This is a genomic window from Streptomyces sp. NPDC107559, assembly GCF_055657365.1.
In genome coordinates, this window is sequence record NZ_JBVKBD010000002.1 from 511411 (window position 1) to 626753 (window position 115343).

Below are 115343 nucleotides of genomic sequence, written 5' to 3' on the forward strand. Positions count from 1 at the left end.
GCCGGGCCTGGGCAGTTCGAGGACGACGGTGACGACGGCGAGCGTCAGCAGGCCGAAGGGGACGTTGACGTAGAAGCAGTACCGCCAGGAGAGGTGGTCGGTGAAGTAGCCGCCGAGCAGCGGGCCGGCCACCGAGGCCAGTCCGAAGGCGGCTCCGATCAGGCCCATGTAGCGGCCGCGCTGCCGGGGCGGCACGATGTCCGCGATGATCGCCTGTACGCCGATCATGAGTCCGCCGGCGCCGACGCCCTGCACGGCGCGGAAGGCGATCAGCTGGTCCATGCTCTGCGCGCGGCCGGCCAGCGCGGAGCCGATGACGAAGACGACGATCGCGAACTGGAAGACGCCCTTGCGGCCGAGGAGGTCGCCGAGCTTTCCGTAGACGGGGAGCCCGATCGTGGCGGTGAGCAGATAGGCGGTGATCGCCCAGGACATCCGGTCCAGGCCGTGCAGCTCGCCGACGATCTTCGGGAGCGCGGTCGCGACGATCATCTGCTCCAGGGCGGCCAGCAGCAGCGCGAGCATCAGCGCGCAGAAGATCAGGCGCACCCGGCGCGGGGCGGGTCCGGCGGCCGCTGCGGGGCCTGCGGCGGGGGTGTCCGGGGGCGCCGTCACCGGGCCGTCCTTCACCAGAGTGATCCCGCCCACGTGCCGCTCCCCTCGTCGCACCCGCTGCGCGATTGCCGCTTAAAGCGACAACTGCGGGCAAGTGCGACGAGTTACGGCGCGGCGGCAACCGTCCGAGGAGATCCACCCGAACCGGTGAGGCAGGCAACGCCTCCTCGGATCCGGCCCCTTGGCTCGCGGGAAGGCTACTTCTCCATCTCCGCGGCGAGGTTGGCGAGGATCGCGTCGTAGATCCGGCCGAGCCCCTTGGGCGCGAAGGTCTTCTCGAAGAAGCCGCCGATGCCGCCGGCGCCCTTCCAGGTGGTGGTCACGACGACACGGCAGGAGCCCTCGCCCGCCGGGGTGACCCGCCAGGTGGTGACCATGGAGGAGTTGCGGTCCCGCTCGACGAGTTCGCCGTCGGTCGGCTCGCTGACCTCCAGCAGGCAGTCGCGCACCCGCTTGCTGGTGGCCTGGAGCTTCCAGTGGACGAGGGTGCCCTCTCCGTCGCCGCCCTCGCGCACCTCGTACTCGCTGAAGTGTTCGGGCAGGAGCTTGCCGCGCGTGCCGCTGTAGTCGGCGAGGGCGTCGAACACGTTCTCCGCGTTCGCCGCGACGACCCGCTCCGTGGTGGCCTCGACCTGCGCCATTTACTTCCTCCAGCACCTGAGTTCTCGGGGTTGGAGCAAGCCAACCACCCCTGTCCCCGGCCGCCCAAATCGGGGTCCCGGAAGTGATCGCACGGTGCGCACGAGGCGATCGGGATTGACACTCGCACGATCAAGGGAACACATGTTCTAATCTGGGGGCGACGCCGCCGAGGAGGTGTCACCCGAGGGCCGGCTCACCGCCCGCCTCCGCGCACTTCTCGGTGGCCCGATTCGGCCGGAGAGGTTCGATGCTCAGCACACCGGACGCAGACAACGCCTGGAAAGGCATGGCGAGGGCGATCCCGAGCCTGGAACCGCCCCGCAGGGAAGCGGGGAAGGCAGCCTACGCCGCACTGCTCCAGGGCGAGGGCGGGCACCCCGGTCACGGCGCCGCGGCCGAGCAGTGGCTGCTGCTGCGCGACCGTACGAGCAGACGCCTGTCCGACGCCCTCTGACGTCTTCTGACGCTTCGTCTTCTGACGCTTCGTCCACTCCCCTGGCTCCAGGGCGTTCGAGGGCATCAGGCGGACCAATTGGGTCAATTATTGCGATAACGCGTTCTTCCGAGCGTATTTTCCGGGACGATGCGGCGTGGATCGTGAACCTCGCGGTCCGCCCTCCTCCGTCCTGGGAGCACTCCACATGAGAAAACGCGCAGCCGTGCTGTGCGGTGCCGCCGTCGTCATGGCCGGAACGCTCACAGCCGTGCCCGCCGACGCGAGCCCGTCGCCGACCGCGGGATCCGTCCACGCCGCCAAGGTCACCTGGAAGAAGTGCGGCACGACCGACTACCCGGCGCTCCAGTGCGCGTCCCTCAAAGTGCCGCTCGACCACGCGAATCCGCGGGGCCGCCAGATCTCGCTCGCACTGTCCCGGATCCCGCACACCGCGAAGAAGTACCAGGGCCCTCTGCTGGTCAACCCCGGCGGCCCGGGAGGCAGCGGGCTCACGCTCGCCGGGTTCGTCGCGAAGTCGCTGCCCAAGGCGGTGGCGGCGCAGTACGACGTGGTCGGGTTCGACCCGCGCGGGGTGGGCAAGAGCAAGCCCGCCCTCGACTGCAGGCCGGGTCACTTCAAACCGGTACGCCCGGACACGGTACCCGTCACCCCGGCCCTGGAGCGGGCCGACCTGAACCGCGCCAAGGCGTTCGCCGCCGCCTGCGGCAAGAAGTACGCGGATGTGCTGCCGTACATCGACACCGTCAGCGCCGTACGGGACATCGACTCCATCCGGCAGGCCCTGGGCGCCCGCAAGCTCAACTACTTCGGCTACTCGTACGGCACCTACCTCGGCGCCGTGTACGCCAGGCTCTTCCCGCAGCACGTGCGCCGCCTCGTCCTCGACTCCATCGTCGACCCCACCGGCGTCTGGTACGACGACAACCTCGGCCAGGACCACGCCTTCAACGACCGCCACCGGGCGCTGATGCGCTGGATCGCCAAGTACGACAGGACGTACAAGCTCGGCACCGACCCGGACAAGGTCGAGGCCAAGTGGTACGCGATGCGGGCGGCGCTGGCGAAGAAGCCGGCCGGCCGCAAGGTGGGGGCCTCCGAACTGGAGGACACCTTCATGCCCGGCGGCTACTACAACGGCTACTGGCCCTACCTCGCCGAGGCGTTCTCGGCGTACGTGGTGAAGCACGACCCCGAGCCGCTGGTCGAGGCGTACCAGAACTTCGCCGCCGTCGACGCCTCCGGCGACAACGGCTACAGCGTCTACACCTCGGTGCAGTGCCGGGACACCTCCTGGCCGCGCGACTGGGACCAGTGGCGCAAGGACACCTGGGAGGTCTTTGAACAGGCGCCGTTCATGACCTGGAACAACGCCTGGTACAACGCGCCGTGCGCGTTCTGGCCGACGCGCTCCCGGCAGCCGGTGAACATCGCCAACGGCCAGCTGCCGCCGGTCCTGCTGTTCCAGGCGACGGACGACGCGGCCACCCCCTACCAGGGCGGTGCGACGGTCCACCGTCTGCTGGCCCGCTCCAGCCTGGTGGTGGAGCAGGGCGGCGGGAACCACGGTGTCACGCTGAGCGGGAACACCTGCCTGGACAAGCACCTGGCGGCCTATCTGTCCGACGGCACGGTGCCGCGCGGCCACGGCGGGGCCGACGCGGTGTGCAAGACCCTGCCCGACCCGAAGCCGCTCACCTCGAAGGCGGCCTCCACCTCGGCGCGCGGCTCGGCCCTGCACGGCCTGCTCGGCTACCGCGGCTGACCGGCCGGTCCGGCCCGACCCCGGCCCGCCCGGACTGCCGCACACGGCGGACCGGGCGGGCCGAACCATGTGTCCCGGCTGGCCCGGGGGCCCGTCGACGGCGTTGTCGGTGGGATGGTCCACGATGGACGCATGAGTGAACCGACCAGGATCGCCGCCCCCGAGGGGATCGCCCCCGCGGCGCAGTACAGCCATGTCGTCACCGCCACCGGCCGGCTCGTCGCGGTCTCCGGCCAGGTCGCGCTCGACGAGGACGGCGCGCTCGTCGGCGCGGGCGACGCGGCGGCCCAGGCCCGCCAGATCTTCCAGAACCTGCGGCAGTGCCTGGCCGCGGCCGGAGCGACCTTCGACGACGTCGTCAAACTCACCTACTTCGTCACGGACATGGCGCAGATGCCCGCGATCCGCGCGGCCCGCGCCGAGCACATACCCGACGACCGGCTCCCGGCCGCCTCGGCCGTGCAGGTGACCGCGCTGGTGCGGCCGGAGTTCCTGATGGAGATCGAGGCGTTCGCCGTGGTGGGCGCGTGAGCGCGCTCGTCGTCCGGGCCATGGAGCTCGCCGACTGCGACCGGGTCTCCGAGATCCGCGTCCGGGGCTGGCAGAGCGCGTACCGGGGCCTCATGCCGCAGGCCTACCTCGACGGCCTCAGCGTGGCCGCGGACGCCGAGCGGCGCCGCACCTGGTTCACCCAGGGGGACGGCCGGGTGGGGAACCTGGTCGCCGAGCGGGGCGGCGAGCTCGTCGGCTGGGCGGCGCACGGACCGTACCGGGACGGCGAAGTGCGCACCGAGGACGCCGAGTTGTACGCGATCTACGTCCACCCGGGGCACTACGGCGGCGGTGTCGGCCGGGCGCTGCTGGCCGAGTCGGTCCGGCTGCGCGCGGCCGCCGGGCATCCCCGCATGCTCCTGTGGGTGCTGAAGGAGAACGCCGGCGCCCGGCGCTTCTACGAGCGGGCGGGTTTCCGCGCGGACGGCGCCGAGGAACCGTTCGAGGCGGGCGGGATGGAGGTCCCCGAGGTGCGCTACAGCAGGAAACTGACGGACTGACGGCCGCGGATCCACGCGGCGCCACACCTGGCGGGCCCGCGCGGCAACGGGCCCGCGCGGCAGCGGGCCCGCCAGGCGCGTGAAGTGACGGGGCCGGGCCGAAGGCCTCACCCACCGTGCGGGATCCGCGCCAGTGCGCGCACCGCCGACTCCGCCAGCGCCGGGCGGGCGAGGGCCTCGTCGAGCACGGGCCGGGCGCGGGTGTCGCCCAGCGTCCCGAGCCCGTCCACGCAGGCGAGGGCCACCCGGCGGTACGGGTCGTGCGGGGAGCGCAGCCGGCGGCTCAGCACGGTGATCAGGGCGGGTACGGACTCGGGCGCGTCCAGTTCGACGAGCAGCCGGACCGGGTGCAGGGCGTAGGCCACGCGCAGTTCGTTGGTGGCGAGGGCGGCCGCCGCGCGGGCGGTACGGGGGTCGCCGAGCCGGGCCAGCGCGTGGGCGGCCGAGACACAGCGCTCGGGGTCGCGGTGGTTGAGCAGCAGGACGAGCGTCTCGAAGGCGCGCCGGTCACCGGCCAACCCCAGCCGGAACGCGGCCAGTTCCCTGGCCCACAGGGGCTGCCCGGGGGCGGTGAGCACCTCCGCGAGCGCGTCGTGATCCCCGGTAGCCGCCAGCCGTTCACAGCCGGCCGCTCCGCCCGGCTCCTGCCGTATGCGCTCCGTGAGTGATCGCAACTCTTCGTCCATGAGGCCGAGACTAGGACAGGTCCCGGGCGGGCCGTGCGGCTCCCGAGGGGGCAGGTCACAAAATCGGGGGCTGGCGCGCTCGTTACTCACGGGTTAAGCTCAGACGAGCGAGTCACCCACTCGCGTTTCTCCTCGTACCGGCCTGGTGACGCAGCCGGTTCGAGTGTGGTCGGTTCGGTGCCTCGTGTACCGCTGTACGACCCGGCTCCGGGACAGGGCCGGTCGGTTTCCGCCGTTCGCTGCACGGGCGTGTGCGCGCCCTCCCCGCTCCCGGTCCTGTCCGGGCGGAGATCCCCAGCATCGGCACCGGGCGTGTGCGCATGCAGCCCGCCAACACCCGCACTCCTCGCACCCCGTGCGCCTCTCGCGGCGCACCCGGGCGCGCTCCCAGTCGTCACCCTCTCTCCAGGAGTCCCGCGATGGCCACTCCCCTGTCCGACACCTCTCTGTCCCCCCTGAAGACCATTGCCGTCGTCGGCCTCGGCACCATGGGCACCGGCATCACCGAAGTCCTGGCCAAGGCCGGCCGTGAGGTCATCGGTATCGACGTCAGCGAGTCCCAGGCCGCGCTGGCCGTCGCGGCCCTGGAGTCCTCGACCGCACGCGCCGTGCAGCGCGGCCGGCTGACCGAGCAGGAGCGCACGGAGGTCCTCGCCCGGGTCCGCACCTCCGCCGACCTGCGGGCCGCCGCCGACGCCGACCTGGTCATCGAGGTGGTTCCGGAGTCGTACGAGATCAAGCACCAGGTGCTGCGCGAGCTGGACGGCATCGTGCGCCCCGAGACCATCCTGGCCACCGGCACCAACGCGCTGTCGGTGACCCGGCTGGCCGCCGACTCGGCCCGCCCCGAGCGCGTGCTCGGCCTGCACTTCTTCAACCCGGCCCCGGCGATGAAGCTGGTCGAGGTCGTCTCCTCGGTGCTGACCGCGCCGCAGGCGGTCGCCGCCGTCACGGACCTGGCGGCCGACCTCGGCAAGGAGCCGGTCGCGGTCGGCGACCGGCCCGGGTTCCTCGCGGACGGGCTGCTGTTCGGCTACCTCAACCAGGCGGCCGCGATGTACGAGGCGAAGTACGCCTCCCGCGAGGACATCGACGCGGCGATGCGGCTGGGCTGCGGACTGCCCATGGGCCCGCTGGCCCTGCTCGACCTGATCGGCATCGACACCGCGCGCACGGTCCTGGACGCCATGTACACCGAGTCCCGCGACCGGCTGCACGCCCCCGCCCCGATCCTCAAGCAGCTGAGCGAGGCCGGCCTGACGGGCCGCAAGTCGGGCCGCGGCTTCTACACCTACGACGCCCCCGGCAGCGCCACGGTCGTGCGGGACGCGCTGACGCCGCTGGAGGGTGCCGAGCTCACGCCCGGCCGCCAGGTGCGCTCCGTCGGCGTGGCCGGTTCCGGGACGATGGCCTCCGGTATCGCCGAGGTCTTCGCGAAGGCCGGTTACGCGGTCGTGCTGGCCGCCCGCAGCGAGGAGAAGGCGCAGGCCGCCAAGGCCCGGATCGGCAAGTCGCTGGCGCGCTCCGTCGACAAGGGCCGGATGAGCGCCGAGGCCGCCGCGGAGACCCTGGACCTGATCACCGCGGCGGGCTCCTACGACGCCTTCGCGGACGTCGACCTGGCCGTCGAGGCCGTCGCCGAGGACCTGGAGGTCAAGCGGCAGCTGTTCGCGACGCTGGACAAGGTCTGCAAGCCGGGCGTGGTGCTGGCCACCACCACGTCCTCGCTGCCGGTCGTCGCGTGCGCACGGGCGACCACGCGTCCGCAGGACGTGATCGGCATGCACTTCTTCAACCCGGCCCCGGCGATGAAGCTGGTCGAGGTCGTCCGTACGGTCCTGACCTCGGACGACGTCCACGCGACGGTCCGCGAGGTCTGCGTCCGGATCAAGAAGCACGCCGTCGACTGCGGCGACCGGGCCGGCTTCATCGTGAACGCGCTGCTCTTCCCGTACCTGAACAACGCGATCAAGATGGTGCAGGAGCACTACGCGTCCCTGGACGACATCGACGCGGCGATGAAGCTGGGCGGCGGCTACCCGATGGGTCCCTTCGAGCTCCTGGACGTCGTCGGCCTGGACGTCTCGCTGGCCATCGAGAAGGTCCTGCACCGCGAGTTCCGCGACCCGGGCCTGGCCCCGGCACCCCTCCTGGAGCACCTGGTGGCCGCGGGCTGCCTCGGCCGCAAGACGGGCCGGGGATTCCGCGAATATGCCCGCCGCTGAGCGTCCCGGCGACTGGTTCCGGTCGGGCACGGACTGGGGCGGACTGCTCGATCCGGGTGGATTCGGGCGGTCCGGCCGGCCCGACCCTCCCCCGCCCCTCCGGGGCGGGGGAAACCCCGGACCTGCGCACCGAGCTGCGCACATGCAGTACGTTCGGGGCATGCCCCAGCCCGCCAAGTCCTCACGTACACCAGCCGCGCCCGACGTACCGGAGAGCGCCGCGGGCAGTCGCGCGGCCGCGCAGCGGCTGAAAATGCGCCGCGAACTGGCGGCCGCCGCGATGGAGCTGTTCGCGACCAAGGGGTACGAGGCGACCACGGTCGACGAGATCGCGGCCGCGGCCGGGGTCGCCCGCCGCACCTTCTTCCGTCACTTCCGCTCCAAGGAAGAGGCGATCTTCCCGGATCACGACGACACCCTGGTGCGGGCCGAGGCAGTGCTCAACGCGGCGCCCGCGCACGAGCACCCGCTCGACACCGTGTGCCGGGGCATCAAGGAGGTCATGCGGATGTACGCGGCCCGGCCGGAGATCTCGGTCGCCCGCTACACGCTGACCCGTGAGGTGCCCACCCTGCGGGAGGCGGAGATCGCCTCGGTGGCCCGCTACGAGCGGCTGTTCACCCGCTATCTGCTGGGCCACTTCGACGAGCACGCGCACGACGACGACGCCAACGACGACCCGCTGCTCGCCGAGGTCGCCGCGTCCGCCGTGGTCACCGCCCACAACCACGTCCTGCGGCGCTGGCTGCGGGCCGGCGGCCAGGGCGATGTCGAGGCCCAGCTCGACCACGCCTTCGCCATCGTGCGCAAGACGTTCGGTTCGGGGATCGGCGCGGGCCGCGGGACGGCCCCCAAGCCCGCCGCGGCCCCGGTGGCGGTCTCCCACCAGGGCGAGGTCCTGGTGACGGTCGCACGCACCGACGCCCCGCTGGACGAGGTCATGCGGACCATCGAGGAGGCGCTCCGCGAGCGCTGACGACCCGACCCGCCCATGTGACGACGGCCACCCTCCCGGGTGGCCGTTTTGGCATGTCAGGGCGCCTTTTCCACCAGATTTCAGAGCCCGTTCGATCGATCATCGCTCATTTGTTACGTAAAGATTTCATCTGAGAGGAAGTTCTGGCACCCCGTGCCTTGCACGGTGACACGGAGTGCCATACGTTGAAGTGGTCCGGGCGGCCGGCGTGCAGAGACCATGCGCACGCCGGCTGTCCCCGCAACCACCTGGTCGCGCGCCCGGACGCCTGCGTCACAGGCAACCTCCCGCGCCACAAAGCGCTGCCGAAGCTCCACCCCCGCCGAACCGACGGCACTCCTCACACCCTCAGCAGCACCGCCGCAACCCTCAGCGCCCCTCCCTCAGGGCGCTCACCGCCGGAGGCAACACCGTGACCGTTAAGGACATCCTGGACGCGATCCAGTCGCCCGAATCGACGTCGGCCGACTTCGCCGCTCTCGAGCTGCCGGAGTCGTACCGCGCGATGACCGTGCACAAGGACGAGACGGAGATGTTCGCGGGCATGCAGACCCGCGAGAAGGACCCGCGCAAGTCGCTGCACCTCGACGAGGTGCCGCTGCCGGAGCTGGGCCCGGGCGAGGCCCTGGTGGCCGTGATGGCCTCCTCGGTCAACTACAACTCCGTGTGGACCTCGATCTTCGAGCCGCTCTCGACGTTCGGGTTCCTGGAGCGCTACGGCAAGCTCTCCGAGCTCACCAAGCGCCACGACCTGCCGTACCACATCATCGGCTCCGACCTCGCGGGCGTCGTCCTGCGCACCGGCCCCGGCGTGAACGCCTGGAAGCCGGGCGACGAGGTCGTCGCGCACTGTCTGTCGGTCGAGCTGGAGTCCTCGGACGGCCACAACGACACGATGCTCGACCCCGAGCAGCGCATCTGGGGCTTCGAGACCAACTTCGGCGGCCTCGCCGAGATCGCGCTCGTCAAGTCCAACCAGCTCATGCCCAAGCCCGGCCACCTCAGCTGGGAGGAGGCCGCCGCCCCGGGCCTGGTGAACTCCACCGCCTACCGGCAGCTGGTCTCCCGCAACGGCGCCGGCATGAAGCAGGGCGACAACGTCCTCATCTGGGGCGCGAGCGGCGGGCTCGGCTCGTACGCGACGCAGTTCGCGCTGGCCGGCGGCGCCAACCCGATCTGTGTCGTCTCCAGCCCCGAGAAGGCCGACATCTGCCGCTCCATGGGCGCCGAGAACGTCATCGACCGCAACGCCGAGGGCTACCGGTTCTGGAAGGACGAGCAGACCCAGGACCCGAAGGAGTGGAAGCGCTTCGGCAAGCGCATCCGCGAGCTGACCGGCGGCGAGGACATCGACATCGTCTTCGAGCACCCCGGCCGCGAGACCTTCGGCGCGTCCGTCTTCGTCACCCGCAAGGGCGGCACCATCACCACCTGCGCCTCGACCTCGGGCTACATGCACGAGTACGACAACCGCTACCTGTGGATGTCGCTGAAGCGGATCATCGGCTCGCACTTCGCCAACTACCGCGAGGCGTGGGAGGCCAACCGCCTCATCGCCAAGGGCAAGATCCACCCGACGCTGTCCAAGGTCTACTCCCTGGAGGACACCGGGCAGGCCGCCTACGACGTGCACCGCAACCTCCACCAGGGCAAGGTCGGCGTGCTCTGCCTGGCGCCCGAGGAAGGCCTCGGCGTGCGCGACGAGGAACTGCGCGCCCAGCACATCGACGCCATCAACCGCTTCCGGAACATCTGAGGTCCACCCATGAGCGAGCGTCAGAAGGACCGGCCGTGGTTGATGCGGACCTACGCCGGTCACTCCACGGCCGAGGCGTCCAACGAGCTGTACCGGCGCAACCTCGCCAAGGGCCAGACCGGCCTGTCGGTGGCGTTCGACCTGCCGACGCAGACCGGCTACGACTCCGACCACATCCTCGCCCGCGGCGAGGTCGGCCGGGTCGGCGTGCCGGTCGCGCACCTCGGTGACATGCGCCGGCTGTTCCAGGACATCCCCCTGGAGCAGATGAACACCTCGATGACGATCAACGCCACCGCCATGTGGCTGCTGGCGCTCTATCAGGTCGTCGCCGAGGAGCAGGGCGCGGACGTCACCAAGCTCCAGGGGACGACGCAGAACGACATCGTCAAGGAGTACCTGTCGCGGGGCACCCATGTGTTCCCGCCGGGGCCGTCGCTGCGGCTGACGACGGACATGATCTGCTACACGGTCAACCACATCCCCAAGTGGAACCCGATCAACATCTGCAGCTACCACCTGCAGGAGGCGGGGGCCACTCCGGTCCAGGAGATCGCGTACGCGATGTCCACCGCGATCGCCGTGCTGGACGCGGTGTTCGCGTCCGGCCAGATCCCGGAGGACCGCAAGGGCGATGTCGTCGCCCGTATCTCCTTCTTCGTGAACGCGGGCGTCCGCTTCGTCGAGGAGATGTGCAAGATGCGGGCGTTCGGCCGCATCTGGGACCAGATCACCCGGGACCGGTACGGCATCGCGGACGCCAAGCAGCGCCGCTTCCGCTACGGCGTCCAGGTCAACTCCCTCGGCCTGACCGAGGCGCAGCCGGAGAACAACGTCCAACGGATCGTGCTGGAGATGCTGGCCGTGACGCTCTCCAAGGACGCCCGCGCGCGTGCCGTGCAGCTGCCGGCCTGGAACGAGGCCCTCGGCCTGCCCCGCCCCTGGGACCAGCAGTGGTCGCTGCGCATCCAGCAGGTGCTGGCGCACGAGAGCGACCTGCTGGAGTACGAGGACATCTTCGCGGGCTCGCACGTGATCGAGGCGAAGGTCGCCCAGCTCGTCGAGGACTCCCTCGCCGAGATCGACCGGATCCAGGAGATGGGCGGCGCGATGGCCGCCGTCGAGTCCGGCTACCTCAAGTCGCAGCTGGTCTCCTCGCACGCCGAGCGCCGGGCCCGGATCGAGTCCGGCCAGGAGAAGATCGTCGGCGTCAACATCTTCGAGACGACCGAGCCCAACCCGCTGACCGCCGACCTGGACACGGCGATCCAGACGGTGGACCCGGCGGTCGAGGCACGGGTCGTCGAGTCGCTCGGGCAGTGGCGCGACACCCGCTACCAGCCGCCCTTCAACCACCCCCGGCCCTGCAAGGCGCTGGAGCGCCTCAAGGAGGCCGCCAAGGGCACCGGCAACCTCATGGAGGCCACCCTGGAGTGTGCCCGCGCCGGGGTCACCACCGGCGAGTGGGCGGGGGCGCTGCGCGAGGTGTTCGGGGAGTTCCGTGCCCCGACCGGTGTCTCCTCGGCGCCGGTGGCCGTCCCCGCCGAGGCGGGCTCGCCCATGGCGGAGGTCCGCCGCAAGGTGGACGCCACCGCCCGGGAGCTGGGCAGCGGAAGGCTCCGCTTCCTGGTCGGCAAGCCGGGCCTGGACGGGCACTCCAACGGGGCCGAGCAGATCGCCGTGCGGGCCCGCGACGCCGGGTTCGAGGTGGTCTACCAGGGCATCCGGCTGACCCCCGAACAGATCGTGGACGCCGCCCTCGCCGAGGACGTGCACGCGGTCGGCCTGTCCATCCTCTCCGGCTCGCACGCCCAGCTCGTCCCGGACGTGCTGGACCGGCTGCGCGAGGCCGGCGCGGCCGACATCCCGGTGATCGCGGGCGGGATCATCCCGAACGCCGACGCCGAGCAGCTCAGGGCCGCCGGAGTGGCCGCGGTCTTCACCCCGAAGGACTTCGACATCACCGGGATCATCGGCCGTATCGTCGACGAGATCCGGAAAGCGAACAAGCTCGACCCCCTGGAGGTCCCCGCATGACCACGCCCGTCAACCGTCTGCGTCCGCGACGCTCCTGCCTCGCGGTACCGGGGAGCAACCCGCGCTTCCTGGAGAAGGCGCAGGGCCTGCCGGCCGACCAGGTCTTCCTGGACCTGGAGGACGCGTGCGCGCCGCTCGCCAAGCCCGAGGCGCGGCACACCATCGTCAAGTTCCTCAACGAGGGCGACTGGACCGGCAAGACGCGGGTCGTGCGCGTCAACGACTGGACGACCGAGTGGACGTACCGCGATGTCGTCACGGTCGTCGAGGGCGCGGGCCAGAACCTCGACTGCATCATGCTGCCGAAGGTCCAGACGGCCCAGCAGGTGGTGGCGCTGGATCTGCTGCTGACGCAGATCGAGAAGACGATGGGCTTCGAGGTCGGCAAGATCGGCATCGAGGCGCAGATCGAGAACGCCCAGGGCCTGAACAACGTCAACGAGATCGCCACCGCGTCCCAGCGCGTGGAGACGATCATCTTCGGCCCGGCCGACTTCATGGCGTCGATCAACATGAAGTCGCTGGTCGTGGGTGAGCAGCCGCCCGGCTACCCGGCGGACGCCTACCACTACATCCTGATGAAGATCCTGATGGCCGCCCGCGCCAACAACCTCCAGGCGATCGACGGCCCCTACCTCCAGATCCGCAACGTCGAGGGCTACCGCGAGGTCGCCGGCCGGGCCGCGGCCCTCGGCTTCGACGGCAAGTGGGTGCTGCACCCGGGCCAGGTCGAGGCGTCGAACGAGATCTTCTCGCCGTCGCAGGAGGACTTCGACCACGCCGAGCTGATCCTGGACGCGTACGACTACTACACGTCCGAGGCCGGCGGCAAGAAGGGCTCGGCGATGCTCGGCGACGAGATGATCGACGAGGCCAGCCGCAAGATGGCCCTGGTCATCTCCGGCAAGGGCCGCGCCGCCGGTATGCAGCGCACCACCAAGTTCGAGATCCCGGAGGCCTGAGCGCGATGCAGTTCGGACGGACCTACGAGGAGTTCGAGGTCGGGGCGACGTACAAGCACTGGCCCGGAAAGACGGTCACGGAGTACGACGACCACCTGTTCTGTCTCCTCACGATGAACCACCACCCGCTCCACATGGACACCAACTATGCGGAGAACACGACGGACTTCGGCAAGAACGTCGTCGTGGGCAACTACATCTACTCGCTGCTGCTCGGCATGTCCGTCCCGGACGTCTCGGGCAAGGCGATCGCCAACCTGGAGATCGAGTCGCTCAAGCACGTGGCGCCGACCTTCCACGGCGACACCATCTACGGCGAGACCACGGTCCTCGACAAGACGCCCTCCCGGTCCAAGTCGGACCGCGGCATCGTCCACGTGGAGACCAAGGGCTACAAGCAGGACGGCACGCTCGTGTGCGTGTTCCGCCGCAAGGTGATGGTGCCGACCGAGACGTACATCAAGGAGCGCGGCGGCGAGCAGCCCGGGCGCCCGGAGCTCAAGCAGCAGGAGAAGTAGAGATGGCGCGACTCGCCCAGACCGCCGGTCTGACCGACATCCAGCAGGAGATCCTCTCCACCGTCCGCGACTTCGTGGACAAGGAGATCATCCCGGTCGCCACCGAGCTGGAGCACCGCGACGAGTACCCGCAGCAGATCGTCGACGGCCTGAAGGAGCTGGGCCTCTTCGGCCTGATGATCCCCGAGGAGTACGGCGGCCTGGGCGAGTCCCTCCTCACCTACGCCCTGTGCGTCGAGGAGATCGCCCGCGGCTGGATGTCGGTGTCCGGCATCATCAACACGCACTTCATCGTGGCGTACATGCTCAAGCAGCACGGCACGCAGGAGCAGAAGGACCACTTCCTGCCGCGCATGGCGGCCGGCGACATCCGCGGCGCCTTCTCGATGTCGGAGCCGGCCCTCGGCTCGGACGTCTCGGCGATCTCGTCGAAGGCGGTGAAGGACGGCGACGAGTACGTCCTGAACGGCCAGAAGATGTGGCTGACCAACGGTGGCACGTCGTCCCTCGTGGCCGTCCTGGTGCGAAGTGACGAAGGACACCCCGAGGGCACGGCCCCCCACAAGTCGATGACGACGTTCCTCGTGGAGAAGGAGCCCGGCTTCGGCGAGGTCCGTCCCGGTCTGACCATCCCCGGGAAGATCGACAAGATGGGGTACAAGGGGGTCGACACCACCGAGCTGATCATGGATGACCTGCGGATCTCCGCGGATCGCGTGCTCGGCGGGGTCACCGGGCGAGGTTTTTACCAAATGATGGACGGTGTGGAGGTCGGCCGCGTCAACGTGGCGGCGCGTGGCTGTGGCGTCGCCCAGCGTGCTTTCGAACTCGGTGTCCAGTACGCCCAGCAACGTCATACTTTCGGCAAGGCGATCGCCCAGCACCAGGCCATCCAGTTCAAGCTCGCCGAGATGGCTACCAAGGTCGAGGCCGCCCATGCCATGATGGTGAACGCAGCACGCAAAAAGGACTCCGGGGAGCGAAACGACCTCGAGGCAGGGATGGCGAAGTACCTCGCCTCCGAGTACTGCAAGGAGGTCGTCGAGGACGCCTTCCGGATCCACGGCGGCTACGGCTTCTCCAAGGAGTACGAGATCGAGCGCCTCTACCGTGAGGCCCCGATGCTGCTGATCGGCGAAGGTACCGCCGAGATCCAGAAAATGATCATTGGGCGCAGATTGCTCGAAGAGTACCGAATCCAGGGCTGATTGTCCGGCTACGGGGTGTTTTCTTCGAGAAGAAGATCACACCCCGTCAACGGTCTCCAGCCGTCGACTAAGGTTCCCGACTTACCCAGTTGCGGCTCTTAGCCGCTACGATCGCCGGAAAGCCGCCGTCCCCTGTTATAGCGCGGCATCATCCGTTACGAAGGTCATCCATGCCCCACAGCCAATCCTCTGCACCTCGCGGCCGGGTCCGCCTCGCGCGCGGAGCATCGCCGTGGCTTCTCCCGACCGTCGCCACCGCCGCCCTCAGCCTGGCCCGCGCGCGCCGTTCCGGTGCCGCCAAGGCCGTCGCCGTGCCCGCCACCGCGCTCGCCGCGGGCATGCTGTGGTTCTTCCGTGACCCCGAGCGCGAGATCACGCAGGGCCGGGTCATCTCGCCCGCCGACGGTGTGGTGCAGAGCATCATGCCGTGGAAGGACGGCCGGACCCGCGTCGCGATCTTCATGAGCCCGCTCAACGTCCACGTGAACCGTGCGCCGCTGGCCGGCACCGTGACGTCGGTCGAGCACATCCCCGGCGGGTTCGTTCCGGCGTTCAACAAGGAGAGCGAGAACAACGAGCGCGTAGTCTGGCATTTCGACACCGAACTCGGTGACATCGAGATGATCCAGATCGCCGGCGCCGTCGCCCGCCGCATCGTGCCGTACGTGCCCCAGGGCACGAAGGTCGAGCAGGGTGACCGCATCGGTCTGATCCGCTTCGGCTCGCGTGTCGACATCTACCTGCCCGAGGGCGTGGAGGTCGCGGTCGAGGTCGGTCAGAAGACCGTGGCTGGGGTGACTCGCATTGACCGTGATTGATCCGGAGACCCAGGCAGGCTGGGTGCCCGAGGCCGACGAGGTGGACGACGAGGAGGAGATGCCTCTTTCTCTCCGCCTGTCGATAGCGGACACGCTCACGCTCGGCAACGCCACGTGCGGCTTCATGGCGGTGTACTTCACCACCACCGGCATCCTGATCCCGCACCTCACCGGCAGCCAGGAATCCGGCATGGCCCGCCACAGCGCGGCCACCGCCGTCATCCTGATGCTGTGCGCGGCGGTCTTCGACCTCTTCGACGGCCTGGTGGCGAGGAAGCTGCGCTCCTCCCCGATGGGCGCGGAGCTGGACAACCTCTCCGACCTGATCAGCTTCGGCCTGGCGCCGGCCTACTTCGTCCTCGTCTACGGCATGGTCGCGGACGACGCGTACCAGCGTGTGGCGGCGGTGGGCGCGATCGTGGTGCTGCTGGCGGTCGTCCTGCGGCTCGCCAGGTTCTCCTGCGTGACGGTCAAGAACGGCATGTTCCAGGGCATGCCGAGCCCCTTCGGCGCGCTGACGGTCGTCTCGATCGTCCTGCTGGAGCTCCCCTTCGTCGCCACGCTGCTGGCGATCCTGGGCACCGCCTGGCTGATGGTCAGCCGGGTCGAGTACCCGAAGCCGCGCGGCCGGCTCGCCGGAGCTGTGCTCGTCTGGATCGTGCTGAGCATGGGCCTGCTGGCGGCCTGGGCCTTCGACGCCCCCGGCGGCCAGATGCTGCTCCAGACGGGCTGCGCGCTCCAGCTGGTCATGGGCGCGGTCATCCCGCTGTTCGCCACGGCCCGCCGGGTGAACAACTTCCGCGACAACCGGCGCGAGGCGCGGGCGGCGCAGCTGCCGTAACGGCGGCGGCGCGCGGAACGACGTACGACGGGGAAGGGCTCCGGACCGAGAGGTCCGGGGCCCTTCCGGCGTTCCCGGACACCCCGGCCGGCGGGCCGCTGCCCTCGCGAGCGCCGCCGCCCCCCTGGCAGATGTCCGGGAAACGCCCGAAAGACGAAACGACATACCGGAACCGGACGCGATGGGAGGGGGCTGAGCCCACGAGCGGGGTACGAAGGCCGGCACCCTCAGGGGCCGGGGGCGGGCGGACTGGAGACAGGCGGACTGGAAGCAGGCGGGCCGGAGGCAGGCGGGCCGGAGTCCGGCAGAACGGAGGGCGGCACCCGCAGGGGCCCGGGGGCGGGCGGACTGGAGGCAGGCGGACCGGAGGCAGGCGGGCCGGAGACAGGCGGGCCGGAGACAGGCAGAACGGAGGGCGGCACCCGCAGGGGCCCGGGGGCGGTCTGGGGACAGGCAACCCGGAGGGGCCCGGGCGGGCGGCCAAGGGGCGGGCAGACCGGAGGGCGACACCCGGAGGGCCCGGAGGCGGGCCGGAGGCGGGTGGACCCGGGCCTGTCAGGCCAGGAAGTCCCGTGCGATCGCCGCCGCGACCCGCTCCAGGATCGGTCCCGCCTCGGCGATGCAGGTCGCCACGTCCGGCTCGGCGTCCGTGAGCGGGTACGCCCGCCGGATCCCGGCCCGGCCGAGCGCCTCGGGCGGCAGCGCGAGCCGGCCGCACACGGCGACGACCTCCTTGCCCGCCGCGCGGGCGGCCGCCGCGACACCGGCCGGCGCCTTGCCGTGCAGGGTCTGCTCGTCGAGCGAACCCTCACCGGTGATCACCAGGTCGGCCCGCTCCAGCGCGGGCGCGAAGCCGAGGACGTCGAGCATCACCTCGATGCCGGGCCGGAAGCGCGCGCCGAGCAGCAGCGCGCCGTAGCCGACACCGCCCGCGGCCCCCGCCCCGGGCGCCACCGCGTGCTCGGCGGCACGCACGCCGACCGCCTCCTCCAGCACCTTCGCGTAGTGGGCCAGGGCGGCGTCGAGCGCCTCCACGTCGTCCGGCGAGGCCCCCTTCTGCGGACCGTAGACCGCGGGCGCGCCCTTCGGGCCGGTGAGCGGGTTGTCGACGTCGCTGGCGAGCACCAGCTCGACCGAGTCCAGCCGCGGGTCCAGACCCGACAGGTCCGCCCGCGCCAGGCCGTCCAGCCCACCGCCGCCGGGCGGCACCGGCTCACCCTCCTCGTCCAGGAAGCGCGCTCCGAGCGCGGACAGCATCCCGGCGCCCCCGTCGGTGGTGGCGCTCCCGCCGACCCCGAACACGATCGTCCGCGCTCCCGCGTCCAGCGCGCCGCGCAGCAGCTCCCCGGAGCCGTACGTCGATGCCGTGAGCGGGGCGAGGACACCCGCAGGCAGTCGTTGCAGCCCGCTGGCCTCCGCCATCTCCACGACCGCGGTGTCGCCGCGCAGCGCGAACGCGGCCGTCACCTCCTGCCCGAGAGGGCCGGCGACCCGGATCTCCCGCCGCTCGAACCCGGCGGCGACCGCCGCGTCCACGGTGCCGTCGCCGCCGTCGGCCACCGGCAGTGCCTCGACCCGGAGGTCCGGCACGACCCGGCGCAGCCCGGCCGTCACCCGCTCGGCGACCTCCACGGCCGTCAGCGACCCCTTGAACTTGTCCGCGGCGACAAGCACCCGCCGGATGCTGTCCACGCCTGCGTCCGCCACGTCGAACTCCCCTTGCTCTCCGGGCCCGTGCACGTCGGGCCAGTCGCGCCGTTGCGACCTTAACCGGAGCGCACGCCCGCCGTCATGCCCCGCCCGAACCCTGGGAATCTCCTGGCAGACCGCTGTGCCGGGCGCCGCACGCGGCCGAGCGGCCGTCCCCGGAATCGGGTAGACCGAAGCCATGACCTCTGTGGGCAACGGGCCTCGGTTCGCCGACCGCGTCCTCGGCGGCTGGCTGGGCCGGATCGCGGGCAACATGCTCGGCAAGCCGGTCGAGCAGGGCGACCTGTGGACGCGGGACCGTATCGACGGCTATCTGCGGCGGGCCGACGCCCTGCCGCTCACCGACTACCTCCCCGAGCCGGCGAGCGAGGACGACGCGGCGCGGCTGCGTCCCGAGTGGCGCAGTTGTGTCCGCGGGCGGGTGGACGGCAGCTGCCGCGACGACGACGTCGACTACGCGATCCTCGGCCTCGACCTGCTGGAGACCCACGGCTTCGGCTTCACCACCGAGCAGGTCGGCGATCTCTGGCTGCTGCGGCTGCCGTACCGCCAGACGTTCACCGCCGAGCGGGTCGCGTACCGCAACCTCGCGAACGGCCTCAAGCCGCCGCTGACGGCGACGTACGACAACCCGTACCAGGAGTGGATCGGTGCGCTGATCCGTGCCGACATCCACGGCTGGACCTGCCCGGGCGCCCCGCAGCGCGCGGCCGCGCTGGCGCGCCGGGACGCGGTGCTGTCGCACACCGGCAACGGGGTGTACGGGGCGATGTGGGCGGCGGCCCTGATCGCGGCGGCGTTCACGGCGCCCACCGTGCGGCACGCCGTGGACACCGCGCTGACGGTGATCCCGGCGAGCAGCCGGCTGGCCCGTACCGTGCGCCGGGTCGCCTCGCTGCACGAGACCCGGCTGGGCTGGGAGGACACCCTCGCCACGCTGTCCGAGGAGACCGCGGGCCTCGGCTGGATCCACACCGTCCCGAACGCCGCCGTCCTGACCGCCGGGCTGCTGTACGGGGAGGGCGACTTCACCCGGACCATCGCGCTGACCGTGCGCGGCGGCCTGGACACCGACTCCAACGGCGCGACGGCGGGCTCGGTGGCCGGTGTGCTGACCGGGGCGGACGCCATCCCCGCCCGGTGGAAGGACCCGCTGCGCGACACGGTCCGCAGCGCGGTCTTCGGCTTCGACGGCGCCAGGATCACCGACCTCGCGGCCCGCACGGTCCGGCTGACCGAAACGTCCCCGCCCACCTGACCGTCCACAGGGGGAACCCGCAACCCCGTCATGCACCCGTGATCCGCACGTCTTGATCCGATGACGCGGGACGGGCCTCGGGCCTAAGGTGGGCCGGTGATCTTCAAGAGGAAGCGGAAGGCTTCGAACCTCGCCGCCACGGTGTCCGAGCTGGAGGAGGCCGTCGCCGCTCGTGACGGCGACCGCACCGGGCGCGCCTTCAGCGCCGTGATCAACGATGTGCAGTCCGCGTCGAACGCCGAACGCGTCCTGGCAGGGCCCCGGTTGGCGGCGCTGCTCCCCGCCTTCCCGCCCACCGGCCCGCGGCCGATGCTGGCGACGGCGGCCGGCTACTGCGTCGAGCACGGGGCCGATCCTGCGGCCTGCGCCGAGCCGATCCTCGACGGCGTCCACCTGGACCTGCTCGACGCCCTGGAGTTCGCCCGCCGTTGGACCGCCACCGGCGCAGCCGACGACGAACTGCCTGAGCCGGACGAGGAGATCGTCGACGACGCGCTGCCGGCCCGCCTGGACTGCGACGAGTACAAGGCCACGCGGCTGGCGCTGGCCTGGTGTTCGGTCGAGAAGTGGCAGCCGCCCGCCCTGGCCGTGCTGTGCCGCAGTGCCGAGGTGCGCCGACGGCACGCGGCCGCGCTCCTCCCCGCCTGCCGCGACCTCGCGGCCCTGGAGCGGCACGACCTCAAGTGCCTGGCCCATGCGCTGGCGGTGCTGGACGACGAACCCCTCGTGGTGCTGCACAGGCCCACCGGGACCGGATTCGAGGTGCGCATCGGCGGCATCGGGGACAACTTCCAGCTGCACACGCTGCTCGCCCACGTCCTCGTCGGCGGCGGCCACATACCCGGCGATGCGCCGTCGGCGGAGAGCGTCCGCCTGGCCACGGACCCGGAGCCGGCCAAGGGACGCACCCAGGTCGTCGCGACCGGAACCTTCGAACTCCTCGCCCCGGACGGCGGACGGATCTGGAACGAGGGGCTGCCCGACGACATCCCCGTGGTGGAGGGACGCCGTCTGCTCGTGCTCGACGAGCCGATGTACCGACGCAGTTGGAACGCCGACCGGTTCTTCCCGCATCTGCCGGGAACGGCCGAGCTGACCCGTGTCCTGCCCCCGGGCGAGACGCAGACCTGGTTCGCCCGCACGTCGCCCGGCGACGGGAACAGCCGGTCCTCCTGACCGGGTGGGGTCTGTGAGCGCGGCTCGGTGATCCCTGCCGGGCCTCGCTCACAGACCCTCGACTACGCCGCGTCCTCGGAAAAGGTGTCCTCGGAAAGGGCGTCCTCGGAAAAGGCGTCCCCGGAAAAGGCGTCCCCGCCCATCATCGCGGCGCCGAACCCGCCCAGGAGCTCGTCGACGTCCAGCTCGGTGGCGCCGGCCGGGGCCGTGGGCGTCGGGCCGTCGATCATCCGCATCACCAGACCCAGCTTCTTCACCTTCGCGTTCTCGGCCAGCTTGGCGAGGTCGACGGAGACCTCGGTCAGCTCGCCGTTCTTGAGGGTGAAGTCGGCCGCGACCTTGGCGTTCGGGGCGTCCTTGAGGTCCTTGTCCGTGGGCAGCTCCGTGCCCATCGGCAAGTCCTTCGCGAACGGACGGATCGCGCCGAGGAGCTTGCTGATCAGCGTACGGAACGGAGCGGTGGCGATGACGTGCTCGGCACCGTCCTTGCCGTCGACGGTCTTGAAGTCGACCTCGCGGGCGATCGTCCCGCGCAGTGCCTCCAGCAGTTGCTTCTGCGTCTTGGCATCGAGGGTGGGCTCCGGCGCGGGCTTCGCACCCGGCGCCGCTCCCAGCTCGGCGGTGCTCTTCTGGATCTCCTTGGTGTTGATCTTCACCCACTCGCCCTGGAGCACCTTCTTGAGCCCGTTCGCCTCCGGCGGCAGGTCCTTCGCCGACGGTGCGGGAAAGCCCATCGCCTTGCCGAGGGCGTTCACGTCGGAGCGGATGTAGGTGTAGTCGCCGACGACCCGGTACTCGGTGAGGACGCCGTCCTTGTTGCTGATCTTCAGTGCCGTGCCGACGTAGTCCTTCTCCCCGGACTCCGCGATCGGCTTCTTCGACTGCACGGTGACACTGACCTTCGCGCCACTGAACATCTCGGCGACGTCGTCGGGCATCTCCTCCCCGGGCTCCGGGTCCGACGAGGCGTCCAGCGCCTTCAGGCTCTGCGCGTCGGTGTCGAGATCGAACTCGAAGGAGATCGCCTTCTTCTCGGAGAGCTTCTCGAAGGCGTTGTCGAGCTTCTTCCCGGCGGAGAGCTGCTCCACGGTGCCGCAGGCGGCCGAGCCTGCCAGGACGGCACCGGCAACTGCGGTGGCAGTCAGGGTCTTGCGTATGGCGATGATGATGGTCTCCTCGTCAGCGCGATCACAACGTGATCGCCGAACGGAGACTCACGACACCGCAAAAGGGTTGTACCGCTCGAAGGCTCATCCGATTGCCCGGTCCGGGGCCCCAACCTCCGGACCGGGCAACCGGGATCACCGCTCCCGGCTCAGCCCGCCCAGCGGGGGTTGAGCGCGATGGTCTGGAGCTGGTCGAGGGTGAGCGGAGGCTCCGGCCGGGTGACGGCTCCGCCCTCGGTGGCGGCGTTGACCTCCTGGATGACGACCCGGCGGCCGTCGGGGTGGAGGGTGTCGACCATCCAGACCACGGCGGAACCGCCCTTCTCGGAAGCCCGCTTGACCCGCTTGAGCAGGGTGCCGTCGGCCAGGACCAGTGCCTGGCATTCGATGTACTCGCGCTCGCAGCCCATGTGCCCGCCGAGGACGTCGCCCATGTCGGGCTGGGCGTTCACGCCGATCATGCTCTTGCCGTGGCCGTCGTCCCAGACCAGTTGGGCGTAGCCGTCCTGGCTGAACTCGTCGGAGATCTTCCCGCCCTTGGGCAGCAGGGACTTCAGCACCCTGGCCATCCGGTGGGCGGGCAGCGTCTCCCCCGCACCGGAGAGCGTGGTGGACGAGACCGATCGGGCGGGCTTGCCGCTGACGGCCTGTGACCCGGCGGCGGAGGCCTGGGCTGCCGCGCCGAGTCCGAGGCCCAGCGCGAGGCCGGCGGTGATGGCTGCGATACGGCGGACGCGACGGCGTCCGGACGTGTTGGCGTGCATGTGGGTGTTCCTCGTTCCGAGTCGGTGGGCACCGTCGCACGGGACTGCCGGACGCGCCGTCGAGGGTGCGCTCGGACATGGGTGTCCCCGGGGACGGGTGGGTGGTGTGGATGCCGCTGCGGTGAATCTGCCGGCCGGTGGGGCCGTACTGCTCGGGGCGACACCAAGAGCATCGTCGGCGGCAGCGGCGAGTGGCAACCGCCGATGTCCGATCCGCAACAGTGGAACCGTCTCAGGGCTGTTGACGTGCAGAGATATGGGTGGCCTGGGATGCCGTTCCGGAATGGAGCGGCCTGATACGAGCAGAGGTGGGCGCGGGTCGTGGCAGCAGCCGACGAGGAGGCGACGGGGTTCGCGGAGCTGCTGACGGGTCTGAAGGCCCGTACGGATCGCAGCTATGCGGATCTCGCCCGGTGCCTGGGCATGAACGTCTCCACGCTGTACCGCTATTGCTCGGGGGAGGCGGTGCCACGGGAGTTCGCCGTGGTGGAACGTTTCGCTGTGCTGTGCGGGGCCTCGTCCCGGGAGCGCGTGGAGTTGCACCGGCGGTGGATCCTTGCCGTCGCGGAGCGCCGGCGGTCCCGCACCCGGCCTGTACCGGGCGTGACACCCGCGCACCCCGCACCGCCGTCGCCGGCGCCGTCTCCATCACCGTCACTGTCGCCGTCGCCGGAAGCGGCGCCCGAAGCCATGGATGTGCGGTCTTCCCGTGTCCGGTGGCGACGGCGCCCGGCCGTGGTGTCCATGGTCCTGGGCGCCGTGTTCGGGCTGACCGCTGCGGGGCTGTCGGCGTTCCCCGGGTTCCTGGACCGGGGTCCGCCCGGCGGCGGGGCATCGCCGCACCACGGCCCGTCGACGTCGCCCGCCGTGGTCCGGGTACGGCCGTCCGCCCAGGCCGCCCCGTTCACCTGGACGGTGAACTCCCATGTGTGGGAGGACGACTGCGGCCACGACTACGTCATCAACAGGCCCCCGGGACAGGTCCCGCCGCCGCCGTCCGTCGAGGACGCCGAGGCGTGGGCGAACGCCCAGGACGCGGTGCACGGCGGGGAGACGACCGTGCAGGTGGCGGTGCAGGGGCGTACCTCCTCGGCCGTCGTCCTGGAGGCACTGCACGTGCGGGTCGTACACCGCGCCGCACCGCCCGGCGGTGGGGCCTTCGACTACGACACGTCCGCGGGCTGCGGCGGAGGCATCACGCCCAGGTCCTTCGAGGTGGGTCTCGACGCCCCCGATCCCGTTGCCCAGGCGGTGCCCGGGCGCAAGGGGGACGTGATCGTGCCCGCACGGCGGTTTCCGTACCGGGTCTCCGTGCAGGACCCGGAGGTGCTGCGGGTCACGGCACGGACCGGGTACTGCGCCTGCGAGTGGTATCTCGACCTCGACTGGTCCTCGCAGGGACGCGTCGGCACGATACGGATCGACGACCACGGCCGCCCCTTCCACACCGTCGCTGTCACGGGCCTGCCGCGCTACACGTACGCCGGTTCACCCCGGCACTGGATCCCGGAACCACCCCGAACCGGCTCCTCGTGACTCGTCCAGGACTTCGGCATCGAGATCGAGCAGCTCCACCGGTGCCGGAGCCGCCGAGCTGGATAGGCGGCGGGGGGCCTTCCTCGTACACGACGGTCGAGAGCGGAGCGCCCTCCCCGAGCACGAGAGGCCATTCGGCACCTACGGCGGGAACAGCCATGCCATCGTGGCAAGGCTCTTGTCGACGTACGTGCGGCGTTCCGTCTCGATGCCGTATGCCAGGTCCTCGAGGAGACTGCACCTGGCGTAGAACGCGGCGCGCTCGCGGAGAGCCGCGAGGTCGTTGGCGTCGGTTCGGTAGTTGCTGATGGCGGCGCGGAGAGCGGCGGGGCCGAGATCGCGGTACAACAGCCCGAAGTCGCAGGCCGGATCGACGACCGCTGCGTCGCTCCAGTCGATGACGCCGGTCACCGTCCATGCGACCGGGTCGACGAGGACGTGTTCTATCCCCAGATCGTTGTGGGAGAACACCGGGGTGTGTCCGTCGTGCGGTGGTGCGGCAGCCAAGAACGCCTCGACGGGCCGGCGGTGCGCTGCCGGTACCTGACGGGCCACCGTCCCATAGTTCTCCATGGCCTCTTGTCGCCACTCGGCCGGCGGCTGGTGATCCGCGTCCACCGCACCGGCCAGCCGTTCGATCGGAACGGCATGCAGCGCGGTGAGCAACTCGCCGAGGGTTGCGCCGATCGACGCGCCGTGGACCGATCGCTGGTGCCGCGACATGTCCAGCAGCGGCGCACCGGGCAGTCTGCGGTAGGCCAGACATCCCTGCTCCGCGACCGTGAACGCCGGTACGGGGACCGGCAGCGGCGAGATGTCGGCGACGGCGGCGAGCACGCGGGCCTCGCGGCTCACCAGGGCGCTCCGCCGTACTGGATCGGGCTCCTTGCTGAAGCGCACGATCAGCTCACCGTTGACCTCGTACGCCACGTTGTCCAGGCCCTCGCCGAGCGGCACGACGGACTCGACCCGGCAGTCGGGCATGTGCGCGACCACGACGCCAAGCACGCCCGCGATCCGGTCGCGGCTGCGACTGGTCATGCGCAGACCGTACCAATCGGTCGCCGGTCAGTGACGCAGATGGGCCAGCAGTTCTTCACCGGCGGGGTACCCCTGCTCCTGGGGGAGCAGTCGGGTGGCCGAGTCCAGTTCGCCGTCCCTGACGAGTGCGTGGATCTCGTGGACGAGCGGGGTCACGTCGCTGATGGAGACGATCCACTCGTCCGCGTAGCGCGACGACGCCTCACCCGAGAGCCCCAGTTGCAGCGAGCGGTGCGGCAGGGGACGCAGGTGCAGATCCCGTTCCGGATCCCACTGCACACGGGCCGGTGCGCGCTTGAGGGCACGCTGCCAGGTGACCCGATCGGGATGCAGACCGCGAACGTAACTCGACAGGCAGGCATGACGCAGCGCCCAGTCGAAGCCGTCACGAGTGATCTCGACGGCGAGGACGGTCTCCTGCCCCTCCTTCGTTCCCCAGCCGGAGCGGTACATCATCCACATGAAACTGGGTTTGATCCACGTCATGCGATCGGGCTTCCACGCGGCGGGGAAACGACCCTTGCGGGCGGCGGGTCCGCCGATCTCCGGGCGGTACGCCTGGTAGACGGTGATCGTGGACGCCGTGTGGAGCGCGCGGATCCTGCGGTGCGGTTCTTCCATGGCGTACAGCGTGGGCTCGGCCGGCTCGGGTGACCATCGATTTTCGACCCGTTGCCCGATCCGACGAAGCACGCCGGTCGCGGGCGACAGACAGCTGCCCGCGCGAACCGAACCGCGTCCGGCGCATGGAGCGACATCTCAGCCCGGTGCGGCCCCTGATATCCGCTCGCCCCGGGAAGGGAGGCCGTCCTACTCTCGGGCCCATGAACAAGCCTCTCGTCGCCATCCTGAGTGGTGCCGGTGTCTCCACCGATTCCGGTATCCCCGACTACCGCGGGCCCAACGGGCTGTGGCGACGGGATCCCGAGGCCGAGAAGCTCGTGACGTACGAGTACTACATGGGTGATCCGGAGATCCGGCGGCGGTCGTGGCAGATGCGGCGCGAGAACCGGGCGCTGCTGGCCGAGCCGAACGCGGCGCACCTCGCCGTCGCCGAGCTGGAGCGGGCCGGGGTACCGGTGCGGGTGATCACGCAGAACGTGGACGGGCTGCATCAGCTCGCCGGGCTGTCCGCTCGCAAGGTCGTCGAACTGCACGGCACCGCACGGAAGTTCGTCTGTACGAAGTGTCATGCGCGGGGGTCCATGGAGGACGCCCTGGCACGCGTCGAGGCGGGTGAGGACGACCCGCCGTGCCTGGAGTGCGGTGGGATCCTCAAGTCGGCCACCGTGATGTTCGGCGAGCGCCTCGACCCGGTCGTGCTCGGTGACGCGCTCGCCATCACCAAGGCCTGCCAGGTGTTCATCGCCGTCGGCACCAGCCTCCAGGTCCAGCCCGCCGCCGGGCTCGCGGGGGTCGCCGCGGACCACGGGGCACGGCTGGTCATCGTCAACGCCGAGCCGACGCCGTACGACGAGATCGCGGACGAGGTCGTACGGGAGCCGATCGGGACGGCGCTGCCCGCGCTGTTGCGCGGGCTCGCAGGCACGGACGACCAGGCCTAGAACAGGGCTGTTCCGCATTCGAAGTCCAGCAGGCGCTGTTTGCGGTCCAGGCCGCCTCCGTAGCCGGTGAGGCTGCCGCTCGCGCCGATGACGCGGTGGCAGGGGACGATGATGCCGATGGGGTTCTTGCCGTTCGCCAGGCCCACCGCGCGGGAGGCCTTGGGATTGCCGAGGGCGTCGGCCAGTTCGCCGTAGGTGCGGGTCTCGCCGTACGGGATGGCGCGCAGCTGGTCCCAGACGGTCTGCTGGAACGGCGTCCCCGTCAGGCGCAGTTCGAGGGTGAACTCCTTCAACTCGCCGGAGAAGTAGGCCTCCAGCTGTTCCTCGGTTTCGCCGAAGGCGGTGGCGTCGTGCGTGCCGAAGGACTCCTCGGGCGGGCGGTGGCGCTGCTCGGTCATGTAGAGGCCGCTCAGCACGCCGTCGTCGGCGACGAGCGTGAGGGGGCCGTACGGGCTGTCGATGACGGTGTGGTGCCGGACGGGGTTCATGGTGGATGTCCTTAAACGGGCAGGAAGTTGATCGGGTGGCTGTCCGTCGCCCAGAGGTACTGGACCGCGTAGGCCCGCCAGGGGCGCCAGGCCGCCGCGCGGGCGGTCAGCGCCGCCGAGGTCGAGGGCAGGCCCAGCTCCTGGGCGGCGCGGCGGATGCCGAGGTCGGTGGGGAGGAACGCGTCGGGGTCGCCCAGGGCGCGCATGGCGATGACGTCGACCGTCCAGGGGCCGAAGCCGGGGAGGGCCAGCAGGCGCTCCCGGGTCTCCTGCCAGTCGCTGTCCATGCCCAGGTGGATCGACTTCTCGGCGAGTGCGGTGACGAGGGTGGTGAAGGTCGTACGGCGGGTGCGGGGCATCGCCAGCGTCTCGGGGTCGAGGCCGGCCAGCGCCTCCGGTGACGGGAACAGGTGGGTGAGGCCGCCTTCGGGGTCCTCGACCGGTTCGCCGTGCGCGACGACCAGCCGGGCCGCGTGGGTGCGGGCGGCGGCCGTGGAGACCTGCTGGCCGAGCACGGCCCGTACGGCGAACTCCGCCTCGTCGACGGTACGGGGGACCCGCCGCCCCGGGGCCTTGTCCACCAGGGGCGCGAGCACCGGGTCGGTGCGCAGATGGTCGTCGACCGCGACCGGGTCGGCGTCCAGGTCGAGCATGCGGCGGCAGCGGCTGATGGCCACGGGCAGGTCGCGCAGATCGCTGAGGGTGAGGCGGCAGGCGATGTGGTCGGGCCGCGGGGTCAGCCCCACGATGCCGTGCCCGTACGGCAGCCGCAGCGTGCGCCGGTAGGCGCCGTCCCGCCACTCCTCCACGCCCGGTACGGCCGTCGCCGCCAGGTGGCCGAAGAGGTTGTCGGGGTTGAGCGGGGCGCGGAACGGCAGGCGGAGGGTGAGGACACCGGGGGTCAGGGCGGCCGACGTCCTCGGACGGCGGGCGCGCAGTTCGCTCGGGGCGAGCGCGAAGACCTCGCGGACGGTGTCGTTGAAGGTGCGGATGGACGAGAAACCGGCGGCGAAGGCGATCTCCGCCATCGGCAGCGCGGTCGTCTCGATCAGCAGCCGGGCGGTCTGGGCGCGCTGCGCGCGGGCGAGGGCGAGCGGTCCGGCGCCCAGCTCGGCGAGCAGCTGGCGCTCGACCTGGCGGGGGCTGTAGCCGAGCCGCGCGGCCAGACCCGGTACGCCCTCGCGGTCCACGACCCCGTCGGCGATGAGCCGCATGGCGCGGGCGACCAGGTCGGCGCGCTGGTTCCACTGCGGAGATCCGGGGCTGGTGTCGGGGCGGCAGCGCTTGCACGCCCGGAAGCCGGCCTGCTGGCAGGCGGCCGCGCTCGGGAAGAACGTCATGTTCTCCGGCTTGGGCGGCACGGCCGGGCAGCTGGGCCGGCAGTAGATGCGGGTGGTCACGACGGCGGTGAAGAACCAGCCGTCGAAGCGCGCGTCCTTGGACTGGACGGCGCGCACGCAGCGTGCCCGGTCGGTGTGCATCCCGTTGTTCGGCATGTGTCCAGCATCCGCCACGGGACGAGCCGGGGCTGGCGGGAATCCGACATCAGCGTCGGCTGTGCAGGACGTCCGTGGATCGCCGGACGGTCCGGCAGGCGCCGGCCGGTCAGCCCGCTCCCTCCTGGCGGGAGAGCAGCGCCCAGATCACGAACAGGTCGATCGCGATCATGGTGATCGGCCAGAAGACCGCGTACGGCAGGAACAGGAACTGGGCGACGAGGCTGAGCGCTGCGAAGCAGATGCCCGCGATCCTGGCCCAGGCCATCCCCTTGAGCAGGCCCCCGCCGGTGACGGCCAGCAGCACTCCGATGACCAGGTGGATCCAGCCCCAGCCGGTGAGGTCCATCGCGTAGACGTAGGCGCCGGTGCGGACGAAGACGTCGTCACGGGCGATCGCCGAGATGCCCTGGAGGGCGGACAGCACACCGCTGCACAGCATCAGGACCCCGGCGAAGGTGACGCCGCCGCTGACCCAGCTGTCCCGCTCCCGCGAGGCGGCGGTGCCGTCCGGCGGGCGGTTCCAGGCGGTGCCGATGCCGTCCCGCTCGTCGTCGGCCGGGCGGTCGGCCCGGTGCGCTGGATCCTGGCTCATGCGGGTGTCCTCTCGGGTCCCCCTCGATGCGGTCCCCCGTCAGGCGGCGGTCCCCCGTCGGCCGGTACCTTCCCCTTGCCGTCCTCGTCCAGGAAGTCGACGACGCACAGGGCGAAGAGCAGGGCGAGGGCGAGGCCGATCACCACCCAGCCGGTCGGGTACGACCACAGGAGGTACGCCAGGACCGCCGCGGCGACCAGGATCCAGGTGATCCAGGTGCGGAAGCGGTGGACGAACGGCCCGACGGGGCCGGTACGCATCCCCGCCCGGTCGGCGGTGGCGCGGGCCGCGCCGATGCCGGAGTGCCAGAGCTGCCGCACCAGGCCGGCGTGGCGCTGGGGTCCGGTCAGCCAGGCGGCGACGGCGATCACCACGCACACGGCGACCACCGCACGGACCGAGGTGTGCAGGAAGCGGGTGAGCGCGTCGTACACGGACGCCGCCGCGGGCTGTGAGACTCCGCTCGGCAGGTGGTCCAGGTACACGACCCGGAAGACGGTCAGGGCGATGCCCAGCAGGAGCGTGGCGAACCCGAAGCAGAGTGCGGCGACGATCAGGGTCCGGCGGCGGTGGACGGAGAGCAGGACGCCCGCCACGGCCAGCAGCACCGCGATGACGGGCAGCCAGTCACCGGCGATCTGGAGCAGCCGGAAATAGGTCTTGATCTTGCCGATGTCCTTGGACTGGACGACGGTGATGTTGGTGTGGATCTCGGGGATCTTCCCCGCGACCGTCATGCCCGAGTCGACCAGGCGGCTCTTGACCTGGTCCACGACCGGGGCGAGGTCCACGGTGACGGCGTCGTTCTCCAGTTTCACCGCGCCGCCGCCGCTGCCCGTCAGCGCCTTGTCCAGGCTGCTATGGATCTTGCGGTTGGCCTCGGTCCAGATCCGGGCGAAGACGTCGGAGGCGGCGACCGCCCGCGCCTTGTCGTGTACGAAGCTGCTGACCGCGCCCTCCAAGGAGTTCCCCAGTGCGCCCAGCGCCTTCTCCAGCAGAGGCCGGTCGGTCGGCGCCACCCCTTCCAGCAGCGTGGGCAGGTCGAGGTGCTGCATCACGGCGTCGGTGACCCGGGTGGCGACGGCGTTCTGGATGTCGGGGTCGGAGGCCAGCGGCGCGACGGTCTGCACATAGCGGTTCGTGTCGCCGACGATGCTGGAGGTCCAGGCCGCGACCACGCCGAGCGGGGCGAGCAGACAGCCGAGGACGACGAGCACGGTGGCGACGAACGAGCGCGTCCTGTGGTGCGACGGGCGCGGGGCGGCCTGCCTCGCCTCCAGCGCCGCGATCCGCGAGTGCAGCTGCTCCAGTTCGGTGTGGGAGACGTCCGGGCCGGGTCCGTCCCGGTCGGAACCACCCCGGCCGGGCCCACCGGGGTCGGGTCCGCCCCGGCCGGACGGGTCCGGGCCGGAGGCGGGGCTGTCCGGCATGGCGGCCTCCCTCATCCATCGGTGTTGCTGGTGCCGTGGGCACCAGTCCGGTGGATGTCAGGAGATCCCGCCCGCGCGGCGACGGCGAGCGCTGCGGGCCGTCCGGGTGAACGGGCCCGCAGGGCGTGGAGTGGGCCGCGGAAGATCCTCAAGCGCGCTCTCCGGGACATGCCCGCCTCGTCGTAGCCGACGGCAACGCCGACGGCCGCCGCACGACCCGTACACCCAACCCGGCACTCCTCCGAGAGGTTGCAATCCCATGGCCCGAGAACACTTCACCCAGCAAGAACTCGCCGACTTCGAACCGGCCCAACGACTGGCCGACCGACCGCCCCCTGCGCCGGGGCGAGGCCGTCATCCTCGGCGTCGGGCCCGTGGTCGGCAACGCCGCCTGTGACATGGGCTACTCGTGCACACTCGGCGGCGAGGACAGCGAGGAGTTCCACGAGGCTCGCATGGCGCTCGAGCCGTACCGCGCCCTGATCCTGCAGCTCGTCCGGCGCGGAGCCACCCAGGCCCAGATCTACCGGCAGGTCGACGAGCTGATCGCCGACCAGGGCTTCGAGAACATCCACAGCTACTACCCCGGCTCGGTCATCGCGCACAAGGTCGGCAAGGTCCCCGGCACCCGACTGCCCACCTTCCGGATCAACGGATTCAGCCCGCAGGCCCTCGCCTACCTCAGCGGCCATCTCCTGTCGTCCGCGATCCGCCCCCGCCTGAACCAGTCACCGCTGTGGAACGAGGGCGCCGACCAGCCCTGCGAGCCCGGCCTGCGAGCCCGGCCTGTGGGCCGTCGAGCCGCACATCGGAAAGGGAGACATCGGCGTGAAATGGGAGGAGATGCTCGTGGTCACCGAGGACGATGCCTACTGGCTCGACGACGACCTGCCGCACACGCGCTACCGGACGCAGCACAGCGTCGGCTGAATGCATTCCGCGGTCGTGACGGTGAGCCTCCTCCGCGGCATGCTGGTGACGAAGTTGCCGCCAGGACGGGTAGTTGGCTCGCGGTGGCGCGGCAGTACAGCATCTGCTCGTCGGGCGCGGGAGGCTGCTCTCGGGCTGTGTGGTGGCTCCCCTGGCGGCGGCCTCCGCATCCTCATGTGGCTACCTCGCCGTCAGGAGGGGCTCGGAGGAATCTCCTCCGGGCCGGCAGCGCCCGGGCTTGGTATGGCCTGTTCGGCCCAGATGGTCTTTCCCCGGGCGGAGTAGCGGGTGCCCCAGCGGTGGGCGAGCTGGGCGACCAGGAAGAGGCCGCGGCCGCCTTCGTCGGTCTCGTAGGCATAGCGCAGATGCGGGGTGGTGCTGCAGCCGTCGCTGACCTCGCAGATGAGCCCGCGGTCTCGAATCAGGCGCAGGCCGACGGGCCCGGTCCCGTAGCGGATGGCGTTGGTGACGAGTTCGCTGACGATCAGCTCGGTGGTGAAGTCCAGGTCGTCCAGTCCCCAGTCGGCAAGCTGCCGGAGGCTCAAGGCGCGGGCGGTGGTGACGACTGCGGGGTCCGGGGAAAGGGTCCAGGTGGCCACCCGGTCCGCGGACAGCACCCGCGTGCGTGCCAGCAGCAGGAGGAAACCTTCGTCGTCGTCGGGTCTGTAGGCACGGATGAATGCGTCGCAGCTGTCCTCCAGGGGGCGGTCGGGATTGCTGCTCAGCATCTGACAGACGATGCGGGTCGCAGGTGACGGGTCGGCGTTCCCGGCCGGTGCCAGACCGGTGGTGAGCAGCGCCAGCGTGCTCCCCTCCAGCAGTTGCACGGCTACGGTCCGGTATGGCGGGTGCCGTGTGCCCAGCGGAGGACCCTCCGGGATGTCGGGGATCTCGACCTGGCCCTGCGGGCTGACGACCGACGCCGCCGGATGACCGGCTCGGGCGAGCGTGCAGCGGCGGGAGATGGGGTCGTAGACCGCGTACAGGCAGGACGCTCCCTGCATGTGGTTCCTGGCCGATGCTGCGCGGGGATCGTCAGCGGGCTCGTCGCTGCGTCCGGTCACCAGATCGTGCAGTTTGCCGAGCAGTTCGTCGGGGGCCAAGTCCTGTGCAGCGAGCGTGTTGATGGCCATGCACAGCTGCCCCATCGCGGCAGCGGCGGCGATGCCCTGACCGGCGATGCGGCCCACGACCAGCGCAACCCGCGCGCCGGAGAGGGGAATGACGTCGAACCAGTCTCCCGGCCTGTGTGCCGATGAATGGCGCCAGGCCACCTCCGCGGCGTTCTGTGGCGGCACGGACCGCGGCAGCAGGGTGCGCTGCAGGGTTTGGGCGGCATTGCGTTCGCGGGTGTACTGGCGTGCGTTGTCGATGCACACAGCTGCCCGGGCGCAGAGTTCGGAGGCGAGGACCAGGTCGTCCTCACCGTACGGATCGGGCTCCTGCGCCCGGAAGAAGCTGGCCAGGCCGAGGACCACACCGCGGGCGGCGAGAGGTACGACTATCAGGGAGTGGACCGCATTGGCGTGGATGTGCGCTGTGCGACGGTCGTCGGCGGGCATCTCGCCGATCCGAAGGTGCGGCACCACGATGGGGTGCAGCTCGGTCAGGGCGGCGATGTGAGACGGGAGCAGGTACTCGACCAACTCCCCGGTGCCGTACGCCGGGTGGGCGTCGGTCGCCCGGACGCTCTTGAAGGCCGCGCGTCGCAGTCGGGTCCGCATGCTGACAGGACCTGGTGGGGACGCCTCGCCACGGAGCACACCGTCCAGCACGTCGACGGTGGCGACGTCTGCGATGGCTGAAACCGCGGCGCCGACAAGCTCCTCCGCCGTCGTGCCGACGTCGAGCGTGGTGCCGATCCGGGTGCCTGCCTCCACCAGGAGGTCCAGGCGTGCCCGGGCCCGTTCCCGCTCGCTCACGTCCTGGGAGGCCACGAGGACCCCGATACTGTGCCCGGCCGAGTCCCTGAGGGGCAGCAGGGTCACGGAGTAGACATGATCGTGGGCGGGATCGGCGGGAGGGCGGCCGCTGTGCAAGAAGCTCAGAGGCAGACCGCTCTCGACCACATGGCGGAGCTTTTGCTCGATCCCCTCGTCGACCAGGCCTGGCGCAATGTCGTGCACATGTTGACCGATGGCCTCCGGACCCACGGCGCCGCGGACTCCCGGACCGGAGAGATTCAGGCGCATCAGCCGCAGGTCGCCACCGACGACCTGGAGGCCGAACGGGGAGTCGGTCAGCAGCGCCCGGAGCAGTGCAGCGTCGATCTCGTCCTGGGCAGTGTCCGAGACCGTGATCAACCGCACCTTCCAGTGCAGGGCTTCGCCGGGTCGGGGCAGCGGGTCGACCACTGCGCGGACCGCCACCCGGCGGCCGTCCCGGTGTCGGGCTGCGATCTGCACGGCAGTCTCCGTGCCACCCGGCTGCTCGCCCAGGAACAGGGAGACGTGGCGGCCCAGTGTTTCCTTCGCGGAGTAGCCGAGGAGCTGCTCGGCCTCCCGGCACCACTGCACGACGTTGCCCCGCTCGTCGAGGACGAGCCGGGCCTCGCACGGCCGTGCACACATGAGGCGGGCGTCACCCGAGGGCAAGCTTTGCCATGGTCAACACCTTCGAGGACCGAACAGCAGACATATTTCTATTTGCCCACAATGTCCACCACCTGGCAATCGGCGGTGATTGACATGCGTACGGCCGGACGGCCCGGGTACTCCGAGCCGAAACCGAGGCAGCCGAACTCGGCGAGCCGGCATGCGTCCCGACCGGGCCAGGCGGGCCGGTGCAGTGGTTCCCCCTGGCTGGGCAAGGACGTCAACCGGCTCGGCAGTCTTACCGTCGAGCGGAGACAGTGGAGCATCTCGATTAGGCGTCTGCTCAAGCCCTCTCACGTGAATCCAGCCGGAGGTGGCAAGGCTGCCTGCATTGCTTCGTGATACGAGGGAACGGCCTCGCACGAGTTCAACGACAGCCAACGCCGCCCGACCAGACCTCAAGCTGATGTATCGCCTGTTCCAGTGGGTCAGGGCCGACCCGCTGCAAATCTGCTGACCGAAGCCTGCAGGGGCACACTGCCGGGTGCGGTCATCGTGCTGATCTCCTTCGTGACTCGACATCTCAGAGATCAGCCGGTGGCCGTTCATCTATGCGGGCATCAGCCAGAGGCCGGAGCAATCCCCCGGGTCAGGTCGACCCGTACATCACTTCCCAGGACGCAACCCTCGGCACCGCCCCTGAGCTGCTGGGCCGCGGGAACTTCTGGGCCGTCTGTGGGCCGTACGAGGGGGATCGACGACGACCGACAACGACTGTCAACGACCCTGATTCGTTGCCGTTGCCCTGGTCGGCGGTCGATCCCCCTGGTGCGGTCGGACACGCCTCACATGTTGATCATGTGTCCGGCCAGACCGTGCACCGCCTCCTTGACCGCCTCCCCGAGGGTCGGGTGGGCGTGCACGTTGCGGGCGACCTCGTGGACGGTGAGGTCCCACTGCTGGGCCAACGTCAGCTCGGGCAGCAGCTCGGTCACGTCGGGGCCGATCAGGTGACCGCCGAGCAGCTCGCCGTGCCTCGCGTCGCTGATCAGCTTCACGAAGCCGGTGGTGTCGCCGAGGCCGTGCGACTTGCCGTTCGCGGTGAAGGGGAACTTCGCCACCTTCACGTCGTGGCCCAGTTCCCGGGCCTGTGCCTCGGTGTAGCCGAAACTGGCGATCTGCGGCTGGCAGTAGGTGGCCCGCGGGATCATCACGTAGTCCAGTTCCATGGTCTCCGCGTCCGCGAGCGTCTCGGCGGCGATCACGCCCATCGCCTCGGCGGCGTGCGCGAGCATCAGCTTGGCGGTGACGTCGCCGATGGCGTAGATGTGCGGCACGGAGGTACGGCAGCGGCCGTCCACGTCGATGGCGCCCCGCTCGGTGACGCGCACCCCGGTGTTCTCCAGGCCGTAGCCCGTGACGTTGGGCGCGAAGCCGATCGCCTGGAGGACCTTGTCGGCCTCCAGGACCTGCTGGGTGCCGTCCTTGCCGGTGACCGTGACCCGGACCTGCGGGCCCGACTCGTCGATCGACTCGACCCGGGTCGAGGTGAGCACGCCGATGCCCAGCTTGCGGTACTGCTTGGCGAGTTCGGCCGAGACCTCGACGTCCTCCAGGGGCGCGACACGGTCCAGGAACTCGACGACCGTCACCTTCACGCCGTAGTTGTGCAGGACGTAGGCGAACTCGATGCCGATGGCCCCGGCGCCCGCGATGACGATCGACTGCGGCAGGTCCTCGGCGAGGATCTGCTCCTCGTAGGTGACCACCCGGGACGTGCGGCGGGTGCCGGGGAGCAGCCGGGGCGTGGCGCCGGTGGCGATGATGCAGTGGTCGAAGCCGATCGTGCGGACGTCTCCGTCGTACCCGGCGACCTGGATGGTGTGCGGGTCGAGGAAGGTGCCGCGGCCGTCGAGCTCGGTGATCTTGTTCTTCTTCATCAGGTAGTGCACGCCCTTGACCCGGCCGTCCGCGACCCGGCGGCTGCGCCGGAACGCCTCGCCGTAGTCGAAGGAGACCTCGCCGTCGACCTTGATGCCGAAGGTCTTGGCCTCGCGGGTGAAGATGTGCGCGAGTTCGGCGTTGCGCAGCAGGGCCTTGGTGGGGATGCAGCCCACGTTCAGGCAGACGCCGCCCCAGTACTTCTCCTCGACGACGGCGACGCGCTTGCCCAGCTGGGCGGCGCGCACCGCTGCGACATAGCCGCCGGGGCCCGCGCCGAGGACCACGACGTCGAAGCGATCGTCCTGCTCGACCATGAGGAATTCCTTTTCGGTCTCTTGGGTCTTTTCGTACTGCCCTTCGTACCGTCGCCGGAACGGCACGCCGGCCGGAGCGGGCGGTGAGGTCTGCCCCTGCGCCTCACGGATTGTTTCGTCCCTGCCACGTTCCCGCCACACGGTCCGGCGGCGTGCCGCGTGAGCGAATCGGTTCGAGCCGGCCGGCGGAAGGGCCGGGGAACGGTCAGTAGACGTCGCGGACGTAGCGCTTGTCGGCGGCGAGTTGCTTGACGTAGGCCGCCGCCTCGGCTTCGCCGAGTCCGCCGTGGACGGCGGCGATGTCCCGCAGGGCCCGGTCGACGTCCTTCGCCATGCGCGAGGCGTCGCCGCAGACGTAGAAGCGGGCGCCGTCCTGGAGCCAGGACCACAGCTGGGGGCCGTGCTCGCGCATCCGGTCCTGCACATAGACCTTGGCACGCTGGTCGCGGGAGAAGGCGGTGTCCAGGCGGGTGAGGGTGCCGTCGGCCCGGAAGGCGGCCAGCTCCTCCTCGTAGTAGAAGTCGGTGGCGCGGTGCTGCTCGCCGAAGAAGAGCCAGTTGGGGGCCCGGTGACCGACCGCGCGGCGCTCCTCCAGGAAGCCGATGAAGGGCGCGACACCGGTGCCGGGGCCGATCATCACGGCGGGTGTGCCGGGGTCGGCGGGCGGGCGGAAGTGCGGTGCGCGCTGGACGTGGACCGGCACCGGGGTGCCGGGCTCGGCGTCGGCGAGGAACGGGGAGCAGACGCCGTGGCGGGGGCGGCCGTGCAGGTTCTCGTACCGGACGACGGAGACCGTCAGGGAGACCAGGTGCGGGTCGGTCAGCGGGCTGGAGGAGATGGAGTACAGGCGCGGTTGCAGCCGGCCGAGGACCGCAGCCCACTCCTGGGCCCCGGCCCGTACGCCGAACTCGGCGACCACGTCGACGGCTTGCCTGCCCCAGGACCACTTCGCCAGCTCGCCCTTGTTGTCCGGGCGCAGCAGCCGCTTCAACTCCCGCGGGTCGCGGGCGCGTTCGGCGACGAAGCGGAGCAGGTCCGGGGTGATGCGGGTGATGTCCAGATGCCGCAGCAGGGCCTCGCCGAAGGGTGTCTCGCCCAGCCCGTCGAGGTGCACGGCCGGGTCCGCGGCGGACGCGCCGAGCGTGCCGTCCGGGCCGGGCACGGCACCGTCCAGGCCGGTGACGGTCAGCCACTCCCGCACCAGAGCAGGGGAGTTGAGCGGGCGGACACCGAGGGCATCGCCCGTCTCGTAGACGAGCGGGGTCTCGCTGTCGCGGGTGTCGAAGGTGAAGCGGCGCACCTCCTTGTCCGAACCCGGGCGGCTCAGCAGGCGGTTGCCGGTGAGGCGGGCGGTGACCGGGGCGGGCCGCCGGGAACGGGGGGCGGCCACAGCGGGGGCTACGGAGACGGCGGAGGCGGGGGAGGCGGCGGAGGCCGGGGGTGCGGGGGCCGGGTGCGCGGAGGCGAGGGCGGCGAGCACCTGGTCCAGCCAGGCCTCGGCGCTGCTCTCGAAGTCCGGTTCGCAGTCCGTGCGCGGGGCGAGGCGCAGCGCGCCCAGCTCGTCCATCCGCAGGTCGAGCCGTCGGCCGTGCCCGCAGAAGTCGTCGTACGAGGAGTCCCCGAAGGCGAGCACGGCGTAGCGGCGCCCCTCCAGGCGCCGGGCGTCGGGGGCGGTGAGGCTGTCCCAGAAACCGGTGCCGTTGTCGGGGGCGTCGCCGTCGCCGAACGTGCTCGTGATCAGCAGGAGGTCGGCGTCGGAAGGCAGTGCGCCGAGGTCGGTCTCGTCCATGGCGACGAGGGACGCGGTGTGGCCGTCCGCGGTGAGCCGGTCCGCGGTGGCGGCGGCGAAGTCCTCGGCGTTCCCGGTCTGCGAGGCCCACAGGATCAGCACCTCGCGGGCCGGGGCCGACGGGGCCGGGAGCACCGGCGGGGCGGCGGCCGCGGTCCGCGAGTACATGCCGGCGAGGGTGCCGTTGACCCACAGGGCGTGTTCGGGGGTGAAGGGCGCGTCCGGCGGGAGCACCGGGACGCCGGGCGTGCCGGAGGGGATCCCGGCGAGGAAGCCGGTGAGGTACAGGCGCTCGCGCTCGGACAGCACCGGCGGCGGTGCCGGGGCGAGACCGAAGGGGGCCGCGGACGCGGGCACGGCGAGGGCGCCGGAAGCGGTGCCGGCCGGGCCCGCTGCAGTGGCGCCGGGAGCCGGGGTGACGACCGCCGCACTCCCGGCGGTCGCCGCGGTGGCCGGGGGCTGCACCGTGACGGGAGTGGACACCCGGGTGAGGGACACCGCGCACACCTTGAACTCGGGCTGGAAGGAGAGCGGGTCGACGGCGTCGCTCGTCACGGCGTTGACGCTCAGGTACTCCCCGAACAGGTCGTTCCAGTGGAACGGCGCGAAGCACGCCCCGGGGAGCACCCGGTCGGTGACCACCGCGGGCAGTACCGCACGGCCGCGCCGCGAGGCGACCTCCACCGAGTCGCCGTCGGCTATGCCCAGTGCGGCCGCGTCCTCGGGATGCACCTCCACGAACGGTCCGGGGTCGAGCTTGTTCAGCTTGGCCACCTTCGCCGTCTTGGTCAGCGTGTGCCACTGGTGCTGGAGCCGGCCGGTGTTGAGGAGATACGGGTAGTCGTCGTCGGGCAGTTCGGCGGGCGGAAGGTGCGGGCGGGCGTGGAAGACGGCGCGGCCGCTCGCGGTGGGGAAGGTGAGCGTGCCGTCCTCGTTCACGTAGCGCACGGGGTTGCGGTCGGGGCCGTCGGCGGTGGCGGCCGGCCACTGCACGGGGGTGGAGCGCAGTCGCTTGTAGCTCACTCCGCGCAGGTCGTAGCCGGTCCCCGGGTTCCAGGCCCGCTTGATCTCCTCGAAGATCTGCTCGGCGTCGGTGTAGCAGAACGCGTCCTCGTAGCCCATCGCGCGGGCCACGGCCGCGATGATCCGCCAGTCGGCCGTCGCCTCGCCCGGCGGGTCGGCGGCGGGCTGGGCGAGGGTGAGGTTGCGCTCGCTGTTGATCAGGACGCCCTCGGTCTCGGTCCACAGGGCGCCGGGCAGGACGACGTCGGCGTACGCGTTCGTCTCGGTGTCGGTGAAGACGTCCTGGGTGACGACGAACTCGGCGGCCTCCAGTCCCTCGATGACCGTCCTGCGGTTGGCGACGGAGGCGACCGGGTTGGTGCAGATGATCCAGCAGGCCTTGATCTCGCCGTCGGCCATCTTCCGGAACATCTCGACCGTGCCCTTGCCGACGCCGTCCGCCCGGATCGTGCCCGGCGGCAGCTCCCACAGCTCCTCGACGAAGGCGCGGTCGGCGTCGACCAGGACGGACCGCTGGCCCGGGAGTCCGGGGCCCATGTAGCCCATCTCCCGGCCGCCCATGGCGTTGGGCTGGCCGGTCAGGGAGAAGGGGCCGCTGCCCGGACGGCAGATCGCGCCGGTCGCCAGGTGCAGGTTGACCAGGGCGTTGGTGTTCCAGGTGCCGTGGGTGGACTGGTTGAGGCCCATCGTCCAGCAACTGGTCCACTCCCCCGCCTCGCCGATCAGCCGGGCGGCCTCGCGCAGGTCGTCCTCCGCGATGCCGGTGAGCTCGGACACGGTGGCCGGCGGGTAGTCGGCGAGGAACTCGGGCATCGCCTCCCAGCCCTCGGTGTACGCGGCGACGAACGCGGGGTCGGTATGGCCGTTCGCGTGCAGCAGGTGCAGCAGGCCGTTCAGCAGGGCCAGGTCCGTACCCGGCTTGACCTGGAGGAACAGGTCGGCCTTGGCGGCGGTCGCGGTGCGTCGCGGGTCCACGACGATGAGCTTGGCGCCCGACTTCACCCGGTCCATCATGCGCAGGAAGAGGATGGGGTGGCAGTCGGCCATGTTCGAGCCGATGACGAGGAAGACGTCCGCCAGGTCGAGGTCCCGGTAGGAGCCGGGCGGGCCGTCCGCGCCGAGCGAGAGTTTGTAGCCGGTGCCCGCGCTGGCCATGCACAGCCGGGAGTTGGACTCGATCTGGTTGGTCCGCAGATAGCCCTTGGCCAGCTTGTTCGCCAGGTACTGGGCCTCCAGGCTCATCTGCCCGGAGACATAGAGGGCGACCGCGTCGGGCCCGTGCTCGTCGACGATCGCCCGCAGCCGCCGCGCGGTCTCGGCTGTCGCCGCGTCCACGGGGGCGGGCTCCGGTTCCTGCCCGCGGTCCGACCGCACCAGGGCCGTGGTCAGCCGCCCGGGGGCGGACAGCAGGTCGGCCGTGGTGGCGCCCTTGGTGCACAGCCGGCCGAAGTTCGCGGGGTGCTCCTTGTCGCCGGACGCCTTCAGGACCGTACGACGGCCGTCCGGGCCGCGGCCGACGTCGAGGACCATGCCGCAGCCGACACCGCAGTACGAGCAGACCGTCCGCACCTTCGACGTGCTTGCGTTCTGCGAGTCCGGCGCGGTCACGGGCGCCCCCTCTCCGATGATCGGCCCGGTTTCGACCTTCCGTGACCGTACGAAGAGCGGATTACACGCACGTCTCGTGGGCTGATCACCGGGGGTTAATCCCGGCGCACACGCGGGCGGCGGCCGATGTGAGCGGGCGGCGGGCCGTACCGCCACCCGGCCTGCACCCCGGGTCGGCGCCCCTCGGCTGAGGCCGGCGGCCGGCAGGCGCTCCTCGGCCGAGGCCGGCGCCCGGCAGGCGCCCCTCAGCCGAGGCCGGCGGCCGGCAGGCGCCCCTCGGACGAGGCCGACGGCCAGCAGGCGCCCCTCAGCCGAGGCCGGCGGCCGCGGCGAACGCCTCGTACGCCCGCTCGTCGAAGAGGACGAAGCGGACCTCCTCCACCGAGGTGTCGGCGGCGCGCACGGTATCCACCGCGATCCGGGCGCCGTCGTCCATCGGCCAGCCGTAGATGCCGGTGGACACCGCCGGGAACGCGACGGTACGGGCCCCGAGGCCGTCGGCCACCCGCAGTGACTCCCGGTAGCAGGAGGCCAGCAGTGCCGAGCGGTCCTCGTCGGCCGACCAGACCGGGCCGACGGTGTGGATCACCCAGCGGGCGTCCAGTTCGCCCGCGGTGGTGGCGACCGCCTGGCCGGTGGGCAGGCCCTTGCCGTACTGGGAGGCGCGCAGCCGTCGGCAGTCCTCCAGGATCGCGGGGCCGCCCCGCCGGTGGATGGCGCCGTCGACACCACCGCCGCCGAGCAGCGAGGAGTTCGCGGCGTTGACGACGGCGTCGACGGACTGCCGGGTGATGTCGCCCCGGACGAGCGTGATCGTGGTCATGCCCGTCTCTATACCAGCTCGGCCGCCGGACCCGGCCGCGCACACGGGCGCGCCGGGAAAGGCGGCCCGGTCAGGGCTGTTGCCGCAGCCTGCGCCAGACGGCCTTCGCCGCGTTGTGTCCGGACATGCCGTGCACGCCGGGCCCCGGCGGGGTGGCCTGGGAGCAGATGAACACGGCCGGGTGCGGGGTGTTGTAGGGGTGCAGCGACAGTTTCGGACGCAGCATGATCTGGAGTCCTGAGGCCGCGCCGGTGGCGATGTCGCCGCCCACGTAGTTGGCGTTGCGGGCGGCGAGTTCGCGCGGACCGGCGACGGCACGGGCGAGGACGCGGTCGCGGAAGCCCGGTGCGAAGCGCTCCAGTTGGCGTTCCATGGCGTCCGTGAGGTCGCCGGTCCAGCCGTTGGGCACATGACCGTAGGCCCAGAAGACCTGTTTGCCCTCCGGGGCCCGGCCGGGGTCGACGACACCGGGCTGCACCGTGATCAGGAACGGTCTCTCCGGTGCGCGGCCCTCCCGGGAGGCCGCGCGCAGCGCCGCGCCGATCTCCGCGCTGCTCGCGCCGATCTGAACCGTGCCGGCGACCCGCGCCTGGGGAGCGGTCCACGGGACCGGTCCGTCCAGCGCGTAGTCGATCTTGAAGGCGCTGGGCCCGTACCGGTATCCCTCGTAGGTGCGGCCGAGGCCCGCGATACGGGCCAGCGCGGTGGGCGAGGTGTCGAAGACGTACGCGCGGGCGGGCGGCAGGTCGTCGAGCCGCTTGACCTCGTAGTCGGTGTGCAGGGTGCCGCCGAGGTCTTGCAGGTAGGCGGCGAGGGCGTCGGAGACGGACTGGGAGCCGCCGCGGGCCACGGGCCAGCCGCGGGCGTGGGCGGCGAGGGCGAAGACCAGGCCGACGGCGCTGGTGGCCACCCCGTCCAGCGGGGCCATGACATGCGCGACGAGACCCGCGAACAGGGTCTTGGCCCGGTCGTCGTGGAAGCGGCGGGTCAGCCAGGTGGACGGCGGCAGGCCGGCGAGTCCGAAGCGGGCGAGGGTGACCGGGTCGCGGGGAAGCGCGGACAGCGGCAGGGACATGAAGTCGCGGACGAGGCCGTCCCAGCGGGGCAGGAACGGCTCGACGAGTCTGCGGTACGCACCCGCGTCACGCGGCCCGAAGGAGGCGGCGGTCTCGGCGACCGAGCGGGACAGCACGGCGGCGGTGCCGTCGGTGAAGGGGTGCGCCATGGGCAGCTCGGCGTGGAGCCATTCCAGGCCGTAGCGTTCGAGCGGCATCGCCCGGAAGGCCGGGGAGTTGATGCCGAGCGGGTGCGCCGCCGAGCAGGGGTCGTGCCGGAAGCCGGGAAGGGTGAGCTCTTCCGTGCGGGCTCCGCCGCCCACGGTGTCACGTGCTTCGAAGAGGGCCACGGAGAAGCCGCGGCGGGCCAGCTCCACGGCAGCGGTCAGCCCGTTCGGCCCCGCACCCACCACGACCGCATCGAGCATCGACGGCACCTTCGGACTCCTTCGTCAGCCGACGGCCACTGGGCATCAGGATATGCCGGGGGGCTGACAGCGTTCACGGCGCGGGTGGGATCGACGGGGTGACGCGGCGGGTGCGACGCCGGCATCGGACCGAACCGGACTCGGGCGGACCGTGGTCCGGACATCGGTACCGGCACCAGCACCAGCACCGGCACCGGGATCAGACCGCTGGGTCAAACACGTACGTCGGACACGTAGGTCGGATACCTGGGCCGGGCTCCCGCGATACCCGTCGGCAGGCCCCGGTCAGGCTTCGCCGGTCAGGCTTCGCCGGTCAGGAGCCCGCGCACCCGCCGGGCCGTGGCCGCGTCCCGCGCCGCCGTGAACGGCAGGGTGTTGCCGCCGGTGACCCGGAACGGTTCGCCGGTGAGGGTCAGGTGGGCGCCGCCCGCCTCCTCGACCAGCAGCAGGCCGGCCGCGTGGTCCCACGCAGCTTCCCAGGAGAAGGCGGTGGCATCCAACTCGCCGCGGGCCACGGCGAGATACTCCAGTCCCGCCGATCCGCAGGGGCGCGGTGCGACCCCGTCCGTCCACAGGCCCAGCAGGGCGCGCTTCTGTGCGTCGGTGGTGTAGTCCGGGTGGGAGGTGGCGATCTCCAGGTCGCGGCCGGGTGCGGGCGGGCCGGCGAACAGCCGCTCGCCGTTCAGGAAGGCGCCGCCGCCCCTTACGGCCGTGGCCAGTTGGCCGCGGACGGGCGCGTAGGTCCAGGAGGCGAGCAGGGTGCCGCGGTGCACGAGCGCGACCAGGGTGCAGAAGCCGTCGTCGCCGTGGACGAACTGCCGGGTGCCGTCGACCGGGTCGACGATCCAGACCAGCGCGTCGCCCTGTATCGCGTCGTACGTCGTGGGGTCGGCGTCGACCGCCTCCTCGCCGACCACGACGGAGCCGGGCAGCAGGGAGGCGAGTTCCTTCGTCAGATAGCGCTCGGCGTTGCGGTCGGCGTCCGTGACCAGATCGTGGGGACCGCTCTTCTGGTCGATGTCGTTCGCGCCGAGCCTGCGGAAGCGCGGCATGATCTCGGCCGCGGCCGCTTCGCGGATCGCCTGTTCGACGTCGACGGAGCGGCGGGCGAGAAACTCGTCGATGGTTTCCGTGTCTTGAATCATGCCTCCATAAGACCACGTACCACTGACAATCCCCTCCGGTTCGGTGTACGGCAGGTGGAATCACCATGAATACCCGGTTCCGCTTCCCGGCGCCGCCCCTGCGGAACCGTCCGTCTCAGCGCCCGACCGCGTACCCCTGCATGCCCCGGGGGTTGGCCGCCGCCGACAGGATCCCGGTCTCCGGGTCCCGGGCGACCGCGCACAGCCGACCCTCGGACCAGGCGTCGGCGACGGTCACGTCATGACCGCGCCGCCGCAGTCCCGCGACGACCCCGGCGGGCATCCGGGACTCGACGGTGACGCTGCCCGGCCGCATTCCGCGCGGGTAGAAGGAGCCGGGGAAGGCGTCGTTGTGCCAGTTCGGGGCGTCGATCGCGCCCTGGAGGTCGAGACCGCCGCGCACCCGCCCGCGCAGCGCGACGGCGAGGAAGAAGTGCAGCTGCCACTGGTCCTGCTGATCCCCGCCGGGCGTACCGAACGCCATGACCGGGACCCCGTCCCGCAGGGCGAGCGACGGCGTGAGCGTGGTGCGGGGGCGGCGGCCCGGGGTGAGGGAGTTCGGCAGCCCCTCCTCCAGCCAGGTCATCTGGAGCCGGGTGCCGAGCGGGAAGCCCAGCTCGGGGACGACCGGGTTGGACTGGAGCCAGCCGCCGCTGGGCGTGGCGGCGACCATGTTGCCCCAGCGGTCGACCACGTCGAGGTGGCAGGTGTCGCCCCGGGTGGCGCCGTCCGCACCCACCTCCGGCTCCCCCGCCGCCGAGGTCGCCGCCACCGTCCCGGCGACCGTCGGCTCGCCCGCGCCCATGGGGTTGAAGCCGGGGTCGTCGGCCGCCACCCGGTGTGCCTGTGCGCTCAGCCGCGGGGTGCGGCCGCCGGGACTGCCGGGCAGCAGCTCGTACGAGGCCTTGTCGCCGACGAGTTGCCGCCGCCCCGCGTTGTACGGCGCGGACAGCAGGTCGTCGAGCGGCACCTCGGCCGCGTCCCCGTACCAGGCCTCCCGGTCGGCCATGGCGAGCTTGCAGCCCTCGACCAGCAGATGGACGTACGCCTCGGAGCCGTACGGGGGCAGCTCGGGCGGGAGCAGGGCGAGCTGCTGGAGGAGGGCCGGGCCCTGGCTCCAGGGGCCGGCCTTGCACAGGGTCCAGCCGTTCCAGTCGTAGGTCACCGGTGTTTCGTAGGACGCGGACCAGCCCGCCAGGTCGGCGGCCGTGAGGGTGCCGGTGTGGTGCTCGCCGCTGGTGTCCAGGGTGGGCCGCCGGGACTGCCGTACCAGCGCCTCGGCGACGAAACCGGTGCGCCACACCTCGCGCGCCGCCTCGATCTGCGCCTCCCGGCCGCCCGCCCCCGCGACCTCCGTGAGCAGCCGTTCCCAGGTGGCGGCCAGGGCGGGGTTGCGGAAGAGCTCACCGGGCCGCGGGGCCCGGCCGCCCGGGAGATAGACGTCCGCCGACGAGGTCCACTCGGTCTCGAACAGCTCCCGGACGGTCTCGACGGTCGCGCCGACCTTGTCCACGGGCGCGTGCCCGTCGCGGGCGTAGCCGATGGCGTACTTCAGGACGTCCGCCAGATGCCTGGTGCCGTGGTCGCGCAGCAGCAGCATCCAGGCGTCGAACGCGCCGGGGACGGCGGCGGCCAGCGGCCCGGTGCCGGGGACGAGATCCAGGCCGAGTCCCCGGTAGTGCGCGACGGTGGCCGCGGCCGGTGCGACGCCCTGCCCGCACAGCACGCGCACCTCGCCGTCCGCGGGGGCGAGCAGGATCGGCACCTCGCCCGCGGGCCCGTTCAGGTGCGGCTCGACGACGTGCAGCACGAAGGCGCCGGCCACGGCGGCGTCGTAGGCGTTGCCGCCGTCCTCCAGCACGGCCATCGCGGACTGCGAGGCGAGCCAGTGGGTGGACGACACCATGCCGAAGGTGCCCTGAAGGGTGGGTCGGGTGGTGAACATGGGCCCCTCGTCTCGATGTCCGCGCGCGACGGCCGAGGCGGTCCGCACCGTGGGCCCGTACCCGGAGGACTCCGGGGAGCTCGGGCCGCGGCCGCCCCGTCCGCTCCCCCGCGAGTCTATCGACGCGCCGTGCCCCCACCGGAGCCGTGCCGTCCGCCGCGTCCCCGGTGTCCGGCGGCCGCCCGACCCGACCCGATCCGGCCACCCGTCCCGGCCCCGCCGTCCCCCTTGCTCCCGCCGTCCGATCCGGTCCCGCCGCCCGATCCGGTCCCGCCGTCCGATCCGGCCACCCGTCCCGGCCCCGCCGTCCCCCTTGCTCCCGCCGCCCGATCCGGTCCCGCCGCCCGATCCGGTCCCGCCGCCCGCCCCGGTCCCGCCGCCCGCCCCGGTCCCGCCGTCCGATCCGGTCCCGCCGTCCGATCCGGTCCGGCCGCCCGCCCGGATCCCGTCGTCCCGGTGCTCGCCACCCGGACCGTGTCGGCCTATCCGGCACCTTCAACACCCTTGTCTGACAAGCCCGTTCGGGGAGCGGTCCGGCCGAGGGGTTCGGCAGCGCCGCCGTCCCGCGCTCCACCCGGGGGACAAATCGCCGCACACGTCTCAGGAGTTACCGGTTGCTGTGACCGGTCGTGTACGCAGCGAGTTCAGGCTTCCACCCCACAGACAGACGTGTGACACTGGCGTCCCGTTCGCAGTGTGGACCCCCCTCCGCACCCACCCCCACGAGAAGTGCGCCTTGCGTTCACTGCCCCTGCCGCTCGCCCTCACCGCGCGTCTGTCGCCGGTCGTCGTGCTCGCCGCCGCCGGCTGGTCGCTGACGTCCGGACCGTTCGCGCCGACGCCGACGGCCGGGCACGAGTCCGCCTCGACGACGCCCGGCTCGTCCGCCTCCGGCTCCTCCTCGACGGACGGATCCGGGTCGGGGTCCGGGTCGGGTTCGGGGTCCGGTTCGGGTGCTGCCGTGAAGGCGTACGCCGCCGCCCCCGCGCCGTGCACGAGCGTGGCCGTGAAGACGATCGAGTCGCTGGTGCCGGGGGCCAAGACGGCCGGCAAGGAGATCCCCTCGACGGACACGAAGGCCCGCCGCACCTGCTCCTGGAACGCGCTGAAGGGGTTCGACTACCGGTGGCTCGACGTCTCCTTCGAGATCCTGGACTCGGAGCAGGCGGCGGAGAAGACGTACAAGGAGCGGATCACGGAGAAGAGCGGCGGCGGGGTCGTGCCCGGTCTCGGTGACGCCGCGTACTCGATCGTGAACCTCACCACCGAGGACAAGCAGCAGACACGCGAGGGCGAGGTGATCGTCCGCTCGTCGAACGCGCTGGTGGTCGTCACCTACAACGGCAGCGACTTCGAGACGAAGAAGGCGCCGGGCACGGACGAGATCAACAAGGGCGCGATCAAGGCGGCCAAGGACGCGATGACGACGCTGGCGGGCAGCGCGAAGAGCTGAGTCCCGGCCGCCCGCCCGCCGTGTGTCACACCGTGTCCCGCTGCCGTCCGCTCAGCAGCATCAGGGCCACGTAGACCACCATCGAGGTGCCGAGGCCGACCGCCCAGCCGTAGTCCGCGAGGGGTTCCAGCGCCGGGACGGGCCGTCCGTCGATCAGCGGCTTGAGGCTCGCGCCGCCGATCGCCAGGACACCGCCGGTCGCGAAGGCGACGACGGCCCGCCAGTTCCAGCCGCCGTCGTACCAGTAGCGGCCGCCCGTGGTGTACAGGGCGGTGAGATCGAGCCGGCCGCGGCGCAGGATCCAGTAGTCGGCGATGAGGATGCCGGCGACCGTGCCGAGCAGCCCGCCGACCAGGCCGAGCCAGGTGAAGATGTAGCCCTGGGGGTCGGAGTACAGCTTCCAGGGGAAGATCAGCACGCCGAGGACGCAGGTGGCGAGGGCGCCGGTGCGGAAACTGATCCGGCGGGGCGCGATGTTGGAGAAGTCGAAGGCCGGGGAGACCAGGTTGGCCGCGATGTTCACGGACAGGGTCGCCACCAGCACGGTGACCAGCGCGTAGAGCAGGCCCACGACGTTGTCGGTCTTGGCGGCCAGCTGTACCGGGTCCCAGACCGCCTCGCCGTAGACGGCCTGCGAGCCGGAGGTGACCAGCACCGACAGGAACGCGAACAGGGTCATGGTCGTGGGCAGGCCGAGCGCCTGGCCCCAGGTCTGGGCCTTCTGGCTTCTGCCGTAGCGGGTGAAGTCGGGGATGTTCAGCGACAGCGTGGACCAGAAGCCGATCATGCCCATGAGCGAGGGGGCGAACAGCTTCCAGAAGTCGGCGCCCCAGCCCAGCTTCGACGGCTGGTCGAAGAGCGGGCCGAGGCCGCCCGCCTTGCTGCTCATCCACCACAGCATCACGAACGCGCCGACGAGCACGAAGGGCGCCGCCCAGTTCTCGAAGCGGCGGATCGTCTCCATGCCCCGGTAGATGACGGCGACCTGGATCGCCCAGAAGATCGCGAACGACAGCCACATGGTCCAGGGGTGGCCGCCGACCTGTGAGGCGTCGGCCCAGCTGTCGCCGATGAGCTTCCCGGCGAGGAAGAAGATCGCCTCGCCGCCGATCCAGGTCTGGATGCCGAACCAGCCGCAGGCCACCAACGCCCGTACGACGGCAGGGAGGTTGGCGCCGCGCACCCCGAAGGAGGCGCGGGCGAAGACCGGGAAGGGGATGCCGTACTTCGGTCCCGCGTGCCCGGTCAGCAGCATCGGCACCAGCACGATCAGATTGGCCAGGGCGATGGTGAGCACCGCCTGCTTCCAGTCCATGCCGACCGCGATCAGACCGGAGGCGAGCGTCCAGGAGGCCGTGTTGTGGGCCATGCCGACCCACAGCGCGGAGAAGTTGTACGTGGTCCAGGTGCGCTTCTCGACGGGGACCGGCAGCAGGTCCTCGTTGGCGTACGGGCCACTGGGCGGCGGCGAGCCGGGGGCGAGCTCCACCCGGCCGTCGGGGAGGGTGACTTGGGAGGTCGGCGGTATGTCCGCGGAGGCGATGTCGGTCATGGGCAGGCCAATCGGGGAGAGGGGACGGGAGAGGCCGTGCGGGTGATGCCGAGGGGGGGGTGCGCCCCGAGGACGAGATGGCTCGGAGTGCCCTGGGCCCCCTTCCCGGAACGGCGGGAAGGGGGAGTTCACCAGAAGGGTCAGCCGTTGAGGGCCGGGATCACCCTCGATCCGTAGGCGTCGATCACGGCTTCCTGCGCGTCGTGCATGTCGTAGACGGCGAACTGGTCGACGCCCAGGGCGCGCAGCGCGTCCAGCTTCTCGATGTGCTTCTCGACCGGGCCGATCAGACAGAACCGGTCGACGATCTCGTCGGGTACGAACTGGGTGTCGGGGTTGCCGGCGCGCCCGTGGTGCGCGTAGTCGTAGCCCTCGCGTGCCTTGATGTAGTCGGTGAGTTCGTCGGGGACGGCCGCCGAGTGCGCGCCGTACTTGGCGACCAGGTCGGCGACGTGGTTGCCGACCATCCCGCCGAACCAGCGGCACTCGTCGCGCGCGTGGGCGAGCGCCTCGGGCGAGTCGTCCTCGGTGACGTAGGCGGGGGCAGCGACGCAGATCTTCACCTCGGACGGGTCGCGCCCGACGGCGACGGCCGCGTCCCGCACCGCCTTGACCATGTACTCGGTGAGGTAGAGGTCGGCGAGCTGGAGGATGAAGCCGTCGGCCTCCTCACCGGTCATCTTCAGTGCCCTGGGGCCGTACGCGGCCATCCAGACCGGGAGTTCGGCGCCCGGCCTGATCCACGGGAACTTCACGACCGTACCGCCCAGGTCCGCCTCCTCGCCCCGGCCCAGCGCGCGGATGACCTTCATCGCCTCGCTTATACGGGCGAGGGTGTTGGGCTTGCGGCCGGCGACCCGCATCGCGGAGTCGCCGCGGCCGATGCCGCACACCGTGCGGTTGCCGAACATGTCGTTGAGGGTGGCGAAGGTGGAGGCGGTGACCTCCCAGGTGCGGGTGCCGGGGTTGGTGACCATCGGGCCGACCGTCAGCTTCGACGTGGCGGCGAGGATCTGGCTGTAGATGACGAACGGCTCCTGCCACAGCACGGCGGAGTCGAAGGTCCAGCCGTAGGTGAAGCCGTTGCGCTCGGCACGCTTCATCAGGCTGATGACCCGCGAGGCGGGCGGGTCAGTCTGGAGGACGAGTCCGAAGTCCATTGGCGCCACTCCTAGTTGAGGTACTGACAGGTGGAGCGGGGCGTGTAGACCCCGTGCCCGGCGTGCCCGGTGTACTCCCGCTCGTCGATGACGACCCGGCCGCGCGAGAGGACCGTCTCGACCCGGCCGGTCAGGCGCCTGCCCTCGTAGGCCGAGTAGTCGACGTTCATGTGGTGCGTCGCGGCGGAGACGACCTGCTCGGCGTGCGGGTCGTAGACGACCACGTCGGCGTCGGCACCCGGGGCGATGGTGCCCTTCTTCGGGTACATGCCGAACATGCGGGCCGGGGTGGCGCAGGCGATCTCGATCCAGCGGCGGCGGGAGATGTGCCCGTCGACGACGGCCTGGTGGAGCAGGTCCATCCGGTTCTCCACGCCCGGCAGACCGTTGGGGATCTTGGAGAAGTCGCCCCGGCCGAGCTCCTTCTGGCCCTCGAAGCAGAACGGGCAGTGGTCGGTGGAGACCACCTGGAGGTCGTTGGTGCGCAGGCCCCTCCAGAGCGCCGCCTGGTGCTCCTTGGGGCGCAGGGGCGTGCTGCACACGTACTTGGCGCCCTCGAAGTCGGGCTCCGCGAGGTTGTCGGTGGACAGGAACAGGTACTGCGGGCAGGTCTCGCCGAACACGTTCAGGCCCTCGTCGCGGGCCCGGGCCAGCTCGGCGACGGCCTCCGTGGCCGAGACGTGCACGACGTACAACGGGGCGCCCGCGACCTGCGCGAGCCGGATGGCGCGATGGGTGGCCTCGGCCTCCAGGAGCGCCTTGCGGACCTCGCCGTGGTAGCGGGGGTCGGTCTCGCCGCGCGCCAGGGCCTGTTCGACCAGGACGTCGATGGCGATGCCGTTCTCGGCGTGCATCATGATCAGTCCGCCGTTCTCGGCGGAGCGCTGCATGGCGCGCAGGATCTGGCCGTCGTCGCTGTAGAAGACGCCGGGGTAGGCCATGAACTGCTTGAAGGAGGTGACGCCCTCCTCGACCAGCAGGTCCATCTCCTTGAGCGTCTCCTGGTTCACATCGGAGACGATCATGTGGAAGCCGTAGTCGATGGCGCAGTTGCCCTCGGCCTTGGCGTGCCAGGCGTCCAGGCCCTCGCGCAGGGAGTGCCCGACGCTCTGCACCGCGAAGTCGACGATCGTCGTGGTACCGCCCCAGGCGGCGGCCCGGGTGCCGGTCTCGAAGGTGTCGGAGGCGAAGGTGCCGCCGAACGGCAGCTCCATGTGGGTGTGGGCGTCGACCCCGCCCGGGATCACGTACTTCCCGGTGGCGTCGATGGTCCGCTCGGCCGTCCAGGCCTGGGCGGCCGGGGTGCCGGAGGCGGCGAGGGCGGCGATCCGGCCGTCCTCGATCAGTACGTCGGCGTGGATCTCGTCGGACGCGGTGATGACGAGACCACCACGGATGACGGTACGGCTGCTCATGCTCCCTCTCCTGCCGTGTTCAACTCAGCTGTCGTACGGGTCGGTCGGTGCCGCCGGTCCGTTCCGCACCGGCCCGGCGGCACCGCCGGACGGGCCCTAGGGAGCGGTCAGCGGCTCGTACGCGTCGGGGCGACGGTCGCGGTAGAACTGCCAGCGGTCGCGCACCTCGCGCAGCGTCGCCAGGTCGAGGTCGCGGACGACGAGTTCGGTCTCCTTGTCGCCGGCCGGCTCGCCCACGAAGCGGGCCTCGGGGTCGACGAAGTAGGACGTGCCGTAGAAGTCGTTGTCGCCGAGTTCCTCGACGCCGACCCGGTTGATGGCGCCGACGAAGTACTCGTTGGCGACGGCCGCGGCCGGCTGTTCCAGCTGCCACAGGTAGCCGGACAGGCCGCGCGAGGTGGCCGACGGGTTGAAGACGATCTCGGCACCCGCGAGGCCCAGAGCGCGCCAGCCCTCCGGGAAGTGCCGGTCGTAGCAGATGTAGACGCCGATCCGGCCCACGGCGGTGTCGAAGACCGGCCAGCCGCTGTTGCCCGGCCGGAAGTAGAACTTCTCCCAGAAACCGGGAACTTGCGGGATGTGGTGCTTGCGGTACTTGCCGAGGTACGTGCCGTCCGCGTCGATCACGGCGGCGGTGTTGTAGAGGACGCCGGGCTGCTCCTCCTCGTACATCGGCAGGATCAGGACGATGCCGAGTTCGCGGGCGAGTGCCTGGAAGCGCTGCACGATGGGGCCGTCGGGGATCCGCTCGGCGTACTCGTAGAACGCCTTGTCCTGGACCTGGCAGAAGTACGGTCCGTAGAACAGCTCCTGGAAGCAGAGGATCTGTGCTCCCTGCGCGGCCGCGTCCCGGGCCGCCTGTTCGTGCACCCGGATCATCGACTCCTTGTCGCCGGTCCAGGCGGTCTGGAAGAGGGCGGCGCGGATCACTCTGCTCATCGGGACCTCCGGTCGCTCGGGGTGCTGGGGCGGACGCCGGGTGTGCCGTCGTCCGCCCCTGGAGCGTAGGAAGTCCGCGCGACGGCTTTGAGTTGCACCGTGTCACGTCTGCGGGCGCGTGGCGTGCCACCGTGTCACACCTTCGTCGACCCATGTTTCACCGCCGTTTTCCCAGGTGGTCGCCTGTTTCAGCGCTGTTGCGCGTCGTGCGCGAGCAGCGCGATGTGCACCGAGGCCGCCTGCTCGAAGTCGTCGAGGTCCACGCCGAGCCGCGCCCGTATCGCCTCCAGCCGGCGGTACAGCGCGGGCCGGGAGACATGGTGGAGCTGGGCGGTACGGGACTTGTTGCGGCCGGTGGCGAGATAGGTCCGCAGCACCGACAGCAGGTCGTCGTCGGCCTCGCGCAGCAGCCCGTCCAACTCCCGCTCCGCGAAGGACTGCACCTGCGGATCGTCGCGCAACAGGCGGATCAGGCCGCGCAGATGGACGTCGCGCAGCCGGACCACGGCCGGCAGGTCGAGGACGGTGGCCGAGTCGGCGACCGCCTCGGCCACGTGCCGGGCCTCGCGCAGTCCGGCGGGTACGTCGTCCCAGGCGGTGCGGCCGTCGGCCGCGGCGACGACCGTGCGGGCGGCGGACTCCGTGCGCAGCCGGGCCGCGAAGTGCGCCGCGAGCGCCTCGGCGTCCTGGTCGCGGGCCAGGCTCAGCAGGACGGCGGTGGATCTGCCGGTCAGCTCGGCGACCAGGCCCGGCATCCCCAGCAGGCGCAGGATCCGGTCGAGCCGGCCGGGGTCGCCGTCCCGCACGACCAGCGGGACGAAGGTGCGCCGGTTGACCGGAAGCCCGGCCGCCCGCGCCCGCGGCAGCAGCTGTCTGGCCGGTACGACCTCGCTGATCAGGTCGGTCAGCAGGCTCTGCGCGGACTGCTCCTCCCAGCTGTGGGCGGAACCGCCGCCGAGCATGCGGTGCAGCACGAGGGCCTCGGCGGCCCGGTCGGCGAGCAGCCGCCCGGTGGCGGCGTCACCGCGGTAGCCGCACAGCACGATGCCGCCCCACCGTTCCCCGCGCCCGCCGAGTTCGGCACGGACCCAGCCGTCGCCCTCGCCGCGGCCGGCCTGGCGCGAGATGCGCTCCCAGTCGCGCAGCACGTCGTCCACGGCCGGCCGCTCGCCCGCGGTGGCCAGCACCCGGTGGGCGAGGTTGGTGACGACGACGGGACAGCCGCTGTGCTGGGCGATCTCGTCGAGCAGGCGTTGCAGCGGGGCGCCCGCGGTGATGAGGCCGGTCAGGGCGGTGCGGACGGCTTCGGAGAGGCTGACGGCGGCGAACTTGCGCCGTACCAGGCGGGACTGGACCTCCTCCGTCAGCTCGGCGAAGGGGAAGGGCCGGTGGAGCACCACCATGGGCAGTCCGCACCGTTCGGCGGCGCGGCGCATCACGTCCGGCGGGGCCGGGAAGGCACGGCCGAGTCCGAGGACGACGGCCGCGGCCTCGGCGCGGTGCAGGGAACGGATGTACTCCGCCTGGAGGTCCTCGTCGCCGGCCAGCAGCACCCCGGTGGTCAGGACCATCTCGCCGCCGCTGAGCATCACGCCGACGTCCGCGGCCTCGGCGACGTGCACCCAGCGCACGGGCCGGTCGAGCTGGCCCGCGCCGGCCACCACCTCGGGCTCCCCGGCGAGCACCCGCTCCAGGGTGAGGACCTGACGGACCGACAGGACGGGTTCCAGGACGGTGGTCATGGTGGTGTTCCCTTGCTGTGGCGTTACCGAATGCCGGTCACCGGAAAGCCGGTCACCCCGTGCCCGTGACCGGCTCGCGGTGACCGGACGTGCGTCACCGGGTGCCCGTCACGCGATGCCGCGCAGAGCGCTCTCCAGGATCGCGGCGCCCTCCTCGGCCTCCGCGACGGTCAGGGACATCGGCGGCGCGATCCGCAGGGCGCTGGTGTTGTGGCCACCGCCCTTGCCGACGAGCAGTCCGCCCTCCCGGGCCGCTTCGAGCACGGCGGAGGCGGCCTGCGGATCGGCCTCGTCCGTACCGGGCCTGACCAGTTCGATGCCGATCATCAGGCCCCGGCCGCGCACCTCCCGCACCCACGGCAGCTGCGCGCCGACGGCCCGCAGCCGTTCGATGAGCAGGCCGCCGACCCGTCGGGCGTTGCCCTGGAGGTCGTGTTCGAGGAGGTAGCCGAGGTTGGCGAGGCCGGCCGCCATGGTGAGCTGGGTGCCGCCGAACGTCGAGATGCTGTTGGCGTCCAGGCAGTTCATGATGTCGGCGCCGGCGATGACGCCGCCGATGGAGGTGCCGTTGCCGATGCCCTTGGCGAAGGTGACGATGTCCGGCGGGCCGCTGTGGGCGTGCGCCTGCCAGCCCCAGAAGTTCTCGCCCGTGCGGCCCCAGCCGGTCTGCACCTCGTCGGCGATCCACAGCACGCCCCGCTGCTTGAGCACCTCGCGGAAGGCCGCGTACAGGCCGTCGGGCGGCGAGGTGAAGCCGCCGACGCCCTGGATGGGCTCGGCGATCAGGGCGGCGGGCGGACGGATGTGGCCCAGCAGGTCCGTGAGGTCGTCCACGCAGGCGGCGACGAAGGCGTCGTCGTCGAGATGCGCGAACGGTCCCCGGGTGCGCACCCCGCCGTGGACGTACAGCGTCTGGAGCGGGGACAGGGAGGTCGGGGACCAGCCGCGGTTGCCGGTGACGCCGACCGTGCTGAAGGACCGGCCGTGGTAGCTGTTGCGCATCGCCAGGACGGTGTTGCTGCGCCGGTAGGTGGTGGCGAGCAGCAGGGCGGTGTCGTTGGCCTCGGTGCCGGAGGTGGTGAAGAACACCCGGGCGTTCGGGATCGCGCTCAACTTGGCGATCCGTTCGGCCAGTTCCACCATCGGCCGGTTGAGGTAGAGCGTGGAGGAGTGGATGATCCGGCCGGCCTGTTCACTCACCGCCTTGGTGACCTCGGGCAGCGCGTGCGCGGTCATCGTGGTCAGGATGCCGCCGAAGAAGTCCAGGTAGCGGTTGCCGTCGGCGTCCCAGACGTGCCGTCCCTCGCCATGGGTGATCTCCAGCGGCTCCTCGTAGTAGAGCGCGAGCCAGTCCGGCAGGACGTTGCGGTGGCGTGCGTAGAGGTCGTTCACGGCTGGACCAGTCCCTCGTAGGCGTCGGGCCTGCGGTCCCGGTAGAAGGCCCACTGCTGCCGGACCTCCTCGATCAGGTCGAAGTCGAGGTCGCGGACGACCAGTTCCTCCTTGGTGTCGCTGGCGACGTCGCCGACGAACTGGCCGCGCGGGCTGACGAAGTAGCTCGTGCCGTAGAAGTCGTTGTCGCCGTACTCCTCCTGGCCGACGCGGTTGATCGCGGCGACGAAGTACTCGTTGGCGACCGCGGCCGCGGGCTGCTCCAGCTGCCAGAGGTAGGCGGACAGGCCGCGTGAGGTGGCGGACGGGTTGTAGACCAGCTGGGCGCCGTTCAGGCCGAGTTGGCGCCAGCCCTCGGGGAAGTGGCGGTCGTAGCAGATGTAGACGCCGATCCTGCCGACCGCCGTGTCGAAGACCGGCCAGCCCGCGTTGCCGGGTTTGAAGTAGTACTTCTCCCAGAAGCCCTTGACCTGCGGGATGTGGTGCTTGCGGTACTTGCCGAGGAAGGTGCCGTCGGCGTCGATCACGGCCGCGGTGTTGTAGTAGAAGCCGGACTGCTCGATCTCGAAGACCGGTACGACGATCACCATGCCGGTCTCGCGGGCGAGTTCCTGCATACGACGCACGGTCGGCCCGTCCGGGACCGGTTCGGCCCAGCGGTAGTGCTCCGGTTCCTGCACCTGACAGAAGTAGGGGGCGTTGAAGACTTCCTGGAACCCGATGACCTGGGCACCCTGCCGGGCCGCCTCGCGCGCGTGTTCCTCGTGTTTGGCCACCATGGACTCGGTGTCGCCGGTCCAGGTGGCCTGAACCAGCGCGGCTCGTACGACGTTGGCCATGAGCTGCTCCTTCGACGGGACGTCAGAGCCTCTACGCCCGTAGACGCAGGCCGTAGAGGGACGAACGTAAGCCTCCAGGACGGGCTTGCCAAGACCATCGTCGTTAACCCGCTGAGTCGATCGCGTTTCACACTCCGGTGGGTGAGCCGCTGGGCCGTCCGGGTGGCCCGGACGGCGGATCCCGCCTCGGCCGGGTGGCGGATCCCGCTCCGCCCGGGCGGTCGATCCTGTCGCCCCTGGACCGTTCGTCCCGCCGGCCTCAGACGGTGAACCCGGCCACCCGCAGCGCGTGCACCACGTCCCAGTGGCGTTCGTCCGAGACGCCCCGGGCCGCCTCCAGCAGCAGCGGTACGAGCGTCTGCGGGTCCGGCCCGACGCACCGGGCCGCCTCCTCGGGGGTACGGACGCGTACGTACGCGTCCAGCAGCGCGCGCACCTCACGGCGGGCGCCCGCCCCGGCCAGCGCGAGCACGGCCTCGCCTATCTCGACGGCCGGGCGGGCGACGCCCTGGCGCAGGATCTGCTCGCCGTCGCCGGTGCGGCCCGCCCCGGCCAGGGCGTCGGCGGCGGCGACCACCCGGCCGGCCGGCAGCGAGGCGGTCTCCCACAGCAGCGTCGCCCAGTCGGCGCCGAGCGCGGCCCGCTGGAGCTCGTCCGCGAGCAGCGGGAAGCGGTTGGCGGGCCAGTGCGCGATCTCCACCAGCAGGGCGTGCGCCTCGCCGCTGCGCCCCTCGGCCCGCAGCCGTACCAGCCGCCCCACCGTCTCGGCGGCCTCCCGCCCGGCCGCCGCGTCCGGCGACCCGGCGGCCGGCTTCGGCTCCGTCCGCCGCACCGCCTCGGCGACCCGCGCGAAACGCGCACCGCGCGGGGTACGGCCGGAGGCCTCCGGCCGGGGCGGTGCCGCGTCCGGCGGTACGACCGCGGAGGCGGACTCCTCCTCGGCCATCCCGGCGAACCGGGCACTGCCACGGCGCCGCTTGCGCTGCTTGGCGGGGGCGGGGTCGGGGGCGGGCACCGGAGCGGCGGGAGCGGACTCCCGGGCGCCGGTCACGGGGGTGCCGGTCACAGGGGTGCCGGTCACAGGGGTGCCGGTCACGGGGGCGTGGGCGCGGGTGCGGGTGCGATCCGCGGCCGCCGCGGCCCCGGACGCGGAGACGTGGGTGTGGCCCGCGGCCGCCGCGGACCCTGGCGCGGGGACGTGGGGGTGGTCCGAGGACCGGAACGCGGGGGTGCCGTCCGCAGACGCGGCCCCGGGGGCGGAGCGGCCATCCCCAGCCGCCGCGGACCCGGACCCGGACGAGTCGTACGCAGCCGCCACGGGCCCGGGACCGGACGATTCGTACGCAGCCGTCACCGACCCGGACAAGGAAGAGTCGTACGCAGCCCCCGACCCGGACACGAACGAGTCGTACGCAGCCGTCGCCGACTCGGACCCGGACCCTGACCCGGACGAGTCGTACGCGCCCGCCGCGGACCCGGACGCGCCGTACCGGGGGCGGCCGGCGGCGAAGCCGTCGTAGGTGCCGCCGGCGCTGCGTCCCGGGCTCAGGGAGCCGCGGCCGCCGGGCTCACGGGGCTCCGGGCGGCCGGCCCGGCCGTCCGGTCCCTGCCGGTCCGACTGCGCCATGCGGGCGCGGAGTTCGGCGCACCGGGCGGAGACGCGCTCGTGGTCGTCGCGGGCCCAGGCGAGGTCGAGGCGGACCGTGTCGGCCTCCTCCGGGGTGGTGGCGGAGGCCAGCAACCGGCCGAGTTCGGACTGCCGTTCGGCGGTGTACCGCTGCTCGCGGAGCATCTCGTCGAGCCGGTCCCCGAGGGCGGCCCGGCCGCCGGGCCGGGCGTCGTGCGCGGCGAGCGCGGCGGCGTGCAGGGCACGGGCCCGTTCGTACTCCGGCCCTGCGGTCTCGGGTCCGTACGCGGCGGCCAGGTCGTGCAGCAGCGCCTCCACGACGTCCCAGGGCGGCACTTCACGCCCTTCGAGGCAGGCCCGCATACCGTCGGGGTCGCGCTCCCAGAAGACCGCGCACCAGCCGCCGCCCTGGTCCAGGCGGGCCAGCAGGCCGTCCAGGTACGTCGAGAACTCCCGCACCCGGACCGAGAGTTGATCCACCGTCATCGCCCAACTCCTGCCAGACCGGAACACTCCGCCTGGCAGGAAACACCACCTGTGTTACGGGACGGCTACAAGGAGTTTTCGGAGTGGCCGCAGCGATCTCAACGGTCCCGCGCCCCGGCGGTGACCCCGGCCCCCGAGACCCCCGGGATCCCCGAAGCCCCCAAGGCCTCCGAGACGTCGAGGGCGCCGAGCCCGCCGAGCCCGTCGAGGGCCTCCAGGGCGTCGGCCGGGGCGCAGCGCCCGACCAGTTCGTCCATCGACAGCCCGAGCGCGCGGGCCAGGGCGGCCACGGTGAAGAACGCCGGGGTCGGCGCGCGGCCGGTCTCGATCTTGCGAAGAGTCTCGGCGGAGATGCCCGCGCTCGCCGCCACGGACGTCATGCTGCGGTCACCGCGGGCCTCGCGCAGCAGCCTGCCGAGCCGCTCGCCGCGCTCTCGCTCTTCGGGGGTCAGCGGGGTACGTACCATGCCGTCATTCTAATACCGGTATAGTAATTGGCATGGTGGAGCTGAAAACCGATACATCGATCGACGCGATGCACCTGGCCGGCCAGGTCGTCGCCAGGGCACTCACCGCCGTGCAGGAGGCGGCGGGGGTGGGCGTCTCCCTGCTCGAACTCGACGCGCTGGCGCGTGAGGTGCTGCGCGAGGCGGGCGCGACCTCGCCCTTCCTCGGCTACCGGCCCTCCTTCGCGCCGACCCCGTTCCCCGGCGTGATCTGCGCCTCGGTGAACGACGCGATCGTGCACGGCATCCCGGACGGCTACCGGCTGCGCGACGGCGACCTGCTCTCCGTCGACTTCGGCGCCGAACTGGGCGGCTGGGTGGGCGACTCCGCGGTCAGCTTCACCGTGGGCGCCCCGCGCCCGCAGGACACCAGGCTGATCGCGACCGCGGAGCAGGCGCTGGCCGCGGGCATCGAGGCGGCCGTGGTCGGCAACCGCATCGGGGACATCGCGTACGCGATCGGCTCGGTGTGCCGCGCCGCCGGTTACGGCATCCCGGACGGCTTCGGCGGCCATGGCATCGGACGCCGTATGCACGAGGACCCGGGCGTGCCGAACGAGGGCCGTCCCGGTCGCGGCCTGCCGCTGCGCCGCGGCATGGTCCTGGCGATCGAGCCCATGCTGGTGGCGAGCGGCCGGGACGGCTATCACGCGGCCGACGACGGCTGGACCCTGCGCACGAACGACGGCTCCCGTGCGGCCCACGTCGAGCACACCGTGGCGATCACCGAGGCCGGCCCGCGCGTCCTGACCGCCCGCTGACCGCCGCCCGCCGGAACCGCCGGCGCACCGGCCCCCACTCCCCCGCCGACGCCGTCCGGATCGTCGTACCGCGCACCGGACCGGCACCGCCGCGGGCCGCGTCCCGCCGCGCCACGACCCCGGACGGGCGCCCGCGGCGCGCGGCCCCGAGCGGTACGCCGTGCTGGAGGTGCTGCGAGGCAACGATCGTGCGATCGTGTTCTACGAGTACCAGGGCTGTGTGCGCACGGCCGAGCGCCCGCTGCGGCCGGCCTCCGACCTGGTGCCGGACGGGATCGAGTACACCTGGCCCGCCGCCGTGGTGGGCCGCCCGGCGGCAGCGTACGTGAGGGACGCGCCGCGGGCGCAGGCCGGCCGAGTCCGGGCACCCGCGTTCGGACATGCACGTCGATCAGCGAGCGCGTCCCGCGTGCTTTCCCCGGTCCACCGGATTTCCGCGCGGGCCGGGAGACCTCCTCGGGACGCCGGAACGGAACGCCATGACCAGCGGCTTCACGGGACCGGAAGGAAACGGCCCGGACCCCTTCGGAGATTTCCTCGCACGCTTCTTCGCCGGACCGCGCTCCGGTCCCCGGCAGATCGACATCGGCCGGCTGCTGAGTCAGCCGGCCCGGGAGCTGGTGCGCGGCGCCGCCCAGTACGCCGCCGAGCACGGCAGCCGGGACCTGGACACCCAGCATCTGCTGCGGGCCGCGCTGTCCGCCGAACCCACCCGGAGCCTGCTCAGCCGCTCCGGCGCCGACCCCGACTCCCTGGCGACGGAGATCGACCAGCGCTCCGGGCCGGTGCAGCAGGAGCCGGGCCAGGCCCTGCCGCCGACCTCGCTGTCCCTCACCCCGGCCGTCAAGCGGGCCCTGCTGGACGCGCACGAGCTGGCCCGCTCCAGCGGCGCCGGTTACATCGGCCCCGAACACGTGCTCGGGGCGCTGGCGGCGAACCCCGACTCGGCCGCCGGGCACATCCTGAACTCGGCCCACTTCGCCCCCACCGGCATGCCGCCCGAGGCGCACGACGCGACCCAGCAGCTTCCCGAGCGCCCCCGGCCCACGGCGACCCCGACCCTGGACAAGTACGGGCGTGACCTCACCGATCTGGCCCGGCAGGGCCGGATCGACCCGGTGATCGGACGGGACGACGAGATCGAGCAGACCATCGAGGTGCTCTCCCGGCGCGGCAAGAACAATCCGGTGCTCATCGGTGACGCGGGCGTCGGCAAGACGGCGGTCGTGGAGGGGCTCGCGCAGCGGATCGCCGAGGGGGACGTGCCGGACGGGCTCACCGGCCGTCGTGTGGTCGCCCTGGACCTGACGGGCGTGGTCGCCGGCACCCGTTTCCGCGGCGACTTCGAGGAGCGGATGAACAACATCGTCAACGAGATCCGCGCGCACTCCGACGAACTGGTCGTCTTCATCGACGAGCTGCACACGGTCGTCGGCGCGGGCGGCGGTGGCGAGGGCGGCACGATGGACGCGGGCAACATCCTCAAGCCGGCCCTGGCCCGCGGCGAGCTGCACATCGTGGGCGCCACCACGCTGGAGGAGTACCGGCGGATCGAGAAGGACGCGGCGCTGGCCCGCCGCTTCCAGCCGATCATGGTGCCGGAGCCGACGGTGCTGGACGCGATCGAGATCCTGCGCGGGCTGCGTGACCGTTACGAGGCCCACCACCAGGTGCGCTACACCGACGAGGCGCTGGTGGCGGCCGTGGAGCTGTCCGACCGCTATCTCACCGACCGCAGGCTGCCCGACAAGGCCATCGACCTGATCGACCAGGCCGGCGCCCGGGTACGGCTCGGCGCCCGCACCAAGGGCACCGACGTACGGGCGATGGAGCGCGAGGTCGAGCAGCTCGTCCGGGACAAGGACCAGGCGGTCGCCGACGAGCAGTACGAGCAGGCCACCCAGATCCGGGACCGGATCGGCGCGCTGCGGCGGCAGATCGCCGAGAGCAGCGGCGAGGACACGGCCGACGAGGGGCAGGACCTGGAGGTGACGGCCGAGGCCATCGCCGAGGTGGTGTCCCGGCGGACCGGCATCCCGGTCAGCCGGCTCACGCAGGCGGAGAAGGAACGCCTCCTCGGGCTGGAGAAGCATCTGCACCAGCGGGTGATCGGCCAGGAGGAAGCGGTCGCCGCGGTCTCCGAGGCGGTCATGCGCTCGCGCGCCGGGCTGTCCAGTCCCGACCGGCCGATCGGCAGCTTCCTGTTCCTCGGCCCGACCGGTGTCGGCAAGACGGAGCTGGCCCGCGCGCTCGCCGAGGCGCTGTTCGGCAGCGAGGAGCGGATGGTCCGGCTCGACATGAGCGAGTACCAGGAGCGGCACACGGTCAGCCGGCTGGTCGGCGCCCCGCCCGGTTACGTCGGTCACGACGAGGCCGGCCAGCTCACCGAGGTGGTGCGCCGGCACCCGTACTCGCTGCTCCTGCTGGACGAGATCGAGAAGGCGCACCCGGATGTCTTCAACATCCTGCTCCAGGTGCTGGACGACGGCCGGCTCACCGATTCCCAGGGCCGCACGGTCGACTTCACCAACACGGTGATCGTGATGACGAGCAACCTCGGCTCGGAGGCCATCGTCCGGCGCGGCGCGGGCATCGGGTTCGGGTCGGGCGGGGCCGGGGCCGACGAGGAGGCGCGGCGCGAGCAGATCCTGCGGCCGCTGCGTGAGCACTTCCGGCCGGAGTTCATCAACCGCATCGACGAGATCGTCGTCTTCCAGCAGCTCACCACCGACCAGCTGCGGAAGATCACCGACCTGCTGCTGGAGAAGACCCGCAGGCTGCTGCACGCGCAGGACATGGAGGTCGAGTTCACCGACGCGGCCGTCGACTGGCTGGCGAGCCGCGGCTACCAGCCCGAGTACGGTGCCCGGCCGCTGCGCCGCACCATCCAGCGGGAGGTCGACAACCAGCTGTCCCGGCTGCTCCTGGACGGGCGGATCGCACCGGGCAGCGAGGTGACGGTGGACGAGGCGGACGGCGGGCTCACGTTCCGCACCGAGACCATGCCGCCCACCCCCGCGTCCTGAACACCCGGGACGCGAAGGCGGGTCGGACAAGGCCCAGGACGCCGAAGGCCAGGACGCCGAAGGCCAGGACGCCGGAGGCCTAGTGGGCCGGGTCCACGACCATCGCGGAGCCGCCACCGCGCCGTACGGTCTCGGCGGCGGCCCGCCACTGGCCGTTCGGCAGGCGTTGGACGCCGGTCGCGGCGCCGATCTCCGGGTTGAGCTTGAAGCCGTGCCCGATGGCCTCCAGCCGGGTCCTCAACGCGCTGTCGTAGAGGGCGGGTTCGAGTTCGGTCTGGGCGGCGTTGCGCTGACTGGCGCGCGGGGCGGCGATCGCGTCGACGAGGGGCAGGCCGCGGTCGAGGAACTCGGTGAGGGTCTGGAGCACGGTGGTGATGATGGACGCGCCACCGGGTGAACCGAGGGCCACGACAGGCCTGTTGTGCCGGTCGAGCACGATCGTCGGGGAGATCGAGGAGCGCGGCCGCTTGCCCGGACCCGGCAGGTTCGGGTCGTGCACGGCCGGGTTGGCCGGGGCGAAGGAGAAGTCCGTCAGTTCGTTGTTGAGCAGGAAGCCCCGGCCGGGGACGGTGATGCCGCTGCCGCCGGTCTGCTCGATGGTGAGGGTGTAGGCGACGACGTTGCCCCACTTGTCGGCGACCGTGAGATGCGTGGTGTTCTCGCCCTCGTAGGTCGTCGGGGCGGCGGTGCCGGGGCCGGCGCAGGCCGCCGGGTGCCTCGGGTCGCCGGGCGCCAGGGGGCTGGTGAGGACGGTGTTGTCCTTGATGAGGCACGCGCGTGAGTCGGCGTAGCGCTGCGAGAGCAGTTCCTCGGTCGGTACGTCCTCGAAGGCGGGGTCGCCGACCCAGCGCCCGCGGTCGGCGAACGCGATCCGGCTCGCCTCGATGAAGTGGTGCAGGTACTGGACCTCGCTCGCCCGGGAAAGGTCGGTGCGCTCCAGGATGTTCAGGGCCTCGCCGACCGTGGTGCCGCCGGAGGAGGAGGGCGCGATGGAGTAGACGCCGAGCCCGCGGTACGAAGTCCGGGTGGGCGCCTGGAGTTTGGCGCGGTAGGCGGCGAGGTCCTTGGCCGACAGGCGGCCGGGCCGGGCGTTCCAGCCGGAACCGGGGTCCACGGGCGGCTTGTTGACGGTGTTCAGGACGTCCTTGCCGAGGTCGCCGCGGTAGAGCGCGTCGACGCCCTTGCGGCCCAGTTCCTCGTAGGTGCGGGCGAGGTCGGGGTTCTTGAACGTGGAGCCGACCACGGGCAGTTTGCCGCCGGGCAGGAACAGCCGTGCGGTGTCGGGGAAGTAGCGGAACCGGGTCTCGTTGCCCGCGGTCTGGGTGCGGAAGGTGTCGTCGACGGTGAAGCCGTCGCGGGCGATGCGCTCGGCGGGTTCGAGGACCGTGCCGAGCTTTCTGGTGCCCCACTTGTCCAGTGCCGTCGCCCAGGTGGCGGGCGTACCGGGGGTGCCGACGCTCAGTCCGCTGGTGACGGCGTCGGCGAAGGCGAGCGGTGTGCCGTTCTCCGTGAACAGGCCGGAGTCGGCGCTCAGCGGGGCGGTCTCGCGGCCGTCGATGGTGTGCACGGTGCGCGACTTGGCGTCGTAGTAGACGAAGTAACCGCCTCCGCCGATGCCGGAGGAGTAGGGCTCGGTGACGCCGAGTGCGGCCGCGGTGGCGACGGCCGCGTCGACCGCGTTGCCGCCCTTCTTCAGCACCGCGATGCCGGCGGCGGAGGCGTCCGCGTCGACGCTGGCCACGGCGCCGCCGTAGCCGACGGCGACCGGGACCTTGGCCGTCGTGGCACCCCCGGCGGGCGCGTTCTCGGCCGTCGTGGTGCTCCCGGTGGCGGGCGGTGCCGCCGCGCCCACCGACACCACGGCGGCCGAGACCGCAAGGACCGCCAGTTTCCGCGTGACAAGGCGACGCATCCGCACCTCCAGCGAGTGGACCGTTCGCGCAGCGTAGCCACAATTGTCCCGGCCTCAACAGTCTCATTTCGGCTGCTCCAGCGCGAACGGTACGCATCGAACACCGGTGCGTACCAACCGATCGGGCCGTCGGTGGGCCCGCTAGCATGCGCGCACATGACAGACGACCTGCTCCTCATCGTCCCCGGCGTGGCGGCGGCCGGCCTCGGCGTCGCCCTCGGGTGGCTGACCCGTACCCAGCTCTGGAAGCGAAGGCTGCGGCGCAAGCAGGCCTTCTTCGGACTGCCCGACAACTCCGAGTCGTTGCTCGTGGTCAACCGCGAGGCGGGCGGCCCCGAGCTGACCGTGCTGCGCCACGACGTGTTCGCGCTGCTCGAACTGGCCGCGCTCATCAAGGACTGCAACGCCAACGCCCAGATCGTCGCGCACGACGCGGCCCAGCAGGGGTTCGGGGAACGCACCGAGTTCTGCGTGGGCGGTCCCGCCTCCAACCGCCGGATGGCCGCCCATCTGAGCTCGCTGCTGCCGGGGGTGCGGGTCGACGTCGACGCCGAGCCCGGCCCCGAGCGCGGTGCCTTCCGGATAGGTGAGGAGAAGTACCTGCTGGATTCGGGCAAGAGCGAGTACGTACTGCTCGCGCGGCTCACCGCGGGCCAACGCCGGGAGGCCCGCCCGGTGTTCCTCTTCTGCGGCCAGCGCGCCATCACCAACCAGGCCGCGGCTCGCTATCTGGCACGCAACCACGAGCGGCTGGCCCGCAAGCACGGCGGCGCCTCCTTCGCCCTGCTGCTGCGGGTGGTCAACTCCCAGGCGTACGGCCCCGACGTCGTCGAGCTCGTCGCCGACGTGACCCGTGCCGCCCAGACGCCACTGCCCGTCCCGGACCCCGCCCTCGAGCCCAAGCCGGAGCCCAAGCCGCGGACGAGGTCCCCCCGGACCACGCCTCGCACCTCCTGAGTCCACCTCGCGAGTCCGCGAGTCCACCCCGCGCCACAAAACTTTACTCATGCGTAACTTACCGACGGGTTACCTCCAGTAAGGAAACCCGGTTACCGTCGGGTCACTTTGCTGTGTCGCGCGTGAGGAGTGACCCATGGGCCGAACGGGCGCGGAGCGCTTACGAGCAGGGGGGCGGCAGTCGCCGGGCAATCGCCCGCGCACGGCCCTGCGTACGATCACCGTGGGTGCCCTGTCGGCGACCCTGATCGCCGGCGGCGTCCTCGGGCTCGCACCCGCCGCTCAGGCGGCCGACGGCCGCGTCCGCTACGTCGACATCACCGGCGACGGCGGCATCGTCCTGAAGGCGAACGTCGTCACCCCCGCGGGCTCCGACGGCACCCGCCGCTACCCGCTGATCGTGCTGCCCACGAGCTGGGGCCTTCCCCAGATCGAGTACCTGGCCCAGGCGCAGCGGCTCGCCGACTCCGGCTACGTCGTCCTCACCTACAACGTACGCGGCTTCTGGCAGTCCGGCGGCGAGATAGAGGTGGCCGGTCCCTCCGACACCGCCGACGCGTCCCGGGTGATCGACTGGGCCCTCGCCCACACCCCCGCCGACGCCGGGCACATCGGCATGGCGGGCGTCTCCTACGGCGCCGGCATCAGCCTGCTCGCCGCCGCGCACGACCCGCGGATCAAGGCCGTCGCCGCGCTGAGCGGCTGGGCCGACCTGATCGACTCGATCTACTCCGGCCGCACCCAGCACGTCCAGGCCACCGCCCTGCTGGACATCGCCGGCGCGACCACCGGCCGCGAGAGCGCCGAGGCCCGGCAGGTCTTCGACGACTTCTACTCCTCGGACCTGGCCCACGAGCAGGACCTCCTCGCCTGGGGCAGGCAGCGCTCGCCCGCCACCTACCTGGACCGGCTCAACGCCAACGGACCGGCCGTCATGCTCGCCAACGCCTGGGGCGACACCATCTTCCCGGCCAACCAGTACGCCGACTTCTACGAGAAGCTGACCGGGCCCAAGCGGCTGGAGTTCCGCCCGGGCGACCACGCCACCGCCGAACTCACCGGACTGTTCGGCCTGCCCAACGACGTGTGGACCGACACCGGACGCTGGTTCGACCACTACCTCAAGGGCGCCGACAACGGCATCGACCGCGAACAGCCGGTCGAGCTCAAGTCCCGTTCCACCGGCGGCTACGAGGGCTATCCGGACTGGAAGTCGGTGGGCGCCGCCACCCGCAAGTTCGCCCTGGCCGGCACCACCACGATCCACACGAACGTCGATTCCGGTGCGGACGGCGGGATCGTCCTGCTGTCGAGCCTGCTCGACCAGGTCGCCCGGGTCCCCCCGATGGCGTGGGTCCCCCTGCTGCCCCGCCGTTGGGCGGCCGTCTGGCAGTCGGAGAGGTACGCCACCGCCCAGCGGGTGCGCGGCACCGCCCGGCTGCACACCACGCTCACCCCGACCAGGGAGAGCGGCACCCTCGTCGCGTACCTGTACGACGTGGGGCCGCTCGGCCTGGGCAGGCTGGTCAGCAACGCGCCGTACACCTTCCACGGGCGCACCCCGGGCGAGCCGTTCGGCCTCGACCTGGACCTGTTCTCCACGGCCTACGACGTCCCGGCAGGACACCGGCTCGCCCTGGTCGTCGACACGGTCGACCCGCTCTACATCGAGCACAACCCGTCCGGCGCGCAACTGACCTTCTCCTCGCCGGCGGACGACCCGTCGTACGTGTCGGTACCGCTGCGCGAGCAGTGATCTCCGGCCGCGGCCGGGCGGGTATGGCTCTGCGCGCTGCCGCCCCCTACGGTCGGGGTGCCGTGGGGGGTTCCCCGCCCGGCAGCGGTGTCCCGGGGCCGGCCGCGGTCAGCTCCACGGCCCGTGTCTTGGGACTGCGCCGCTCCCACCGGGACACCCGGCCGGCGAACCAGGAGAGCAGCATGCACATTCCGATGTAGATCGGCGAGATCACCATCACCACCGGGATGAACGGCAAATCGTAGTCGAGGTTCGAGGCGATGAGTTTTCCGGCATGGAGAAACTCCTCGTAGGTGATGAGGTAGCCGAGGGAGGTGTCCTTCAGCGCCACCACCAACTGGCTGATGATGGCGGGCAGCATGGCCCGTACCGCCTGGGGCACCAGGACATGGACCATGACCTGTGTCTTGCGCATCCCGAGCGCGAACGCGGCTTCCCGCTGGCCGCGTTCCACGGCGTTGACGCCCGAACGGAACACCTCGGCGAGCACCGAGCCGTTGTAGAGCGTCAGTCCGGCGACGAGGGCGGTCAGCGGCTGCGCCCGCAGGGCCACGAAGATGAAGAAGATCATCACCAGTACCGGCATGGCCCGGAAGAACTCCACGACGACCGTGGCGAGCACGCGCAGCGGCCGGTGCTCCGACAGCCGGCCGGTCGCCAGCACCCCGCCGAGCACCAGCGAGAGCCCGGCCGCCAGGGCGAAGGCCTTCAGCGTGTTGCCGAGACCGCGCAGCAGCAGCTCCTGGATCCCCTGGTAGGCGAAGGGCATCCACTTCGTGTACGTGAACTGCTCGGTGTCGAAGAGGAGATACAGGATCCAGGCCAGCAGGCCGAGGATGACGGCTGCGGCCACGACCGAGTAGATCCGGTGCCGCCGCCGGGTCCGGGGTCCCGGTACGTCGTAGAGGGCGGTGGCGGTGGCGGGTGTCAACGGGCGACTCCCCACTTCTTCTCCAGCGCGTTGAACAGCGCGCTGATGGCGAACGTGATGATCAGGTAGCCGACGGCGATCCAGACGAACGTCCAGACGATGTTGTAGCCGAGCTCGCTGAGCGTCTTGTAGGTGCCGAGCAGCTCGGTGACGCTGAACGCGCCCGCGATCGCGGAGTTCTTGGCGAGCGCGATGAGGGTGGAGCCGACCGGTGGGATCACCGAGCGGAACGCCTGCGGCAGGACGACCAGGTTCAGGGTCTGCGCGAAGCTCATCCCGAGGCTGCGGGCCGCCTCGCCCTGTCCCGTGGGCACGGTGTTGATGCCGGATCTCAGCGCCTCGCAGATGAACGCCGAGGTGTAACAGCCCAGGGCGAGGACGGCGAACACCTCGAAGGGCAGGACGATGCCGAACCGGGGCAGTCCCAGCAGTACCGCGAAGAACAGCAGGGTCAGCGGGGTGTTGCGCAGCACGGTCACCCACGCCGTGCCGAAGACCCGCAGCGAGCGCACCGGCGCGACCCGGAAGGAGGCCATGACGAAGCCGAGGAGCAGGGCCAGCACCGAGGAGTAGACGGTGAGTTCGAGGGTGCCGAGGAAACCCTCGGCGTAGAGGGAGAAGTTGTCGATCAGAACGTTCATGTACCGGCCTGGTAGCGGTCGATCGGGGGCGGGGTCGGCGCGGGCACTCCGGACAGGCCGAGCGTGGCCTCGTACGCCTTCTTCCAGTCGCCGTTCCTCTCACGGGCCTCCAACGCGTCGTCGAGGGCGAGGCGCAGGGCGTTGTCGCCGTGCGGGACGCCGATGCCGTAGGGCTCCTCGGAGAAGGGCCTGCCGACCACCTTGAGTTCGTCGGGTGCCTTCGCCGCGTAGCCGATGAGGATCGCGTCGTCGGTGGTGACGGCGTCGACCTGGTAGGTGAGCAGGTTGTCGACGCAGACGGAGTAGGTGTCGTAGGCGACGAGTACCGCCTTCGGATAGTGCTCCTTGATGCGCTGGTACGGGGTCGAACCGGCCGCCGAGCAGACGCGCTTGCCGTCGAGGTCCTGCGGGCCGTGGATGTCCTTCTCGTCGGCGCGCACCAGCAGCGACTGTCCGGCCAGGTAGTAGGGCCCGGCGAAGCCGACGAGCTTCTTGCGGTTGTCGTTGATGGTGTAGGTGCCGACGTAGTAATCGATCTGGCCGTTCTGCAGAGCGGTCTCCCGGTTCGCGGAGGCGATCGTCTTGAAGTGGATCCTGGCGGGGTCGAAGCCGAGCGAGGCCGCCGTCATCTTGGCGATCTCGATGTCGAAGCCGGAGTAGGTGCCGGCCGCCGGGTCCTTCTCGCCGAGGTAGGGCTGGTCCTCCTTGACGCCGACGACGAGGTACCCGCGCTTCTTCGCCCTGGTCCAGGTCGGTGAGCCGGGCAGCCGGAAGTCCTCCGCCACCGCGTAGTGCGGAAGCCGTTCGGGCGCGGGCCCCTTGCCCGGCGGGCTGCCCTCCTTGCCGCAGGCGGCGAGGAGGAGGGCCGTCAGCACGGCCAGGACGGTGGACACACGTGTGCTGCGGAATGTGGTGCGGAACATGCGACGCGCTCCCCGCTCAGTGCTTGAGGATCTTGGACAGGAAGTCCTTGGCGCGGTCGGTGCGCGGGGCGGTGAAGAACTCCTCCGGGGGGCGGTCCTCGACGATGCGGCCGTCGGCCATGAACACCACACGGTTGGCGGCCGAGCGGGCGAAGCCCATCTCGTGGGTGACGACGACCATGGTCATGCCGTCGCGGGCGAGCTGCCGCATGACCTCCAGCACCTCGTTGATCATTTCGGGGTCGAGGGCCGAGGTCGGCTCGTCGAACAGCAGGGCCTTGGGCGTCATGGCCAGGGCGCGGGCGATGGCCACCCGCTGCTGCTGGCCGCCGGAGAGCTGGGCGGGGTACTTGGGCGCCTGGGCGGCGAGGCCGACGCGGTCGAGGAGTTCGAGCGAGCGTCGGTCGGCCGCCTCCCGGCCGCGCTTGCGGACCTTGATCTGCGCCAGGGAGACGTTCTGGAGGACGGTCTTGTGGGCGAAGAGATTGAAGGACTGGAAGACCATGCCGACGTCGGCGCGCAGCCGGGCGAGGGCCCTGCCCTCCTCGGGCAGCGGCCTGCCGTCCAGCCTGATCGTCCCGGACTCGACCGGCTCCAGCCGGTTGATCGCCCGGCACAGGGTCGACTTGCCGGACCCGGACGGGCCGATGACGACGACCACTTCCCCCTTGCCGACGGTGAGGTGGATGTCCCGCAGAACGTGCAGCTCCCCGAAGTGCTTGTTGACGCCGTGCAGCTCGATCAACGGATCGACAGCCATGCCCACCGGTACTCACCCTCAGCCGTTTCGTGGTCGCCGCAAACTATCCAGCCGACGATCAAGCCCCGGCACGACACGCACCTTTCCGGCATAAGCCGTATTTACGGTGCTCGACCGCTCACGGCCGTGCCCGGCCCGGCCCTTCCCGTCGTCCGCCCGGAGGGCGGGCGGGAAAGGCCGGACAGGACCTACGCCTCGGCCACCTCCGCGTACAGCTGGGACAGTTCGGGCACCCCGCTCGCGGCCCATTCGTGTCCGGCGGTCACCACGTCGAACTCCCGGCCGGAGGCGAGCCGTATGACCGGCTGCCCGCCGGGCCACACCTCCCAGACGGCGCCCGGCACGGTACGCACGATCACCGTGCCCAGATAGAGCCCCGCGTCGTTGCCCAGCCAGGGCAGCACCTCGTCGTCGTCGCGCCAGCGTGGCACCAGTTGGTCGAGCGCCTCCAACGAGGCGGCGGAATCGTCGAGTTGGACGCCCTCCTGGGACGCCTGCGAGCGCAGCAGCTCACACTCGGACAGAAGTTCGGCGACCCCCTCGGGGTCGGCGGAGAACGTCGCACCGTCGCTCTTCTTGCGCCGGTTGCCCAGGAAAGGGATGTTCATACGTCCAGCGTGTCATTCGCACCCGCGTGCGCACCACAGGCGCGCGCGACTGCTCGTCCCGGTGCTTTTCACCACGCCTGCGTGCATGGCGCGTTGACCATGGTCGACGGTGTCCCTACCTTCACCGTGCGTATGCGTGCGACCGGTCATCGGGAGGAGTCCGTACGTGCACCGAGGTGTCCGGGGTGTCCCGCTGGCGCTCGCCCTGTTCACGACGTCCCTGGTCCCGGCGTCCGCCGCCCGGGCCACCGCCCCGCCGTCGTCCGCCCCGCTACCGCTGGAGCGGTTCTTCGACAACGTTGCCGTCAGTCACGACGCACGGCCCGCCGAGGCCGACTTCGACGGCTCGGGCGCCTCGCTTTCGGCCCGGGACCTGCGGGCAGCGGGCTGGCTGCCCGGCCGCACCCTCACCGTGCAGGGGGCGGCGCTGGTCTGGCCGCGCCGGCGGCCCGGCGAGCCGGACAACGTACGGGCCGACGGACAGCAGGTGCGTCTGCGGGGGCGCGGCGACGCCGTCGCCTTCCTGGTGGCCGGCACGCGCGGCGGCACGGTCGCCGGTTCCGGCACGGTCACCTACGCGGACGGCCGCCGCTCCCCGTACCTGCTCACCACCCCGGACTGGCGCCGCGGCCCGCTCGCCACCAAGGCGGTGGCGCTCCCGCACGTCAACGGACCCGGCGGCCGGCGCACCGGCAAGGCCCGGCTGTACGTCGTGACGGTGCCGCTGCTGCCGGGCCGCACGGTCGCCTCCGTACAGCTGCCGCGCACGGCCGGGCTGCATGTGTTCGCCCTGTCGGTGCGGGCGGCGGCGAGGGGCTGGAGCGGCACCTGGGCCACGGCCACCTCCGGCGTGACGGCCGTGGGGCCCTGGACCGACCGCACGCTGCGGCTCGTGGTGCACACCTCGGTGGGCGGGCGGCGGGTGCGGCTGCGCTTCGACAACACCTTCGCCTCCGCCCCGGTCCGCATCGGTGCGGCGACGGTGGCGGTGCGGGCGGCGGGCGCGGCCGCCCGGGGCAGGCCGGTGCGGCTCGCCTTCCGGGGTGCGCGGGGCGTCGTCATCCCGGCGGGGGCGCAGGCGGTCAGCGATCCGCTGGGGTTCCGGGTGCCCGCCGACGCCGATCTGCTGGTGAGCTTCCACCTCCCGGGCACGGTGCGGACGGCGCCCGGGCACCGGCTCGCGGTCCAGCAGTCTTACCTGAGCGCACCGGGCGACCGCACGGCCGACCGCCGGGCGGCGGCATACACCCCGGCGCTGACGTCCTGGCCGCTGCTGACCGGGGTGGACGTGCGCGGCGGGCCGGGGTCCCTGGTCACCCTGGGCGACTCGATCACCGACGGGGACCGCTCCACCCCGGACACCGACCGGCGCTGGCCCGACGTGCTCGCCGCCCGTCTGCTGCGGCAGTACACGGCGCCCCGCTACGGCGTCCTGAACGCGGGCATCGCGGGCAACCGGGTGGTCACCGACCGCTACCCGGGCGACGGCGTCCTTGCCGGCGGCTCCGGGGTGAGCGCGCTGCACCGCCTCGACCGGGACGTGTTCGCCCAGACCTCGGTACGCACCGCGCTCGTCTTCGAGGGCGTGAACGACCTGGGGGCGGGCACCACGGCATCCCGGCTCGTCGCCGGGCTGCGGGAGATCGCGGACCGGGCGCACGACCGAGGTGTGCGGGTGCTGGCGGCGACCGTCCTGCCGTGCGGGGGAAGCTCCCGGTGCACACCGGCCGTCGACGCCGAGCGGGCCGAGGTCAACACCTGGATCCGGGACTCCGGGGTGTTCGACGGAGTCCTCGACTTCGACGCCGTCCTGCGCGACCCCGCGCACCCCACCCGGATGCTGCCCGGCTACGACAGCGGGGACCACCTGCACCCCGGTGACGCCGGGCTGGCCGCCCTGGCGGAGTCGGTGGACCTGACCCTGCTCTGAGGACCTCCGAACGAGGAGTGGGACCCGGCGGGGACCGGCTACACGTCCAGGTCCACGACCACCGGCGCGTGGTCCGAGGCGCCCTTGCCCTTGCGCTCCTCCCGGTCCACGTACGCGTCCTTGACCGCCTTCGAGAACGGCTCGTTGCCGTACACCAGGTCGATGCGCATCCCGCGGTTCTTGGGGAAGCCGAGCTGGCGGTAGTCCCAGTACGTGTACGGGTGCGCGTACTTCAGCGGTCGCGGCACCACGTCGGACAGGCCCGTCCCGCGCAGTTCGGCCAGGGCGGCGCGCTCGGCGGGCGTGACATGGGTGAGGCCCTCGAAGACGGCCACGTCGTACACGTCGTCGTCCGTCGGAGCCACGTTGTAGTCGCCGAGGACGGCGAACGGGCGCGCACCGCCCGCGTCGCCCGCGACGGCCGCCTTCAGGGCCTCGAACCACTGGAGCTTGTAGGCGTAGTGCGGGTGGCCGACCTCGCGTCCGTTGGGCACGTACACCGACCAGACGCGGACCGGGCCGCAGGTCGCGGAGACCGCCCGGGGCTCCTCCACGCCCTCGTAACCGGGGTCGCCGGGCAGGCCCTTGACCACGTCGTCGAGGCCGACGCGGGAGATCACCGCCACACCGTTCCACCGGCCGGTGGCGTTCACCGCGGCCTCGTAGCCCAGCTCGCGCAGCTGGTCGAACGGGAACTGCGCCTCGGCGAGCTTGGCCTCCTGGAGGCACAGCACGTCCGTGCCGCTGCTCTCCAGCCAGGCCAGCAACCTCGGCAGACGGGCGGTGATCGAGTTCACGTTCCAGGTGGCGATGCGCATGCACCACAACCTACCGGGCGGGTACGACAACGGCCCCGATCCCGCTCCCCCGCTACAGCTGCGCCGACGTCCCCGAGGCCAGCCGCAGGTGCTCCGTGCCGCCGAGGGCGCCGATCTGCCGGTCGTAGATCGGGCGGGCGAGGTCGGTGAGCAGGGCGTCGTGGATGTCGTAGGCGCGCTGCGGCTTGACCTCGCGGACGTAGTCGATGACCTCGGAGATCTTGTTCCACGGGGCCATCACCGGCAGCATCAGGGTCTCCACCGGGTGGTCGGGGACGGTGAGCGCGTCGCCCGGGTGGAAGAGCCGGCCGCCGTCGACCAGGTAGCCGACGTTCGTGATGCGCGGAATGTCCGGGTGGATCACCGCGTGCAGCTCGCCGTGCACCTGGACGTCGAACCCGGCCGCGGTGAAGGAGTCGCCGTGACCGACGGTGTGCACCCGCCCGGGGAAGGCGGCCGAGAGCTGGTCCGCGACGGACGCGAGGGTCCAGACCTCGACGGCCGGGTCCGCCTCCAGGGCGGCCCGCAGCCGCCCCTCGTCGAAGTGGTCGGGGTGCTCGTGGGTGACGAGGATCGCGTCCGCGCCGAGCGCGGCGTCCTCCTCGCTGAACATCCCGGGGTCCAGGACGAGCGTCCGGCCGTCCTTCTCCAGCCGGACACAGGAATGCGCCTTCTTCGTGAGCTTCATGAGTCCCATCCTGCCCCCGCCGGCCCGGCGGCGGGGGCTGACCACGGCGCCCGGGACGCGTCCCCGGTCCGCGGGTCACTCGGCGAGCGTGGTCTCCTCGCGGATGACCTGCTGGGCCACCCTGAACGCGCTGTTCGCCGCCGGCACCCCGCAGTAGACGGCCGCCTGGAGCAGCACTTCCCTGATCTCGTCCGGGGTGAGGCCGTTGCGCAGCGCGGCCCGGGTGTGGAACGCGAGCTCCTCCAGGTGGCCCCCCGCGACCAGCGCGGTGAGGGTGACACAGCTGCGCGAGCGCCGGTCGAGTCCGGGCCGGTCCCAGATCTCGCCCCACGCGTAGCGGGTGACGAAGTCCTCGAAGTCGCCGGAGAAGTCGTCGGCCTGCGACAGCACCCGGTCGACATGGGCGTCGCCGAGCACCTCCCGGCGCACCTTCAGCCCGGTCTCGTACCGGTCCGTCTCGCCCCAGGACTGCGCCGGTACGACGGCCGGGGCGATCGCGGCGATGGGCGCCACGGGCTGGAGCAGGGCGGGGACCGGGCCGGCCGGGGCCGGCGGAAGGGCGACCTGACCGGTGGCCGAGTCGAAGCCGGGATCCCAGGCGGTCGAGAAGTGGTTGACGAGCAGGTCGGTGACGGCGGCCGGCTGCTCCACCGGGACCAGGTGGGAGGCGCCGGGGACGACCGCGAGACGGGCGTCCGGGATACCGGCCACCAGGGTGCGGGCCTCGGCGGGGCCGGTGACCTGGTCCTCCGAGCCGACCAGGACGAGGGTCGGCACACCGACGCGGGCCAGTTCGTCCCGCACGTCGAACACGGCGAGCGCCTCGCAGGCCGCGATGTAGCAGCCGGGGTCGGTGGTGCGCACCATCTGCACCGCCCACTCGGTGATCGCGGGCTGGGCGGCCGCGAACCCGCCGGTGAACCAACGGTCCGGGGAGGAGCGGGCGATGGGGTCGAGCCCGTTCGTGCGCACGACCACCCCGCGCCGGCGGAACTCGTCGGCCGTGCCGAACCGGGGCGAGGCGGCGATCAGCACGAGCGAGGCGAGCCGCTCGGGGTACCGCAGGGCCAGCTCGACACCGATCGCGCCGCCGAGGGAGCATCCCGCGTATCCGAAGCGCTGCACGCCGAGCGCGTCGAGCGTGGCCAGCAGCCGGTCGGTCAGATCGGACACCGCGCCCGCCGGGTGCGCGGGCGCACCGCCGTGTCCGGGCAGGTCGAACCGGAAGACCCGCCACTGCCTGGTCAGTTCCGGGACCTGACGGTCCCACATGTGCCAGGTGGTCCCCAGTGAGGGACCCAGGATCAGGACGGGGGCGTCTTCCGGGCCGTCGAAGCGGTATTGCAGGCTGTTCGGTGGTGTCTCGCTCACCCTTCTGACCCTCTCATGTATCACAGAAGCACCTATACCAGGGCCCACAGGGAGGCGCGCCGTGTCGTGCCGCAAAGGCCGAAACTTGCAGGAAACGGTCGCGTTGGAGAGCGGAGTTCCGCACCAGGCCGACGATCGAGACCGGTCGAGGTAAATCAAGGTCGATCGAGGTCGATCGAGGTCGATCGAACAGGGCTGCCACGACGTGCCCGGTACCGCCCGTGACGGTGTCGCCGGTCGGTCAGAACGCGTCGCCGCTGCCGCCCAGGCCGGTCAGGGCGCCGACCGGGTCGAGGTCGGGTCCGGGATCAACGAGCCCACCGCCCACGCCTACGCCGGCACGGCCATCCGCCTACTCGCCGAACGCACGCCGGGCCTCCTGAAGGTACTGCGCAAAACCGATGTGGACTATCCCGATACACCCCAAACTTTGACAGAAACACCCTAGGGCATTCCCGCAAGGCAGCTACCAAGCATTCGCAGCTTAAATCCATTTAAGCCACTTTTTTCTTCCCTACTGAGATGTCAGTCCCGTCCCTAGACCCCTTAAGGTATGCCACATTTTCCGGATGCGGTGCGATCAGGCAGCGGAGGGCTACGATGCGCTCGAAAAAGGTCGGAGCCGGGATCGAAATCACAGGTTTCGATGGACCGGTATTCCCGTTGGTCTACCGTTCACCTGCGGGCGATATGGAGTTGGTGGCCGCTTCTTCCGGGCGACTGACCCGGTGGCATGTCGAATCAGGCCGCCCGCTGGGGGAATTCCAGGCGCCCGAGAACGCATCCACCGAAACGTTCGAGTTGAAAGCACTCGTGCTCACCGACGGGCAGGTGCGTATCGCGGCCGGAGACGAGGACGGACTCTGCCTGTGGGACGGGCTGAGCGGGCAACTTCTGGCCGACGCGGTCGGGAACGATCGGATCTACCAGGTCGCCGAAGGACCGGCGAGCGATGGACGGGTCCTGCTCGTCGGCACGGGAGCGAAGGGACTGCACCTGTGGGATCCGGTCACCGCCACACCCTTGACCCCTCCGCTGGAACACTTGGGCGACGCGGTCGCCGTGACCCTGGCGGCATTGCGCGGCGGGCCCTCGTTGATCGTGACGGGAGACCATGAAGGGGTACGGCGTTGGCAGGGAGACCTCTGCGAGGCGCCGTTCGGCGAGGAGATCGACGCGCCTCACATCGACATGCTGACGACTGTGCACACCGAGGACGGGCGAACGCTGATCGTCGGCGTGGTGGAGGAGGGCGAGGTGGTCTGCCGCTGGGACGCCGAGACGGGTGAGGAGGTCGGCTCGCCGATTCCGGTCGCGGGGGAATTCGTGAGGATCGCGACGGCTACCGTGTCGGACAGGCTGCGGCTGTTCACGGCAGACCAGGACGTGGTGCACCAGTGGGACCTACTGTCCGGCGCATCACTCCAACAGACGTTTGCTGGATCGTTCGTCTCCGCGGTGTCCCTTCCGGACGGGAGCGCTCTCCTCGCAGCGGGGACGAGGGGCGGAATGCTGACCACCCACCGCCTGGCTTGAGCGTCGAGGTCGGCAGGCTCCCCGCCGACCTCCCCAAAACCGGATTGCTCCGCGCACGGGAAAGCGCAGAGCCGCGGCACAAGAGGGGGCCGCACCGGACACCGCGCATCGGCGTAGCCCGCCAGGCGCAGAAGTCCCGCCGGAGCGTTCCGGCGGGACTTCGCCGTCTCACGCGCTGTTCCGGGGCGATCAGCGTGTCGGGCAGCTTGTCCGGCTGAAGGGCCGTGCCCGGCCGTCGGCTCCGTGAGCGAGGGCTCCGCAGCCTGCGCACGGCTGTCGCCGGTCGGTCAGAACGCGTCGTCGCTGCCGCCCAGGCCGGTCAGGGCGCCGACCGGGTCGAGGTCGGGGGTGCCGCGGGGCCACCAGTCGTCGGCGCCGGGGTCCGACTCGTAGGCGTACCACAAGCCGTCGCGGCCGAAGCGGAGTTGGACCCGGCCCTGGGGGTGGGTGAGGCGGTTGCGGGCGGGGCGGAAGGCGGGCAGGTCGGCGGCGAGCAGCAGGGGGCGGGCGCGGTCGAAGCGTCCGGCGGGCGGGTCCCAGGGCTCTTCGAGGACCATGAGCCCTTCGAGTCCGCCCTGCCGCCAGGCGGCGACCGCGCGGGCCAGTTCGGCCGGGGTGCGGCCGACGGCGGCGGAGAGCGAGGAGTAGAGGGTGCGGGTGCCCGCGGTGAGTCCGGAACCGGGGCGGGCCGCGGCCAGCCGGACCGCGTCCTGCCACAGCGTCAGTTCCCCCGCCTCGTCCTGTCCGGTGCTCAGCAGGGCGTGGGCGCGAGCGGCGGCGTCGGTGGCCAGCTGGTCGAGCGCGAACGGGTCGGGACCGCCCGGCACCGAGGGGTAGACGGGCGGCTGCCCGGGATGGGCCGGCAGGGGCGACGGGGGCGGAAGGGGCGGGAGCCGGCGCTCCGCCAGGGCGTCGGTGGCCCGCACTCCGGGGAGCGGCTCGGGTTCTCTGTCCTGGGCGGCGCGGGCCGCCCGGGCGGCGCTCAGCCGGGACAGCGCGTCGACCAGTTCGCGCTCGCTGCGGCCGCGCAGCAGGAGCAGTACGAAGGGGTCGGCGTCCAGCAGACGGGCCGTCTGGAAGCAGAGGGCCGCAGCGTGTTTGCAGGGGTGGCCGTGGTCGGGGCAACTGCACTGCGGTTCCAGGTCGCCGGCGCCGGGCAGGAGCGGGACCCCGCAGTCGGCGAGGGACTGGGGCATCTCGCCGTCGAGCAGCGCGGCGATGTGCCCCGGCCGGTCGGCGGCCACGTCCAGGAAGTGCTCCCAGTCGGTGTCGTCGAGGGTGCGCAGGCGCACCTGGACACGGTAAGGGCGGGGGCGGCTGCCCTGTACGTAGGCCAGGACGAGTCCGGGGGTCACCGTGATCGCGTCCACGTGCCCCTGTGCCGCGTAGGCCCTGCCGCGCGCCAGCCGTTTGGCGTCCAGTGCGCCCTCCTCCAGCGCGGCGACCCAGGCGTTCCCCCACCAGCTCTCGACGAACCGGCCGTCCCCGGCCTCGCCCTCGCCCCCTCCGGACAGGGGCGGGAAGGCGGGGAAGGTGCGGCGCAGGTCGCCGTCCCGGCGGGGGGAGGCCATGGACCGGGGGACACGGGGAGCGGCGCCGGGCACGGCCGGGGAGGACGTGAGGGGTGCGGGAGGTTCAGGAGGTGCGGGGCGAGCCGGGTGTGCGAGGGGTGCAGGCGGTGCCAGGGGTGCGGGCGGTGCGGTGGTGTCCGCGGCGACGAGGTCCGAGGGGTCGGCAGTTGAGGGGGCGAGGTCCGAAAGGTCGGCGGTAGAGGGGGCCGCGTTCGAGGGGGCGGCGGTCGGGGGAGCGACAGCCGCCGGGTCGGCAGCCGAGGGGGCGACGCGCCCGGGGCCGGGCGGCACGGGACCGGCCGTCGGGGAATCGAGCTCGGGGGCAGCCGAGGACCAGGTGTCGGACTCCGCCGGTGTCATCGCGTCGGACGGCATCCGGAAGGCGTCGGCGAGCAGCGCCCTCAGTGCCCGGGCCCTGGCGCCGGGTGTGTCGGCGCGTGCGGGGGCCGGGCGCCGGGCGGAGCCGCGCTCGGGCCGGGCCGGGGCGTCGGCACGCGGTTCCCCGGTGTCCGTGTGGGCCTGCCGCGCCTCGGCACGGGCGGCCCGCAGGGCCTCTCGGGCGGCATCCCCGGGGCGCGCGCGGCGCGGTTCGGGCGCGCCCTCCCCGGCCGTGGCAGGAGCGCCCGTCGAGACGGCGGAGGGCGGGGTGGGCATGCCCGTCGCGCCCTCCTCCGCGAGGCTCCCGGCGGGGGCGGCCCCGGTCTTCCCGGAACGGACGGATACGACAGGGCCGTCCCCGGCCATACCCATGGACGCACCACTGGCCTTGCCCCGGTCCCTGCCGGTTCCGGAGTCGGGGCTGGTCCTGGAGCCGGGGCTGTTCCTGGAGTCGGGGCTGAAGCTGGAGTCGGGGCTGGTCCTGGAGCCGGAGCTGAACCTGGAGTCGGGGCTGAAGCTGGTGTCCGTGCCGGTGCCGGTATCGCTGCCGATGCCGGTATCGGTGTGGGTACCGGTATCGGTGTGGGTGCCGGTGCCGGTGTCGCTGCCGGTGCCGGTGTCGCTGCCGAGGTCGTCGTCGGCGTGTGCGTGGGCGTGGGCGCCAGGGTTTGCTTCCCGCTGCGCGTCCGAGTCAGTGCCCGCGCCCGCCCCCGGGTCCGCGGTGCGGCTCGCGGCCACGGCTCGGCGTAGTGCCGCGCGGGCCGCGTCGGCCGGTCCGGTCCGGCCGTTCCCGGGCTTCTCGGCGGCGGGACGTCGCCCGTCCGGCTCCCCGGAGCCCGCAGGTTCCGTACGGACCGCGCGGCCCTGCGGGACCCGGCCGTCCTGCGGGTCCCTCCCGGCCACTGCCCCGGTCGCGGTCGCCGCTTCCTCGCCGGCCGCCCCGACGCCCCCGCCCGCACGCTCCCGCGCCGCCCGCAGGGCACGGCGCGCCGCGTCGGCCGGGCGCTCCTCGACAGCCGGGCGCTCCTCGACGGCCGGGCCCTCCTCGGCTGCCGACCGCGGTGCCTCGTCCGGGGAGCGGACCGTGTGTGCCGGCGTCTGCGCCGCGGGTGTCGCCTCGTCCGGCGGTTCCTCCGCCGACGTCCCCCGCACCGGTGTCTCCTCCGTCGCCATCACGCCTCCCTGCGCAGCGACACCAGGTCGGTCAGCTCGCGGTGCGTCAGTTCGGTGAGGGCCGACTCGCCGGAGCCGAGGATCGCGTCGGCGAGGGCGCGCTTGGACTCCAGCATCTGTGCGATGCGGTCCTCGACCGTGCCCTCGGTGATGAGGCGGTGGACCTGGACCGGCTGGGTCTGGCCGATGCGGTAGGCGCGGTCGGTGGCCTGTTCCTCGACGGCCGGGTTCCACCAGCGGTCGAAGTGCACGACATGGCCCGCGCGGGTGAGGTTGAGGCCGGTGCCTGCGGCCTTCAGGGACAGGACGAGGACGGGGGTCGCGCCGCTCTGGAAGCGGTCCACCATGCGCTCGCGCTCCGGCACGGCCGTCCCTCCGTGCAGGAGGTCCATGGGGATCGCGCGGGCGGCGAGGTGGGCGGCGATCAGCCGGGCCATGCCGACGTACTGGGTGAAGACGAGTGCCGAGCCGTCCTCGGCCAGCAGGGTGTCCAACAGCTCGTCGAGCAGGGCGAGTTTGCCGGAGCGGGCGGCGAGCCGGTCGGCCGGTGCGGCCGCCTCCTTGAGATAGAGCGCGGGGTGGTCGCAGATCTGCTTCAGCGCGCCCAGCAGTTTCAGGACCAGCCCCCGGCGGGCGATCCCCTCGGCGGTCTCGATGGCGAGCAGCGACTCGCGCACCACCGCCTCGTAGAGCGCGGCCTGTTCACGGGTTAGCGGGACGGGGTGGTCGGTCTCCGTCTTGGGCGGCAGTTCGGGGACGATGCCGGGGTCGGACTTCTTGCGGCGCAGCAGGAAGGGGCGGACCAGCCGGGCCAGCCTGGCCACCGCCTCCTCGTCCTCGCCGTTCTCCACGGCACGGGCGTGCCGGGCCCGGAAGGACTTCAGCGGGCCGAGGAGTCCCGGTGTGGTCCAGTCGAGCAGGGCCCAGAGTTCGGAGAGGTTGTTCTCGACGGGGGTGCCGGTGAGCGCCACGCGGGCGGGGGACGCGATGGTGCGCAGCGCCTTCGCCGTGGCCGAGTAGGGGTTCTTGACGTGCTGTGCCTCGTCCGCGACGACCATGCCCCAGCGCTGCCCGGCCAGCGTCGGCGCGGCCGAACGCATCGTGCCGTACGTGGTGAGGACGAATCCGTCGGTCAGGTCGTCGAGGGTGCGGTCCGGGCCGTGGTAGCGGCGGACGGGGACGCCGGGGGCGAACCGGGTGATCTCGCGCTGCCAGTTGCCGAGCAGCGAGGCCGGGCACACCACCAGGGTCGGTTCGCTGCGGGCGCGCTTGAGATGCAGGGCGATGAGGGTGATCGTCTTGCCGAGCCCCATGTCGTCGGCGAGGCAGCCGCCGAGGCCGAGGGAGGTCATCAGGTCGAGCCAGGCCAGGCCGCGCAGCTGGTAGTCGCGCAGGGTGGCGGCCAGGCCCGGGGGCGGCTCGGCGGGCCGCACACCGGCGGTCAGCCGGTCGCGCAGGGCGGCCAGGGCGCCGACCGGGACGGCCTCGACCGTCTCCCCGTCGACCTCCGCGCTGCCGGTGAGCGCGACGGACAGGGCGTCGACCGGGTCGAGGAGCGCCAGTTCACGGCGGCGCGCCTTGCGGACGAGCGCCGGGTCGACCAGGACCCACCGGTCGCGCAGCCGTACGACCGGGCGGTGGGCCTCGGCGAGGATGTCCATCTCGGCCTCGCTGAGCGGGTCGCCGCCGAGCGCCAGCTGCCAGCTGAACCGCAGCAGGTCCTCGCCCTCGAAGAAGCCGGTGCCGTCGGTCGCCGAGCCGGGCGCGGACCGCACGACCGCCGTGGCGGTGAGGTCCTGGGCCAGGTCGCGCGGCCAGTGCACGGCGACTCCGGCGGCCGCGAGCCGGCCGGCCGCGGCGCCGAGCAGGTCGCCCACCTCCTCCTCGGTCAGGGCCAGGACGTCGGGCGTGTCCTGCTCGGCCAGCCGGTCCAGCGGGGGCCAGACGCGTGCGGCGCGTCGCACGGCGAGCGCGGCGTCCACCCGGGCGCGGGGTCCGAAGGCGGCGTCCGCTTCGCCCGCCCACAGGGCCGCCGCGTCGGCCACGAGGGTGGGGTCGGCGAGGCTGTGCACCTGGAGTACGGCCGCGCCCGCGCTGCGCACCCGCTCGCCGGTGTCGAACAGGTCGTACGCCGACAGGTCCAGGCGCAGTGAGATCCGTACGCCCGCGTCCATGCCGGCGGCGACCTCGGCGGCCCAGTCGGCGGCGCCGGGCAGTCGCTGCGGGCGGCGGTCGGCGAAGGGCCTGCCGCAGGCGTACGGCGCGGCGGGGGTGCGCGGGAGGGTGTCCGCGACCGCGTCCAGGAAGGCGCGCATCAGCGCCTCGGGCTGTGGCAGCCGCAGCGGTCCGGGGCCGGTCAGCGGCACGGCGTGTCCCTCGTACGGGAGGGCCGCGGCGACCGCCCGCAGATGGGCGACGTCGTCGGGGTCCAGGGGGCCGGCCCGCCAGGCGTCGTGGCCCGTGCGGGTGAGTCCGGGCAGCAGCCGGCCGCGGGCGGTGAGCCGCAGCGCGTGCAGGGCGACGGCGCCCCAGCAGACGGTGGCGGGGTGGGCCGCCGGGTCGCGGCGGGCCCGCACGAGCAGGGGCAGGGCCTGGTCCAGCGGCAGCGACAGCGCGGGGGCCTGCCTGCGGCGGACCGAGGCGCCATGGCGTCGTACGACGGTGAGTTCGGTGCGTTCGGCGGACCCGGCGGTGTCCGCGGGCAGCGGTGCGTCCGCGGGGTCCCAGAAGGCGATACGTCCGTCGCGCGGGAGCGGGGCGGGCAGGAAGACGGCCGCGAGCCGCAGGGGAACGCTCTCGTGCTCCTGCGCGCGCCCGGCCGCCTCGGCCGTCCCGCTCGTACCCGCTGTTGCGCTCGTACCCACTGTCCACCTCCCGCCCGTGGTTCGGATCAACCGTCTTCGACTCTACGGGCGGGGTCTGACAATCGGCTCCGGCGGCCGTCCGGCGACGGCCCGTGCGGTCAGGGGACCGCGCGCGAGACGACGTAGATCATGGGGTACTTGGGGTTGGAGGTGTTCACCACCACGTCCTGCGTCGGCTGCGGGTTCTTCTGCCGGTGGACGAAGCCCCAGTACGGGCCGGGGCGGGCGCCCGGTCCGCCGAAGTCCCAGCCGGTGATGCTCCGGTCGCGGGCGCCGATGACGATGTCGTCCCGCTTCAGCTGGTCCCGGTCGGCTCCCAGCTCCGCTAGGAAGGCGTCCAGGCCGGCCTGCGTGGTCTGGAACTGCACGTAGAGACGGCTGGTCTTCCAGTTGTTGGTCTCGTAGTAGGCGACCTGGTTCGACGGGTGCGGGACCGGCACCTGGTAGAGGCGGCGCTGCACCTTGGACGGCCAGCCCGCGGTCAGGCCGGTCGCCGAGTACTTCTTCTCCTTGTCCTTGCCGCTGTCGCGGCTCTGGTTGGCGGAGATCACGAGATAGCCGGCCGGGACGCCGATGAGCAGCACGATGATCAGCAGGGTGAGCGCCCGGCGGCGGTTGCGGTGCCGGCGGTCCTCGGCCGGGCGGGGCTGATCGTCCGGGGGCGTGGCCTGGCGGGGCAGTGCGGTGGTCATGCGGTGTCCTGGGTGCGGCGGGCCTCGGAGTACTTCTCGTAGCGTTCGTGGCGTTCCACCCGGCGTCTCTTGGCGCGGCGGAAGCGGCGGGCGACCAGGCGGGCGAGGTCGGCGGCGCCGACCATGCCGGCCTCGGGGCCGAGCTGGGCGCGCGCGATGCGGGCCTCGGGACGGTAGCCGCGGCCGGTGAGCTGGCGCCGGAAGGCGTCGCGGGCCGGACCGATCAGCAGGTCGTCGGCCGCGGAGACACCGCCGCCGATCACGAAGCAGGACGGGTCGAGCGCCGCCGCCAGGTTGGCGATGCCGACGCCGAGCCACTGGCCGATGTCCTGGAGCAGCTCGATGCACATGGCGTCGCCGTCGCGTGCCAGCTCGGTGATCATCGGGCCGGTGATCTCGCCGATGTTGCCCTTGACGTGCTCGATGATCCCGTACGCCACCGGGGAGTCGGCCGCGGCCAGCTCCCGGGCCTCCCGGACCAGCGCGTTGCCGGAGCTGTACTGCTCCCAGCAGCCGCGGTTGCCGCACGGGCAGCGGTGGCCGCCGGGCACCACCTGCATATGGCCGAACTCGCCCGCGACACCGAACTTGCCGCGCTTGACCTGCCCGCCCTCGAGGATCGCGCCGCCGATACCGGTGCCGAGGGTGATCATGACGAGGTGGTCCTCGCCGCGTCCCGCGCCGAAGCGCCACTCCGCCCAGGCGGCGGTGTTGGCGTCGTTGTCGACGAGCACGGGCACCGACAGACGGCCGGAGAGGCGGTCGCGCAGCGGCTCGTTGCGCCAGGACAGGTGGGGCGCGAACAGGATGCGGTTGCGGTCGGCGTCGACCCAGCCGGCCGCGCCGATGCCGACCGCGTGCACGTCGTGCCGGTCCGACAGGTCCAGGACCAGCTCGACGATGGTGTCCTCGACGACCTTGGGGCTCTTGGACTTGTCCGGGGTCTCCGCGCGGAGCTTCTCCAGGATGTTGCCGTCGGCGTCGACGACGCCCGCCATCACCTTCGTACCGCCGATGTCGATGCCGACCGTGGGCACACGGGGTGCGGTGAGGTGCGAGCGGCGCTCGCGGGTGCCCACGGTACGCAGCACGGGGGCTCGGCGGGAGCCGATGGGGGCGCTGAGGTCGCGGTAGGTGCTCATCAGGCCCGATTGTGCCTCACCGCTCCGGCCGGTGGGTCCGGGTGACAGGGACCTGTGTGCGGCGCATCCGCCCGCGCGGCGGCCGTCGCCCGCGGAGGTTCCGGGAGGGTGCGCCCGTGCCCCGCGACGCCCCGCGCTCCCGCGCCCGCCGCGGCTCGTGCCGCAGGTCGTCCCGCTCGTCGCCGCCCGCCGCCGGGCCGGCCGGCTCCGCCGCGGTGGCGTCCTCGTGGGTGCGGCCGCCGGCCGTCGGGCCGCGCCTCGAGGGGTACGGAACGGTCGCCCACCAGGCCGGTGTGACGAGGGTTGCGGGTGATGAAAACAACACCGGAGGCTCGCCCCGCCGCCGACTCCGGGCACCCCGTCGTCGAACGTCTGCACGCCCGGTGATCGGGGGGCATGCGGCGGCCACCTTGTCCGGACATTGCGACGAATGGGAGCGCGGAAACGGGGGCGGGAGCGGCGGGCCCGGCGGGCGGGCGGCAGACCCGGGCGGCCGCGGAGACACGCAGGCCCGGTGGGCGGAAGCGGTGGGCTCAGGGGCGTACGAGCAGCTGGAACTCGAACGCGTAGCGGCTCGGCCGGTAGAGGTGGTCGCCGAACTCGACCGCGCGGCCGGTGTCGTCGAAGGTCGTGCGCTGCATGGTGAGCAGCGGGGCGCCCTCGGACTCGGTCAGGCGCTCGGCCTCCGCGGCGGTGGCGGCGCGCGCCCCGATGGACTGGCGGGCGCTGTGCAGGGTGAGCCCGGCGGAGCGCATCATCCGGTACAGGCCGGTGGCCTCCAGCTGAGCGGTGTCCAGGTCGAGCAGTCCGGGCGGCAGGTGGTTGCACAGGTACGCCATCGGCTCCCCGTGCGCGAGCCGCAGCCGCTCCACCCGGTGCACGTCGCTGCCCTCGGGCACCGCGAGCGCCGCGGCGACCCCGGCGGTGGCCGGGACGACGGTGTTGACGAGGACCCGGGTCGCCGGGCGCTGACCGGCCGCCTCCAGGTCGTCGTAGAGGCTGCTGAGCTCCAGGGGGCGCCTGACCTGGCTGTGGACGACCTGCGTACCGACGCCCCGGCGGCGCACCAGCAGACCCTTGTCGACGAGCGACTGGATGGCCTGGCGGACGGTCGGACGGGACAGACCGAGCCGTGCCGCGAGCTCGATCTCGTTGCCGAGGAGACTGCCGGGGGTGAGCGTGCCACGCTCGATCGCGGCCTCCAGCTGCTGGGACAGCTGGAAGTACAACGGCACGGGGGAACTGCGGTCCACACTCAGCTCAAGCCGCACGGCGGGGCCCACTTCTGGTTTCGGCACGGTGCGAGCGTAGCCCCGTGACCGGTTGACGGGAAGTTGTGTAGTTCGGTTGTCCGGACATGCGCCTTGACAGTGCATTGACAGCGCACGGGGTCAGCCTCCAGGTTGTTCCCATGCGCATCGGTGTCATCGGTACAGGTCGGATCGGCGCGATCCATGCGAACACGCTCAGCCGTCATCGCGAGGTCGGTTCACTGATCCTCACGGACGTGAACCCCGCGAGAGCACAGGAGTTGGCGAACAGACTCGGCGAGACGGCGGCGCCGGGAGTGGACGAGATCTTCACCTGGGGCGTGGACGCCGTGGTGGTCACGGCGACCACGTCGGCCCACGCCGAACTGATCGGCCGGGCGGCACGTTCGGGGCTGCCGGTCTTCTGCGAGCAGCCCATCTCCCTCGACCTGCCCAACACACTGCACGCCCTCGCCGAGGTCGAGGCTGCGGGAACGATCCTTCAGATGGGTTACCAGCGCCGCTTCGACAAGGGTTACCAGGGTGCCCGCGAGGCGATCTTCTCGGGCCGGCTCGGCCGGCTGCACACGATCCGGGCCGTGACCTCCGACCAGGCGCCGCCCGCGGCGGCCTGGCTGCCGCAGTCCGGCGGGCTGTACCGGGACGCGCTGATCCACGACTTCGACGTCCTGCGCTGGCTGACCGGCCGCGAGGTCGTGGACGTCTACGCCACCGGGTCGGACGCCGGTCCCGCGATGTTCCGCGCGGCGGGCGACATCGACACGGCCGCGGTGGTCCTCACGCTCGACGACGGCACCCTCGCGACGGCGACCGCGACCCGCCTGAACGGCGCCGGCTACGACGTCCGCATGGAGCTGGCCGGGGAGCTGGACCAGATCGTGGTCGGCCTGGACGACCGTACGCCGATCGCGTCCACGGAACCGACCGGGCCGCCGGCCGCGGACCGGCCGTGGACCGGCTTCCTGGAACGCTTCAAGCCCGCCTACGAGGCCGAGCTGTGCGCGTTCGTCGAGGTGGTGCGCGGTGAGCTCGCCAGCCCGTGCGACGGCCGCGAGGCCCTTCAGGCGCTCAGGATCGCGGAGGCCTGCGAGGTGTCCCGGCGCGAGCGCAGAGCGGTCGGCCTGGCGGAGATCCCGGGCGGGATGATGTCGGCGTTACGGTGAGCGGTTGCCCACCGGGTGAACGGGCCCACCGGGTGAGGTCCCGGGCCGCGAAGGGCCGGAGCAGCAGGGAGACAGAGACAGGTCGGCCGGAGGTCCGGTTGCGTGGGGGGCCTGGACCTCCGGCCGGTCGCGCCGTTCCTGCGCGTCAACCGTTGACGGGCAGCCTGCTCAGCAGCCGTAGTTGATCAGGTTGAACGTGACGTAGTGGTCCGCGGTGTAGTAGTCCTCGTCGGTCTTCTTCCCGGTCACGATGCGACGCGCGCCGCGCGTGGACGACCCGGGGGTCTTCACCGTGTACTCGTGGTAGTAACCGGTCGCCTGCGAGGGCAGCACGCCCTCCCGGTTCTGGAAGACCGCCCCGTCCTGCGAGTACGGGAACGGGCCGCCCCGGTCGATGAGGGCGAGGGTGTCGTACGCCTGGGACGGCAGCCTGGAGTAGCAGATGCTGCCGACCGCGGCGTTCGCCGTCGTGGCGGAGACGGTTCCGCCGACGAGCAGGGCGGAGAGGACGGCGACCGAAGCGCCGATGCGGGTGATACGTGGGGGGAATCTCATGCCCTCATGATGACGCGCGTAGAGAGTGGCATGTCAATGACAAGACTGCGGATTTTGCCGTCAACTCCGATGAGTTTTCAGGGAGTTAACTTGAGTTCGCCCTTCGTCGCGCGCCCGTTCGTGTCTCGCCGAAGCGCGGCCTCCCGAGGTACGGCCGGGGGCCGCGCTTCACCGTCGGGACGGTCCCCCTCGGCGCCCGCGGCCCGTCCGCCTCACCCGGCGTGGGTCGAGAACAGACCGCCCGTCGGGCCCTGCTTGTCGCCGCCCCGGGCCTTCTTCAGGGCGTTGGCGAGGCCCTCGATGGTGAGCGACTGAAGGATGACGCGACCGTGGCCCTCCAGGGTCGCCAGGGACAGGCCCTCGCCGCCGAAGACCGCGTTCATCAGGCCCTGGCGGTTGAGGCCGCCGACGCGCTGGACTCCGTAGCGGATGCCCTCCTCGAACGCGACGACGCAGCCGGTGTCGACCTCGATACGCCCGCCGAAGTCGGAGGGGTCCAGGTCGATGAAGTTGCCGGCACCGGCGATGATCACCGTGCCCCGGCCGGTGAACTTCTCCAGGACGAAGCCCTCGCCGCCACTCGTCCCGGTGCGGCCGCTCTGGAAGGCGATGCCGAAGTCGACGGTGGACTCGGCGGCCACGAAGGCGTCCTTCTCCGCGAACCACGCGCGGCTGCCGTCGAGCTCCAGGGCACGCATCTCGCCGGGCAGCACACCGGCGAAGCCGACCGTGCCCTCGCCGCCCTGGGCGGTGAAGTACTGGAACGCCAGCGACTCGCCCGCGAGGGCGCGCTGGCCGACCTGCATGGCCGTCCCCATGGCCTGGCGCAGCATGCCGCCCATGCCGCCGCCCCCGCCGGGCTGCTGGGCGCCGCCGCTGCCCGACGGACCGGAGAGCCGGGTCTCCATGGTCACGTTCGTGGTCTTGAAGAGGAACTTCCCCGCCTCGCAGTACACGGTCTGGCCGGGACGCAGGCTGACGACCGCCATCTGCATGGCGTTGCCGACGATTTCTTGCTGAAGAGTCACGACAGGAGAACGCGGGAAACGGACGGAAGAGTTCCGGCCACCGTCGGATCCGGCCCGGCCCGCACCGCACCGCACCCGGCCCGCACCGCAGCAGGCCCGCGCCGCACCAGGTCGGCCGCCCGCCGAGGGCGCGCCCGGGTGCCGGGGACACGGCGCCCGCCCTGTTCGGCCGTCCGCGCGGCCTTCGGCGATAAGGTGCCGGAGACGTTGCAGTTTGCACCTGCCGAGGTGTCCCTGCCCGCAGCACACCATCCACGGTGAGGGACGATGATCGTATCGGTGGTGTCGATGCCGGCCGGTGTCGTCACCCGCACAGGACTGCCGGAAGCCCGTGAACGCCTCCGGGCCTCCGGTCTCGTGATCGTGACCGTCGAGCGGGAGGACGACGACCCGCCGTGCGACGACCAGCCGCTGTCCCGGCTGCTCGGAGTGGAGGACGAGGCCTGGGAGTGGTTCGGTGAACCGCAGGACGAGGTGCGGGCCGAGTACCACGGCGACTTCGCCGCGTGCGTCGTACCGGTGGTCCACAGCGGCCGCCGGATCTCCTACGTGCAGGTACTGGTCGATCCCCGGCATCTCGTCCTCTTCCACCGAGGGCCCGTCGACGCGGTCGGCACCTTCCTCGAACGGCTGGCGGTGGACGCGCCCGCCGATTCCTTCGTCGCGCTGTTCCTGTTTCTCCAGGGTGTGCTGGAGACCTTTCGGCGGGCCGTCACGGACTCCCATCTGGAGGTCGAGGACCTCGAGGAGGCGATGTTCGCGGAACGGCGGCCCGAGCAGGTCCGGCTGCTGGCCCGGCAGCGTCGGCACGCGGCGCAACTGCATCGCGCGTTCCTGCCCTACGCCGCGCTCGCGCAGGAGGTCCTGGTCCGCCGCCGGATGACGAACCACGGCCTCTCGGACGAGCGGCGGGCGCTGAACAGCTTGCACGAGCACACCGTCCAGCTGGTGCTCCTGGAGATCGAGTCGCTGCGGGACGCCGCCCGGCGGGCCGCGGGCAGTTACGCGTCCCTCATCGCCGACCAGCAGAACGTCGTGATCAACCGGCTCACCGTCGTGTCGATGATCTTCCTGCCGCTGTCCTTCCTGACCGGGTTCTTCGGGATGAACTTCGCCTTCCTGACCAACCGGATGGAGAGCGAGGACTCGTTCCTGTGGCTCGGCCTGGGACTTCAGCTGCTCGCCGTGGTCATGGCCATGTACTACGTGCTGTACCGCACGCACTGGCGGCAGCTGCGCGTCACCCATGCCCGCGACACGCTGGACGACCTGGACCCGCTCGACTCCCAGCCCTGACCGTGGCCGAGGCGGCTCACCCGCGCCGGTCGCCCCGGTCGCCCGCCGCCTCAGCCGCCTCGGTCGCCTCGGTCGCCTCAGCCGCCGAGCTCCTGGTACCGCGCGGTGAGCGCGGCCGTGCCCTCCTGTGTCAGGGAGCCGAACAGCCGCAGCCGGGAGATGCCGCCGTCCGGGAAGATGTCCACGCGCGCGAGCGTGCCGACGGCGGGGTCCGGCAGGACGAAGCGGTGGCCGGTGTCGGGCTGGAGCCGGGTGCGGGGCAGGATCTCGGTCCAGTCGCCGTCGTCGCCGTCCCGCACCGACACCGACGCCCAGCCCGCCGCGTTCCCCTTCAGGTACGCCGTGTCGATCTCGATCGCGCGGATCTCGGACCGGGCGGCCAGCCGGTAGCGGATCCAGTCGTTGCCGGTGTCACGACGGCGGCGGGTCTCCCAGCCGTCGTCCATCCGGCGGGAACGGCCCGGCCTGATGGTGTTCGCCGCCGGGGAGTAGAACAGGTCCGACGCGTCCTCGGCGCGGCCGCCGTTCTCCAGGGCGACCACGTCGAAGGTGCCGAGCACCGCCAGCCACGCGGGGTCGGGCACGACCTCCCCGTACACCCGCAGGCGCGCGATGCCGCCGTCGGGGTGCTGGTTGACGCGCAGGTGGGTGAGGCGCTGTTCGACCGAGACGGCGAAGCCGTTCGCCGCGTGGCCGCCGACCTCGGTGCGCGGGACGAGCGTCGTCCACTTCACGTCGTCGCCGAGGATCTCCTCCGGGGACGGGGAGCCCGGCACGGACGTGCCCTCGACCGACACCGCCCGGGGGTGGTTGCCGCGGAAGTGGGCCGTGTCGACGACGACCCCCCGGACGACGCCGGGCGCGCCGAGGCGGACCAGCGCCCAGTCGTGGTCCTCGGCGGCCGGCCAGGGGTGCTCGGCCGAGACACCGCGCCGCCTGCGCGTCTCCCAGCCGTCCATGACCTTGCCCTTGTGTCCGAAGTGCTCGGGGACGAACTCGGCGCGGCCGGGCAGCAGCAGGTTCTCCCGCTGGGCGAAGAACTCGTCGTTGGCGGCGACGACGGCACCCCCGAGCCGCCGGTCGGCGAGGTCGGTGTGGTGGGTGAAGGGGAAGTCGGCGGTGCGGTAGTCCGCGTACGGGTCACCGCCGCCGTAGGGGTTCGCGTCGCCGGTGAAGCGGGCCAGGGGGAGTTCGTGCTGCGCCGTCACGGTGATCAGGTGTTCCTCTCGGGAGCCGGCCGCCGCGGGGACGGGAGGGATCAGGGGGTGCGGGTCAGCAGTCGGCCCTTCGGAGCGGTGAACGCGCCGTCCGCGAAGATGCGTTCACCGCGCAGCCAGGTGGACTTCACGACCCCGTGAAGGGTCTTGCCCGCGTACGCCGTGACGCGGTTGCGGTGCTGGAGCGCCGCCGGGTCCACGGTGAACGTCTCGTCGGGCGCGAGGACGGCGAAGTCGGCGTCGTGGCCGGGTGCGACGGCGCCCTTGCGGTCGTCCAGTCCGACCAGCCGTGCCGTGCGGGCGGACATCCAGCGCACGACGTCCTCCAGGCCGTGTCCGCGTCCACGTGCCTCGGTCCAGACGGCGGCCAGACTCAGCTGGAGGCCGGAGATGCCGCCCCAGGCGGTGGCGAAGTCGTCGGTCTTCAGGTCGGCCGTCGACGGCGAGTGGTCGGTGACCACGCAGTCGACGGTGCCGTCCGCCAGCGCCTGCCAGAGCAGGTCCTGGTTGGCGGCCTCGCGGATCGGCGGGCAGCACTTGAACGCGCTGGCTCCGTCGGGGATTTCCTCGGCGGTCAGGGTCAGGTAGTGCGGGCAGGTCTCGACGCTGACCCGCACCCCCTCGGCCTTGGCGGCGGCGATCAGCGGCAGCGCGTCGCCGGAGGACAGGTGCAGGATGTGCACGCGCGCGTCCAGCCGCTTCGCCTCCGCGACGAGCGCGGCGACGGCCGTGTCCTCCGCGTCGCGCGGGCGGGAGGCGAGGAAGTCGGCGTACCTGGGACCGCCGCGCTGCGGGGCGGCGTCCAGGTGGTGCGGGTCCTCGGCGTGCACGATCAGCAGGCCGCCGAACCCGGCGATCTCGGCGAGCGAGCGCCCGAGCCGGTCCCGGTCGAGGTGCGGGAACTCGTCCACGCCCGACGGGGACAGGAACGCCTTGAACCCGAAGACGCCTGCGTCGTACAGCGGGCGCAGGTCCCCGACGTTGCCGGGCAGGGCGCCGCCCCAGAAGCCGACGTCGACGTGCGCCTTGTCGGCGGCGACCCGCTGTTTCGTACGGAGGTGCTCGACGGTCGTCGTCGGCGGGAGGGAGTTGAGCGGCATGTCGACGAGGGTGGTGATGCCGCCTGCCGCAGCCGCGCGCGTGGCGGTCCAGAAGCCCTCCCACTCGGTGCGGCCCGGGTCGTTGACGTGTACGTGGGTGTCGACCAGGCCGGGCAGCAGGACGTCGTCGCCGAGATCCTCCAGCCGGGCCCCGGACGGCACCTCGGCGTCGTACGGCAGCACGGCCGTGATCTTCCCGGCGCGGACCGCGACCGAGGCGGCGCGTGTCCCTTCCGGAGCAACGACGCGTCTTGAGCGCAGCACCAGTTCGGCGTCGGACACCTGGACCCTCTCTCTGCCGCTGTTCGGTTCCGCCGTTCCCATCCGCGCCCTTCCGAGACACGGGATTTACTTCCACGTAACGGAATTCAACGTTCTGTTGAAGGAGTCTTCACCCCCCGCCTCCACGCCGTCAAGAGCACCCCCGCCCGCGACGGACCGAACGCCGGCGCCCTCCCGGTTTTCCCTATATTTCCGCATACCAGAGCGATCCTTCCGATCAGCAGAATGTAGTTCCGCCTCCACGGGCGGCCGACCTGCTGCCGGGTAGGCTGCTGATCTCCTGCCACGCCGAAAGGAACGCGCCGTGCCGACGTCCAGCGCCAGCACCTCCGACTCCGCCAAGTCCGCCAGTGGTGGGGTCCAGTCCCTGGAGCGCGCCTTCGACCTGCTGGAGCGGATGGCGGACGCGGGCGGCGAGGTCGGACTGAGCGAGCTCTCGGTGAGCAGCGGACTGCCGCTGCCCACCATCCACCGCCTCATGCGCACCCTGGTGGCCTGCGGTTACGTACGCCAGCAGGCCAACCGCCGGTACGCGCTCGGCCCGCGGCTGATCCGTCTCGGCGAGTCCGCCTCACGGCTGCTCGGCACCTGGGCCCGCCCCTACCTGGCCCGCCTGGTGGACGAGACCGGCGAGACGGCGAACATGGCGCTGCTCGACGGGGACGAGATCGTGTACGTGGCGCAGGTGCCGTCCAGGCACTCGATGCGCATGTTCACCGAGGTCGGCCGGCGGGTCCTGCCGCACTCCACGGGCGTCGGCAAGGCGCTGCTGGCCGACTTCCCCGACCATGAGGTACGGGCCCTGCTCGGCCGTACCGGCATGCCCGCGGCGACGGAGAAGACGATCGTCACGCCCGAGGGCTTCCTCGCGGCACTGGAGGACGTACGGCGGGCCGGGTACGCCGTCGACGACAACGAGCAGGAGATCGGCGTGCGCTGCCTCGCGGTCTGCGTGCCGGACTCCCCCACCGCCGCCGCGATCTCCATCTCCGGCCCGGCGGGCCGGGTCACCGAGGCGGCCACGGAGCGGATCGTGCCGGTCCTCCAGCAGGTCGCCCGGGAACTGTCGGAGGCGCTGGCCGGCTCGGGCGCCGCCAACGCGTAGCCCGCCGCCAACGCGTAGCCCGCCGCCCTCGCGCTCCCGTCGAACGTCAGCGCCCCGGGGGCTCGCCGAAGAGCTCGACCGCCGTACGGACGTCCGCCAGGCCCGGGGCCAGCGCGCTGACCGAGCCGATGGCGCCCGCGATCAGCAGCAACGAGCGGCGCAGACGCGGAATCTCCGGGGTACCCCCGACCGCCATGGCGTTCAGCGCGGCGAGTTCGTCCTCGGCGATGTCCCGGTCGGAGAACTCGACCGGATGGGCGGCGAGTTCGCGACGCAGCCGGGACACCGCGGAGCGCAGCCCCGCCACCCGCGGATCCTCGTCGCTCCCGGTCACAGCCTTCTGCTCCACACTCCGCAACACAGTCCTCCCCCTCACCCGCGGCCCGCACCCCATACCCGCGCCCCAGCGTCCCCACCGCCCCCGGCGCGTGCCCCGTGCCCGGCGCCCGGTCGGGGCGGGCGCCCAGTTAACGCCACCGGGACCCGCGTCCGCCAGTCCGATGCACCGTCAACTTCCTTTGCACACAAGGGAGATCGCATCGACCGGCGCACGCCGCCCCGGCGGATGACCGGTCCGGTGTCCCCGGCCTCGCCACTACGGCTCGCCGTACGGCGCGGAGGCGGCCGCCGACCTGCTGGTGGACCCGGCCGAGCACACGGAACCGCCGTCCCGGCCTCCACCCGCATCCTGCGGTATGCAGGGTCCATGACGACACCACAGACGACGCCCCGCCCGCCGGTGGTTGCGGGCCTGCTGCTCGCCGCGGGCGGCGGACGGCGGCTGGGCGGACGCCCCAAGGCCCTGCTCACGCATCGCGGGCGGCCGCTGGTGGAGCACGCGGTTCAGGTGCTGCGGTCGGCCGGGTGCCGGCAGGTCCACGTGGTCCTGGGGGCACAGGCGGACACCGTACGGCGGCGGGCGGAGCTCGGCGGCTGCGTACTGGTGGACAACCCGGACTGGGAGCAGGGCATGGGCACCTCGCTGCGGGCCGGGCTGGCCTCGCTCACCGGAACGGACGCAGCGGCGGCGCTGGTCTCGCTCGTCGACCAGCCCGGCATCGGCCCGGAGGCGGTACGGCGGGTCCTGGCCGCCCACCGGGACGGCGCGTCCCTGGTCGCGGCCGCCTACGCGGGCGTGCGCGGCCATCCCGTCCTGTTCGGGGCCGCCCACTGGGCGGGCGTCGCCGCGGTCGCGACCGGGGACCAGGGGGCCCGCGCCTATCTGCGGGAGCACGCGGCGGCGGTGACGCTCGTCGAGTGCGGGGACGTGGCCCGGCCGTACGACATCGACACGGAAGCCGACCTGGTCCACCTCGAGTGAGCGAGGTGGCGCCGCGCACCGCCCGCCTCGACACCGGGCGCCTCGGCATCAACAAAACATTGAGCTTCCGCGATGAGGAAACTAACATCCATTGATCAAAAGCGTCCGGCCCGTGCCCGACGCCGTCCGCCTCGCCCGGTTCGACCGGCACCCGGTGCCACGCCCGCTGAAGGAAGTGACAGCTCATGTCCACACCAGCGCCGTCCCCGCTGGCCATCGTCGACGCCGCACCGCTGCCCCGGCAGGAGGAGGTCCTCACCGACGCCGCGCTCGCCTTCGTGGCCGAGCTGCACCGGCGTTTCACACCGCGCCGGGACGAACTCCTCGCCCGCCGGGCGGAGCGCCGCGCCGAGATCGCCCGCACCGCCACGCTCGGCTTCCTCCCGGAGACCGCCGCGATCCGCGCGGACGACTCCTGGCGGGTGGCCCCGGCCCCCGCGGCCCTGGACGACCGGCGGGTGGAGATCACCGGCCCGACCGACCGCAGGATGACCGTCAACGCGCTCAACTCCGGCGCCCGGGTGTGGCTCGCGGACTTCGAGGACGCCTCCGCACCGACCTGGGAGAACGTCGTACTCGGCCAGCTCAACCTGAGCGACGCCTACACCCGGACCATCGACTTCACCGACGAGCGCACCGGAAAGTCGTACGCGCTCAAGGCCGCCGGGGAGCTCGCCACCGTCGTCATGCGGCCGCGCGGCTGGCATCTGAACGAGCGTCACCTCGTCGACGCCGACGGCACCCCGGTCCCCGGCGCGTTCGTCGACTTCGGGCTGTACTTCTTCCACAACGCCCGGCGGCTGCTCGACCTCGGCAAGGGCCCCTACTTCTATCTCCCGAAGACCGAGTCCCACCTCGAGGCCCGGCTCTGGAACGACGTGTTCGTCTTCGCGCAGGAACACCTCGGCATCCCGCAGGGCACCGTCCGCGCCACCGTCCTCATCGAGACGATCACCGCGGCCTACGAGATGGAGGAGATCCTCTACGAACTCCGCGACCACGCCTCCGGGTTGAACGCCGGCCGCTGGGACTACCTGTTCTCCATCATCAAGAACTTCCGGGACGGCGGGCCCCGGTTCGTGCTGCCGGACCGCAACGCCGTGACGATGACGGCCCCGTTCATGCGGGCGTACACCGAACTCCTCGTGCGCACCTGCCACAAGCGCGGCGCGCACGCGATCGGCGGCATGGCGGCGTTCATCCCGTCGCGGCGCGACGAGGAGGTCAACAAGGTCGCCTTCGAGAAGGTCAGGGCCGACAAGGACCGTGAGGCGGCCGACGGTTTCGACGGGTCCTGGGTGGCCCACCCGGACCTGGTGCCGATCGCCCTGGCCTCCTTCGACGCCGTGCTCGGCGACCGCCCGAACCAGAAGGACCGGCTGCGCGAGGACGTCCACGTCGAGGCGGCCGACCTGATCGCCGTCGACTCCCTCGACGCCAGGCCGACGTACGCCGGGCTGGTCAACGCCGTCCAGGTCGGCATCCGTTACATCGAGGCCTGGCTGCGCGGCCTCGGCGCGGTCGCCATCTTCAACCTCATGGAGGACGCGGCCACCGCCGAGATCTCCCGCTCGCAGATCTGGCAGTGGATCAACGCGGGCGTGGAGTTCGAGAACGGCGAGAAGGCGACACCGGAGCTGGCCCGCAAGGTCGCGGCGGAGGAACTGGCCGCCGTCCGCGCGGAGACCGGCGAGGAGGCCTTCGCCGCCGGCCACTGGCAGCAGGCGCACGACCTGCTGCTGAGGGTCGCCCTCGACGAGGACTACGCCGACTTCCTGACCCTGCCCGCCTACGAGCAGCTCCAGGGCTGAGCGCGGCGCGACCTCACCTGTCCGAGTGGCCCAGGGACCGGCCCGGGGCCACTCGGTCGCGTACCGCCTTCTTGACCTCGGTGGGTTCCGGGAACCCCTGCTCGCGCCGGTCCCACACCACCTCGTCGTTCACCCGCACCACGAAGATCCCGCCCGTGCCCGGCTTCAGCGCCAGCTCGGTCAGCTCGGCCTCGAAGGTGGTCAGCAGTTCCTGCGCCAGCCAGGCGGCCCGTGGCAGCCAGCGGCACCGGGTGCAGTACTCGATCTCCACCCGCTGGACGTCCGTCATTGCAGATGCACCGACCAATCCTGTTCGGCGGCCGGCTTGCCGTGCAGGTCGGGGACCCGCTTGAGCCAGTTCGGCCGGCCCTGCTGCGTTCGCGCCGCCCGCCGGGCCTCCTCGGCGGCGAGCTCCTCCCGGCTGGGGAAGTCGGTGGGCAGCCAGGACCCGGAGGCCCGCACCCGGGCGTGGAGATGATCCACGTACGCCGTCCGGGCGTCGTCGGGCGTGGCGAACTCCGGGTCGTCGGCCAGCCAGGCGTCGGGGACCTCGGCGACGATCCGGCGCAGCAGTTCCCCGGTCACCCTGGGGGCCAGCTCGGCGTCGGCCGCCCGGGTGTCCGGTGCGTAACCGCCGAGGGCGTGATGGCGGAAGTCGTAGGCCTTGTGCGGCGCCGCCGAGTCCCAGCGGTGGTGGAAGACGAGCGCGGCCCCGTGGTCGATCAGCCACAGCCGCGGCGGGACCGTGCCGAACGTGGGCCAGATCATCAGGTTGGAGCTGTGCACCGTGCGGTCGACGTTCACCGTCAGGGCGTCGAGCCAGACGATCCGGCCCGCCTCCACCGGGTCGACGTCGAAGGTCGCGGCCACATCGGGCGTGAAGTCCTTCGCGCCCGGCAGATAGTCCATGCCGAGGTTGACGCCCCCGCTGGCGTTCAGCAGGTCCCGTACCTCCTGGTGCGGCTCGTCCGCGCCGAGCCGCGGGTCGAAGCGCACCAGGACCAGTTCGGGGAAGCGCAGCCCGAGGGCGCGGGCCAGTTCGCCCACGATCACCTCGGCGACCAGCGCCTTGCGGCCCTGCGCGGCGCCGGTGAACTTCACGACGTAGGTGCCGAGATCGTCGGCCTCGACGATGCCGGGGACGGAGCCGCCGGAGTGCAGGGGTGTGATGTAGCGGGTCGCAGTGACCTCTCTCAGCATGTTCTCAGGCCACCCGACCTTTCAGCCTCTCGATCCACGACCGGCTCCCGGCGTGCACACTCCAAGAGTCTGCCACTGATCGCGACGGAGGACTCCGGCGGCCGGAGCCGCGCCTCTCGCCTGCGCGGCGCGCCGGCCGTCTCAACCGGTCTTCTCGGCGAGGGTGTACGCCACGAGCGCGTTCGCGTGGCCGTGTCCCAGGCCGTGCTCGGTCTTGAGCCAGGCGACCAGTTCCATGTGCCTGGTCAGCGGGGAGGAGCGAATCAGGTCCTGCCACTCGGCCACCGGACGGCCGTACTTCTTCTCGATCGAGGGAAAGTAGCTGGCGGGGCCCTTCACAGGTGCGGTCATGTCGGTCGCTTCCCGTCTGTCGGTCGTATGCGCTGTCGTGGGTATGACCGGCGGGAGGGGGAGCAATGATCGCCCCGCCGAAGTGAGCCGAGTCACACACCGCGATGCCGACCGCTCTCTCTCGGTTCCGCATTAGGACGCGGCCCGTTTGGGCTAGCCCGAATGTCTTTTCCCTGGTCGCCGGCATCAGCAGACTCATTCCAGAGCCTGGCAGTCGCGCCGGGACGCCACCCGACCCGGGAGTCGATCAACGTGAATCTCATCGCCCGCGCCGCCGCCGTCGCTCTCGTCACCATGGCAGCGTCGCTGAGCATCGCCGCCTCGGCGGCGGCAACGCCGGCGGTCACCGTGCAGGCGGACGCCGCGCAGCTCACCGAGTCCACAGACGGCAACATCTGGGGGTGAGGTGCCTCACGGCAGCCTTGCCAGGCACTCCACTCGACGATGGACGGACTTCGTTGTATGTGATCACAGCACGACTGGTGAGTTCTCAGCCGAAGAACCGAGCTTCGGACGTGGACCGGATCGCCAGCCGACTTCGTGAAGCGACCGGGACGGGCGATTCAAGCCTTCAGCACCACTGGATGCGGCTGGACCCTCTCGGTGCCGCGCTCGTCCTCTACATGATGGCTCCGAGCCTGGAATCGGCAGAGCGCGAAGCTCGCGCGATCCTCCGCCGGGCTCTCGCCTCCGATCCGAGCCTCCTTCGCTGGCAACTGGACCGCGCCGGTGCCGATCTGATCGTGAGTGCGATGGAGGAATTGCTGTGGCGTCGGCTACCTGATGGCGGCCCGACCTGACTTCCCGGGGGCCGCTCGTCCCTGGGTTATGCGGAAGAACTTCCCGCTTTCCTCACCATGTCGCATTGCTGCTGCACGCTGTGCTGACCACCGGCCCACGATTCCCAAGGCGGACTTACGTGTCATGAATTTCGCAAATTTCACCCTGGTCGAGGCATTCGATGAGATGGCCGCCACCCATCCCGATGCAACGGCCATTGAATTCAGTGGCGATCGGGCCTCCTATGCCGAACTTGCCGCCGCATCCCGGCGGGTGGCGGCTCTGCTCAAGGAACGCGCCGGAGTGCGGCCCGGCGACCTCGTGGCGTTCTGTCTGGAGCCCTCCATCGAAATGGTTGTCACGGTACTGTCGATTCTGCGCTGCGGTGCCGCGTATGTGCCGCTCGATGTGCAGAACCCGCCAGTGCGTAACAGGCTCATTCTTGACGACAGCAGTCCGCGGGCCGTGGTCGGCGACGCAGTCGACGGGCTGTCCGGCGGGTGTTCCATCACAAGCGACGAAGTCCGGCAGGCGGCCTGGGACACCGGCGCGGAGGGATGGTCGGGGGCTCGACCGGATCCAGGCGCATACTGCTACGTCATCTACACCTCGGGGACCACAGGCAAGCCCAAGGGCGTGCCCATAACGCACCGCAACGTCTTGGCTCTCTTCGAGGCCACTGCCGAACTGTTCGACTTCGGTGCCGAAGACGTGTGGCTGCTCTACCACTCGATCGCCTTCGACTTCTCCGTCTGGGAACTATGGGGGCCACTCCTGCACGGCGGCTGCCTGGTGATCGTCGACCGGTGGACCAAACTCTCGCCCGAGGCTTGCGCCGAACTGCTGCTGGACCGCGGCGTGACGGTGCTCAACCAGACTCCCACCGCGTTCTCGGTGATGGCCCGCGTCCTCATGGAGAAGGTGCCCGACGACGACGGCGTCCCGTTGCGCTACGTGGTGTTCGGCGGTGAGCGGCTCTCCATGCCCGCCCTGCGTACCTGGGCGAACCGGTTCGGCCTCGACCAGCCACAACTGATCAACATGTACGGACTCACCGAGGCCACGGTCCACACCACGTACCACCGGCTCACCGAGAAGGACCTGCTTCTCGACGACTCGGTCATCGGTCGACCGCTGCCGGGCTTCACTGCCCGAATCGTGGACGAAGCCGGCGACAGCAGTGAGCGCGGTCAACTAGTGGTGTCCGGCCCCCAGGTGGCGGCCGGATACCTGGACCGGCCGGAAACCACTGCCGAGCGATTCGGGCCCGACCCGCTCGGCCTCATCGACGGGACGCAGTTCTACCGGACCGGGGATCTCGTGGAGATGCGGAACGGGCAACTCGTCTACCTCGGTCGTGCCGACCGGCAGGTGAAGATCCGGGGTCATCGGATCGAGCTCGGCGAGGTGGAGGCGGCTGTCGCCGCCGTACCGGACATCACCGAAGCGTCCGCCGTGGTCGTCGGCGGCACTGAGAACCCGATCCTCGCCTGCGGATACACCACCCGCTCGGGGCAGCAGGTCGAACTTCGCGCCCTCCGGACCGAACTTCGCAAGCGTGTTCCGCAGTACATGCTCCCGACCCGTTTCCAGTGGTTCGAGCAGCTGCCCCTGACGGTGAACGGCAAGACAGACAGTCAAGGCGTGGCCAAAGAAATGGAGTTCGAGAAGTGAGTGAAAAAGTGCCGACATTGAACCAGAACGAAGTGAGGCAGCGGATCCTCGACTGGATCGGCGCGGAGTTGGGAGAGCATCACATCACCGGTGCCGACAATTTTCTCGAACTCGGCGGCCACTCCATGATGGCGATCGAACTCAAGGCGAGGATCGCCCGTGAGTACGGTCTGTCGATCAGCCTCGCCGATCTGTTCCAGCGTTCGATCTCGGCCACCGTGGCCCGCGCTGGAGACGGAAAGGGCACGGTGTGAACAGCATGCGCGTCTATGCTTCCGTACTCCGCATTCCCGACTACCGCAAGCTCTGGATCGGCGCGGTCATCAGCCTTCTCGGTGACGGCGCCACATGGACGGCCCTCGCGTGGATCGCCGTGTCGACCGGCGGCGCCGGGACCCTGGGCGTACTCGGCGTCTGCTACTCCGCCCCCGTCCTGCTCGGCGGCCTCCTGGCCGGCAAGGTCGTGGACCGCTTCTCCCGGCGCAAGCTGCTGGTGTTCGACTCCGTCGTGCGCGGTGCGGCCATGCTCGCCGTCCCGCTGCTGTACGTCGCGCATGTCCTCAACCCGTGGCACCTCTATGTCGTCGCGGCGGTCTTCGGTCTGTTCAAGATCATCCCGATCGGCATCATCCCCGCTGTCCTGCCCGAACTGGTGCCCAAGAAGCAGCTCCCCACCGCGATCGCCCTTGAGGCGGTCGCCTACGGCGCGGCCGGCATGATCGGCCCCGCTCTCGGCGGTCTGCTGATCCCGCTCATCGGCGGGTACTGGGTGCTCGCCCTGGACTGCGCGAGCTACTTGGTGTTCGCCGGTTTCGTGCTCAGCCTGAAGGCCCGCCTGGACCGTCCGGGGGCCGGTGCGGAGACCACGAACGACCAGAGTGCGGTCTCCGCCGAGCGGAGCTCCTGGCGTCCGGTCGTCGCCTTCGTGGTCCGGGACCGGGTGATGCTGGTGATCACCATCACCTTCACCATCTTCAACGTGGCGATGGGCATGCTGATCGTCGCTCAGCCGTGGCTGGCCCATGAGCGTCTCCCGGGCGGTGCCACCATGCTCGGCGTGCTCGTCGGCGGCCTCGCCGGCGCCGAGATGATCGGCTCGCTGATCGCCGGAGCGGTCAAGCCCGCTGTCCGTCCGATGCTCCGTATCGGTCTGCTCCAGGTGATCTCCGGCAGTGGCCTGCTTCTGCTTCTCGGTGCGAACCCGGTGCTCATCCTCGTCGGCCAGCTCATCTGCGGCTTGCCCGCGATGCTCATGACGGTCTCCTCGCAGAGCATCCGGTATCAGCGCACCCCGGAGGTACTCCGCGGCCGAACCATGACCCTGATGCGCACGCTGATGCACAGCGCGTACCCGCTCGGGGCGATCGTGGCCGGTCCGCTGCTGGCGGGCGACCACTACACCGTCGTCGTGCTGACCATGGCCGTGGCCGCGGGCGCACCCGGCCTGCTCACTCTCGGTCTGGTGCGCAACGCGGTCGTCAACAAGCGAGAGCCCGAGACACCGGCTGGGCCCGTCCCCCAGGTTGCGGCCGAGCCCGTCGGCCAAACCCCCGTGCTCGCGGCCAAGTCGGCGCAAGACGGCTGATCACCGATCGGCACACCCACCTCCCTCGCGGCCGACACCGGCGAGTACCCGGCGGCCCGGTGCTCCCACCGCCCCTGTCCTGAGCGGTCCAGTACTGGTCAACCTCACCAGCGTCGAACGCTGACTCACCTCGTATCGGAGTACACACTCATGCCCGCAACAATCGTCACCACGACGGCGGTTGCCGCCTCGTACGCCCAGGAAGGGCTGTGGCTGCTGGAGCAGTTCGGCGCGGGGCCGACGGCCAACAACCTCCCCATGGCCTGGCGGATCGCCGGCCGCGTGGATCTCGACGCACTTGGCGGAGCCCTGCGCATGGTCGCCGAGCGCAACCCGGTGCTGCTGTCACGCTGCGCCTGGGACGACGACGCCGGGGTCCTGCTGATGTCCGAGGATTTCCGGCCCGGCGACATCCCGTTGTACGTCACTCACGGCGTCGAGGAGCAGCAGGCGCTGCTCGAGGTGCGGGAGGAGTCGCTGCGTGCCTTCCCCGGCGACTCCCCATTGATCCGTGCGCATGTCTGGACCCCGGCAGGGGAGGGCGACACCCTGCTGTTGCTCGTCATCAACCACCTGGTGTTCGACGGAGGCTCGGAGGAATCCTTCTTCGCCGAACTCGACGCGTGCTATCGCCATGCGACGGAGGGCGAGGCTCTGCCGCCGGTCCCGGAAACGTATCGGCGCTTCGCCCGGGAGCAGCGGGAACGCTTCGCCCGCGCCGACCAGTCCGCCCGGGTGTCCGAGCTTGCCGCCCGGCTGCCGGTACCGCAGAGCGTGGCACTGTCCGGCTCGGCCGGTGGCGGCCGAGCCGGACAGGACCCCTCGGAGGCGGCCCGCCACTATGAGTGGCTCGACGCCGAGGAGCTCTCCCGGCTGAAGCAGTTCGCTCACGGGCACGGCGCCTCCGAGGTGATGGTGCTGCTGGCCGCACTCGTCGCCACGGCGGCCCGATGGGGCGACCAGGAGAGCTGCAGCGTGCTGCTGCCGAACGCGAACCGGGCGGAGACCTGGAGCCGTCTGCTGATCGGTCCCTGCCTCAACAGCCTGTACGTCACGGCTTCGGCCGATCCCCGGCAGAGCTTCGCCGAGCTGCTCGGCCAGGTCCGTGACCTGGCCCTGGACGCCTACGGGGACCACGACGTGCCCGCCGAAGCACTGCGCGCACGCTGGGCGGAGCGCGGCGGCGAGGCCCACACCAATGTGATGCTGAACATCTTTCCCCAACAGCGTGCCGAGTTGAGCCTGCCCGGCTGCACGGCGAGGCGGCTGAGCTGGGAGGAGACTCCGGTACGGGCTCGTACGGACCTCTGCGTCTACGGTTGGCCGCAGGACGGCGGGCTACGCCTGGAGTTCCTCCATCGCACGGCAGCCCTCACTTCGGCGGACGCGGCCTCGTTCGCCGCCTCGATGACCGGACTGCTGCGGCAAGCCGTCGCCACCCCGGACCTGCCGCTGGCCGAATTCACGTCGGACGGAGTCGACTCCGTCACCCGCATGCTCACGGAACCGTTGCCCGCCACGCCTCGAGCGTCGGTCGTCGAGCAGGTGTGGGAGGCTGCGGCCCTCCATCCGGAGGCCACGGCGATCCGGGCGCCGGAAGGCGACCTGAGCTACGCCGAGCTGACCGTCGCCGCCGAGGCGGGTGCGGTCCGGCTTCTCGACCTGGGTCTGCGTCCGGGCCAGATCGTCGGGCTGGAGGGCGGCCACAGCACCCGGACCGTCCTCGCGGCCCTGGCCGTCCTGCGCGTCGGCGGAGTGCCGCTGTTCGTCCAGCCGGACCTGCCGCGGGCGCGTCGGGACGCGATCCTCGAGACCGCCCGCCCGGCATTCCTGATCGGGGAGACCGATGGCGCCGCCATCCGCCCGGACGCGCTGCTCGCCGCCGGGGACGGTCTGTGCGACGTCCCGCTGCCCGGCACCGACGATCCGGCGTACGTCTTCTTCACTTCCGGTTCCACCGGCACTCCCAAGGGTGTGCTGGGCCGGCACGGCGGACTCGCTCACTTCCTCGCCTGGGAGCGCGAACTGCTGGGAACCGGCCCCGGCGACCGGGTCGGCTGGCGCACCAACACAGGTTTCGACGTGGTCCTGCGCGACCTGTTCCTGCCCCTGGTCTCCGGAGCCACGCTGGTCGTGCCCGAACCCGGCGATCTGGAGGACCCCGCCGCAACCCTGCGCTGGCTGGAGCGCAGCGGTGTGACCACGCTGCACATCACTCCGAGCCTCGCCGACCTGCTCGTCGCCGAGCATGCCGAGGACCCGGACGCAGCCCCCCGGCCCCGCGCGCTGCGCGCCGTGCTCTTCGCCGGGGAGCCACTCACCGGACAGGCTGTCCGCCGCTGGCGCGAACACCTGGGCGGACAGGCCCGCGTCATCAACCTCTACGGGCCGACCGAGACCACGCTCGCGAAATGCTGGTACGAGATCCCCGCGGAACCGTCGGACGGGGTGCAGCCGATCGGCCGGCCGCTGCCGGAAACCCAGGTGGTCGTCCTCGGCCCTGCGGGCCGGCCCGCGGGGATCGGCGAGACCGGCGAGATCACCATCCGCACGCCGCACCGCTCGCTCGGCTATCTCGATGCGTCCGACCGTGACGCGGCGGACCGCTTCGCACCCAACCCGTTCCGCGCCGACGAGGCCGATCTCCTCTACCGGACGGGCGACCTCGGCCGCCTTCGGGCCGACGGGCTGCTGGACATCCTCGGCCGCGCCGACGACGAGCTGAAAGTCCACGGAGTGCGTGTGCAGCCCGCGGAGGTCACCGCCGTCCTGCGGGCCCACCCCGACATCGAGCAGGCCACCGTGCTCAAGCGCGACGACGGCCATGGACTGATCGGCTATGCGGTGACACGCGCCGGAAGGCCGTTGGACGAGGCCGCCGTGCTGCGACATGTCGCCTCCCTACTGCCTCCGGCCTTCGTCCCCGCCCGGCTGGTGGCGCTGGACCGGCTGCCGCTGCTACCCAACGGCAAGGTGGACAAGAGGTCCCTGCCGCATCCCTCCGCGGACCGTGCGCACTCCGAGATCGTCGCGCCGCGCACCGCTGAGGAGGCGGCCGTGGTGGACATCTTCGAACAGGTCCTCGGGGTGCGGCGCATCAGCGTGCACGACGAGTTCCTGGCGCTCGGCGGCCATTCGCTGCTGGCCATGCAAATGGCCGCACGGCTCGGGAAGCGCTTCGGTGTCCGGGTGCCCGCCGCCGTCATCCTGGACCGGGCGACGCCCGCAGTGATCGCGGCCCGTGTCGTGGTGCGGAAACCCGAAACGCTTCCGCCGGTCGGCACCACGGCGCAGGACGCCCCCTATCCGGCCGGCCTCACCCAGGAGCGGATGTTCTTCCTGGAGGAGATGACCGGCAGCGAGCCGGGCGTCTACATCATCCCGTGGTGCTTCCGCCTTCGCGGAGGCCTTGACCGGCAGTCGCTGCGCAGGTCGCTCCTTCGCCTGGTCGAGCGGCACGCCCCGCTGCGCACCGGCTTCGAGGTCACGGCCGACCGGTTGCGGGCCCTCCCGAGGACGGCGCGGGAGGTCTTCGACTACCGAACGGTCGAGCTCTCCGGAGCCGGCGAACTCCCCGCCTTCGTCCAGGAGGAGCTCACCAGGCCGCTCGACCTGCGGGCCGGCCGAGTCATGCGCGCCACCCTCGCCGAACTCGGGCCCGACGACTGCGCCCTGATTCTGATGGTTCACCACATAGCCGCCGACGGCTGGTCACTCGCTGTGCTCCAGGACGAACTGTCGGCGCTCTACGCGGCTTTCAGCGATCAGCCGGGCGCGGTCGAACCGCCCCTGCCCGAGTCGGACTACGCCGGCTTCGCCCGTTGGCAGCGAGCCCGCACAGCGGCCCTGGAGGCAGACGGCGGTCTGGCGAGGGCGGCCGAGCATCTGCGCGGAGCGCCGGAGCGTTACGGCATGCCCACCGACCGCCCTCGCGGTCACCGCCAGACCTATCGCGGCGACCGTGAGGTGCTCGCCCTCCCGGCGGGGCTGCCGGAACGTCTGCATCGCGAGGCGGGCCGCCGCTCCGTCACCCCGTTCACCCTGGTCGCCGCGGCGTACACGGCGGCGGTCGCGGCCCGCGGAGGCGACCGCGAGCTGGTGCTCGGAACGGCGGTGGCCAACCGGCCCGAGTCCGGCCACCAGGAGCTGATCGGCTGCTTCATCAACACCGTCCCGCTGCGGCTGCGACTGCCCGCGAGCGGACTGCTCGACGACCTCATCGCGGTGACAGCGGCCGAAGTCGGGCGCGGACTCTCCGAAGCGGACGTGCCGTTCGAACGCCTGCTGTCCGAACTCGACGTGCCGCGCACAGCGAGCCACCCGCCCGTGTTCCAGGCAGCGCTGGTGATGCAGCAGGCGGCACCGGCCTCACTCGAACTGCCCGGTGTCCAGGTCGAGGAAGTGCCGGACGCGCGGACGACCGCAAAGGCCGAGCTGAGTCTGATCACCCGTCTCGATGGCGAGCGGTCCGAGTTGACCCTGGAGTACAACGCCGATCTGTTCGAGCCGGCCACCGTCCGCCGACTCCTGGCCCACGTCCGCCACCTGCTGGAGAGCACCACCGACCCGGCCGCCCGGTACGACGCGCTGCCCCCGTCCGAACTCTCCGCGGAACTCGACGCGGCGGCCGGTCCCATGCCCCCGGCCGGCCCGGACGAGGCCCAGGAGCTGCTCACCGGGATCCGCCGGTCCGCCGCCCTCGCCCCGGACGCACCGGCCGTCAGCTACGCGGGGCGCACCCTGAGCTACGCCGAACTGCTCGGTCTGGCCGACGCGCACGCCCATCGGCTGCGCGCGAGCGGAGTCCGTCTCGGCGACGTGGTCGCGGTGCACATGGAGCGCTCGGCCGAACTGGTCGTCGCCCTCCTGGCCGCGTTGGCGGCGGGCGCAGCATACCTGCCGCTCGACACCGCGGCTCCAGCCGAACGGCTGCGGCTGATGATGGACACCGCGGGGGTCCGGACCCTGCTCACCGGCCCCGGAGGGGTGCCCGACGAGCTGAGCCGGGAGCACACCCTCGTCGTCGGCCTGGAAGCCGAGCCCAAGCCACCGCTGGAACTGCCCCTGCACGGCGAGCTGCCCGCGTACTGCCTTTTCACTTCGGGCTCCACCGGGACTCCCAAGGGCGTTCTGGTCCCGCACCGGGCGATTGTCAACCGGCTCCGCTGGATGCAGAACACCTACCGCCTCGACGCCTCCGACACCGTCCTGCAGAAGACCCCCTACACGTTCGACGTCTCGGTGTGGGAGTTCTTCTGGCCGCTGCTGGCCGGCGCCCGGATCGTCATGGCCCGTCCCGGCGGCCACCGCGACCCGGGATACCTGATCGAGGAGATCCGCCGTGAACGGGTCACCACCCTGCACTTCGTGCCGCCCATGCTGGCCGCACTGTTGGAGCAGCCGGGCGCGGGGACCATCGCCGAGACCGTACGTCTGGTGGTGTGCAGCGGGGAGGCGCTCGAAGGCAGCCTGCGTGACCGCTTCTACGAGGTCACGGCCACCGCCGGAGTGACACCGGTCCGACTGGAGAACCTCTACGGCCCCACCGAGGCCGCCGTGGACGTCTCGTGGCACAGCTGCGCACCGGCGCAGGCGGGCGCCGCCGTCCCCATCGGCCGACCGATCGACAACATCCGGCTGTACGTGCTCGACCGCGACACCATGCGGGTGATCCCGCGCGGCGGCGTCGGCGAGCTGTACATCGGCGGCATCGGACTGGCCACCGGCTATGTCGGCCGGCCCGATCTGACTGCCGACCGGTTCGTCCCGGACCCGTTCGCCGGACCGGAGCACCCGGGCTCGCGCCTCTACCGCACCGGCGACCTGGTGCGGCGGCTTCCCCACGGCGAGCTGGAATACCTCGGCCGGACCGACTTCCAGGTGAAGATCCGCGGCGTGCGCATCGAACTCGGCGAGATCGAGGAGCGGCTGGCGGCCCAGCCCGAGGTCACCGACGCCGTCGTCGTGGTCCATGAGCATCCGGGCGGTGGCAAGGAGCTGATCGGCTACGTCGCCCTCCGCCCCGGCACCCGGGCCGACGGCACCGTGCTCGCCGAGCGACTGCGCGGCATCCTGCCCGACTACATGTGCCCCTCGCTGATCGTGGTCATGGACGAGTTCCCGCTCGGCGCCACCGGCAAAGTCGACCGGCGGGCCCTGCCCGACCCGGAGCCGTGGCGCAGCGACGTGGTGGCGTACGAGGTGCCGGACACCGACCAGGAACGGATGCTCGCGGCCATCTGGGCCGAGGTGCTCAAGCCGGACCGGCCGGTCGGCGCCCTGGACCACTTCTTCGCCATCGGCGGGGACTCGCTCAGCGCCGTACGCGTGGTGGGTTCCGCCGCCGACCAGGGCTGGTCCCTGGGCCTGGACGACGTGTTCACCGCCCGCACCCTGCGCGAACTCGCCGCCGTCATGACCGCGGTCGATCCGCGGCAGGAGCAGGCGACACCCCTTGGCGAATTCACCCTTCTCAGCACCGCCGACCTCGCTCGGCTCGGACTCTAGAGACCGGAGAACAGTCGCATGACCACCGCAGCACCCCACCGCGGAACAACCACCAGCTCCGTCACCGACGCCTATCCGCTGTCCCGGCTGCAGGCCGGCATGATCTACCACGCCGAGCTGGAAGGCGATGCCTCCTACTACCACGACATCTACTCGCTGCGGGTGCGCGGGCCGTGGCACGAGGAGAGCTTCCGCGCCGCCGTCGCCGGGCTGATCGGGGCCCACGACGTGCTGCGCACCTCCTTCGAACTGGCCAAGTTCAGCGAACCGCTGCAGCTCGTGCACTCCACGGTCGACGTCCCCTTCGAGACCGTCGACCTGCGTGGCCTGGAGCGGGATGCCGCCGAGCGGGTTCTCACCGACTGGCGGCGCGAGGAGACCGGCCGTCCCTTCGACTTCGCGGCGGCGCCCCACTTCCGCATGGTCGTACACCGCCTGGGGGACGAGGAGTTCCACTTCTGGTGGTCGTTCCACCACGCGATGATGGACGGCTGGAGCCTGCACTCGGCGGTGGCGGAGCTCTTCGCCGGCTACACGGCGATCCGTGCGGGCCGTACTCCGGACTTCACCGCCCCACAAACCCGCTACCGCGACTACATCGCGCTCGAACTCGACGCCCTCGACGACGCACGGCAACGCGACTTCTGGCGCGACCAGCTGGCCGGTGCCGAGCCCGCCGTGCTGCCCATACCGCCCCGGCGCACCAGTGACGAAATGGACTCGACCGTGGAGGTCGAGTGGTACGACATCCCGCGGCCCGTGCTCGACCGGCTCGGCGAACTCGCGACGCGGCTGCGCGTCCCCGTCCGTACCGTGCTGCTCACCGCGCACCTGCGCGTGGTCTCGGGGCTGCTCGGGCGACCCGACGTGATCACGGGGGTCGTCGGCAACGGCCGCCCGGAGACGCGGGACGCCGAGCAGGTCAAGGGACTCTTTCTGAGCACCTATCCGCTGCGTACCACCCTCCCGCAGGCCAGTTGGGCCGACTTCGCCACCGCGGTCTTCGCCCAGGAGGCCGCGATCCTCCCCAACCGCCGCTATCCGCTCGCGGCGATGGTCGAGGAGACCGGCTGGAGCCCCTTCGACGTCGTCTTCGACTTCCGGCGGTTCCGAAGCTATGAAGGGCTCACCGCACAGGACGACCTGGCCTTCGACATCGGCGACTACTACGAGCACACCAACTTCCCACTGACCTCCGGTTTCGTGATGAACCCGGAAGGCACCTCGCTGCGGCTTCAGCTGCGCTACGACGCACGCCGTTTCGACCGCGCGGACACCGCCCGTCTCAGCCGGGCCTACCTCTCGGTGCTGGAACGGATCGCCGCCGATCCCGACGCCTCCGTGCTGGCCGCGCCCGCGCTCGCGGACGAGGACGTCGCCGCACTTGCCGTGCTCGGCTCCGGTCCGTGGCGCGACACCGCGCGCCCACACGGCGTGTACCAGCGCATCGAGCGGGCCGCCCGGTCCGGTCGGACCGCCGTGCGCGCCGTCGACGGCGAACTGGGGTACGACGAGCTGCTGGACACAGCCGGCCGGATAGCGGGCAGCCTGGCCGAGGCGGGAGTCCGCCGGGGCGACCCGGTCGGCGTGTGCATGAACCGTGGCACCCTGCTCATTCCCGCTCTGCTCGCGATCTGGCGGATCGGTGCCAACTACGTCTCACTCGACCCCGATTACCCGCTCGACCGGCTGCGCTACATCGCCCGCCACAGCGGTGCGGACTTCCTCCTGCACGATGCCGCCTCCGCCGGTGTCGCCCCTGAACTCGCCCCGGCGGCCCTCGCCGTCGAGACGGCTGCCGCACACCCGCGCAGCGCCGAGGCGGTCGAGGTCTCCGGCGACGAGCTCGCCTACACGATCTACACCTCCGGCTCCACCGGCCTGCCCAAGGGTGTCGAGGTGCCGCACGGCTCCGTCGTCAACTTCCTGGACGCGCTCGTGGAGCGCCTGGACCTGGACGAATCGCACCCCTATCTGGCCACGACCTCGATCAGCTTCGACATCCATGTCAACGAGATGTTCGTCCCGCTGATCCTCGGTGGCACCGTGCTCCTGGCCGCCCGCAGCCAGGTCGCGGACGGCGCCGCGCTGCGCGAACTCATCGAGTCGGAATCCGGGCTGATCGCCCAGGGACCGCCCGCCATGTGGCGGATGCTGCTCGACACCGGCTGGCGTCCCAAGGACATGGCCGGAGTGCTCTGCGGTGGGGAGGCGTTCCCGCGCGACCTCGCCGAAAGGCTGTCACGAGACGGTGCGGCGGTCTGGAACATGTACGGACCGACCGAGACCACCGTGTGGTCCTCCGTGCAGCCGGTGGCGGACGGGGACGGCACGGTGCCCATCGGCCGTCCGATCCGCAACACCACCATGTGGGTGCTCGACGCCCACATGGACCCGGTCTTCCCCGGCGTTCCCGGCGAGCTGTACATCGGTGGCGAGGGTGTGGTCCGCGCCTACCACGATCGGCCGGACCTGACGGCGGACCGCTTCGTGCCGGATCCCTTCGCCGGCCCCGGCCGGCCCGGCGCACGGCTCTACCGCACCGGCGACCTGGTGCGCATCGGCGAGAACGGCACCTTCGAGTACCTGGAGCGGGTCGACCTCCAGGTCAAGGTGCGCGGCTACCGGATCGAGCTGGAGGAGGTGGAGGCCAGGCTCGGCCGACACCCGGAGGTCTCCGCGGCCGTCGTCGCGGCGCCGCTCGGCACGGACGGCGAACGGGTTCTCGCGGGCTACGTCGTGGCCGCTCCCGACGTAGACGGCAGCGCGCTTCGCACCTGGTGCGCCGAGGCACTGCCCGGTTACATGGTGCCCCAGGCCTGGGTGCTGCTCGACGCGCTGCCGCTCACCCCGAACGGCAAGGTCGACCGCAAGGCGCTGCCCGGCATCGGCGAGGCGATGTCCTCGGCCGGGGGCGACACGGCCGCGCCGAGCAGCGACACCGAGCGCGCACTGGCTGCCATCTGGAGCGAGGTGCTCGGCGTCACCGGCATCGGCGTGAACGCCAACTTCTTCGACCTCGGCGGTCACTCGCTCCGTGCCCTGCGGGTGGTGCTCAAGGTCCGCGACGAGCTCGGAGTCGAGCTCCCGGTCGCCGCCCTGTTGCAGGCGGCCACCATCCGCAGGCTCGCGGCCCTGATCGACCGCCGGGACGCCGACGGCACCGACGACGCCGACACGCTGGTCGTGCCGCTCAACTCCGCGGGCCGCACCCCGCTGTTCCTCTTCCCCCCGCTCGGCGGCCACATCTTCAGCTACGGACCGCTCGCCCGGCTCCTCGACGGCAAGGTCACCGTGTACGGCGTGCGTGCCTCCGGCATGGAGCCGGGAGAGGAGCCGCTGGACTCGATGAGCGGCCTCGCCGACCACTACGTCGCCCGGCTCAAGGCTGTCCAGCCGGAGGGCCCGTACCACATCGCCGGCTGGTGCATGGGCGCGACGGTGGCCGTGGAGGTGGCCCGCCGGCTGCGCGAGGCAGGCGACGCGGTCGGCTACCTCGGGCTGGTGGTGGCCAACCACTTCGACCCCGCCCCGCGCAGGCTTCTGGAAGACCCGACCGCCCTGGTGCACCACATGCTCGGTCAGGGAACCGACACGACGTACGAGGAACTGGCCGCCATCGACAGCCTCGACGAGAAGATCGAATTGGTGTTCAGCCGCGGCCGGAGCGCGGGCGCGCTGCGCGACGACGTCAGCAGCCTCGACGACGCGCGCAGGCTGCTCGGGGTCTACCAGGCCAACGCCAAGGCGATCAGTTCGCACCAGCAGGCCGAGTACGACGGCGCCGCCCGGGTCTTCGTCCTTCCGGAGGAGAACTTCCAGCCCGCCGACATGGGCTGGTCGCAGGTGATCACCGGCCCGATCGGCCTGCACGGGCTGCCCGGCCTGCCCGCCACGTTCCTCACCCGCAACGAGGTCGGCCGACTGGCCGAGGTCATCGCGGCCGAGCTGTCCCACCGTGCCGCCCGCTGAGCGGCCCCCATCGACCGACACGGACCGATCAAGGAGTCAGATCATGGCTGTTGAGAGCATCGACCGTTTCACCGTAGTGAGCAATTCGGAGCAGCAGTACTCGGTCTGGTTCCCCGGGCGGCCGCTCCCGCTGGGCTGGCAGGTCTCCGGCTTCGAGGGAAGCAGGGCCGAGTGCCTCGCGCACATCGAGGAGATCTGGCGGGACCTGCGTCCGCTCAGTCTTCGCGTGGCGCTCGCCGCCGGAGAGGCTGCCTGAGCCATGCTGACCGTCTACACGACCGCGCCTTCCTCGCACAGCCTCACCGGGCACGAGTTCCGGCGGCGCGCCGTCGACGTGGCGCAATGGACCGAGGCGGCCGGCCACCGCGGCCTGCTCGTCTACACGGACAACACGCTCGTCGACCCCTGGGCCGCGGCCCAGCTGATGATCGAACACACCGAGACGCTGGTGCCGTTGGTCGCGGTGCAGCCGCTGTTCCGCCATCCCTTCGACGTTGCCAGGGCGATCAGCTCCATCGGCTATCTGCACGGCCGCCAGGTCGATCTCAACCTGGTGACCGGGGGATTCGCCGGGCACATGCGCGAGTTGGGTGACGTCCTCGACCACGACGAGCGCTACGACCGGCTGGCCGAGTACGGGAAGATCGTCAACAAGCTGCTCACCGGCGCCCGGCCGGTGACCCACCTCGGCCGCCACTACGGCCTCAACGCCGCCTCGCTCACCATCCCGCTGCCGGCCGAACTCACCCCGAACATCTACGTATCGGGATCCTCCGTCGCCTGCTCCCAGGCGCAGCAGACCCTGGGCGCTGTGCGGCTCTCGTACCCGCGCGCGGCCGCGGACTACGCACAGGACCCCGACGGCCTGCGGGGCAATGGCATCCGGCTGGGCATCATCGCCCGTGAGAGCAGTGCCGAGGCCTGGCGGATCGCGCACAAGCGGTTCCCTTCCGACGAGTTGGGCGAGCAGCTGCACGATGTGGCGGCCGGGCAGGTCGAGTCGCGCTGGCACCAGAACCTCTCCCGGGACGCGCAGAACTCGCACGGTCCCAGGGACGGCTACTGGCTCTACCCGTTCCGCGCGTACAAGACCTTCTGCCCCTACCTGGTCGGCAGTTACCAGGAGGTGGCCCGGCTGCTCGGTGAGTATCTCGAGCTCGGCATCACCGCACTGATCCTCGACGTGCCGAGGGACGAGGACGACCTCCACCACTCGGACATCGCACTTCGACTGGCACAGCGGATGCCGGCCGCCGTC

At 71.6% G+C, this 115343-nt stretch carries 87 protein-coding genes and 2 pseudogenes (2 of these 89 only partly in view); 39 read left to right on the forward strand and 50 right to left on the reverse strand.

All coding sequences use genetic code 11. The features are described 5' to 3' along the window. Positions 1-648: the 5' end (the start) of an MFS transporter gene (locus ACZ7OY_RS08815; RefSeq protein WP_471910742.1), read on the reverse strand. 1761 nt of this gene lie to the left of the window's left edge; 648 of the gene's 2409 nt are visible here — the first part of the coding sequence; its start codon is at positions 646-648; its stop codon lies off the left edge, out of view. Between the two features lie 164 nt (positions 649-812). Next, on the reverse strand, positions 813-1256 hold the full coding sequence (locus tag ACZ7OY_RS08820) for an SRPBCC family protein (RefSeq protein WP_152889584.1): 444 nt from the start codon (positions 1254-1256) through the stop codon (positions 813-815). 248 nt (positions 1257-1504) lie between these two features. Here ACZ7OY_RS08820 and ACZ7OY_RS08825 point away from each other — a divergent pair, with 248 nt between their 5' ends. The 4 genes from ACZ7OY_RS08825 (at position 1505) to ACZ7OY_RS08840 (ending at position 4528) form a co-directional block, all read left to right on the forward strand. Further along, positions 1505-1711 (forward strand): hypothetical protein, encoded by a 207-nt coding sequence (locus ACZ7OY_RS08825; protein ID WP_471910743.1) that lies wholly within the window; start codon positions 1505-1507, stop codon positions 1709-1711. Between the two features lie 187 nt (positions 1712-1898). Further along, on the forward strand, positions 1899-3476 hold the full coding sequence (locus ACZ7OY_RS08830) for an alpha/beta hydrolase (RefSeq protein ID WP_471910744.1): 1578 nt from the start codon (positions 1899-1901) through the stop codon (positions 3474-3476). A 132-nt stretch (positions 3477-3608) separates the two neighbouring features. Beyond that, entirely contained in the window at positions 3609-4007 is a 399-nt protein-coding gene (locus ACZ7OY_RS08835) for a RidA family protein (protein ID WP_471910745.1), read from the forward strand. A gap of 20 nt (positions 4008-4027) precedes the next feature. Beyond that, positions 4028-4528: a GNAT family N-acetyltransferase gene (locus tag ACZ7OY_RS08840; protein ID WP_471911194.1), complete on the forward strand. Its 501-nt coding sequence runs from the start codon at positions 4028-4030 to the stop codon at positions 4526-4528. A gap of 107 nt (positions 4529-4635) precedes the next feature. Here the strand turns inward: ACZ7OY_RS08840 and ACZ7OY_RS08845 are convergent, their stop codons facing one another. After that, entirely contained in the window at positions 4636-5214 is a 579-nt protein-coding gene (locus tag ACZ7OY_RS08845) for an adenylosuccinate lyase (RefSeq protein ID WP_471910746.1), read from the reverse strand. 419 nt (positions 5215-5633) lie between these two features. On the opposite strand from ACZ7OY_RS08845, the gene ACZ7OY_RS08850 reads away from it, so the two are divergent. The 9 genes from ACZ7OY_RS08850 to pssA all read left to right on the forward strand — a co-directional run bounded on the left by ACZ7OY_RS08850 (position 5634) and on the right by pssA (position 16555). Then, positions 5634-7439, forward strand: coding sequence for a 3-hydroxyacyl-CoA dehydrogenase family protein (locus ACZ7OY_RS08850; protein WP_471910747.1), 1806 nt, complete (start codon positions 5634-5636; stop codon positions 7437-7439). A 142-nt stretch (positions 7440-7581) separates the two neighbouring features. Next, complete coding sequence (locus ACZ7OY_RS08855; protein WP_471910748.1) at positions 7582-8415, forward strand: TetR family transcriptional regulator; 834 nt, start codon at positions 7582-7584, stop codon at positions 8413-8415. A gap of 412 nt (positions 8416-8827) precedes the next feature. Then, on the forward strand, positions 8828-10171 hold the full coding sequence (gene ccrA / locus ACZ7OY_RS08860; protein WP_471910749.1) for a crotonyl-CoA carboxylase/reductase: 1344 nt from the start codon (positions 8828-8830) through the stop codon (positions 10169-10171). 9 nt (positions 10172-10180) lie between these two features. Further along, complete coding sequence (locus ACZ7OY_RS08865) at positions 10181-12208, forward strand: protein meaA (protein ID WP_471910750.1); 2028 nt, start codon at positions 10181-10183, stop codon at positions 12206-12208. Then, positions 12205-13170 (forward strand): HpcH/HpaI aldolase/citrate lyase family protein, encoded by a 966-nt coding sequence (locus ACZ7OY_RS08870; RefSeq protein WP_152889568.1) that lies wholly within the window; start codon positions 12205-12207, stop codon positions 13168-13170. Before ACZ7OY_RS08865 ends, ACZ7OY_RS08870 begins: the two co-directional genes overlap by 4 nt. A gap of 5 nt (positions 13171-13175) precedes the next feature. Beyond that, on the forward strand, positions 13176-13688 hold the full coding sequence (locus ACZ7OY_RS08875) for a MaoC family dehydratase (protein ID WP_152889566.1): 513 nt from the start codon (positions 13176-13178) through the stop codon (positions 13686-13688). 2 nt (positions 13689-13690) lie between these two features. Then, the gene (locus ACZ7OY_RS08880; RefSeq protein WP_152889564.1) at positions 13691-14896 is read left to right on the forward strand and encodes an acyl-CoA dehydrogenase family protein; all 1206 of its coding nucleotides are present in this window, start codon (positions 13691-13693) and stop codon (positions 14894-14896) included. A 170-nt stretch (positions 14897-15066) separates the two neighbouring features. Beyond that, a complete protein-coding gene (locus tag ACZ7OY_RS08885; RefSeq protein ID WP_351617628.1) occupies positions 15067-15714 on the forward strand; it encodes a phosphatidylserine decarboxylase in 648 nt (215 codons plus the stop codon). A 22-nt stretch (positions 15715-15736) separates the two neighbouring features. Continuing rightward, entirely contained in the window at positions 15737-16555 is an 819-nt protein-coding gene (pssA, locus tag ACZ7OY_RS08890; RefSeq protein WP_162468798.1) for a CDP-diacylglycerol--serine O-phosphatidyltransferase, read from the forward strand. Between the two features lie 555 nt (positions 16556-17110). Here pssA and ACZ7OY_RS08895 read toward each other — a convergent pair. Continuing rightward, on the reverse strand, positions 17111-18247 hold the full coding sequence (locus tag ACZ7OY_RS08895; protein WP_471911195.1) for a glycerate kinase: 1137 nt from the start codon (positions 18245-18247) through the stop codon (positions 17111-17113). Positions 18248-18443: 196 nt separating this feature from the next. Between ACZ7OY_RS08895 and ACZ7OY_RS08900 the strand changes: the two genes are divergently transcribed. Both ACZ7OY_RS08900 and ACZ7OY_RS08905 read left to right on the forward strand, forming a co-directional pair. Further along, the gene (locus tag ACZ7OY_RS08900) at positions 18444-19523 is read left to right on the forward strand and encodes an ADP-ribosylglycohydrolase family protein (protein WP_471910751.1); all 1080 of its coding nucleotides are present in this window, start codon (positions 18444-18446) and stop codon (positions 19521-19523) included. A 96-nt stretch (positions 19524-19619) separates the two neighbouring features. Next, positions 19620-20699 carry a hypothetical protein gene (locus ACZ7OY_RS08905; protein ID WP_471910752.1) on the forward strand — a complete coding sequence of 360 codons (1080 nt, stop codon included), beginning with the start codon at positions 19620-19622 and terminating at the stop codon, positions 20697-20699. A 62-nt stretch (positions 20700-20761) separates the two neighbouring features. Here ACZ7OY_RS08905 and ACZ7OY_RS08910 read toward each other — a convergent pair whose 3' ends face one another. Both ACZ7OY_RS08910 and ACZ7OY_RS08915 read right to left on the reverse strand, forming a co-directional pair. Next, positions 20762-21787, reverse strand: a complete 1026-nt coding sequence (locus ACZ7OY_RS08910; RefSeq protein ID WP_471910753.1) for a hypothetical protein — start codon at positions 21785-21787, stop codon at positions 20762-20764. Between the two features lie 227 nt (positions 21788-22014). After that, the gene (locus ACZ7OY_RS08915; protein WP_471910754.1) at positions 22015-22629 is read right to left on the reverse strand and encodes a hypothetical protein; all 615 of its coding nucleotides are present in this window, start codon (positions 22627-22629) and stop codon (positions 22015-22017) included. A gap of 321 nt (positions 22630-22950) precedes the next feature. Between ACZ7OY_RS08915 and ACZ7OY_RS08920 the strand changes: the two genes are divergently transcribed. Beyond that, the gene (locus ACZ7OY_RS08920; protein ID WP_471910755.1) at positions 22951-24165 is read left to right on the forward strand and encodes a helix-turn-helix domain-containing protein; all 1215 of its coding nucleotides are present in this window, start codon (positions 22951-22953) and stop codon (positions 24163-24165) included. Between the two features lie 141 nt (positions 24166-24306). On the opposite strand, the gene ACZ7OY_RS08925 is transcribed toward ACZ7OY_RS08920, so the two are convergent. Both ACZ7OY_RS08925 and ACZ7OY_RS08930 read right to left on the reverse strand, forming a co-directional pair. After that, the gene (locus tag ACZ7OY_RS08925; protein WP_471910756.1) at positions 24307-25206 is read right to left on the reverse strand and encodes a phosphotransferase family protein; all 900 of its coding nucleotides are present in this window, start codon (positions 25204-25206) and stop codon (positions 24307-24309) included. A gap of 27 nt (positions 25207-25233) precedes the next feature. Then, entirely contained in the window at positions 25234-25827 is a 594-nt protein-coding gene (locus ACZ7OY_RS08930) for a DUF4291 domain-containing protein (protein WP_471910757.1), read from the reverse strand. Positions 25828-26030: 203 nt separating this feature from the next. On the opposite strand from ACZ7OY_RS08930, the gene ACZ7OY_RS08935 reads away from it, so the two are divergent. Next, positions 26031-26771, forward strand: coding sequence for an SIR2 family NAD-dependent protein deacylase (locus ACZ7OY_RS08935; protein WP_471910758.1), 741 nt, complete (start codon positions 26031-26033; stop codon positions 26769-26771). On the opposite strand, the gene ACZ7OY_RS08940 is transcribed toward ACZ7OY_RS08935, so the two are convergent. The 4 genes from ACZ7OY_RS08940 to ACZ7OY_RS08955 all read right to left on the reverse strand — a co-directional run bounded on the left by ACZ7OY_RS08940 (position 26768) and on the right by ACZ7OY_RS08955 (position 30780). Further along, positions 26768-27259 (reverse strand): methylated-DNA--[protein]-cysteine S-methyltransferase, encoded by a 492-nt coding sequence (locus ACZ7OY_RS08940; RefSeq protein ID WP_471910759.1) that lies wholly within the window; start codon positions 27257-27259, stop codon positions 26768-26770. The genes ACZ7OY_RS08935 and ACZ7OY_RS08940 overlap by 4 nt on opposite strands. An 11-nt stretch (positions 27260-27270) precedes the next feature. Then, positions 27271-28740 carry an AlkA N-terminal domain-containing protein gene (locus ACZ7OY_RS08945; RefSeq protein WP_471911196.1) on the reverse strand — a complete coding sequence of 490 codons (1470 nt, stop codon included), beginning with the start codon at positions 28738-28740 and terminating at the stop codon, positions 27271-27273. 124 nt (positions 28741-28864) lie between these two features. Beyond that, positions 28865-29350, reverse strand: coding sequence for a DUF7144 family membrane protein (locus ACZ7OY_RS08950; RefSeq protein WP_471910760.1), 486 nt, complete (start codon positions 29348-29350; stop codon positions 28865-28867). Further along, positions 29347-30780 carry a hypothetical protein gene (locus ACZ7OY_RS08955; RefSeq protein WP_471910761.1) on the reverse strand — a complete coding sequence of 478 codons (1434 nt, stop codon included), beginning with the start codon at positions 30778-30780 and terminating at the stop codon, positions 29347-29349. Before ACZ7OY_RS08955 ends, ACZ7OY_RS08950 begins: the two co-directional genes overlap by 4 nt. 125 nt (positions 30781-30905) lie before the next feature. Between ACZ7OY_RS08955 and ACZ7OY_RS08960 the strand changes: the two are divergent. Next, a pseudogene (locus ACZ7OY_RS08960) lies at positions 30906-31334 on the forward strand (M24 family metallopeptidase); the annotation flags it as partial. Positions 31335-31901: 567 nt separating this feature from the next. Here the strand turns inward: ACZ7OY_RS08960 and ACZ7OY_RS08965 are convergent. The 7 genes from ACZ7OY_RS08965 to ACZ7OY_RS08995 all read right to left on the reverse strand — a co-directional run bounded on the left by ACZ7OY_RS08965 (position 31902) and on the right by ACZ7OY_RS08995 (position 46318). Further along, on the reverse strand, positions 31902-34280 hold the full coding sequence (locus tag ACZ7OY_RS08965; protein ID WP_471910762.1) for a SpoIIE family protein phosphatase: 2379 nt from the start codon (positions 34278-34280) through the stop codon (positions 31902-31904). 809 nt (positions 34281-35089) lie between these two features. Further along, the gene (gene lpdA, locus ACZ7OY_RS08970; protein ID WP_471910763.1) at positions 35090-36502 is read right to left on the reverse strand and encodes a dihydrolipoyl dehydrogenase; all 1413 of its coding nucleotides are present in this window, start codon (positions 36500-36502) and stop codon (positions 35090-35092) included. A 205-nt stretch (positions 36503-36707) separates the two neighbouring features. After that, a complete protein-coding gene (locus ACZ7OY_RS08975; protein ID WP_471911197.1) occupies positions 36708-40844 on the reverse strand; it encodes a molybdopterin-dependent oxidoreductase in 4137 nt (1378 codons plus the stop codon). Positions 40845-41229: 385 nt separating this feature from the next. Then, entirely contained in the window at positions 41230-41745 is a 516-nt protein-coding gene (locus tag ACZ7OY_RS08980; RefSeq protein WP_471910764.1) for an O-acetyl-ADP-ribose deacetylase, read from the reverse strand. A gap of 70 nt (positions 41746-41815) precedes the next feature. After that, complete coding sequence (locus ACZ7OY_RS08985) at positions 41816-43228, reverse strand: phytoene desaturase family protein (protein WP_384724609.1); 1413 nt, start codon at positions 43226-43228, stop codon at positions 41816-41818. 299 nt (positions 43229-43527) lie between these two features. Then, positions 43528-44373: an inositol monophosphatase family protein gene (locus ACZ7OY_RS08990; protein ID WP_471910765.1), complete on the reverse strand. Its 846-nt coding sequence runs from the start codon at positions 44371-44373 to the stop codon at positions 43528-43530. Between the two features lie 115 nt (positions 44374-44488). Then, the gene (locus ACZ7OY_RS08995; protein WP_471910766.1) at positions 44489-46318 is read right to left on the reverse strand and encodes a gamma-glutamyltransferase family protein; all 1830 of its coding nucleotides are present in this window, start codon (positions 46316-46318) and stop codon (positions 44489-44491) included. A 736-nt stretch (positions 46319-47054) separates the two neighbouring features. Between ACZ7OY_RS08995 and ACZ7OY_RS09000 the strand changes: the two genes are divergently transcribed. Then, on the forward strand, positions 47055-47771 hold the full coding sequence (locus tag ACZ7OY_RS09000) for a hypothetical protein (protein ID WP_471910767.1): 717 nt from the start codon (positions 47055-47057) through the stop codon (positions 47769-47771). Positions 47772-47796: 25 nt separating this feature from the next. Here the strand turns inward: ACZ7OY_RS09000 and ACZ7OY_RS09005 are convergent, their stop codons facing one another. The 9 genes and pseudogenes from ACZ7OY_RS09005 to ACZ7OY_RS09045 all read right to left on the reverse strand — a co-directional run. Then, positions 47797-49323 (reverse strand): NCS1 family nucleobase:cation symporter-1, encoded by a 1527-nt coding sequence (locus tag ACZ7OY_RS09005; RefSeq protein WP_471910768.1) that lies wholly within the window; start codon positions 49321-49323, stop codon positions 47797-47799. 140 nt (positions 49324-49463) lie between these two features. Next, positions 49464-50483, reverse strand: a complete 1020-nt coding sequence (locus ACZ7OY_RS09010; protein ID WP_471910769.1) for a TIGR03842 family LLM class F420-dependent oxidoreductase — start codon at positions 50481-50483, stop codon at positions 49464-49466. 11 nt (positions 50484-50494) lie between these two features. Further along, positions 50495-51898 carry a dihydropyrimidinase gene (hydA, locus tag ACZ7OY_RS09015; protein ID WP_471910770.1) on the reverse strand — a complete coding sequence of 468 codons (1404 nt, stop codon included), beginning with the start codon at positions 51896-51898 and terminating at the stop codon, positions 50495-50497. Positions 51899-51994: 96 nt separating this feature from the next. After that, on the reverse strand, positions 51995-52837 hold the full coding sequence (locus ACZ7OY_RS09020) for a nitrilase-related carbon-nitrogen hydrolase (RefSeq protein WP_351601540.1): 843 nt from the start codon (positions 52835-52837) through the stop codon (positions 51995-51997). A gap of 188 nt (positions 52838-53025) precedes the next feature. Next, complete coding sequence (locus tag ACZ7OY_RS09025) at positions 53026-54579, reverse strand: PucR family transcriptional regulator (protein ID WP_471910771.1); 1554 nt, start codon at positions 54577-54579, stop codon at positions 53026-53028. 108 nt (positions 54580-54687) lie between these two features. Beyond that, on the reverse strand, positions 54688-55971 hold the full coding sequence (locus ACZ7OY_RS09030) for an aspartate aminotransferase family protein (protein WP_471910772.1): 1284 nt from the start codon (positions 55969-55971) through the stop codon (positions 54688-54690). Continuing rightward, positions 55968-56810 carry a nitrilase-related carbon-nitrogen hydrolase gene (locus ACZ7OY_RS09035; RefSeq protein ID WP_152893441.1) on the reverse strand — a complete coding sequence of 281 codons (843 nt, stop codon included), beginning with the start codon at positions 56808-56810 and terminating at the stop codon, positions 55968-55970. Before ACZ7OY_RS09035 ends, ACZ7OY_RS09030 begins: the two co-directional genes overlap by 4 nt. Positions 56811-57069: 259 nt before the next feature. Further along, positions 57070-58923, reverse strand: coding sequence for a hypothetical protein (locus ACZ7OY_RS09040; protein WP_471910773.1), 1854 nt, complete (start codon positions 58921-58923; stop codon positions 57070-57072). A gap of 224 nt (positions 58924-59147) precedes the next feature. After that, positions 59148-59390, reverse strand: a pseudogene (locus ACZ7OY_RS09045) (helix-turn-helix domain-containing protein); the annotation flags it as partial. A gap of 32 nt (positions 59391-59422) precedes the next feature. Here ACZ7OY_RS09045 and map point away from each other — a divergent pair. Both map and ACZ7OY_RS09055 read left to right on the forward strand, forming a co-directional pair. Beyond that, on the forward strand, positions 59423-60190 hold the full coding sequence (gene map, locus ACZ7OY_RS09050) for a type I methionyl aminopeptidase (RefSeq protein WP_471910774.1): 768 nt from the start codon (positions 59423-59425) through the stop codon (positions 60188-60190). 479 nt (positions 60191-60669) lie between these two features. Further along, complete coding sequence (locus tag ACZ7OY_RS09055; protein WP_471910775.1) at positions 60670-63216, forward strand: ATP-dependent Clp protease ATP-binding subunit; 2547 nt, start codon at positions 60670-60672, stop codon at positions 63214-63216. A gap of 79 nt (positions 63217-63295) precedes the next feature. Here ACZ7OY_RS09055 and ggt read toward each other — a convergent pair whose 3' ends face one another. Then, on the reverse strand, positions 63296-65128 hold the full coding sequence (gene ggt, locus ACZ7OY_RS09060) for a gamma-glutamyltransferase (protein WP_471910776.1): 1833 nt from the start codon (positions 65126-65128) through the stop codon (positions 63296-63298). Between the two features lie 156 nt (positions 65129-65284). Here ggt and ACZ7OY_RS09065 point away from each other — a divergent pair, with 156 nt between their 5' ends. Beyond that, a complete protein-coding gene (locus ACZ7OY_RS09065; RefSeq protein WP_471910777.1) occupies positions 65285-66085 on the forward strand; it encodes a hypothetical protein in 801 nt (266 codons plus the stop codon). 136 nt (positions 66086-66221) lie between these two features. Continuing rightward, positions 66222-67841, forward strand: a complete 1620-nt coding sequence (locus ACZ7OY_RS09070; RefSeq protein ID WP_471910778.1) for a CocE/NonD family hydrolase — start codon at positions 66222-66224, stop codon at positions 67839-67841. Between the two features lie 46 nt (positions 67842-67887). On the opposite strand, the gene ACZ7OY_RS09075 is transcribed toward ACZ7OY_RS09070, so the two are convergent. The 5 genes from ACZ7OY_RS09075 to ACZ7OY_RS09095 form a co-directional block, all read right to left on the reverse strand. Then, positions 67888-68772, reverse strand: coding sequence for an amino acid ABC transporter permease (locus ACZ7OY_RS09075; protein WP_471910779.1), 885 nt, complete (start codon positions 68770-68772; stop codon positions 67888-67890). Then, the gene (locus tag ACZ7OY_RS09080) at positions 68769-69413 is read right to left on the reverse strand and encodes an amino acid ABC transporter permease (protein WP_471910780.1); all 645 of its coding nucleotides are present in this window, start codon (positions 69411-69413) and stop codon (positions 68769-68771) included. Before ACZ7OY_RS09080 ends, ACZ7OY_RS09075 begins: the two co-directional genes overlap by 4 nt. Then, positions 69410-70336, reverse strand: a complete 927-nt coding sequence (locus ACZ7OY_RS09085) for a glutamate ABC transporter substrate-binding protein (RefSeq protein WP_471910781.1) — start codon at positions 70334-70336, stop codon at positions 69410-69412. Before ACZ7OY_RS09085 ends, ACZ7OY_RS09080 begins: the two co-directional genes overlap by 4 nt. A gap of 16 nt (positions 70337-70352) precedes the next feature. Further along, entirely contained in the window at positions 70353-71096 is a 744-nt protein-coding gene (locus ACZ7OY_RS09090) for an amino acid ABC transporter ATP-binding protein (protein WP_351601583.1), read from the reverse strand. A 188-nt stretch (positions 71097-71284) separates the two neighbouring features. Then, a complete protein-coding gene (locus tag ACZ7OY_RS09095) occupies positions 71285-71704 on the reverse strand; it encodes a DUF6278 family protein (RefSeq protein WP_351601586.1) in 420 nt (139 codons plus the stop codon). A 166-nt stretch (positions 71705-71870) separates the two neighbouring features. Between ACZ7OY_RS09095 and ACZ7OY_RS09100 the strand changes: the two genes are divergently transcribed. Further along, positions 71871-73634, forward strand: a complete 1764-nt coding sequence (locus tag ACZ7OY_RS09100; RefSeq protein ID WP_471910782.1) for an SGNH/GDSL hydrolase family protein — start codon at positions 71871-71873, stop codon at positions 73632-73634. A 38-nt stretch (positions 73635-73672) separates the two neighbouring features. Here ACZ7OY_RS09100 and ACZ7OY_RS09105 read toward each other — a convergent pair whose 3' ends face one another. The 3 genes from ACZ7OY_RS09105 to pcaDC all read right to left on the reverse strand — a co-directional run bounded on the left by ACZ7OY_RS09105 (position 73673) and on the right by pcaDC (position 76511). Further along, positions 73673-74452: an exodeoxyribonuclease III gene (locus ACZ7OY_RS09105; RefSeq protein WP_471910783.1), complete on the reverse strand. Its 780-nt coding sequence runs from the start codon at positions 74450-74452 to the stop codon at positions 73673-73675. 52 nt (positions 74453-74504) lie between these two features. After that, a complete protein-coding gene (locus ACZ7OY_RS09110) occupies positions 74505-75140 on the reverse strand; it encodes an MBL fold metallo-hydrolase (RefSeq protein WP_471910784.1) in 636 nt (211 codons plus the stop codon). Between the two features lie 75 nt (positions 75141-75215). Beyond that, a complete protein-coding gene (gene pcaDC, locus ACZ7OY_RS09115) occupies positions 75216-76511 on the reverse strand; it encodes a bifunctional 3-oxoadipate enol-lactonase/4-carboxymuconolactone decarboxylase PcaDC (RefSeq protein ID WP_471910785.1) in 1296 nt (431 codons plus the stop codon). Positions 76512-77111: 600 nt separating this feature from the next. Between pcaDC and ACZ7OY_RS09120 the strand changes: the two genes are divergently transcribed. Continuing rightward, positions 77112-78047, forward strand: coding sequence for a WD40 repeat domain-containing protein (locus tag ACZ7OY_RS09120; RefSeq protein WP_471910786.1), 936 nt, complete (start codon positions 77112-77114; stop codon positions 78045-78047). Between the two features lie 287 nt (positions 78048-78334). Here the strand turns inward: ACZ7OY_RS09120 and ACZ7OY_RS09125 are convergent, their stop codons facing one another. The 5 genes from ACZ7OY_RS09125 to ACZ7OY_RS09145 all read right to left on the reverse strand — a co-directional run bounded on the left by ACZ7OY_RS09125 (position 78335) and on the right by ACZ7OY_RS09145 (position 87138). After that, positions 78335-80368: an SWIM zinc finger family protein gene (locus ACZ7OY_RS09125; protein WP_471911198.1), complete on the reverse strand. Its 2034-nt coding sequence runs from the start codon at positions 80366-80368 to the stop codon at positions 78335-78337. 800 nt (positions 80369-81168) lie between these two features. Next, positions 81169-84033 carry a DEAD/DEAH box helicase gene (locus ACZ7OY_RS09130; protein WP_471910787.1) on the reverse strand — a complete coding sequence of 955 codons (2865 nt, stop codon included), beginning with the start codon at positions 84031-84033 and terminating at the stop codon, positions 81169-81171. Between the two features lie 98 nt (positions 84034-84131). Next, positions 84132-84725, reverse strand: coding sequence for a sugar kinase (locus ACZ7OY_RS09135; protein ID WP_471910788.1), 594 nt, complete (start codon positions 84723-84725; stop codon positions 84132-84134). Then, positions 84722-85867 carry an ROK family glucokinase gene (locus tag ACZ7OY_RS09140; protein ID WP_471910789.1) on the reverse strand — a complete coding sequence of 382 codons (1146 nt, stop codon included), beginning with the start codon at positions 85865-85867 and terminating at the stop codon, positions 84722-84724. Before ACZ7OY_RS09140 ends, ACZ7OY_RS09135 begins: the two co-directional genes overlap by 4 nt. A gap of 533 nt (positions 85868-86400) precedes the next feature. Next, positions 86401-87138 carry a GntR family transcriptional regulator gene (locus tag ACZ7OY_RS09145; RefSeq protein WP_471911199.1) on the reverse strand — a complete coding sequence of 246 codons (738 nt, stop codon included), beginning with the start codon at positions 87136-87138 and terminating at the stop codon, positions 86401-86403. A 140-nt stretch (positions 87139-87278) separates the two neighbouring features. Here ACZ7OY_RS09145 and ACZ7OY_RS09150 point away from each other — a divergent pair, with 140 nt between their 5' ends. After that, entirely contained in the window at positions 87279-88301 is a 1023-nt protein-coding gene (locus tag ACZ7OY_RS09150) for a Gfo/Idh/MocA family protein (RefSeq protein WP_471910790.1), read from the forward strand. Between the two features lie 168 nt (positions 88302-88469). On the opposite strand, the gene ACZ7OY_RS09155 is transcribed toward ACZ7OY_RS09150, so the two are convergent. Both ACZ7OY_RS09155 and ACZ7OY_RS09160 read right to left on the reverse strand, forming a co-directional pair. Then, complete coding sequence (locus tag ACZ7OY_RS09155) at positions 88470-88856, reverse strand: guanyl-specific ribonuclease (protein WP_471910791.1); 387 nt, start codon at positions 88854-88856, stop codon at positions 88470-88472. A 212-nt stretch (positions 88857-89068) separates the two neighbouring features. Next, positions 89069-89884, reverse strand: coding sequence for an AIM24 family protein (locus ACZ7OY_RS09160; RefSeq protein ID WP_471910792.1), 816 nt, complete (start codon positions 89882-89884; stop codon positions 89069-89071). Positions 89885-90151: 267 nt separating this feature from the next. On the opposite strand from ACZ7OY_RS09160, the gene ACZ7OY_RS09165 reads away from it, so the two are divergent. Next, complete coding sequence (locus ACZ7OY_RS09165) at positions 90152-91180, forward strand: magnesium transporter CorA family protein (protein WP_471910793.1); 1029 nt, start codon at positions 90152-90154, stop codon at positions 91178-91180. A gap of 77 nt (positions 91181-91257) precedes the next feature. Here ACZ7OY_RS09165 and alc read toward each other — a convergent pair whose 3' ends face one another. Both alc and allB read right to left on the reverse strand, forming a co-directional pair. Beyond that, positions 91258-92397, reverse strand: coding sequence for an allantoicase (alc, locus tag ACZ7OY_RS09170; RefSeq protein WP_471911200.1), 1140 nt, complete (start codon positions 92395-92397; stop codon positions 91258-91260). A gap of 41 nt (positions 92398-92438) precedes the next feature. After that, the gene (gene allB, locus ACZ7OY_RS09175; RefSeq protein WP_471910794.1) at positions 92439-93779 is read right to left on the reverse strand and encodes an allantoinase AllB; all 1341 of its coding nucleotides are present in this window, start codon (positions 93777-93779) and stop codon (positions 92439-92441) included. A 304-nt stretch (positions 93780-94083) separates the two neighbouring features. On the opposite strand from allB, the gene ACZ7OY_RS09180 reads away from it, so the two are divergent. After that, the gene (locus ACZ7OY_RS09180) at positions 94084-94884 is read left to right on the forward strand and encodes an IclR family transcriptional regulator (RefSeq protein ID WP_471910795.1); all 801 of its coding nucleotides are present in this window, start codon (positions 94084-94086) and stop codon (positions 94882-94884) included. Between the two features lie 46 nt (positions 94885-94930). Here ACZ7OY_RS09180 and ACZ7OY_RS09185 read toward each other — a convergent pair whose 3' ends face one another. Beyond that, positions 94931-95218, reverse strand: coding sequence for a DUF5955 family protein (locus ACZ7OY_RS09185; RefSeq protein WP_471910796.1), 288 nt, complete (start codon positions 95216-95218; stop codon positions 94931-94933). Positions 95219-95590: 372 nt separating this feature from the next. Here ACZ7OY_RS09185 and ACZ7OY_RS09190 point away from each other — a divergent pair, with 372 nt between their 5' ends. Continuing rightward, positions 95591-96205: a nucleotidyltransferase family protein gene (locus ACZ7OY_RS09190; protein WP_471910797.1), complete on the forward strand. Its 615-nt coding sequence runs from the start codon at positions 95591-95593 to the stop codon at positions 96203-96205. A 185-nt stretch (positions 96206-96390) separates the two neighbouring features. Next, positions 96391-98016: a malate synthase A gene (aceB, locus tag ACZ7OY_RS09195; RefSeq protein ID WP_471910798.1), complete on the forward strand. Its 1626-nt coding sequence runs from the start codon at positions 96391-96393 to the stop codon at positions 98014-98016. A gap of 13 nt (positions 98017-98029) precedes the next feature. Here aceB and ACZ7OY_RS09200 read toward each other — a convergent pair whose 3' ends face one another. From ACZ7OY_RS09200 to ACZ7OY_RS09210, 3 genes are all read right to left on the reverse strand, one after another. After that, positions 98030-98305, reverse strand: coding sequence for an Rdx family protein (locus ACZ7OY_RS09200; protein WP_471910799.1), 276 nt, complete (start codon positions 98303-98305; stop codon positions 98030-98032). Further along, positions 98302-99216, reverse strand: coding sequence for a HipA family kinase (locus ACZ7OY_RS09205; protein WP_471910800.1), 915 nt, complete (start codon positions 99214-99216; stop codon positions 98302-98304). Before ACZ7OY_RS09205 ends, ACZ7OY_RS09200 begins: the two co-directional genes overlap by 4 nt. A gap of 141 nt (positions 99217-99357) precedes the next feature. After that, complete coding sequence (locus ACZ7OY_RS09210; protein ID WP_471910801.1) at positions 99358-99567, reverse strand: DUF4287 domain-containing protein; 210 nt, start codon at positions 99565-99567, stop codon at positions 99358-99360. 252 nt (positions 99568-99819) lie between these two features. Here ACZ7OY_RS09210 and ACZ7OY_RS09215 point away from each other — a divergent pair, with 252 nt between their 5' ends. From ACZ7OY_RS09215 to ACZ7OY_RS09255, 9 genes are all read left to right on the forward strand, one after another. Beyond that, complete coding sequence (locus ACZ7OY_RS09215) at positions 99820-99972, forward strand: hypothetical protein (RefSeq protein WP_471910802.1); 153 nt, start codon at positions 99820-99822, stop codon at positions 99970-99972. A gap of 110 nt (positions 99973-100082) precedes the next feature. Further along, positions 100083-100367, forward strand: coding sequence for a hypothetical protein (locus tag ACZ7OY_RS09220; RefSeq protein ID WP_471910803.1), 285 nt, complete (start codon positions 100083-100085; stop codon positions 100365-100367). A 124-nt stretch (positions 100368-100491) separates the two neighbouring features. Next, on the forward strand, positions 100492-102021 hold the full coding sequence (locus ACZ7OY_RS09225) for an amino acid adenylation domain-containing protein (protein WP_471910804.1): 1530 nt from the start codon (positions 100492-100494) through the stop codon (positions 102019-102021). After that, complete coding sequence (locus ACZ7OY_RS09230; RefSeq protein ID WP_471910805.1) at positions 102018-102275, forward strand: acyl carrier protein; 258 nt, start codon at positions 102018-102020, stop codon at positions 102273-102275. Before ACZ7OY_RS09225 ends, ACZ7OY_RS09230 begins: the two co-directional genes overlap by 4 nt. A gap of 5 nt (positions 102276-102280) precedes the next feature. Beyond that, complete coding sequence (locus ACZ7OY_RS09235) at positions 102281-103606, forward strand: MFS transporter (RefSeq protein ID WP_471910806.1); 1326 nt, start codon at positions 102281-102283, stop codon at positions 103604-103606. A 150-nt stretch (positions 103607-103756) separates the two neighbouring features. Beyond that, on the forward strand, positions 103757-110113 hold the full coding sequence (locus ACZ7OY_RS09240; RefSeq protein ID WP_471910807.1) for an amino acid adenylation domain-containing protein: 6357 nt from the start codon (positions 103757-103759) through the stop codon (positions 110111-110113). Between the two features lie 18 nt (positions 110114-110131). Continuing rightward, entirely contained in the window at positions 110132-114085 is a 3954-nt protein-coding gene (locus ACZ7OY_RS09245; RefSeq protein WP_471910808.1) for a non-ribosomal peptide synthetase, read from the forward strand. A 43-nt stretch (positions 114086-114128) separates the two neighbouring features. Further along, positions 114129-114341: an MbtH family protein gene (locus ACZ7OY_RS09250; RefSeq protein WP_471910809.1), complete on the forward strand. Its 213-nt coding sequence runs from the start codon at positions 114129-114131 to the stop codon at positions 114339-114341. Positions 114342-114344: 3 nt separating this feature from the next. Continuing rightward, positions 114345-115343: the 5' portion of an LLM class flavin-dependent oxidoreductase gene (locus ACZ7OY_RS09255; RefSeq protein ID WP_471910810.1), read on the forward strand. 3 nt of this gene lie beyond the right edge of the window; only the first 999 of its 1002 coding nucleotides appear in the window; the start codon lies at positions 114345-114347; the stop codon falls past the right edge of the window.

Bases quoted from the DNA above. Each gene is read 5' to 3' on its own strand.
- ACZ7OY_RS09020 (WP_351601540.1), bottom strand. From the start codon at position 52,837: ATGAGCAGAGTGATCCGCGCCGCCCTCTTCCAGACCGCCTGGACCGGC.
- ACZ7OY_RS09085 (WP_471910781.1), bottom strand. From the start codon at position 70,336: ATGTTCCGCACCACATTCCGCAGCACACGTGTGTCCACCGTCCTGGCC.
- ACZ7OY_RS09250 (WP_471910809.1), top strand. From the start codon at position 114,129: ATGGCTGTTGAGAGCATCGACCGTTTCACCGTAGTGAGCAATTCGGAG.
- ACZ7OY_RS08985 (WP_384724609.1), bottom strand. From the start codon at position 43,228: ATGCTCGATGCGGTCGTGGTGGGTGCGGGGCCGAACGGGCTGACCGCT.
- ACZ7OY_RS08825 (WP_471910743.1), top strand. From the start codon at position 1,505: ATGCTCAGCACACCGGACGCAGACAACGCCTGGAAAGGCATGGCGAGG.
- ACZ7OY_RS08870 (WP_152889568.1), top strand. From the start codon at position 12,205: ATGACCACGCCCGTCAACCGTCTGCGTCCGCGACGCTCCTGCCTCGCG.
- ACZ7OY_RS09165 (WP_471910793.1), top strand. From the start codon at position 90,152: ATGATCGTATCGGTGGTGTCGATGCCGGCCGGTGTCGTCACCCGCACA.
- ACZ7OY_RS09120 (WP_471910786.1), top strand. From the start codon at position 77,112: ATGCGCTCGAAAAAGGTCGGAGCCGGGATCGAAATCACAGGTTTCGAT.
- ACZ7OY_RS09155 (WP_471910791.1), bottom strand. From the start codon at position 88,856: ATGAGATTCCCCCCACGTATCACCCGCATCGGCGCTTCGGTCGCCGTC.
- ACZ7OY_RS08855 (WP_471910748.1), top strand. From the start codon at position 7,582: ATGCAGTACGTTCGGGGCATGCCCCAGCCCGCCAAGTCCTCACGTACA.
- ACZ7OY_RS09200 (WP_471910799.1), bottom strand. From the start codon at position 98,305: ATGACGGACGTCCAGCGGGTGGAGATCGAGTACTGCACCCGGTGCCGC.
- ACZ7OY_RS09040 (WP_471910773.1), bottom strand. From the start codon at position 58,923: ATGACGGTGGATCAACTCTCGGTCCGGGTGCGGGAGTTCTCGACGTAC.
- ACZ7OY_RS08955 (WP_471910761.1), bottom strand. From the start codon at position 30,780: ATGCCGGACAGCCCCGCCTCCGGCCCGGACCCGTCCGGCCGGGGCGGA.
- ACZ7OY_RS09245 (WP_471910808.1), top strand. From the start codon at position 110,132: ATGACCACCGCAGCACCCCACCGCGGAACAACCACCAGCTCCGTCACC.
- ACZ7OY_RS09090 (WP_351601583.1), bottom strand. From the start codon at position 71,096: ATGGCTGTCGATCCGTTGATCGAGCTGCACGGCGTCAACAAGCACTTC.
- lpdA (WP_471910763.1), bottom strand. From the start codon at position 36,502: ATGGTCGAGCAGGACGATCGCTTCGACGTCGTGGTCCTCGGCGCGGGC.
- ACZ7OY_RS08885 (WP_351617628.1), top strand. From the start codon at position 15,067: ATGCCCCACAGCCAATCCTCTGCACCTCGCGGCCGGGTCCGCCTCGCG.
- hydA (WP_471910770.1), bottom strand. From the start codon at position 51,898: ATGAGCAGCCGTACCGTCATCCGTGGTGGTCTCGTCATCACCGCGTCC.
- ACZ7OY_RS09010 (WP_471910769.1), bottom strand. From the start codon at position 50,483: ATGGACTTCGGACTCGTCCTCCAGACTGACCCGCCCGCCTCGCGGGTC.
- ACZ7OY_RS09110 (WP_471910784.1), bottom strand. From the start codon at position 75,140: ATGAAGCTCACGAAGAAGGCGCATTCCTGTGTCCGGCTGGAGAAGGAC.
- ACZ7OY_RS09005 (WP_471910768.1), bottom strand. From the start codon at position 49,323: ATGACCGACATCGCCTCCGCGGACATACCGCCGACCTCCCAAGTCACC.
- ACZ7OY_RS08965 (WP_471910762.1), bottom strand. From the start codon at position 34,280: ATGTGTGCACGGCCGTGCGAGGCCCGGCTCGTCCTCGACGAGCGGGGC.
- ACZ7OY_RS09150 (WP_471910790.1), top strand. From the start codon at position 87,279: ATGCGCATCGGTGTCATCGGTACAGGTCGGATCGGCGCGATCCATGCG.
- ACZ7OY_RS09140 (WP_471910789.1), bottom strand. From the start codon at position 85,867: ATGAGCACCTACCGCGACCTCAGCGCCCCCATCGGCTCCCGCCGAGCC.
- ACZ7OY_RS09095 (WP_351601586.1), bottom strand. From the start codon at position 71,704: ATGAACATCCCTTTCCTGGGCAACCGGCGCAAGAAGAGCGACGGTGCG.
- ggt (WP_471910776.1), bottom strand. From the start codon at position 65,128: ATGCGTCGCCTTGTCACGCGGAAACTGGCGGTCCTTGCGGTCTCGGCC.
- ACZ7OY_RS08840 (WP_471911194.1), top strand. From the start codon at position 4,028: ATGGAGCTCGCCGACTGCGACCGGGTCTCCGAGATCCGCGTCCGGGGC.
- ACZ7OY_RS08950 (WP_471910760.1), bottom strand. From the start codon at position 29,350: ATGAGCCAGGATCCAGCGCACCGGGCCGACCGCCCGGCCGACGACGAG.
- ACZ7OY_RS09070 (WP_471910778.1), top strand. From the start codon at position 66,222: ATGGGCCGAACGGGCGCGGAGCGCTTACGAGCAGGGGGGCGGCAGTCG.
- ACZ7OY_RS09105 (WP_471910783.1), bottom strand. From the start codon at position 74,452: ATGCGCATCGCCACCTGGAACGTGAACTCGATCACCGCCCGTCTGCCG.
- ACZ7OY_RS08975 (WP_471911197.1), bottom strand. From the start codon at position 40,844: ATGGTCCTCGACGTCGGCCGCGGCCCGGACGGCCGTCGTACGGTCCTG.
- ACZ7OY_RS08930 (WP_471910757.1), bottom strand. From the start codon at position 25,827: ATGGAAGAACCGCACCGCAGGATCCGCGCGCTCCACACGGCGTCCACG.
- ACZ7OY_RS09235 (WP_471910806.1), top strand. From the start codon at position 102,281: ATGCGCGTCTATGCTTCCGTACTCCGCATTCCCGACTACCGCAAGCTC.
- ACZ7OY_RS08865 (WP_471910750.1), top strand. From the start codon at position 10,181: ATGAGCGAGCGTCAGAAGGACCGGCCGTGGTTGATGCGGACCTACGCC.
- ACZ7OY_RS09125 (WP_471911198.1), bottom strand. From the start codon at position 80,368: ATGGGTATGGCCGGGGACGGCCCTGTCGTATCCGTCCGTTCCGGGAAG.
- ACZ7OY_RS08980 (WP_471910764.1), bottom strand. From the start codon at position 41,745: ATGACCACGATCACGCTCGTCCGGGGCGACATCACCCGGCAGTCCGTC.
- ACZ7OY_RS09205 (WP_471910800.1), bottom strand. From the start codon at position 99,216: ATGCTGAGAGAGGTCACTGCGACCCGCTACATCACACCCCTGCACTCC.
- ACZ7OY_RS09225 (WP_471910804.1), top strand. From the start codon at position 100,492: ATGAATTTCGCAAATTTCACCCTGGTCGAGGCATTCGATGAGATGGCC.
- ACZ7OY_RS08820 (WP_152889584.1), bottom strand. From the start codon at position 1,256: ATGGCGCAGGTCGAGGCCACCACGGAGCGGGTCGTCGCGGCGAACGCG.
- ACZ7OY_RS08845 (WP_471910746.1), bottom strand. From the start codon at position 5,214: ATGGACGAAGAGTTGCGATCACTCACGGAGCGCATACGGCAGGAGCCG.
- ACZ7OY_RS08875 (WP_152889566.1), top strand. From the start codon at position 13,176: ATGCAGTTCGGACGGACCTACGAGGAGTTCGAGGTCGGGGCGACGTAC.
- ACZ7OY_RS08900 (WP_471910751.1), top strand. From the start codon at position 18,444: ATGACCTCTGTGGGCAACGGGCCTCGGTTCGCCGACCGCGTCCTCGGC.
- ACZ7OY_RS08925 (WP_471910756.1), bottom strand. From the start codon at position 25,206: ATGACCAGTCGCAGCCGCGACCGGATCGCGGGCGTGCTTGGCGTCGTG.
- ACZ7OY_RS08995 (WP_471910766.1), bottom strand. From the start codon at position 46,318: ATGTTCACCACCCGACCCACCCTTCAGGGCACCTTCGGCATGGTGTCG.
- ACZ7OY_RS09025 (WP_471910771.1), bottom strand. From the start codon at position 54,579: ATGACCACCGTCCTGGAACCCGTCCTGTCGGTCCGTCAGGTCCTCACC.
- ACZ7OY_RS09240 (WP_471910807.1), top strand. From the start codon at position 103,757: ATGCCCGCAACAATCGTCACCACGACGGCGGTTGCCGCCTCGTACGCC.
- ACZ7OY_RS09135 (WP_471910788.1), bottom strand. From the start codon at position 84,725: ATGACCACCGCACTGCCCCGCCAGGCCACGCCCCCGGACGATCAGCCC.
- ACZ7OY_RS09080 (WP_471910780.1), bottom strand. From the start codon at position 69,413: ATGAACGTTCTGATCGACAACTTCTCCCTCTACGCCGAGGGTTTCCTC.
- ACZ7OY_RS08830 (WP_471910744.1), top strand. From the start codon at position 1,899: ATGAGAAAACGCGCAGCCGTGCTGTGCGGTGCCGCCGTCGTCATGGCC.
- ACZ7OY_RS08850 (WP_471910747.1), top strand. From the start codon at position 5,634: ATGGCCACTCCCCTGTCCGACACCTCTCTGTCCCCCCTGAAGACCATT.
- ACZ7OY_RS08940 (WP_471910759.1), bottom strand. From the start codon at position 27,259: ATGAACCCCGTCCGGCACCACACCGTCATCGACAGCCCGTACGGCCCC.
- ACZ7OY_RS09035 (WP_152893441.1), bottom strand. From the start codon at position 56,810: ATGGCCAACGTCGTACGAGCCGCGCTGGTTCAGGCCACCTGGACCGGC.
- ACZ7OY_RS08915 (WP_471910754.1), bottom strand. From the start codon at position 22,629: ATGCACGCCAACACGTCCGGACGCCGTCGCGTCCGCCGTATCGCAGCC.
- ACZ7OY_RS09210 (WP_471910801.1), bottom strand. From the start codon at position 99,567: ATGACCGCACCTGTGAAGGGCCCCGCCAGCTACTTTCCCTCGATCGAG.
- aceB (WP_471910798.1), top strand. From the start codon at position 96,391: ATGTCCACACCAGCGCCGTCCCCGCTGGCCATCGTCGACGCCGCACCG.
- ACZ7OY_RS09055 (WP_471910775.1), top strand. From the start codon at position 60,670: ATGACCAGCGGCTTCACGGGACCGGAAGGAAACGGCCCGGACCCCTTC.
- ACZ7OY_RS08880 (WP_152889564.1), top strand. From the start codon at position 13,691: ATGGCGCGACTCGCCCAGACCGCCGGTCTGACCGACATCCAGCAGGAG.
- ACZ7OY_RS08990 (WP_471910765.1), bottom strand. From the start codon at position 44,373: ATGATTCAAGACACGGAAACCATCGACGAGTTTCTCGCCCGCCGCTCC.
- ACZ7OY_RS09065 (WP_471910777.1), top strand. From the start codon at position 65,285: ATGACAGACGACCTGCTCCTCATCGTCCCCGGCGTGGCGGCGGCCGGC.
- ACZ7OY_RS08935 (WP_471910758.1), top strand. From the start codon at position 26,031: ATGAACAAGCCTCTCGTCGCCATCCTGAGTGGTGCCGGTGTCTCCACC.
- map (WP_471910774.1), top strand. From the start codon at position 59,423: ATGGTGGAGCTGAAAACCGATACATCGATCGACGCGATGCACCTGGCC.
- ACZ7OY_RS09190 (WP_471910797.1), top strand. From the start codon at position 95,591: ATGACGACACCACAGACGACGCCCCGCCCGCCGGTGGTTGCGGGCCTG.
- ACZ7OY_RS08835 (WP_471910745.1), top strand. From the start codon at position 3,609: ATGAGTGAACCGACCAGGATCGCCGCCCCCGAGGGGATCGCCCCCGCG.
- ACZ7OY_RS08945 (WP_471911196.1), bottom strand. From the start codon at position 28,740: ATGCACACCGACCGGGCACGCTGCGTGCGCGCCGTCCAGTCCAAGGAC.